Origin of the sequence: Mesorhizobium sp. M0189 (assembly GCF_040322135.1) — a bacterium.
In the GTDB taxonomy this organism is placed as follows: Bacteria; Pseudomonadota; Alphaproteobacteria; order Rhizobiales; family Rhizobiaceae; genus Mesorhizobium.
On record NZ_JAMYSW010000008.1, the window covers coordinates 169,751 to 281,248 of the forward strand.

General features: G+C 61.6%; 110 protein-coding genes, 2 pseudogenes and 1 riboswitch (2 of these 113 only partly in view). Of the genes and pseudogenes, 52 read left to right on the forward strand and 60 right to left on the reverse strand.

What is annotated here, in order from left to right; all coding sequences use genetic code 11:
* The 5 genes from NKJ09_RS17070 to NKJ09_RS17090 all read right to left on the reverse strand — a co-directional run.
* Positions 1-117, reverse strand: the 5' portion of a protein-coding gene (locus NKJ09_RS17070) for a sarcosine oxidase subunit alpha family protein (RefSeq protein ID WP_352763080.1). 2,838 nt of this gene lie to the left of the window's left edge; 117 of the gene's 2,955 nt are visible here — the first part of the coding sequence; it begins with the start codon at positions 115-117; the stop codon falls past the left edge of the window.
* Positions 114-395, reverse strand: a complete 282-nt coding sequence (locus NKJ09_RS17075) for a sarcosine oxidase subunit delta (protein WP_023717017.1) — start codon at positions 393-395, stop codon at positions 114-116. Before NKJ09_RS17075 ends, NKJ09_RS17070 begins: the two co-directional genes overlap by 4 nt.
* Before the next feature lie 13 nt (positions 396-408).
* Entirely contained in the window at positions 409-1,665 is a 1,257-nt protein-coding gene (locus NKJ09_RS17080) for a sarcosine oxidase subunit beta family protein (RefSeq protein WP_023717018.1), read from the reverse strand.
* Between the two features lie 10 nt (positions 1,666-1,675).
* Complete coding sequence (locus tag NKJ09_RS17085) at positions 1,676-2,824, reverse strand: M24 family metallopeptidase (RefSeq protein WP_352515763.1); 1,149 nt, start codon at positions 2,822-2,824, stop codon at positions 1,676-1,678.
* Between the two features lie 74 nt (positions 2,825-2,898).
* Positions 2,899-4,089 (reverse strand): M24 family metallopeptidase, encoded by a 1,191-nt coding sequence (locus NKJ09_RS17090; protein ID WP_023717020.1) that lies wholly within the window; start codon positions 4,087-4,089, stop codon positions 2,899-2,901.
* 240 nt (positions 4,090-4,329) lie between these two features.
* On the opposite strand from NKJ09_RS17090, the gene ehuB reads away from it, so the two are divergent.
* Genes ehuB through NKJ09_RS17115 form a run of 5 tightly spaced genes read left to right on the forward strand, consistent with a single transcriptional unit; the run spans position 4,330 to position 8,154 of the window.
* Positions 4,330-5,199 carry an ectoine/hydroxyectoine ABC transporter substrate-binding protein EhuB gene (ehuB, locus tag NKJ09_RS17095; protein WP_023717021.1) on the forward strand — a complete coding sequence of 290 codons (870 nt, stop codon included), beginning with the start codon at positions 4,330-4,332 and terminating at the stop codon, positions 5,197-5,199.
* A 54-nt stretch (positions 5,200-5,253) separates the two neighbouring features.
* Positions 5,254-5,982: an ectoine/hydroxyectoine ABC transporter permease subunit EhuC gene (gene ehuC, locus NKJ09_RS17100; RefSeq protein ID WP_352483851.1), complete on the forward strand. Its 729-nt coding sequence runs from the start codon at positions 5,254-5,256 to the stop codon at positions 5,980-5,982.
* On the forward strand, positions 5,979-6,638 hold the full coding sequence (ehuD, locus tag NKJ09_RS17105) for an ectoine/hydroxyectoine ABC transporter permease subunit EhuD (protein ID WP_023717023.1): 660 nt from the start codon (positions 5,979-5,981) through the stop codon (positions 6,636-6,638). Before ehuC ends, ehuD begins: the two co-directional genes overlap by 4 nt.
* Positions 6,635-7,414: an ectoine/hydroxyectoine ABC transporter ATP-binding protein EhuA gene (ehuA, locus tag NKJ09_RS17110; RefSeq protein ID WP_023717024.1), complete on the forward strand. Its 780-nt coding sequence runs from the start codon at positions 6,635-6,637 to the stop codon at positions 7,412-7,414. The genes ehuD and ehuA overlap by 4 nt, the downstream gene beginning before the upstream one ends.
* Complete coding sequence (locus NKJ09_RS17115; protein ID WP_023717025.1) at positions 7,411-8,154, forward strand: GntR family transcriptional regulator; 744 nt, start codon at positions 7,411-7,413, stop codon at positions 8,152-8,154. The genes ehuA and NKJ09_RS17115 overlap by 4 nt, the downstream gene beginning before the upstream one ends.
* Before the next feature lie 127 nt (positions 8,155-8,281).
* Here NKJ09_RS17115 and NKJ09_RS17120 read toward each other — a convergent pair whose 3' ends face one another.
* Both NKJ09_RS17120 and NKJ09_RS17125 read right to left on the reverse strand, forming a co-directional pair.
* Positions 8,282-8,713, reverse strand: coding sequence for a VOC family protein (locus NKJ09_RS17120; RefSeq protein WP_352494352.1), 432 nt, complete (start codon positions 8,711-8,713; stop codon positions 8,282-8,284).
* Positions 8,714-8,821: 108 nt separating this feature from the next.
* Positions 8,822-9,673, reverse strand: a complete 852-nt coding sequence (locus NKJ09_RS17125) for an AraC family transcriptional regulator (RefSeq protein ID WP_352483883.1) — start codon at positions 9,671-9,673, stop codon at positions 8,822-8,824.
* Positions 9,674-9,883: 210 nt separating this feature from the next.
* On the opposite strand from NKJ09_RS17125, the gene NKJ09_RS17130 reads away from it, so the two are divergent.
* A complete protein-coding gene (locus NKJ09_RS17130; RefSeq protein ID WP_031193399.1) occupies positions 9,884-10,246 on the forward strand; it encodes a VOC family protein in 363 nt (120 codons plus the stop codon).
* The gene (locus NKJ09_RS17135; RefSeq protein WP_352483853.1) at positions 10,243-10,527 is read left to right on the forward strand and encodes a DoxX family membrane protein; all 285 of its coding nucleotides are present in this window, start codon (positions 10,243-10,245) and stop codon (positions 10,525-10,527) included. The genes NKJ09_RS17130 and NKJ09_RS17135 overlap by 4 nt, the downstream gene beginning before the upstream one ends.
* Before the next feature lie 159 nt (positions 10,528-10,686).
* Here the strand turns inward: NKJ09_RS17135 and NKJ09_RS17140 are convergent, their stop codons facing one another.
* The gene (locus tag NKJ09_RS17140) at positions 10,687-10,929 is read right to left on the reverse strand and encodes a DUF1127 domain-containing protein (protein WP_023717030.1); all 243 of its coding nucleotides are present in this window, start codon (positions 10,927-10,929) and stop codon (positions 10,687-10,689) included.
* A gap of 148 nt (positions 10,930-11,077) precedes the next feature.
* Between NKJ09_RS17140 and NKJ09_RS17145 the strand changes: the two genes are divergently transcribed.
* Positions 11,078-12,574 carry a winged helix-turn-helix domain-containing tetratricopeptide repeat protein gene (locus NKJ09_RS17145; protein ID WP_352494399.1) on the forward strand — a complete coding sequence of 499 codons (1,497 nt, stop codon included), beginning with the start codon at positions 11,078-11,080 and terminating at the stop codon, positions 12,572-12,574.
* A gap of 31 nt (positions 12,575-12,605) precedes the next feature.
* Here NKJ09_RS17145 and NKJ09_RS17150 read toward each other — a convergent pair whose 3' ends face one another.
* On the reverse strand, positions 12,606-12,998 hold the full coding sequence (locus NKJ09_RS17150) for a GFA family protein (RefSeq protein WP_023717032.1): 393 nt from the start codon (positions 12,996-12,998) through the stop codon (positions 12,606-12,608).
* A gap of 167 nt (positions 12,999-13,165) precedes the next feature.
* Entirely contained in the window at positions 13,166-14,014 is an 849-nt protein-coding gene (locus tag NKJ09_RS17155) for a beta-keto acid cleavage family enzyme (protein WP_352483854.1), read from the reverse strand.
* A gap of 96 nt (positions 14,015-14,110) precedes the next feature.
* On the opposite strand from NKJ09_RS17155, the gene NKJ09_RS17160 reads away from it, so the two are divergent.
* The 10 genes from NKJ09_RS17160 to NKJ09_RS17205 all read left to right on the forward strand — a co-directional run bounded on the left by NKJ09_RS17160 (position 14,111) and on the right by NKJ09_RS17205 (position 26,109).
* A complete protein-coding gene (locus NKJ09_RS17160) occupies positions 14,111-15,016 on the forward strand; it encodes a MurR/RpiR family transcriptional regulator (RefSeq protein WP_352483855.1) in 906 nt (301 codons plus the stop codon).
* Positions 15,013-16,344, forward strand: coding sequence for an aspartate aminotransferase family protein (locus tag NKJ09_RS17165; protein ID WP_352483856.1), 1,332 nt, complete (start codon positions 15,013-15,015; stop codon positions 16,342-16,344). The genes NKJ09_RS17160 and NKJ09_RS17165 overlap by 4 nt, the downstream gene beginning before the upstream one ends.
* A 94-nt stretch (positions 16,345-16,438) precedes the next feature.
* Complete coding sequence (locus tag NKJ09_RS17170; protein ID WP_051409598.1) at positions 16,439-17,392, forward strand: TAXI family TRAP transporter solute-binding subunit; 954 nt, start codon at positions 16,439-16,441, stop codon at positions 17,390-17,392.
* 56 nt (positions 17,393-17,448) lie between these two features.
* Complete coding sequence (locus NKJ09_RS17175) at positions 17,449-20,049, forward strand: TRAP transporter permease (RefSeq protein ID WP_352494351.1); 2,601 nt, start codon at positions 17,449-17,451, stop codon at positions 20,047-20,049.
* A 31-nt stretch (positions 20,050-20,080) separates the two neighbouring features.
* The gene (locus NKJ09_RS17180) at positions 20,081-21,043 is read left to right on the forward strand and encodes a DMT family transporter (protein ID WP_023717038.1); all 963 of its coding nucleotides are present in this window, start codon (positions 20,081-20,083) and stop codon (positions 21,041-21,043) included.
* 148 nt (positions 21,044-21,191) lie between these two features.
* Complete coding sequence (locus NKJ09_RS17185; RefSeq protein WP_031193403.1) at positions 21,192-21,911, forward strand: FadR/GntR family transcriptional regulator; 720 nt, start codon at positions 21,192-21,194, stop codon at positions 21,909-21,911.
* A 51-nt stretch (positions 21,912-21,962) separates the two neighbouring features.
* On the forward strand, positions 21,963-22,937 hold the full coding sequence (locus NKJ09_RS17190; RefSeq protein ID WP_023717039.1) for a sialic acid TRAP transporter substrate-binding protein SiaP: 975 nt from the start codon (positions 21,963-21,965) through the stop codon (positions 22,935-22,937).
* A gap of 143 nt (positions 22,938-23,080) precedes the next feature.
* Positions 23,081-23,653: a TRAP transporter small permease gene (locus NKJ09_RS17195; RefSeq protein WP_023717040.1), complete on the forward strand. Its 573-nt coding sequence runs from the start codon at positions 23,081-23,083 to the stop codon at positions 23,651-23,653.
* Positions 23,654-23,656: 3 nt separating this feature from the next.
* Positions 23,657-25,063 (forward strand): TRAP transporter large permease, encoded by a 1,407-nt coding sequence (locus NKJ09_RS17200; protein ID WP_352483860.1) that lies wholly within the window; start codon positions 23,657-23,659, stop codon positions 25,061-25,063.
* The gene (locus NKJ09_RS17205; protein WP_352483861.1) at positions 25,060-26,109 is read left to right on the forward strand and encodes an L-idonate 5-dehydrogenase; all 1,050 of its coding nucleotides are present in this window, start codon (positions 25,060-25,062) and stop codon (positions 26,107-26,109) included. Before NKJ09_RS17200 ends, NKJ09_RS17205 begins: the two co-directional genes overlap by 4 nt.
* Positions 26,110-26,237: 128 nt before the next feature.
* Here NKJ09_RS17205 and NKJ09_RS17210 read toward each other — a convergent pair whose 3' ends face one another.
* From NKJ09_RS17210 to NKJ09_RS17250, 9 genes are all read right to left on the reverse strand, one after another.
* Positions 26,238-27,980 (reverse strand): relaxase/mobilization nuclease domain-containing protein, encoded by a 1,743-nt coding sequence (locus NKJ09_RS17210; protein WP_023717043.1) that lies wholly within the window; start codon positions 27,978-27,980, stop codon positions 26,238-26,240.
* A 244-nt stretch (positions 27,981-28,224) separates the two neighbouring features.
* Complete coding sequence (locus NKJ09_RS17215) at positions 28,225-28,989, reverse strand: lytic transglycosylase domain-containing protein (RefSeq protein ID WP_352494350.1); 765 nt, start codon at positions 28,987-28,989, stop codon at positions 28,225-28,227.
* A gap of 286 nt (positions 28,990-29,275) precedes the next feature.
* Positions 29,276-29,602 carry a DUF736 domain-containing protein gene (locus NKJ09_RS17220; RefSeq protein WP_352494349.1) on the reverse strand — a complete coding sequence of 109 codons (327 nt, stop codon included), beginning with the start codon at positions 29,600-29,602 and terminating at the stop codon, positions 29,276-29,278.
* A 45-nt stretch (positions 29,603-29,647) separates the two neighbouring features.
* Positions 29,648-30,208 (reverse strand): S26 family signal peptidase, encoded by a 561-nt coding sequence (locus NKJ09_RS17225; RefSeq protein WP_352494348.1) that lies wholly within the window; start codon positions 30,206-30,208, stop codon positions 29,648-29,650.
* Entirely contained in the window at positions 30,205-30,636 is a 432-nt protein-coding gene (locus NKJ09_RS17230) for a replication initiator protein A (RefSeq protein ID WP_023717047.1), read from the reverse strand. Before NKJ09_RS17230 ends, NKJ09_RS17225 begins: the two co-directional genes overlap by 4 nt.
* Before the next feature lie 16 nt (positions 30,637-30,652).
* Entirely contained in the window at positions 30,653-30,943 is a 291-nt protein-coding gene (locus tag NKJ09_RS17235) for a helix-turn-helix transcriptional regulator (RefSeq protein WP_023717048.1), read from the reverse strand.
* A 114-nt stretch (positions 30,944-31,057) separates the two neighbouring features.
* On the reverse strand, positions 31,058-31,582 hold the full coding sequence (locus tag NKJ09_RS17240; protein ID WP_352483885.1) for a DUF2285 domain-containing protein: 525 nt from the start codon (positions 31,580-31,582) through the stop codon (positions 31,058-31,060).
* Between the two features lie 46 nt (positions 31,583-31,628).
* Complete coding sequence (locus tag NKJ09_RS17245) at positions 31,629-31,814, reverse strand: transcriptional regulator domain-containing protein (protein WP_352483886.1); 186 nt, start codon at positions 31,812-31,814, stop codon at positions 31,629-31,631.
* A 167-nt stretch (positions 31,815-31,981) separates the two neighbouring features.
* Complete coding sequence (locus NKJ09_RS17250) at positions 31,982-32,260, reverse strand: DNA -binding domain-containing protein (RefSeq protein ID WP_023717050.1); 279 nt, start codon at positions 32,258-32,260, stop codon at positions 31,982-31,984.
* 126 nt (positions 32,261-32,386) lie between these two features.
* On the opposite strand from NKJ09_RS17250, the gene NKJ09_RS17255 reads away from it, so the two are divergent.
* Positions 32,387-32,602 (forward strand): helix-turn-helix domain-containing protein, encoded by a 216-nt coding sequence (locus NKJ09_RS17255; RefSeq protein WP_023717051.1) that lies wholly within the window; start codon positions 32,387-32,389, stop codon positions 32,600-32,602.
* 194 nt (positions 32,603-32,796) lie between these two features.
* On the opposite strand, the gene NKJ09_RS17260 is transcribed toward NKJ09_RS17255, so the two are convergent.
* From NKJ09_RS17260 to NKJ09_RS17285, 6 genes are all read right to left on the reverse strand, one after another.
* Positions 32,797-33,126, reverse strand: coding sequence for a DUF736 domain-containing protein (locus NKJ09_RS17260; protein ID WP_023717052.1), 330 nt, complete (start codon positions 33,124-33,126; stop codon positions 32,797-32,799).
* Between the two features lie 785 nt (positions 33,127-33,911).
* Positions 33,912-34,847 carry a DUF2493 domain-containing protein gene (locus tag NKJ09_RS17265; protein ID WP_023717055.1) on the reverse strand — a complete coding sequence of 312 codons (936 nt, stop codon included), beginning with the start codon at positions 34,845-34,847 and terminating at the stop codon, positions 33,912-33,914.
* Positions 34,848-35,159: 312 nt separating this feature from the next.
* A complete protein-coding gene (locus NKJ09_RS17270) occupies positions 35,160-36,206 on the reverse strand; it encodes a DUF7146 domain-containing protein (protein ID WP_023717056.1) in 1,047 nt (348 codons plus the stop codon).
* Positions 36,206-40,564: a strawberry notch-like NTP hydrolase domain-containing protein gene (locus tag NKJ09_RS17275; RefSeq protein ID WP_352494347.1), complete on the reverse strand. Its 4,359-nt coding sequence runs from the start codon at positions 40,562-40,564 to the stop codon at positions 36,206-36,208. Before NKJ09_RS17275 ends, NKJ09_RS17270 begins: the two co-directional genes overlap by 1 nt.
* 362 nt (positions 40,565-40,926) lie before the next feature.
* Entirely contained in the window at positions 40,927-43,047 is a 2,121-nt protein-coding gene (locus NKJ09_RS17280; RefSeq protein WP_023717058.1) for a ParB/RepB/Spo0J family partition protein, read from the reverse strand.
* 237 nt (positions 43,048-43,284) lie between these two features.
* Positions 43,285-44,226, reverse strand: coding sequence for an ArdC family protein (locus tag NKJ09_RS17285; RefSeq protein WP_023717060.1), 942 nt, complete (start codon positions 44,224-44,226; stop codon positions 43,285-43,287).
* A 716-nt stretch (positions 44,227-44,942) separates the two neighbouring features.
* On the opposite strand from NKJ09_RS17285, the gene NKJ09_RS17290 reads away from it, so the two are divergent.
* Positions 44,943-46,220 (forward strand): tyrosine-type recombinase/integrase, encoded by a 1,278-nt coding sequence (locus NKJ09_RS17290; RefSeq protein WP_352515843.1) that lies wholly within the window; start codon positions 44,943-44,945, stop codon positions 46,218-46,220.
* A gap of 228 nt (positions 46,221-46,448) precedes the next feature.
* On the opposite strand, the pseudogene NKJ09_RS17295 reads toward NKJ09_RS17290, so the two are convergent.
* The 8 genes and pseudogenes from NKJ09_RS17295 to NKJ09_RS17330 form a co-directional block, all read right to left on the reverse strand.
* A pseudogene (locus NKJ09_RS17295) lies at positions 46,449-46,592 on the reverse strand (ribosome small subunit-dependent GTPase A); the annotation flags it as partial.
* Complete coding sequence (locus NKJ09_RS17300; protein WP_023717062.1) at positions 46,588-47,349, reverse strand: hydroxymethylpyrimidine/phosphomethylpyrimidine kinase; 762 nt, start codon at positions 47,347-47,349, stop codon at positions 46,588-46,590. The pseudogene NKJ09_RS17295 and the gene NKJ09_RS17300, both read right to left, overlap by 5 nt.
* Positions 47,340-47,945 (reverse strand): thiamine phosphate synthase, encoded by a 606-nt coding sequence (locus tag NKJ09_RS17305; RefSeq protein ID WP_023717063.1) that lies wholly within the window; start codon positions 47,943-47,945, stop codon positions 47,340-47,342. The genes NKJ09_RS17300 and NKJ09_RS17305 overlap by 10 nt, the downstream gene beginning before the upstream one ends.
* Positions 47,942-48,715 carry a thiazole synthase gene (locus NKJ09_RS17310; RefSeq protein ID WP_352494344.1) on the reverse strand — a complete coding sequence of 258 codons (774 nt, stop codon included), beginning with the start codon at positions 48,713-48,715 and terminating at the stop codon, positions 47,942-47,944. The genes NKJ09_RS17305 and NKJ09_RS17310 overlap by 4 nt, the downstream gene beginning before the upstream one ends.
* A 3-nt stretch (positions 48,716-48,718) precedes the next feature.
* Positions 48,719-48,916 carry a sulfur carrier protein ThiS gene (gene thiS / locus NKJ09_RS17315; RefSeq protein ID WP_023717065.1) on the reverse strand — a complete coding sequence of 66 codons (198 nt, stop codon included), beginning with the start codon at positions 48,914-48,916 and terminating at the stop codon, positions 48,719-48,721.
* The gene (gene thiO, locus NKJ09_RS17320) at positions 48,885-49,886 is read right to left on the reverse strand and encodes a glycine oxidase ThiO (protein ID WP_023717066.1); all 1,002 of its coding nucleotides are present in this window, start codon (positions 49,884-49,886) and stop codon (positions 48,885-48,887) included. Before thiO ends, thiS begins: the two co-directional genes overlap by 32 nt.
* Positions 49,883-51,718 (reverse strand): phosphomethylpyrimidine synthase ThiC, encoded by a 1,836-nt coding sequence (gene thiC, locus NKJ09_RS17325; protein WP_023717067.1) that lies wholly within the window; start codon positions 51,716-51,718, stop codon positions 49,883-49,885. The genes thiO and thiC overlap by 4 nt, the downstream gene beginning before the upstream one ends.
* 104 nt (positions 51,719-51,822) lie before the next feature.
* Positions 51,823-51,939: riboswitch (TPP riboswitch) on the reverse strand.
* Between the two features lie 182 nt (positions 51,940-52,121).
* Entirely contained in the window at positions 52,122-53,663 is a 1,542-nt protein-coding gene (locus NKJ09_RS17330) for a Fic family protein (RefSeq protein ID WP_352494343.1), read from the reverse strand.
* Between the two features lie 1,149 nt (positions 53,664-54,812).
* Here NKJ09_RS17330 and NKJ09_RS17335 point away from each other — a divergent pair.
* From NKJ09_RS17335 to NKJ09_RS17350, 4 genes are all read left to right on the forward strand, one after another.
* Positions 54,813-55,268: a YybH family protein gene (locus NKJ09_RS17335; RefSeq protein WP_051409569.1), complete on the forward strand. Its 456-nt coding sequence runs from the start codon at positions 54,813-54,815 to the stop codon at positions 55,266-55,268.
* Positions 55,269-55,786: 518 nt separating this feature from the next.
* Positions 55,787-57,784, forward strand: a complete 1,998-nt coding sequence (locus NKJ09_RS17340) for a conjugal transfer protein TraG (RefSeq protein ID WP_352494342.1) — start codon at positions 55,787-55,789, stop codon at positions 57,782-57,784.
* A 4-nt stretch (positions 57,785-57,788) separates the two neighbouring features.
* Positions 57,789-58,223 (forward strand): CopG family transcriptional regulator, encoded by a 435-nt coding sequence (locus tag NKJ09_RS17345; RefSeq protein ID WP_352494341.1) that lies wholly within the window; start codon positions 57,789-57,791, stop codon positions 58,221-58,223.
* Positions 58,224-58,605: 382 nt separating this feature from the next.
* On the forward strand, positions 58,606-58,782 hold the full coding sequence (locus NKJ09_RS17350) for a hypothetical protein (protein WP_352479403.1): 177 nt from the start codon (positions 58,606-58,608) through the stop codon (positions 58,780-58,782).
* Between the two features lie 656 nt (positions 58,783-59,438).
* Here NKJ09_RS17350 and NKJ09_RS17355 read toward each other — a convergent pair.
* Together NKJ09_RS17355 and NKJ09_RS17360 are read right to left on the reverse strand one after the other, a co-directional pair.
* On the reverse strand, positions 59,439-59,744 hold the full coding sequence (locus NKJ09_RS17355; protein WP_352494340.1) for a hypothetical protein: 306 nt from the start codon (positions 59,742-59,744) through the stop codon (positions 59,439-59,441).
* A 638-nt stretch (positions 59,745-60,382) separates the two neighbouring features.
* Complete coding sequence (locus tag NKJ09_RS17360) at positions 60,383-61,267, reverse strand: hypothetical protein (protein ID WP_352494398.1); 885 nt, start codon at positions 61,265-61,267, stop codon at positions 60,383-60,385.
* A 359-nt stretch (positions 61,268-61,626) separates the two neighbouring features.
* Here NKJ09_RS17360 and NKJ09_RS17365 point away from each other — a divergent pair, with 359 nt between their 5' ends.
* Both NKJ09_RS17365 and NKJ09_RS17370 read left to right on the forward strand, forming a co-directional pair.
* Positions 61,627-61,869, forward strand: coding sequence for a DUF2905 domain-containing protein (locus NKJ09_RS17365; RefSeq protein ID WP_352494339.1), 243 nt, complete (start codon positions 61,627-61,629; stop codon positions 61,867-61,869).
* A 379-nt stretch (positions 61,870-62,248) separates the two neighbouring features.
* On the forward strand, positions 62,249-62,374 hold the full coding sequence (locus NKJ09_RS17370; protein WP_352494338.1) for a hypothetical protein: 126 nt from the start codon (positions 62,249-62,251) through the stop codon (positions 62,372-62,374).
* A gap of 241 nt (positions 62,375-62,615) precedes the next feature.
* Here NKJ09_RS17370 and NKJ09_RS17375 read toward each other — a convergent pair whose 3' ends face one another.
* A complete protein-coding gene (locus NKJ09_RS17375; RefSeq protein ID WP_352494337.1) occupies positions 62,616-62,876 on the reverse strand; it encodes a DUF3072 domain-containing protein in 261 nt (86 codons plus the stop codon).
* 268 nt (positions 62,877-63,144) lie between these two features.
* On the opposite strand from NKJ09_RS17375, the gene NKJ09_RS17380 reads away from it, so the two are divergent.
* On the forward strand, positions 63,145-64,185 hold the full coding sequence (locus tag NKJ09_RS17380) for a GSU2403 family nucleotidyltransferase fold protein (RefSeq protein ID WP_352515846.1): 1,041 nt from the start codon (positions 63,145-63,147) through the stop codon (positions 64,183-64,185).
* A gap of 227 nt (positions 64,186-64,412) precedes the next feature.
* Here the strand turns inward: NKJ09_RS17380 and NKJ09_RS17385 are convergent, their stop codons facing one another.
* Positions 64,413-64,793, reverse strand: a complete 381-nt coding sequence (locus tag NKJ09_RS17385) for a type II toxin-antitoxin system VapC family toxin (protein WP_352494335.1) — start codon at positions 64,791-64,793, stop codon at positions 64,413-64,415.
* Entirely contained in the window at positions 64,793-65,050 is a 258-nt protein-coding gene (locus tag NKJ09_RS17390) for a type II toxin-antitoxin system VapB family antitoxin (protein ID WP_352494334.1), read from the reverse strand. The genes NKJ09_RS17385 and NKJ09_RS17390 overlap by 1 nt, the downstream gene beginning before the upstream one ends.
* Positions 65,051-65,563: 513 nt before the next feature.
* Between NKJ09_RS17390 and trbB the strand changes: the two genes are divergently transcribed.
* The 11 genes from trbB to NKJ09_RS17445 all read left to right on the forward strand — a co-directional run bounded on the left by trbB (position 65,564) and on the right by NKJ09_RS17445 (position 75,318).
* Positions 65,564-66,529 (forward strand): P-type conjugative transfer ATPase TrbB, encoded by a 966-nt coding sequence (gene trbB, locus NKJ09_RS17395; protein ID WP_502901317.1) that lies wholly within the window; start codon positions 65,564-65,566, stop codon positions 66,527-66,529.
* A 74-nt stretch (positions 66,530-66,603) separates the two neighbouring features.
* Positions 66,604-66,867 (forward strand): TrbC/VirB2 family type IV secretion system protein, encoded by a 264-nt coding sequence (locus NKJ09_RS17400; protein WP_254818676.1) that lies wholly within the window; start codon positions 66,604-66,606, stop codon positions 66,865-66,867.
* Positions 66,867-67,130 carry a VirB3 family type IV secretion system protein gene (locus NKJ09_RS17405; protein ID WP_352494331.1) on the forward strand — a complete coding sequence of 88 codons (264 nt, stop codon included), beginning with the start codon at positions 66,867-66,869 and terminating at the stop codon, positions 67,128-67,130. The genes NKJ09_RS17400 and NKJ09_RS17405 overlap by 1 nt, the downstream gene beginning before the upstream one ends.
* A gap of 10 nt (positions 67,131-67,140) precedes the next feature.
* Complete coding sequence (trbE, locus tag NKJ09_RS17410; protein ID WP_352763101.1) at positions 67,141-69,648, forward strand: conjugal transfer protein TrbE; 2,508 nt, start codon at positions 67,141-67,143, stop codon at positions 69,646-69,648.
* 32 nt (positions 69,649-69,680) lie between these two features.
* Positions 69,681-70,394, forward strand: coding sequence for a P-type conjugative transfer protein TrbJ (gene trbJ / locus NKJ09_RS17415; RefSeq protein WP_352494397.1), 714 nt, complete (start codon positions 69,681-69,683; stop codon positions 70,392-70,394).
* A 12-nt stretch (positions 70,395-70,406) separates the two neighbouring features.
* Complete coding sequence (trbK-alt, locus tag NKJ09_RS17420) at positions 70,407-70,775, forward strand: putative entry exclusion protein TrbK-alt (RefSeq protein ID WP_352494329.1); 369 nt, start codon at positions 70,407-70,409, stop codon at positions 70,773-70,775.
* Positions 70,772-72,142 (forward strand): P-type conjugative transfer protein TrbL, encoded by a 1,371-nt coding sequence (trbL, locus tag NKJ09_RS17425; RefSeq protein WP_352494328.1) that lies wholly within the window; start codon positions 70,772-70,774, stop codon positions 72,140-72,142. Before trbK-alt ends, trbL begins: the two co-directional genes overlap by 4 nt.
* Positions 72,139-72,825: a conjugal transfer protein TrbF gene (gene trbF / locus NKJ09_RS17430; RefSeq protein WP_352494327.1), complete on the forward strand. Its 687-nt coding sequence runs from the start codon at positions 72,139-72,141 to the stop codon at positions 72,823-72,825. The genes trbL and trbF overlap by 4 nt, the downstream gene beginning before the upstream one ends.
* A complete protein-coding gene (trbG, locus tag NKJ09_RS17435; RefSeq protein ID WP_352515847.1) occupies positions 72,822-73,886 on the forward strand; it encodes a P-type conjugative transfer protein TrbG in 1,065 nt (354 codons plus the stop codon). The genes trbF and trbG overlap by 4 nt, the downstream gene beginning before the upstream one ends.
* Positions 73,883-75,094, forward strand: a complete 1,212-nt coding sequence (locus NKJ09_RS17440; protein ID WP_352515848.1) for a TraB/TrbI/VirB10 family type IV secretion system protein — start codon at positions 73,883-73,885, stop codon at positions 75,092-75,094. Before trbG ends, NKJ09_RS17440 begins: the two co-directional genes overlap by 4 nt.
* Entirely contained in the window at positions 75,091-75,318 is a 228-nt protein-coding gene (locus NKJ09_RS17445; protein WP_352515849.1) for a DUF2274 domain-containing protein, read from the forward strand. The genes NKJ09_RS17440 and NKJ09_RS17445 overlap by 4 nt, the downstream gene beginning before the upstream one ends.
* A gap of 441 nt (positions 75,319-75,759) precedes the next feature.
* Here NKJ09_RS17445 and NKJ09_RS17450 read toward each other — a convergent pair whose 3' ends face one another.
* Together NKJ09_RS17450 and NKJ09_RS17455 are read right to left on the reverse strand one after the other, a co-directional pair.
* Positions 75,760-76,740, reverse strand: a complete 981-nt coding sequence (locus tag NKJ09_RS17450; RefSeq protein ID WP_502901315.1) for an ATP-binding protein — start codon at positions 76,738-76,740, stop codon at positions 75,760-75,762.
* 222 nt (positions 76,741-76,962) lie between these two features.
* Positions 76,963-77,850 carry a LysR family transcriptional regulator gene (locus NKJ09_RS17455; RefSeq protein ID WP_352609269.1) on the reverse strand — a complete coding sequence of 296 codons (888 nt, stop codon included), beginning with the start codon at positions 77,848-77,850 and terminating at the stop codon, positions 76,963-76,965.
* A gap of 652 nt (positions 77,851-78,502) precedes the next feature.
* Here NKJ09_RS17455 and NKJ09_RS17460 point away from each other — a divergent pair.
* Both NKJ09_RS17460 and NKJ09_RS17465 read left to right on the forward strand, forming a co-directional pair.
* Positions 78,503-79,180, forward strand: a complete 678-nt coding sequence (locus NKJ09_RS17460) for a GHMP family kinase ATP-binding protein (RefSeq protein WP_352515851.1) — start codon at positions 78,503-78,505, stop codon at positions 79,178-79,180.
* Positions 79,177-80,223 (forward strand): pyridoxal-phosphate dependent enzyme, encoded by a 1,047-nt coding sequence (locus NKJ09_RS17465; protein WP_352515852.1) that lies wholly within the window; start codon positions 79,177-79,179, stop codon positions 80,221-80,223. Before NKJ09_RS17460 ends, NKJ09_RS17465 begins: the two co-directional genes overlap by 4 nt.
* A gap of 45 nt (positions 80,224-80,268) precedes the next feature.
* On the opposite strand, the gene NKJ09_RS17470 is transcribed toward NKJ09_RS17465, so the two are convergent.
* From NKJ09_RS17470 to NKJ09_RS17495, 6 genes are all read right to left on the reverse strand, one after another.
* On the reverse strand, positions 80,269-81,000 hold the full coding sequence (locus NKJ09_RS17470; RefSeq protein WP_352515853.1) for an amino acid ABC transporter ATP-binding protein: 732 nt from the start codon (positions 80,998-81,000) through the stop codon (positions 80,269-80,271).
* The gene (locus tag NKJ09_RS17475) at positions 80,997-81,653 is read right to left on the reverse strand and encodes an amino acid ABC transporter permease (protein ID WP_352515854.1); all 657 of its coding nucleotides are present in this window, start codon (positions 81,651-81,653) and stop codon (positions 80,997-80,999) included. The genes NKJ09_RS17470 and NKJ09_RS17475 overlap by 4 nt, the downstream gene beginning before the upstream one ends.
* Before the next feature lie 107 nt (positions 81,654-81,760).
* Positions 81,761-82,507: a substrate-binding periplasmic protein gene (locus tag NKJ09_RS17480; RefSeq protein WP_352515855.1), complete on the reverse strand. Its 747-nt coding sequence runs from the start codon at positions 82,505-82,507 to the stop codon at positions 81,761-81,763.
* Positions 82,508-82,664: 157 nt separating this feature from the next.
* Positions 82,665-83,957 carry a threonine synthase gene (locus tag NKJ09_RS17485; RefSeq protein ID WP_352515856.1) on the reverse strand — a complete coding sequence of 431 codons (1,293 nt, stop codon included), beginning with the start codon at positions 83,955-83,957 and terminating at the stop codon, positions 82,665-82,667.
* Complete coding sequence (locus tag NKJ09_RS17490) at positions 83,954-85,147, reverse strand: M24 family metallopeptidase (protein WP_352515857.1); 1,194 nt, start codon at positions 85,145-85,147, stop codon at positions 83,954-83,956. The genes NKJ09_RS17485 and NKJ09_RS17490 overlap by 4 nt, the downstream gene beginning before the upstream one ends.
* Complete coding sequence (locus NKJ09_RS17495) at positions 85,137-85,928, reverse strand: IclR family transcriptional regulator (RefSeq protein ID WP_352515858.1); 792 nt, start codon at positions 85,926-85,928, stop codon at positions 85,137-85,139. Before NKJ09_RS17495 ends, NKJ09_RS17490 begins: the two co-directional genes overlap by 11 nt.
* 128 nt (positions 85,929-86,056) lie before the next feature.
* Here NKJ09_RS17495 and NKJ09_RS17500 point away from each other — a divergent pair, with 128 nt between their 5' ends.
* On the forward strand, positions 86,057-86,311 hold the full coding sequence (locus NKJ09_RS17500) for a helix-turn-helix domain-containing protein (RefSeq protein WP_352763109.1): 255 nt from the start codon (positions 86,057-86,059) through the stop codon (positions 86,309-86,311).
* A gap of 50 nt (positions 86,312-86,361) precedes the next feature.
* On the opposite strand, the gene NKJ09_RS17505 is transcribed toward NKJ09_RS17500, so the two are convergent.
* On the reverse strand, positions 86,362-86,577 hold the full coding sequence (locus tag NKJ09_RS17505; RefSeq protein ID WP_023679380.1) for a helix-turn-helix domain-containing protein: 216 nt from the start codon (positions 86,575-86,577) through the stop codon (positions 86,362-86,364).
* A gap of 127 nt (positions 86,578-86,704) precedes the next feature.
* Between NKJ09_RS17505 and NKJ09_RS17510 the strand changes: the two genes are divergently transcribed.
* Positions 86,705-87,454 (forward strand): autoinducer binding domain-containing protein, encoded by a 750-nt coding sequence (locus NKJ09_RS17510; RefSeq protein ID WP_352515860.1) that lies wholly within the window; start codon positions 86,705-86,707, stop codon positions 87,452-87,454.
* 73 nt (positions 87,455-87,527) lie between these two features.
* Entirely contained in the window at positions 87,528-88,244 is a 717-nt protein-coding gene (locus NKJ09_RS17515) for an acyl-homoserine-lactone synthase (protein ID WP_352515861.1), read from the forward strand.
* A gap of 66 nt (positions 88,245-88,310) precedes the next feature.
* Here the strand turns inward: NKJ09_RS17515 and NKJ09_RS17520 are convergent, their stop codons facing one another.
* Positions 88,311-88,784: an Lrp/AsnC family transcriptional regulator gene (locus NKJ09_RS17520; protein ID WP_352515862.1), complete on the reverse strand. Its 474-nt coding sequence runs from the start codon at positions 88,782-88,784 to the stop codon at positions 88,311-88,313.
* 129 nt (positions 88,785-88,913) lie between these two features.
* Here NKJ09_RS17520 and NKJ09_RS17525 point away from each other — a divergent pair, with 129 nt between their 5' ends.
* The gene (locus NKJ09_RS17525; protein ID WP_352515863.1) at positions 88,914-91,304 is read left to right on the forward strand and encodes a thiamine pyrophosphate-binding protein; all 2,391 of its coding nucleotides are present in this window, start codon (positions 88,914-88,916) and stop codon (positions 91,302-91,304) included.
* Between the two features lie 104 nt (positions 91,305-91,408).
* Here the strand turns inward: NKJ09_RS17525 and NKJ09_RS17530 are convergent, their stop codons facing one another.
* From NKJ09_RS17530 to NKJ09_RS17560, 7 genes are read right to left on the reverse strand one after another with little or no spacing between them, the layout of a single operon-like run.
* Positions 91,409-92,161, reverse strand: coding sequence for an ATP-binding cassette domain-containing protein (locus NKJ09_RS17530; protein WP_036244138.1), 753 nt, complete (start codon positions 92,159-92,161; stop codon positions 91,409-91,411).
* Positions 92,162-92,170: 9 nt separating this feature from the next.
* On the reverse strand, positions 92,171-93,370 hold the full coding sequence (locus tag NKJ09_RS17535) for an alanine racemase (RefSeq protein ID WP_352494326.1): 1,200 nt from the start codon (positions 93,368-93,370) through the stop codon (positions 92,171-92,173).
* 12 nt (positions 93,371-93,382) lie between these two features.
* Positions 93,383-94,357: an ABC transporter permease gene (locus NKJ09_RS17540; RefSeq protein ID WP_023717074.1), complete on the reverse strand. Its 975-nt coding sequence runs from the start codon at positions 94,355-94,357 to the stop codon at positions 93,383-93,385.
* A 35-nt stretch (positions 94,358-94,392) separates the two neighbouring features.
* Positions 94,393-95,454 (reverse strand): substrate-binding domain-containing protein, encoded by a 1,062-nt coding sequence (locus NKJ09_RS17545; RefSeq protein WP_031193416.1) that lies wholly within the window; start codon positions 95,452-95,454, stop codon positions 94,393-94,395.
* 59 nt (positions 95,455-95,513) lie between these two features.
* On the reverse strand, positions 95,514-96,575 hold the full coding sequence (locus NKJ09_RS17550) for a substrate-binding domain-containing protein (protein ID WP_023717076.1): 1,062 nt from the start codon (positions 96,573-96,575) through the stop codon (positions 95,514-95,516).
* Between the two features lie 33 nt (positions 96,576-96,608).
* Positions 96,609-97,868: a M20 family metallopeptidase gene (locus NKJ09_RS17555; protein ID WP_352494325.1), complete on the reverse strand. Its 1,260-nt coding sequence runs from the start codon at positions 97,866-97,868 to the stop codon at positions 96,609-96,611.
* Positions 97,865-99,070, reverse strand: a complete 1,206-nt coding sequence (locus tag NKJ09_RS17560; RefSeq protein WP_245278510.1) for an ROK family transcriptional regulator — start codon at positions 99,068-99,070, stop codon at positions 97,865-97,867. Before NKJ09_RS17560 ends, NKJ09_RS17555 begins: the two co-directional genes overlap by 4 nt.
* 91 nt (positions 99,071-99,161) lie before the next feature.
* On the opposite strand from NKJ09_RS17560, the gene NKJ09_RS17565 reads away from it, so the two are divergent.
* From NKJ09_RS17565 to NKJ09_RS17580, 4 genes are all read left to right on the forward strand, one after another.
* The gene (locus NKJ09_RS17565; protein WP_352494324.1) at positions 99,162-99,458 is read left to right on the forward strand and encodes a hypothetical protein; all 297 of its coding nucleotides are present in this window, start codon (positions 99,162-99,164) and stop codon (positions 99,456-99,458) included.
* Positions 99,445-100,131, forward strand: coding sequence for a hypothetical protein (locus tag NKJ09_RS17570; protein WP_352494323.1), 687 nt, complete (start codon positions 99,445-99,447; stop codon positions 100,129-100,131). The genes NKJ09_RS17565 and NKJ09_RS17570 overlap by 14 nt, the downstream gene beginning before the upstream one ends.
* A 447-nt stretch (positions 100,132-100,578) precedes the next feature.
* Complete coding sequence (locus NKJ09_RS17575; protein WP_352494322.1) at positions 100,579-102,024, forward strand: HipA domain-containing protein; 1,446 nt, start codon at positions 100,579-100,581, stop codon at positions 102,022-102,024.
* A gap of 453 nt (positions 102,025-102,477) precedes the next feature.
* A complete protein-coding gene (locus NKJ09_RS17580; RefSeq protein WP_352494321.1) occupies positions 102,478-102,792 on the forward strand; it encodes a hypothetical protein in 315 nt (104 codons plus the stop codon).
* A gap of 153 nt (positions 102,793-102,945) precedes the next feature.
* Here the strand turns inward: NKJ09_RS17580 and NKJ09_RS17585 are convergent, their stop codons facing one another.
* The gene (locus NKJ09_RS17585; protein ID WP_352483875.1) at positions 102,946-103,233 is read right to left on the reverse strand and encodes a hypothetical protein; all 288 of its coding nucleotides are present in this window, start codon (positions 103,231-103,233) and stop codon (positions 102,946-102,948) included.
* Between the two features lie 831 nt (positions 103,234-104,064).
* On the opposite strand from NKJ09_RS17585, the gene NKJ09_RS17590 reads away from it, so the two are divergent.
* On the forward strand, positions 104,065-104,889 hold the full coding sequence (locus NKJ09_RS17590) for a 5'-3' exonuclease (RefSeq protein WP_352494320.1): 825 nt from the start codon (positions 104,065-104,067) through the stop codon (positions 104,887-104,889).
* Positions 104,890-105,235: 346 nt separating this feature from the next.
* Positions 105,236-105,592 (forward strand): hypothetical protein, encoded by a 357-nt coding sequence (locus NKJ09_RS17595; RefSeq protein ID WP_352515864.1) that lies wholly within the window; start codon positions 105,236-105,238, stop codon positions 105,590-105,592.
* Positions 105,593-105,712: 120 nt separating this feature from the next.
* On the opposite strand, the gene NKJ09_RS17600 is transcribed toward NKJ09_RS17595, so the two are convergent.
* The 4 genes and pseudogenes from NKJ09_RS17600 to NKJ09_RS17620 form a co-directional block, all read right to left on the reverse strand.
* On the reverse strand, positions 105,713-106,372 hold the full coding sequence (locus NKJ09_RS17600; RefSeq protein WP_352494318.1) for a PTS sugar transporter subunit IIA: 660 nt from the start codon (positions 106,370-106,372) through the stop codon (positions 105,713-105,715).
* Between the two features lie 183 nt (positions 106,373-106,555).
* Positions 106,556-106,840: a DUF982 domain-containing protein gene (locus NKJ09_RS17605; RefSeq protein ID WP_352515865.1), complete on the reverse strand. Its 285-nt coding sequence runs from the start codon at positions 106,838-106,840 to the stop codon at positions 106,556-106,558.
* Between the two features lie 150 nt (positions 106,841-106,990).
* Positions 106,991-107,157: pseudogene (locus NKJ09_RS17610) on the reverse strand (VapC toxin family PIN domain ribonuclease); the annotation flags it as partial.
* Positions 107,158-108,754: 1,597 nt separating this feature from the next.
* Entirely contained in the window at positions 108,755-109,681 is a 927-nt protein-coding gene (locus NKJ09_RS17620; RefSeq protein ID WP_023717091.1) for an NAD(P)/FAD-dependent oxidoreductase, read from the reverse strand.
* A 785-nt stretch (positions 109,682-110,466) separates the two neighbouring features.
* On the opposite strand from NKJ09_RS17620, the gene NKJ09_RS17625 reads away from it, so the two are divergent.
* Both NKJ09_RS17625 and NKJ09_RS17630 read left to right on the forward strand, forming a co-directional pair.
* Positions 110,467-110,991 carry a YciE/YciF ferroxidase family protein gene (locus tag NKJ09_RS17625; RefSeq protein ID WP_352494317.1) on the forward strand — a complete coding sequence of 175 codons (525 nt, stop codon included), beginning with the start codon at positions 110,467-110,469 and terminating at the stop codon, positions 110,989-110,991.
* A gap of 292 nt (positions 110,992-111,283) precedes the next feature.
* On the forward strand, positions 111,284-111,498 hold the 5' portion of the coding sequence (locus tag NKJ09_RS17630) for a cell division topological specificity factor MinE (protein WP_352494316.1). 58 nt of this gene lie beyond the right edge of the window; 215 of the gene's 273 nt are visible here — the first part of the coding sequence; the start codon lies at positions 111,284-111,286; the stop codon falls past the right edge of the window.

Consider the following 111,498-nt stretch of genomic DNA (forward strand, 5'->3'; position numbering starts at 1 on the left):
GGAGGCAAGGGTGTCGCCGCGATATCCAATCAGCTTGCGGCCGTCGAAGGTGAAATCGAGCGGCACCTCGCGACTGATACGGCCACCCACCGGCAGGCGTTTGCGGTTCGAACTCATGCCGGTGATTTCCTGAGAGTTGATTTCCTGGCGAAGTCGACTGATGCGACGGCATGGTTGCGGGTGTCGCGTTCGACCACCAGCCATTGCCGGCAACCGGTCACGTGCTGCCAGTATTCACGGTGCGGGCCGGCCGGGTTTGTCCTGATATAGACGTAACGGTACCAGGCCTCCGGATCGGGATCGTCATGGGCCGGACGCGTGACCGAGGCATCGCCGCCGTAGCGGAACTCGTCATGGTCGCGCGGGCCGCAGCAGGGGCATTCGATGCGCAGCATTTTGTTCCGCCTCCTATTGCAGCCAAGCGGAAGGGCCGACGCCGGCCTCATCGAGCGTGTGGCCGGTGCGGAAACGATCGAGCCCGTAGGCCGCGATCAAGGGATGCGGCTTGCCGGTGGCGATCGTGTGGGCGAAGCACCAGCCGGAAGCTGGCGTTGCCTTGAAGCCGCCATAGCACCAGCCGCCGTTGAGATAGAGGCCGTCGATCGGCGTCGGGCAGATGATCGGGCTGGCATCGGGGGTCATGTCCATGACGCCGCCCCAGTGGCGCAGCAGGCGGACGCGCGAAATACACGGCATCAATGCAATCGCCGCCTCCGCCACCTCGCGCACGACGCCGAGATTGCCGCGCTGGGCGTAGGAATTGTAGCCGTCGAGATTGCCGCCGAAGACCAACCCGCCCTTGTCGGACTGGCTGACATAGAAGTGGTCGGCGCCATAGGCGACGACGTGATCTACCAGCGGCTTCAGCGGTTCGGTGACAAAGGCTTGCAGGACGTGGCTTTCGATCGGCAGTTCAAGGCCGGCCTTGGCACCGAGCACGGATGTATGCCCGGCAACAGCGAGGCCGACCTTGCCGGCGCCGATCCGGCCTTTCGTCGTTTCGACGCCGACGATACTGTCGCCGTCGCGGAGGAAGCCTGTCACCTCGCAGTTCTGGATGATGTCGACGCCATGGCTATCGGCGGCGCGCGCATAGCCCCAGGCGACGGCGTCGTGGCGTGCCGTGCCCGCCCGGCCCTGGAAGATGGCGCCATGGATCGGGAAGCGGGCAGTGTCGGAAAAATCGAGATAGGGCACCAGCCGGCGCACCTCTTCGCGGTCGAGGATATCGGCATCGATGCCGTTCAGCCGCATGACGTTGGCGCGGTGGCTGAAACCGTCGAGCTGATCGGCCGAATGCGCTGTGACGAGCTGGCCGCGCTGGGAGAACATGACGTTGAAATTCAGCACCCGCGACATGGTCTCCCAGAGCTTCATCGAGAATTCGTAGAACTGGGTGTTGCCGTCGAGCAGGTAGTTGGAGCGGATGACGGTGGTGTTGCGGCCGACATTGCCGCCGCCGACATAGCCCTTTTCGAGCACCGCGACGTTGCGGATACCGTGGTTATCGGCAAGGTAGAAGGCGGTGGCGAGGCCGTGTCCACCGCCGCCGATGACGATCACGTCATAGGACGGTTTTGGCTCCGCCGCCCGCCAGGCGCGCTGCCAATTCTTCTGGCCAGACAGCGCGTTGCGGAAAATCGAGAGTGCCGAGTAGCGCGCCATACGTGCGGGCCTATCGAACGATCGGGCCGGCCGGCGTGCGGGTGAGCACTTCAGCACCCGCGTCGGTCAAAAGCACCGTGTTGGAGACGAAGTCATCGCCGCGACTGGTTCCCATCAGCCACGACAGGATGTGGAAGCTCATCCCGGTCTCGATCTCAAGGTCGGAATCGTGCCTCAAGCCGGTCACCGAATTGCCGCCGGTCCATGATGGCGGCTGGCCAGCGCCAACCAGGTAACCGCAGTGATGGCGGCGATAGTGGGAAAGACCGGCCTCGTCGGCGACGGCCTGCCAGGCGGCGTAGACATCGCGCGCCTTGGCGCCCGGCCGCAGCGCCTCGACGACAGCGTTGAACGCCTTGGCGGTCACCGCCGCCATTGTGGCGTCTTCGTCGCTTATGTGGCCGATGCGAATGAGCCGGCCGAGCGGCGCGTGGTAGCGTGAGATGCAGCCGGACAGTTCGACGAAGACCGGCTCGCCCCTGCGGTAGATCCCGTCGCCCCAGGTCGTGTGCTCTTCACCCAGGCGCGCGGCCGGGCGGATGAACGGTCCGAAGCCCGGCGCATGACCGCCGGCGCGGATCATTGCCGCAACACATTGGGCGGCGACCTCCTGTTCGGAAGCGCCATCCGAGATCGCGGCGATCGCGGCACCGGCGGCGGCGTCCGTCACCTTTGCGGCGCGCCGCATCAACACCTGTTCCTCGGCGCTCTTCACCCGCCGCATCTTGTCGATCAGACCGGAGACGTCGCTCCACTTGGCATCCGCTTGCATCTGGAGTGCTACGGCAAGTCCATGGCTAAGGCCGGCCGTCCAGTATTCGAGGCCGATCCGCTTGCTGGACAGGCCGAGCTCCGCAAGCACCCGCGCGGCAAGGTCGGCCGCCGTTTCGCTGTCGGAGTGGCCACGGAATTCCGCTGCCTTCACCCGCTTCTCGATGGTCACCTTTTCCATCGAGCGGGTGACCAGGACAGGTTTTCCCTGGAGCGGGACGATCAGCAGGTGAGGGGCAAAATACCCCCAGTGATCGAGCCCGGTGAGATAGAAGACGTTCTCCGGCGAGGCGAAGACCGCCGCGTCGAGCTCACGCTCGGCCAGTGTAGTACGGACCTTGGCAAGGCGGCCGGCGATTTCGGCTTCGGAAAAGGGATTACGGTCCATCGGGCGTCCTCGTGCTTGTTGCCGGCTTGGTGGCAGGCATGGTCTTTTCGGCAGCCGGCTTCCCGGCCGCCATGTCAATCGATAACGATGAGTTCGCGCGCCACATCGCAGAGGCGTTCGCCGCCGCGTTCCGTGACGACGAACGATTCCGAGATGGCGATGCCGAAATCGTCGAGCCAAACGCCGGCCATGAAATGGAAGCACATCCCAGGCTGCATCTCGGTGGTGTCGCCGGGACGAAGGCTTGCGGTGCGTTCACCCCAATCGGGCGGGTATGCGAGCCCGACCGGATAGCCGACGCGGCTTTCCTTCTTCAGTCCGTTCCTCCGCAGGACTGCCTGCCAGACGGCTTCCACCTCTTCGGCGGTGTTGCCGGGGCGCGCCTTCTCGAGGCCAGCGTCGACGCCCTCGACGATCGCCTTGGCCATGTCGAGGATGGCTTGCCGCGGCTTGCCGAAATGTACCGTCCGGGTCAGGGCTGCATGATAGCGGCGGCGCACGCCGGCGATCTCCAGAATGGCGAGGCCGCTGTCCGGCAGCGGCGCGTCGGACCACGTCAGATGCGGCGTGCTGGTGCCTTCGCCAACGGGCATCAGCGGACAGATCGCGGCATAGTCGCCGCCAGCTCCGGGCACGCCCATGATCTGTGCGTGATAGATTTCCGCAATGACATGGTTCTGAGGCACACCGGGTCGCATTTTCTCGATGGCGCGGTTCATTGCATGCGTGCAGATCGCACCCGCCTCGCGGATCAGCACCAGCTCGGCTTCGGATTTCACCAGCCGCGCCCAATTGACGAGATCGTGGTTGTTGGCGAAGTGCGCGTCGGGCAGCCCCTCGACAAGGTGGGCGTGGCAGCGCGCAGTGTAATAATGCGCGTCCATCTCGACGCCGATGCGGGCCTTTCCCCAGCCGCGCGACCGGATCAGTTGCGCGAGTTCGTCATAAGGGTGTTCGACCGGCTGCTGCACCAGCCGTTCCGAGAACGGCACGATGTTTGTCTCGGGCAGGCCGGTGGTTAGGCGTGCGCTCTTGGCATCCTGCGCCCTGCCGAACCAGATCGGCCGGTCCTCCTCCAGATGGACGAGCACGCACTGCGGAACGTAGAACGACCATCCGTCATAGCCGGTCAGCCAGCACATGTTGGCTGGATCCTGACAGACGACGAGATCGAAGCCGGCTTTTTGCATGCGTGTCTTCACGCCGGCCAGGCGCTGCCCATACTCCGCTTGCGTGAATGTCCCGAACTCGTTCGCGGTCGCCACCGAAGTCCTGCCTTCTGGGTACGCTGTTGCCCTCTTGTAAATGGGCAAACCAGGCGAAATTGTGCACAACTCGACGTCAAGTTTGTTGGATAACTACGAATTAGCGCCGAATTTACATGGTTTCTATATCTCTGCTTGCGAAATGTCTAGGGCAGTTGTATACGTCTGATCAAGCAGGCGTCGACCTCGAAGAAGGCCGCGCCCTGGGAACCATCCACAGTTGTTCAATGGGAGAAAAGCATGCTCAAATCATCGATATCGCGCCGCATGGTCGTGAAAGCGGCTGCCTGCATCGCGCTCGCCGCGACGTCATTGACGTCGCTGTCCGCTCACGCGGAAACCACCCTCGAACGGGCCAAGAAGGACGGCTACATCCGCGTCGGTTTCGCCAACGAGGCGCCGTTCGGTTACGCCACGCCAGACGGCAAGCTGACCGGCGAAGCGCCGGAAGTCGCCAAGGCGGTGCTCGCCAAGATGGGCATACCGCAGGTCGACGGTGTTTTGACCGAATTCGGCTCGCTCATTCCGGGTCTCAAGGCCGGCCGCTTCGACATCATCGCCGCCGGCATGTTCATCACTCCGAAGCGCTGCGCTGAGATCAACTACTCCGAGCCGTCCTACGGCATCGGCGAGGCTATGCTGGTGGCAAAAGGCAATCCGAAAGGCATCAAGGATTTTTCCAGCATCAAGGACAATCCGGATCTCAAGCTTGCCGTGATGGCCGGCGCCGTCGAAGGCGGCTTCGCCAAGGAAGCGGGCGTTGCCGGTGGGCAGATCGTCTCCTTGCCCGACCAGTCCAGCCTGGTCGCCGCCGTCCAGTCGGGCCGCGCCGACGCTGCCGCACTGACCGCTCTTTCGATCGCGGACATGGCCAAGAAAGCCGACGGCGTCGAATCGACCAAGCCCTTCGGCGAGGTCGCCGGCAAGTCGGTGAAAGGTCATGGCGGCTTCGGCTTCCGCAAGGAAGACACCGACCTGCAGGAGGCGTTCAACGCCGAGCTGAAGAAGTTCCTCGGTTCGCCGGAGCATATCGCGCTGGTCGAGCCACTCGGCTTCGGCAAGGACTATCTCCCCAACAAGACGACCGCAGAGCTCTGTGCTGGCAAATAGGTTCCCAACTGCTGGCGGCGCGAAAGCGCCGCCCTTTTTCCCCGGGGGAATCGCATGGGTATCCGTACGCTCGTTGCCATGCTGGTCATCGCGCTCGTCGTGATCGGCGCCTTGGCAACACAGGAAAGCTACCGAGTGTTCATGCCGGGGCTGCTGCAAGGCGCGGTCCTGACAGTCGAGATCGCCGTCCTCGGCAGCCTGCTCGCAATTATCATGGGCGTGCTTGCAGCACTTGCAAGGATGTACGGTCCAACGCCGCTCAGATGGCTGGCCACGGTTTATGTCGAGATCTTTCGCGGAACGTCGGCGCTGGTGCAATTGTTCTGGCTGTTTTTCGTCCTCCCGCAATTCGGCGTCACGATCAACGCGTTCGTGGTGGCAGTGCTCGCACTCGGCCTGAATGTCGGCGCCTACGGATCGGAGTGCGTGCGCGGCGCGATCCAGTCCGTCGCCCGCGGGCAGTGGGAAGCGTGTACGGCATTGAACATGAGCCGCCCACAGATGTTGCGCCGGATCATCCTGCCGCAGGCCTTTGTCGCGATGATCCCGCCCTGGGGCAATCTGTTCATCGAGCTTCTGAAATCGACAGCGCTGGTTTCGCTGATCACGCTTTCGGACCTCGCCTTCAAGGCGCAGCAAATGAACCAGAACACGTTCAAGACCATTCCGATCTTCACCCTCGTCCTTTTGATGTACCTGGCAATGTCGCTGGTTGTGACCATCGGCATGCGGCTTCTCGAAAGGCGGGCGTCGCTCGGACTGGCGCGGGGGAAGGCGGCATGATCTGGGATTGGGGATTTGCCCTGGAAATCCTGCCGGTGCTCGCCCGCGCCGCCATCATTTCCATCGAGGCGACGCTGATCGGTTTTGCGCTTGCGGCCTCGCTCGGCCTGGTGCTGGCGGTCGTCCGCATCGCCGTGCCATGGACCAGCTGGACGATTTCGGTGCTGGTCGAGCTGATCCGCTCGACCCCGCTGCTCATCCAGATATTCTTTCTCTATTTCGTCTTTCCGAAATTCGGTGTCGTGCTCGACGCCTTCACCGCCGGGGTGCTGGCCATCGGTATCCACTACGCCGCCTATTGCTCGGAGGTTTATCGCGCCGGTTTCGACAACATCCATCGCGGCCAGTGGGAAGCCTCGATCGCGCTCAATCTCTCGTCCTGGACGACGTTTCGCGACATCATCATCCCGCAGGCGATCCCGCCGATCGTTCCGGCGCTCGGCAATTATCTGGTGGCCTTGTTCAAGGAGACGCCGTTGCTTTCCGCAATCGCCGTGATGGAACTGATGCAGACTGCCAAGATCATCGGCTCCGAAACGTTCCGCTACACCGAGCCGATCACGCTGGTCGGCCTGTTTTTCCTTGCCATGAGCCTGGTTTCGGCGGCGCTCATCCGCTCCCTCGAAGAGCTGCTCAACCGGAGGACCACGCGATGACGGAACAACCGATGGTCCGCTTCGACAATGTATCGAAACGCTACGGCACGTTAACCGTTCTCGACGGGCTCAATCTCGAAATAGCGCGCGGCGAAAAAGTCTCCGTCATCGGTCCGTCGGGTTCGGGCAAGACGACGGTGTTGCGCATGCTGATGACGCTGGAAACGATCAATGACGGTGTCATCTGGGTCGAAGGCGAGCCGCTGACCCATATGGAGAGGAACGGCAAGCTTGTTCCCGCCGATCTCGCCCATATCCGTAAAATCCGCGCCAAGATCGGCATGGTGTTCCAGTCGTTCAACCTGTTTCCGCATATGACGGCGATGCAGAACTGCATCGAGGCGCCGATAACGGTGCTCGGCATGAAGCGGGCGGACGCCGAGGCAAGAGCGGCGGAGCTGCTGGAGCTGGTCGGTCTGGCCCAGAAGAAGGACCACTATCCGTCACAGCTTTCCGGCGGCCAGCAGCAGCGTGTCGCCATCGCCAGGGCGCTTGCCATGCGGCCCAAGATCATGCTGTTCGACGAGGTGACGTCTGCGCTCGACCCGGAGCTTGTCGGCGAAGTGCTGCAGGTGATAAGGCAGATCGGCCGCGAGCATGATCTAACCATGCTGATGGTCACCCACCAGATGGGCTTCGCCAAGGAGTTTTCCGACCGCGTTTGCTTCTTCTATCAAGGCAAGATCTGCGAGCAGGGGCCGCCAAGCGAACTGTTTGGTGCTCCCAAGAACGAGCGGACACGGCAATTCCTGCACGCTGTCCTGGAGGCTGGGTGACGATCGAGACAAAGGCCAAGCCGCCCACGACGGTGACCGCCGCGCCGCCGCGCCCGCTCTCCGCGCGAGAGCGGTTCGAGCGCATCTACCGGATATTGCGCGACCGCATCTGTCTGCTCGTCTATGCGCCAGGAAGCCGTCTGTCCGAGGAAGAACTTGCCCAGGAATTCGAGATCAGCCGCACGCCGGTCCGGCGTGTCCTGGCGCGCCTTGAATCCGAGGGTCTGGTTCAATCCGTCCACGGCGTCGGCACGATCGTCACCGACGTCGATATCGAGGAATTGCAGCAGGTCTATCATTTGCGCCTGGAGCTGGCGCTCCTCGTCGGCAAGCTTTCACCGATCCCGCGCACGGCGGACGACCTCGACCGGATACGGGCGCTCATCGCGCGCTGCGATGCCGATATACTCAATCCCGACCAGCGCGCTTTCCTGCGCCTCAACATGGACTTCTTTTACGAGCTCACGGCGATGACCGGCAACCAGCCACTGCGCGAGATCAGCGAGCGCCTGTATTTTCAGGTTGCGCGCGTCGTCCTGAAGCTGATGCCGCAATTGGGCCTTGTCGAGGAATTCACCGCGTTCCGCCGCGAAATGGAAGAGGTCCTTGCCGCCGCCGAGATCGGCGACTGGGAGTCCATAGGGCACATAAGGCGGGCGCATATCTCAATGAGCTTCCGCCGCATGATGCGCCATGCAGGCGAGGCGAATCTGGATAAAGCTACACAATCAGCCCCTTAAGACTGGTGGACTGCCGTCGAGCTGGCTTCGTTTGCCAGGGAAAGCATGGCCGCCCGCCCCGATGCCGACAGAATTTGCCAGCACTGGGGATGACTAACGCCGTTCGATACTGCAGGTCCGCGCCGCCCTAAAGAGGATCCTCACTCGGTATGTTGGCGGGGTTCCAGACGACCTCCCACAGGTGTCCGTTCGGGTCGCGGAAGTATCCGGCATACCCGCCAAAGAACGTGTCCCGGGCAGGCCTGATGATCTCGGCTCCGGCACGGGCGGCCTCATCCATCACTTGATCGACTTCCTCGCGGCGCACAACGTTGTGGCCGATTGTGAACGAGGTCGAACTGATCGGCGCTTTGGGCACGCCGGTGTCGTAGGCGAGGTCGTCCTGAGCCCAGATCGCGAGCTTCAACCCGCCGGACAGCGTGAAGAACGCGACGGCGCCATGCTCGAATTCGCGGCCGATGATCCCTTCCGTCGGCAAGCCGAGGCCGTCGCGGTAGAACACGAGGCAACTCTCGAGGTTGGCGACAGCGATCGTCAAAACCGAAATGCGCGGTTTCATGGCAGTCTCCTCTGGTTGTCGGAGACACCAGGATAAAGTCGGGCGACAGTGAAGACTTGAACAAAACGGCCAAAAGCGTGCCGCCAAGTCGAAGAACGCGCCGAGGTTTCACTCGCCGTGCAGCAGGTGATGAATCTGTCGCGGGGTGCTTCCTGTCAGGCGTCGGCTCTCGCGAACAAGATGCGCCTGGTCGGAATAGCCCGCCTCGGCTGCCAGGATGGCCGTAGTGCTGTTCGATTGGTTCGAAAGCCGCAGAAAGCGCTGGTAGCGGAGGATACGTTCAAGCGTCTTGGGGCCATAGCCGAAGCTCTCGTCGAAGCGCCGGCGCAACGTCCTTTCGCTCATCTCGAGGGCGCGCATCAACCAAGGGACGAGAGGCGCGTCGGGTGGCGGACCGCGCTCGATCAAGCGATATGCCGCCTGCATGGGAACGTCTGGGGCGTCGGAGGCCATCTCCTCGGCGACGACCTGTTGGAGCGAGCAGGCCAGATCTTCGAGATTGTCGCTGGCGCGCACGCGGCTGGCGAGGCGCCGAGCTCGCGCTCCCCACAAATCGTCGAGCGACAGCCGCTGACCGACCAGTTCGATTTGCGGCACGCCGAGCCATGCCGCCGCCGTGGCAGGATGGAAGCGCAAGCCGATCACGACCTCGTCCGCCGCTAGAACCTCGGTCTGCGGCTCCTTGTCAGGTCCGGCAATTCGGAAGCTGCCTCCGATCCATTGCAGATCGATCGTTGCGTCGGGCATGACGACGATTGGCGGTGAGCCCGCCGGGTCCATTCGATGCACCCACACCGAAGCGAAGGTCCCGCGAAGCCGCGCCGACACTGGACGTTGCTGAAATGTGCCCGTTGCCTGCGCTGGGACGGGATCGCTCATCTCGCTCCCCTTCGGATTAGCGGCGGTGAACCTACGGCGCAGCGGCTGCGCCCGGCCGTCGCTCGAGACAACAATCTGCACGACCGACAACGTCTGCCAATCGAGAACGGTTGCAAGAATCGGTTGTTTTCTTCCGGCCGGAACGAAGAGGGCAGATGAGGGGTGATGTCACGTGCATCGCCATCGGCAGCGCCGTTTGCTGCTCATACGTCGATGGCCGTTTTGTTCAATCCGGCAAACGAGATGCGTGCTTATCTTTCGGCGTCGTACATCACACGAGAGGTATGCGTCATGAGCAACAACAACGACCAACGGATCGACTACGTCGAATTCAACGTGAAAGACATTCAGCGGTCACGCGACTTCTACGGAAAGGCCTTCGGCTGGACCTTCACTGACTACGGCCCGCAATATTGCGAGTTCAACGACGGGCGCTTGTCAGGCGGCTTTGCGGCTGGCCCAGCGAGGTCCGGAGGAGGCCCGCTCGTCATTCTCTATGCCGATGATTTGCCGGCAACGGTCAAGCGTGTCGAGCAAGCGGGAGGCAAGATCGTCAGGCCGATTTATGGGTTCCCCGGCGGCCGGCGCTTTCATTTTGCGGACCCGGACGGTTACGAGCTAGCGGTTTACACCGAAGACGGCACCAAGGAATGATCGCGGTCCTCCACCACCTCGGAGTGGTTTTGCTCGGCGGCGTCTTTATCTGGGCAGGCGCCGAGCATTTCCTCAGATTCCGGGCGATTGCAGCGTCCCTGGCCGAACGGGGCTTTCCTGCTCCCAAGCCTCTTCTCGCGGCCGGATCGGTGCTTGAGATCGGCGGCGGCTTTTGCCTCGCAACGGGCCTTTGGTGGACCCTTTCCCGCCGCAGCTTTGGCCGTCTTCACCATCGCGGCGTCTTTCATGGCGCTCAATTTCTGGCGCTACAGCGGCTATGAACGCGAAGCCCTTCGTACCGGCTTCACCATCAATGTTGCCGTCTTGGGCGGGTTGATTGTCGCCGCGACCACTAGCCTGTGATCATCGTTTCGAGGCGGCGGCTTCGTCTTCATCTGCCATCAGCCGCCGGTCGTTGGCGATCCGTGTCTTTGCAGCGCCTATCGCTGCCAGAAGGGCAGCTTGGCGATCTCTTCCTCGGCCTGTCGTCTCGTCAGACCGATATCGTCGATCAGATGGGGATTGGTCTCCGCCAATCGCTTGAGGTCCCAGCGAAAGCGTGTCGGCTCGCGCCAGGCCGCGATAATGTTTCGCAGCGTCGCCAGGCTGTGGTGCCGACGCGACACTTCCGCCAGCCGAGCTGCCTTATGCTGGCCCGAGGCAAAGGTAGGAATATCGTTCATGGCAAACCTCCATATGGTTTGAGGTCCAATACGATTTGGGAGGACCCTCGACCTGAAAGAGGAGGAATTCTGCAGGATACGAACAGCGCCGTAATTAAGCTCTCCCAAATAGTTCTCAAAACTTCCAAACGGGCTATAGATGCGCCGTATGCAGGGATCGCGCTTTGCCTTTGGACCGTTCGCGCTTGATCCGGGCGCGGGAACGCTCCTCCGGAACGGTGTCCCCGTTGCCGTTGGCTACCGCGGGCTAAAGCTGCTTGCGGCGCTCGTCGGACGGTCCGGCGAAATCCTGAGCAAGGCTGAGTTGATGGACGCGGCGTGGCCGGGCACCGCCGTCGAGGAGGGCAACCTTACCGTCCAGATAGCGCTGCTGCGGAAGCTGCTTGGTCCGGCCGCCGACGGCGGTGAATGGATCGTCACGGTTCCGCGCATCGGCTACCGCTTCACGGGCGCCGTCGAACAGCTCGGCGGCGCGAAGCGAAAACCTTTGCCACTGCCCGGCAAACCATCGATAGCCGTGCTGCCCTTCGTTAATGTCAGCAACGATCCCGAGCAGGAATCCTTCGCCGATGGGTTGACCGAAGACCTGATCACGGACCTGTCGAGGATCTCCGGCCTGTTCGTCATCGCACGCAACTCGGCCTTTGCCTACAAAGGAAAGGCGATGGACGTGCGCGGGATCGCTGGGGAACTTGGCGTGCGCTACCTGCTGGAGGGAAGCGCAAGACGCGCCGCTGGGCAGGTGCGCATCAATGCACAACTGGTCGACGCGGCGAGTGGCGATCATCTATGGGCGGAACGCTTCGATCGCAGCCTGGAAGATATTTTTGCCGTTCAGGACGAGGTCACCGGCAAGATCGTCGAGGCGCTGCTCGGCCGGCTACGCGCACCACCGCCGCGCAATCGGCCCAAAAATCTCGAGGCCTACGATCTGTGTGTGCGCGCGCGCAAGCTGATGGATGATTCGCCGCAGACGGCGCGGGAAGCGCATCTGATGCTCACCCGCGCGGTTTCGGTCGATCCGGAATATGCCGAGGCCTATCGCTGGCTTGCCATGAACCACTGGATGGGATGGGTGCATTCCGGCGGACCAACCGAAACGTCCCGTAGCGTTGCTTTGGAGCTGGCGCGCAAAGCCGTGGCGATCGATCCCAACGATGCCGGCTGCCGCTGGGTCTTGGCTTACCTGCTTGCCTATGAGCGCAGCTTCGCCGAGGCGGATGCGGAATTCGCCAAGGCCATCGAGCTCGACCCGAACGAGGCCGATGCCTGGGCGGCACTGTCCGATATCGCGATCTTGGCGGGGCAGGTCGAGGAGGGCCTTGAGCACATCCGCAAGGCCTTCCGGCTGAACCCGTTTCCGGCAAGTTGGTATTATCTGACACTCGGGCAGGCCCGCGAATACGAGGCTGCTGTCGAGACACTGCGCAGGGACGAGACTTATCGTACAAGCTCACGCCGTTTCCTGGCGGCAAGCCTTGCCCAACTCGGCCGGCTCGACGAGGCGCGTGCGGAGGTCGAACTGTTCCTCGTCGGCAACCCGCATTTCACAATCCGCCACTGGGCCGCGACTGAGCCATTCCGCGACGCTGCGACGCTTGAGCATTTCGTTGACGGCTTCCGCAAGGCCGGCCTTCCGGAGTGACGCGCCGGCGCCGTCGCACCGTTCGTGCGACCTATTCCTCAAAGCGACCCGTGGCGTCACGATCGCGCTCGTATCGTCTGGTGAGCGGAAACGGCGGCAACCAGGACTCGCGACGGATGATCCAGCTTTCGTAGGTCGGCATCAGTTGGTCAGGCGCATCCAGGGATCCCAGGTTCACTTCGATTTCGTCGGCGGTGCGTCCGAAAATCGTCGAGCCGCAGCGCGGACAGAAAAACCGCCCGGCATAGTCGCGTGTTTCGCCGTCGATCGTCACCGCATCCTCAGGAAATATCGCGGAAGCGTGAAAAAGGGCGCCATGATGCTTGCGGCAGTCGAGACAGTGGCAAAGGCCGACCCGGTATGGGCGCCCCGACGCGACAATTCGGACGTTGCCACACAGGCACCCGCCGGTGAATCGGTCCATGCTGCGTCTCCTCCAAAATCAAGCGGCCGGAATGGTTACAACGACCGGCACTGTTGTTGCAATCGCCGCGCCGTAGGCGGGGACACGTCGTTCTTCCGTGGCGATGACATTGCAGCCGCCTCTCTATGCCTTACGCGAGCTTGCCGCCGAAAATAGGCTTTGGTTTGTCATATGGAACGAAACGGCGCGTTCCATTGAGCCGCCAACTCGGCGGCCGAGGCGATCTTGACGCCGCAGTCGGCGAGTATGCGTGCGACCGTCGCTACCGGTTCGGCGTTGGACGAAGCTATTCTGCCGTCCGGAAGGAAGAGATTGTTTTCGAAGCCGACCCGGATATGGCCGCCAAGCAACGCGGCGGCGATCACGCACGCCGCTTCGTTGCGGCCGAAGGCGCAGACGCTCCAATGGTCGAAGCGCGGCGTGTTCGCCGCGAGGAATGGCAGGAGATCGGCAGGAACGGACGTCTGTCCCGGCGTGTAGCGGCCCAGCACGTAGAGAACCGGTGTGCTTGCCCAGGGGATCAGTCCGCGCTGCTGCATGTCCGAAAGCCTGACGGCCTCCTCGGGCGAATAGAGGATGATCTGCGGCGCTACTCCCTCGGTGCGCAGCCAGGCCATGAAGCGCGCGAATGCGAGCTCCGATCCGGCATCAGGAACGATTTCGCGAAGCGCCAGGGAGACAGCTTGCGGCTTCACATCTTGTACGACGGCCATCTGCTGGGCCGGCGAATAGATACCGAGTGCTTCGGAAGTGATCTGAACTACCAAGCGGTCGCCGGCGGCACCGCGGATGGCGGCGATCGCCTGGCGGTAGGCGTCGGCGTCGAGCAGATGATTGCCGCTTCTGTCGCGGACATGGACGTGGATCATAGCCGCACCGGCATCGGCGCATTCCGCGGCCGTCCGCGCAAGTTCGGCTGTTGTCAGCGGAATCGCCGGATGGTCGGCCTTGCTGCGACGTCCCCCGTTCGGCGCGACAGCTATGGCGACGCGATCGAGACCATGGGCCGGCTTCATGGAGACGCTCTGTGAGTGACAAGATTCATATGAATCAATCTTTGACCACACTGAAACAGACGTTGCAATCGCTGGTCTGGCGAGCTAGCAATATCCATGGATCAGGGAGAGCTTGCTGGACAGATCGTCAGTGCCTTCGACGGCATGTCGGCGCAGCTTCGGTCCGCCGCGCGCTATGTCCTTGATAAGCCGTATGATGTCGCGTTGTTGTCCATGCGCGAGCAGGCCCGGCACGCGGGAGTGCAGCCGGCCACGATGACGCGGCTGGCCCAGCATCTCGGCCTTGATGGCTACGAGACCGTACGCGATATCTACGCCGCCGCGATCCGGGACGGCGAAATCGGTTTTGCCGGCAAGGCGGGCCTCCAGGTGGCCAGCCAAAAGCTCAAGGGCGACCACGCGCTGGCGGCCGATATTCTGGATTCAATTTCCAGCCAACTTGCCCATCTCGCCGAAAGCAGGTCGATCGACCGTCTGGTCGGCACGGCCAGGGCGCTGAGTGCGGCAAGGCGTGTCTATTGCCTCGGCCTGCGCTCGAGCCACGCAGTGGCCTGGCATCTGCATTACATCCTGTCGCTGATCGGCGAGAAGTCGGTGCTGCTGCACGGCATCGGCGGAACCGACGGCGACGCTCTGGCCCACGCGACCAAGGACGACGTGCTGATCGCCGCCAGCGTCCTGCCCTACACGCGCTTCACCATCGAGCTTGTCGAGTATGCTGCCGGCCGCGGCGTACCGATCGTTGCGGTCACCGACAGCGGGGTAGCGCCCTTGGCGCTGCTTGCCGATCACCTGGTCATCGTGCCGACGGGCAGCCCGTCCTTTTTCCACACCATGACGCCAGCTTTCATCGTTGCGGAGGTCCTCGGCGCTCTTGTCGCAGGGCAGGCAGGCGAGGGCGCCGTTGAGTCGCTGCGACGTTTCGATGAGCAGGGCGCCGCCCTCAAGACCCATCTGAACCAACGTCCGCCGAAGAAAATGCCCATGAGGGACCGTCGATGACACCCATTCTTCATCGAACCATCCACTCGACGCTGCCGGTCGCCGTTCGCGGCCAAGGCATCGAACTGTTCGATGCCGAGGGCAAGTCCTATATCGACGCGTCGGGCGGCGCCGCCGTGTCCTGTCTCGGCCACGGTCATCCCGACGTGATCGCTGCACTGCACACCCAGCTTGACCGTATCGCCTACGCCCACACCAGCTTCTTCACCACCGAGGTGGCGGAGCGCTTGGCAGATCGGCTGGTCGAGGACGCGCCGGAAGGGTTGGACCATGTCTATCTGGTCAGCGGCGGCTCGGAGGCGGTCGAGGCCGCGCTCAAGATGGCCAGGCAATATTTTGTCGAGAAAGGCGAACCGCAACGGCGCCATCTCATCGCACGCCGGCAGAGTTATCACGGCAATACGCTCGGTGCTCTCGCCACCGGCGGCAATGAATGGCGGCGCGCCCAATTCAGGCCGTTGCTGATCGAGACCCATCACATCGACCCCTGTTACGCCTATCGCTATCAAAAGCATGGCGAAAGCGACGAAGCCTATGCGGCGCGCGCCGCCCAGCAGCTCGAAGACAAGATCCTCGAACTCGGCCCGGACGAGGTCATCGCCTTTGTCGCCGAGCCGGTGGTGGGTGCCACACTCGGCGCCGTGCCGCCGGTTGCCGATTATTTCAAGCACATTCGCGCGATCTGCGACCGCTACGGCGTGCTGCTCATCCTCGACGAAGTGATGTGCGGCATGGGCCGTACCGGCACGCTGCATGCGTGCGAACAGGACGGCATCGCTCCCGACCTGCTGACCGTCGCCAAGGGGCTCGGCGGCGGCTACCAGCCGATTGGCGCGGTGCTGCTTGGCAGGCATATCTTCGACGCCTTTGCCCAAGGCTCGGGCTTCTTCCAGCATGGGCATACCTATATGGGGCATCCAATGGCGGCCGCGGCCGGCCTTGCCGTGCAGGAGGTCATCCGACGTGACCGTCTGCTCGACAACGTCAGCGCAATGGGCGCGCAGCTGGACGAACGCCTGCACCAACGCTTCGATAACCACCATCACGTCGGCAACATTCGCGGGCGGGGTCTGTTTAGGGGAATCGAGCTGGTGGTTGATCGCGCCACCAAGGAGCCGTTCGACCAGAGGCTTGAACTCAACGCCCGCATCAAGCGCGAAGCAATGGCCCGCGGCCTGATGATTTACCCGATGGCCGGGACGATTGACGGTGTGCGCGGCGTTCATGTGCTTGTGGCGCCGCCTTTCATCATCTCCAAACAGGATATCGATCGGATAGTCGAACGGCTCGGTGAGGCGATCGACGCTGCGATCGCTTCAGCGGCCTGACCCGCACGACGCGGATCGTCTCAACCCAATTCCAACGCGTCATCGGCGACGGGCCGGGACAACCACCAGAGAGGTAGCAACCATGTATAGTTCGATGAAAACCCTGATCGGCGCGGCGGCCTGCATGCTGCTGGCGCTGCCATCCGTCGGAGCCGAGCAGCGCTTCGTCACGGTCGGCACCGGCGGGGTCACCGGCGTCTACTACGCTGTGGGCGGCGCCATTTGCCGACTGATGAACAAGGACCGGCAGAAAACCGGCATCCGATGCTCGACCGAGTCGACTGGCGGTTCCGTCTTCAACGTCAACTCCATCCAGACCGGCGACCTCGATTTCGGCTTGACCCAATCGGACGTCCAGTACCAGGCCTATGAAGGGACTGGAAATTTCGACGGCAAGCCGTTCAAGGATCTGCGGGCCGTGTTCTCCGTTCATCCCGAGCCGTTTACCGTGCTGGCGCGGCCGGACGCCCGCGTCACCAAATTCGAGGACTTCAAAGGCAAACGCTTCAACGTCGGCAATCCCGGATCAGGCACCCGCTCGTCGATGGAGGAATTGCTCAAGCAGATTGGCTGGACGCTCGGCGATTTCTCGCTTGCCGCTGAGCTGAAGGCGGACGAGCAGGGCAGCGCGCTGTGCGACAACAAGATCGATGGTTTCTTCTATGGCGTCGGTCATCCTTCCGCCGCGATCCAGGATCCGACCACGGCCTGTGGCGCCAAACTCATCCCACTGACCGGTCCGGCAGTGGACGCGCTGTTAGCAGCCCATCCCTACTTTTCAGTCGCCACCATCAAGGGCGGCATGTACGCCAACAATCCGGACGACGTGAAGACATTCGGCGTCCGCGCCACTGTCGTGGCGAACGCCAGCACGCCCGATGAGGTGGTCTACGAACTGGTGAAGTCGGTCTTCGAAAATTTCGACGACTTCAAGAAACTGCATCCGGCCTTCGCCAATCTCGATCCCAAGGAGATGATCAAGACCGGTCTGTCGGCGCCGGTACATCCGGGCGCGGAGCGCTACTACAAGGAAAAGGGCTGGCTCTGAGGCCTCCGATGCGAGGCGCAACGGGCACCTCGCATCGCAAATAATTGTGGGGAACGATGACAGATCAAAGCCAGCGGGCGGCAGCGCCTGACCAACCCGTTATCGACATTGACAAGCTCAGCGAGATCGTCGCCGAGGCCGACACCGGTGGGCGCAAGCCGACCGGCCGCACCGCGAAGCTGATCCTCGGCGTATCGCTGGCATGGTCGCTGTTCCAGCTCTGGTATGCCTCGCCCCTTCCGTTCATGCTCAATTTTGGAGTTGTCAGCGACGGCATCGCCCGCTCCATTCATCTGGCCTTCGCCCTGTTTCTGGCGATGCTGACGTTTCCGGCCTTCAAGACCTCGTCGCGCAGCCGGGTGCCGCCGCCCGACTGGGTGCTAGGCATCGCCGGGGCGGCGTCCGCCCTCTATCTGTTGGTTTTTTACAGCGATATCGCCCATCGGCCGGGTCTTCCGACTACGGCTGACCTGGTCGTCTCGATCGCCGGCGTCCTCATCCTGCTCGAGGCCGCGCGTCGCGCCGTCGGGCCTGCTATCACCGTCATCGCGGCGATCATGCTGATCTATATCTTCGCCGGGCCTCACCTTCCTGGCCTGCTTGGCCACAAGGGCGCGACGTTATCGCGCGCAGCCTCGCAGATGTGGCTGACGTCGGAGGGGGTCTTCGGTGTTGCCCTCGGTGTGTCCACCAATGTCGTCTTCATGTTCGTTCTGTTCGGAACATTGCTGGAGCGCGCCGGCGCCGGCGGCTTTTTCATCCAGCTTGCCTTCTCGCTGCTCGGCAAATACCGCGGCGGTCCGGCCAAGGCCGGCGTCGTCGCTTCCGGCCTGACCGGCATGATTTCTGGGTCGTCGATCGCCAATGTCGTGACCACCGGAACCTTCACCATCCCGCTGATGCGCCGGGTCGGATATTCTGCGGTCAAGGCGGGCGCCATCGAATGTGCGGCCGGCGTCAATGGTCAGCTGATGCCTCCGGTGATGGGCGCCGCCGCGTTCCTGATCGCCGAATATGTCGGCATCTCCTATGCCGAGGTGGTCAAGCACGCCTTCTACCCAGCGCTGCTGACCTACGGCTCGTTGTTCTACATCGTCGATATCGAGGCGATGAAGACGGGGATGAAGGGCCTGCCGTCACGCAGCACGCACTCCGCATTTCAGGGTGCGCTGCGTGGGCTGATGGGCATATGCGGCTTCATCGTCCTCGCAGGGCTTGTCTATTACGGCATTGGCTGGACGAAGATCGTTTTCGGCGCGGCCGCGACCTGGATGATCAGTGCCGCGCTGATCGCCGTCTACATCGGCCTTGTCGCCTACCGTGCGCGCTATCCCGACCTGCCGCTGGAGGATCTGGAGGGCGAGATCGTAAGGATTCCGCATTTCGGCGAGACGGCGCGCACCGGCCTGCATTTTCTGCTGCCGGTGATCCTGCTGATCTGGTGCCTGATGGTGGAGGAGCTGTCGCCCGGCCTGTCGGCATTCTGGGGCGCTGTCGCCCTGATGGCGCTGATCGTGACGCAACGGCCGCTCACCGCCTTTTTCCGCAAGGACCGTGCGCTGGCACGGCATTGGCTTCGCGGTTTCGACGATCTGGTCGGTGGCCTGTCCGCCGCTGCACGGAACATGACGACGGTCGGCATTGCCACTGCGACGGCCGGCATCATCGTCGGCACGGTTCTGCTCACGGGCATCGGGCTGGTGATGACCGAGCTGGTCGAATTCATCTCGGGCGGCAGCTTCATCGTCATGCTCTTGTTCACCGCGGTGATCTGCATCATTCTCGGCATGGGCATGCCGACCACTGCAAGCTATGTCGTCGTCGCCACCTTGATGGCGCCGGTCATCGTCGATTTGGCGGCGCAGAACGATCTTGCCGTGCCGCTGGTCGCCGTCCATATGTTCGTTTTCTATTTCGGGCTGATGGCAGACGTGACGCCGCCAGTGGGGCTGGCGGCTTATGCTGCTGCGGCAATTTCCGGCGCCGATCCGGTGAAGACCGGGATTCAGGGTTTCAAATACGAGATCCGTACCGGCCTGCTGCCGTTCATCTTCATCTTCAACACCGGACTGCTGATGATCGATCTCGAAGGTCCGTTCGACTTCGTCGCGATGGTGGTGACGTCGACGCTGGCCATGGTCTCGTTTGTAGCAGCGACGCAGAATTGGATGCTCGTGCGCAACCGCTGGTACGAGACGATTGCGTTGCTGCTGGCCTGTTTCATCTTGTTCAGGCCGGGACTCTTGCTCGATCAGGTGAGCGAACCCTATCGGGCAGTGCCTGCCTCCGAACTCGGCCGTATCGTCGACGAGACAGCCGAGGGGGGCGCAGTTCGCTTGCGCCTGACGACACTGAACCTCAACGGCGATGAGATATCGAAGCTGGTGCGACTACAACTCGGGCCTGGAAATTCATCGGCCGAACGCCTGAAGGCCGCGGGCTTGGACGTCAGTGCGCTTGGCGATAACGTGACGGTCGGCGTGGTGCGACTGGGCAGCCAGGCGGCCAAATTCGGCCTGCAGCCGGGCGACGAAATCAATCAGGTGCTAGTCCCTGCGGAACGGCCGTCGCGCTATTGGTTCGCCATCCCGGCACTGCTGTTGCTCGGTCTCGTCGTCTGGGGTCAGAAGCGGCGAAGGCGGACGGTTGGTCTATAAGCGCCTTATGAGCGGAAGAGTCTTGGCCAGCATGTCGGTAACAAGAGAACCAAACGGCGCCCCGGAGCCGGCTACCGCGGAAAAGCGCACGACGACGCGCGACCGCCCCTTCGAACCCGTCGACTACGGGCTTTACGCGCTGACGGTCATCGCCTGGAGCGCATCGTGGTTCGCGATCGAACTTCAGGTCGGCAGCGGCGTATCGAACGAGGTCAATCTGGTCTGGCGCTTCGCCATCGCCACGCTGCTGATGTTTGCCTGGGCCGGTTTTTCCGGCGGGCGGCTCCGCTTTCCGATCACCGATCATCTGCGCTTTGCTGTGCTCGGCATCCTCATCTTCTCATCGAACTTCCTGTTTTTCTATTACGGCGCCGGCTATCTCGTCAGCGGATTGCTCTCGGTCGTCTTCTCGCTCGCCTCGGTCATCAACATGCTGCTCGGTGCCTTGGTCATCGGCGAGCGCCCGGCGCCGCGCATTCTCGCCGGCGGCGTTATTGGCTTCGCCGGCATAGCGCTGATGTTCTTTCCCGAAATTGCCGCGAACGGGCTTTCAGGCAGGACGTTGGTGGGCCTTCTGCTGTGCCTCTGTGGCACGCTGAGCTTCTGCGCCGGTAATCTCGTCTCCGTCGCAAACCAGCGCCGCGGCCTGCCGCTCGTTTCAACCAGCGCCTGGGGCATGCTCTACGGCACTCTGTGGTCGGCGTTCCTGGCCTTCCTGCTCGGTGAGCCGTTCGTGTTCGCGACGACCGCCTCTTATATCGGCTCGCTGGTCTTCCTCGCCGTCATATCGACGGTCATGGCTTTCGCCGCCTACCTGACGCTGCTCGGACGCATTGGCGGCGCCCGCGCCGGCTATGCGACCGTCATATTTCCCGTCTTTGCGCTTTTGATCTCCACGGCGCTGGAAGGCTATGCCTGGACCGCTTACGCGATCATCGGGCTCGTCCTCGTCGCCGCCGGGAACGTCCTGGTCATTCGCGGAGGACGGCGCTGACGCATGGAATGCCTGCCGAATGCCGCCGCCTTCCGGTGCGCGGGCCGCGGTTCTGTCGAGCTTGACTCTCTGCATGGTCTGTCTAAGCTTGCGGTCAATGGGTCAGACCAATGTACCAGGGGCGAGCCGGGGAGGGAACTAAACACGCATGCCGATCCAGGCCGTTGAACCACGCCGGCTATACCGACAGGTCGCCGATCAGCTCAGGCAACTGATCGATGCCGGCGAGTTTTCCGTCGGCGACCGTCTGCCGACCGAGCGGGATCTGGCCGACCAGCTCGGAATTTCCCGCCCGACGGTCCGTGAAGCGCTGATAGCGCTGGAGGTCGAAGGCCGCATACGCATCCGCGTCGGCTCGGGCATCTACGTCACCGATCCGCCGAGCGCCCCCGCCTCCGAACCCGAAATCGAGGAAGGCCCGTTCGAGCTGTTGCGCGCGCGCGAATTCGTCGAAGGCGCGATCGCCGCCGAAGCTGCTCTCCACGTCCGGCCTGCAGATATCGAACGGCTCGACGACGTGCTGCGCCGGATGGAGGCCATGCGTCACCCCAACAAGATGACCATTACGCTCGACCGGGAATTCCATACTGCAGTCGCCGGCATTCTCGAGAACGCGGTGCTGGTGCGCTTCATCGGCGAGCTCTTCGACCAGCGCATGAACCCGTACTTCGAACGCCTGTCGATCTATTTCGAGACCAACGATTCCTGGCAGATAGCGGCAAAGGAGCATCGTGCCGTGCGCGATGCGATTGCCGCGCGCGACCCCGAGCGGGCCAAGGCCGCCATGCAGCAGCATCTGCGCCAGTCGCAAATCAGATTCTCACGCAATTTCGATGAGAGAGCCGCAGCCAAGGAGGTTGCGGAATAGCAGTTGGCCGGGGGGAGATCCGGCCGTCAAATCCAACCAGGGAGGAATTAGATGCTGAGAAAATACGCAGTTCTGCTCGGTGCGATCGCCGCAATTGCCATACCCATGGCGTCGGCCTCGGCGGAAACGGTCCTGAAATGGGCACATGTCTACGAGACGACGGAGCCCTTCCACACCGAATCCGTGTGGGCGGCCGACGAGATCAAGAAGCGCACCCAGGGCCGCTACGCCATCGACGTCTATCCGGCCTCGCAGCTTGGCAAGGAAGCAGACATCAACCAGGGCCTGATGCTCGGCACCGTCGATATCATCATTTCCGGATCGAGCTTCGCAGCGCGCGAATATCCACCGATCGGCGTCACCTATTTCCCATACACTTTCCGCGATGCCGACCATCTGCTGAAATACACCAAGAGCGACGTCTACAAGGCCCTGACCAAGGGCTACGAGGACAAGACCGGCAATCACATCGCCGCCACCACCTATTATGGAACGCGGCAGACCACCTCGAACCGGCCGATCGCCAAGTGCTCCGACATGCAGGGCTTGAAGATGCGCGTCCCCGACGTGCCCGCCTATCTAGCCATGCCGCGTGCCTGCGGCGCCAACACCGCGCCGATTGCCTTCGCCGAGGTCTATCTCGCCCTGCAGAACGGCACGGTCGAGGCCCAGGAGAACCCGCTGACCACCATCGAGGCGAAGAAATTTTACGAGGTGCAGAAGAACATCGTGCTCACCGGCCATATCGTCGATCATCTCAACACCATCATATCGGCGTCGCGCTGGGCCTCGCTTTCCGACGAGGACAAGAAGATCTTCACCGAGGTGATGCAGGAGGCTGCCGCCCGCGCCACGGCGAAGATCGTCGCCCGCGAAAAGGAACTGGTGCAGGTATTCAAGGACCGCGGCATCAGCGTAACCGATGTCGACCGTGCCGACTTCGAGAAGAATGTGCTGGAGAAGGTCACCTTCGAGGAATTCGGCTACAACAAGGCCGATTGGGAAGCGATCCGCGCCATCAAATAGGGCATCGGGAAATCGGATGCTCAATCAAGAGGATAGGGCGGCAATCGGATTCGCCGCTTTAACCTGCCCATCCGTCCGGCTTGAAATTGTGCCGGACGGCCTTTCCAATCCTTGACGACCACCAGCTTCGGGAGCCCGCGCCAATGGCCGAGGAACACCACACCGAGATCACCGTCGAAGAGATCGCCCACGCCTTCGAGGAGGTGCCGGTACACGTCGACCTGTCGGACCACGGTATCGAGGACTGGATCACGCTTGCCGTGTTCTGGGGCATGGTCGTCTGTGTCTTCCTGCAGTTCTTCACCCGCTATGCGCTGAACAACAGCCTTGCCTGGACCGAGGAGATCGCCATCAACGCGCTCGTCGTCGTCGTTTTTCTCGGCGCCGCCATGTGCGTGCGCCTTTCGCGCCATATCCATGTCGATGTGCTTTACCACTATCTGCCGGAGCGCGTTGGCCGCTGGCTGGCGCTCGCCGTCGATATTATCCGCATTGCATTCTTCGCCTACGGAACATGGCTGATGTGGCGCTACGTCACGATCGTGGCGCATGAGCGCATGGTCACAGTCAACCTGCCGCGGCGCTGGTTCTTCTACGCCGTCTTGGCTGGCTTCGTGCTGATGCTTCTGCGCTCGATCCAGGTCTTCATCGGCAATTACAGGCGCGGCTATTCGGTGCTCGAGCGTCCCGGGGCGTTCGAGACGGCGGGGGTCTGAGCGATGCTGCTTCTGGTAGGGGGCTTTCTTGTCCTGATGCTCATCGGCGTGCCGGTCGCCGTTTCGATGGCGGCCGCCTCGATCCTTTACCTCGTCATCTACGGCGTGGCGCCCGATATCATTGCGGCCCAGCGCATGATCGCCGGGGTCGAGAGCTTTCCACTGCTCGCCGTTCCCTTCTTCATCCTGGCCGGCAACCTCATGAACATCGCCGGCGTCACCGGGCGCATCTATTCCTTTGCCCTTGCCCTGGTCGGCTGGATGAAGGGCGGCCTGGCGCAGGTCAACATCATCGGATCGGTGATCTTTTCCGGCATGTCGGGCACCGCGCTCGCCGACGCCGCCGGCATTGGCACGATCGAGATCAAGGCGATGAAGGACCACGGCTATCCTATCGACGCCGCGGTCGGCGTCACCGCCGCTTCCGCCACGCTCGGGCCGATCTTTCCGCCCTCGCTGCCCTTCGTCATCTACGGCATGATGGCCAATGTCTCGATCGGTGCGCTGTTCATGGCCGGCATCCTGCCCGGCGTGGTCATGACCGTGCTGATGATGATTACGGTTGCCATCTTTGCCTACAGTCGCGGCTGGGGTTCCGACACACCTTTCGAGCTTCGGCGGCTCGCCGAAGCAGCAGGCGAGGTGCTGGTGGTGGCTGCCTTTCCGATTGGCTGTTACGTGCTTGTGCAGCTTGGCCTGTCGATCAATATCGCGGTCGGCATCGCGCTGCTGGTGCTGGTCGCGGCGGACTGGTATTTCGACTTCTCCGCGGTCATGGCGCTGATGACGCCGGTCATCCTGATCGGCGGCATGACGATGGGCTGGTTCACGCCAACCGAAGCCGCGATGGCGGCTGTCATCTGGTCGCTTTTCCTCGGGCTGGTGCGCTACCGCACGATGACGCTGCGTTTGCTTGCCAAGGCCAGCTTCGACACGATCGAAACGACCGCCTCGGTGCTCTTCATCGTCACCGCCGCATCGATCTTCGCCTGGCTGCTCACCGTCAGCCAGGCAGCGCAGCTGTTTTCGAACTTCATTTTCGCGCTCACCGAAAACAAGTGGGTGTTCCTGATCCTGGTCAACATCCTGATGCTGGTGGTCGGCTGCTTCCTCGATACGATCGCCGCGATCACGATTCTGGTGCCGATCCTGCTGCCGGTTGCCGCCGTCTACGGCATCAACCCGGTGCATTTCGGGCTGATCATGACGCTCAACCTGATGATCGGGCTTTTGCACCCGCCGCTCGGCATGGTGCTGTTCGTGCTGTCACGTGTCGCCAAGCTTTCTGTCGAGCGCACCACCATGGCGATCCTGCCGTGGCTGGTGCCGCTTATCGTGGCGCTGCTTCTGATCACCTTCATACCCGCCATCACGCTCTGGCTGCCGACCGAGATGGGCTTGATCCGGTGAGCGGCCAGGTGGTTGCCGCGACGCTGTTCGGCCCGCAGGACCTGCGCGTCGTGGAGCGTCCGCTCGAACCGCTGGCGCCAGGCATGGTGCGGGTGCGCTTCGAGGCCGGGGGCATCTGCGGCTCCGACCTGCATTATTTCCGCCATGCCCGTACCGGCGATTTCGTGGTGACCTCGCCGCTTGTCCTCGGCCACGAAATCTCAGGCGAAATCGTCGAGATCAATGGCGCGGCACCCGGCCTGGGCGTCGGCGACCACGTCGCGGTCAATCCGTCGCGCTGGTGCGGGCATTGCGCGCGATGCCTGGAAGGCCGCGCCAATCTCTGCGAGAACATCTATTTCATGGGCTCGGCATCGAAGACGCCGCATATGCAGGGCGGTTTCGCCAGTCTGTTCGACGCCAAGCCCGCGCAATGTTTCAAGGTTCCATCTGATGTGGCCTACCAGGCGGCGGCGCTTGCCGAGCCGTTGGCGGTCAGCCTGCACGCCGTCGCGCGGGCGGGCGACATCAGGGGCCGCAACGTCATCCTGTTCGGTGCCGGCCCCATCGGTCTCTTGACCATGCTCGCGGCCAGGCTTGCCGGCTGCGCTGAACTGACCGTCGCCGACATCGCCGCCGCGCCGCTCGCCTTCGCCGGCAGGTTGGGTGCCGACAGGACGATCGACATTGCCAGCGGCGACGGCGAGCTCCAGGCGCTCGCCGCCGGCGGTTCGCTTGACGTGGCGTTCGAGATTTCAGGCACTGCCGCAGGCCTTGCCGCGGCAATCGCCAGCGTCCGGCGCGGCGGCACGGTGGTCCAGGTCGGCAATCTTCCCGGTGGCCAGATCCCGCTGCCCGCCAATGCGGTGATGGCCAAGGAGATCGACCTCAAAGGCACCTTCCGCTTCGGCAGCGAGTTCGGTCGCGCAGTCGACCTCATTGTGTCGCGGGAGGTGGACGTCCTGAAGCTGGTGACGGCGGAGCGCACGCTTTCCTCCGCCCCCGATGCGTTCCGACTTGCCGCCGACCGCACTCAGAGTGTCAAGGTCGTGCTGACCGCGGACTGATTGAGGATTCGCAACGTCCCTGTTTTTTACGAGCCCATTTGGCGCTTCACCGTGCAGGTACAAACAGAGGATGTGCGACGGACCGTGCCGGCTTCCCAGCATCAGGATAGAGCATACGCGTGTAACCATCATAAGCCGATGCCGCGCTTCTTTCCCAGGCTCCAATCCACGCCCCCCGTATCTGAGCACACGACCCCGGTAACTTGATTACCCAATCGCTTTTCGAGCGACGGCGACCAGGGCACCAGCTTGAATTCGAGTCCATTATCGATCATCGCGAGCCGGCCTGAAGCCAGCAAAAAACGCCGCCGGTAAATCCCAGCCACATGATTGCCGTTGGGAGCCTTCGTGAATGACAGGCCCGTCTCGGCGGCGATGCGGGCACCAAGCGATTCCACCTCATGATCGTGTAGTGTATCGATCAGATTGCGGGCAAGAATGACGCGCTGTCCCTCGCGCCTGGCCAGATCGCGGCTGACAAGGTGATCTACCCGATCTTGCAGTGCCTGTCCTACGTCCTTGCCAAAGCCGCCGTCACCGAATTCGGCGGGCTCGCGTGCAACGAGTTGGCGATCGAGCCAAGTCGCGCCGGAAGCATGGACCTGCTGTTCGATTGAGAGGTCGGAGCGGACGGCGAGCGTGACCCGGCCACCGCCATTTGCACTCGCATCGCGACACAACTCCACGACCGAGCCCGGGTCGGAATCTCCCGCCGCATCAGGATCATGGAAGCGAATGTGGTGCGTGCGTCCATCGATGCCATCGACGATGGCATAGGCCGCGCCGCGCCGTTCGTCATCAAGGCCGCGTTCGAGCAGTCGGCCGATCACGGGCGCATCAATTTTTTCGGCGGCCAGCACGTAGTCGGCTGTCCCCTTTTCTAGCCCATGCACGGTGAGACTGCGGTGCATGCGCTTGATGATGTCGCCGCGTTCACCGAGGGCGCGCAAAGTGGCCTCGGCCTCTTCGACCACCATCCATTGGCCGGGACGGATCTCGTTCGCGAGACCCAGGCGTTCCAGTTGCCGCAGCCGGCCGACTTTGAGCCCCAGGAACTGGTCGGGATGGCGATCAGGGTGTGGCGCGAGATCAATGATACCATGACGGTCGGCGTCACGAGCAAGCTGGCGATCGAGCTGCGTCCAGCGCTCAGTGTCGACTTGGTGCTCGATGGCCTGGCGGATGTCGAGGTCGGTGCGGAGCCCAAGCGTCTGGGTGAGAATGTCGCTCGCCCGATCGCGCATGCCCTGGCGGATGTAGTCGCGCGAGATGACAAGACTCTCGCCATCGTCGGCAACGCCGCGAACGAGGATGTGAACGTGCGGATGTTTGGTGTTCCAGTGATCGACGGCTACCCAGTCAAGCCTCGTGCCGAGGTCGCGCTCGATGTCGACCATCAGGTCACGAGTGAAGTTCTTGAGCTCGCCGAGCTCCATTGCGTCGTCCGGTGAAACGATGAAACGGAAGTGATGCCGATCGTCCTTGCAGCGATCGCAGAAGGCGTCATGATCTGCCTCTTTGGTGTCAGGGCCGAACATCCTCGCCTTCTCACCATCCCGTGTAACACCTTCGCGGCGAAGATATTTGAGATGGGTGGCGAGTGGCGCAGACCCTCTGAACTGCCGCACCACACGGGTCTTGACGACGGCGCCGCGTGAGCGGTCAGAGATGAGGCGACTGGCGCGGATGCTCGCTGATCTGCCGCGGCCAAACGTTGAAGCTCGCGGGGAGGTGATCCGACCCTCGCGTGTAAGGTGACCGCCGGCGCGCTGTGTGGCCGCAAGAGCCTGGAAGATGAAGGGTCGTGCGCGCTGGCCGGCGCGGGAGCGGATACGACCCGGGCGGACGCGAAAGCTATCGTCACGCGTCATGCTAGGCGGCCACGAGGTGCGGTTTCCATTGAAAGACTGAAAAAATGGGAATAGCGCACATCGCTGATTGTGGCAGCACATCGCGAAATGAGTCGAAAATTGTAAGGAAAACAATCGGCCGATCCGAGCCGCACCTCGCGGCCCTTTATCCTGCCACTCTCTCTGTCCCCATCTGCGGACAACCCTTCCGCCGCAATTTCCGCGACGGAACAGGCCGGAATGGAATTGAGGAGGAACGTGGCGATCATCGCGATATGACTAAAGAGGGCTGAGCGAATAGGCCGGAAACAGCGTGGTTCGATTGGAAATCGGTTTCACCCGGCCGTGGCTCGATCGCAGTCAGGTCCGCAACAGGATGGCCCATTGGCGACCGCATCGCGGACGAATGAATCGCCGCAAAGATCGTCTCGGCATAACCATTGCCATCCGATGCAGCGGCGTTCCGAATGTCATGGGGATGCGCAAAGATCGTTGCACGGAGTGAGCTGGCTCTGCCCCTTCTTTGCCGCGCGCGCCGCGGACTGAGAACTGCACCATCGAGCAGCGGCGCGAGTTTCCTGACGTAGTCGACCGTCTCGCGTGGCAGCGGCCGGCCGGTTGAGAGATGTTCCCTGTACCGACCAGGACCGGCATTGTAAGCGGCAAGAAAGCCGCTGCGCCCGAAGCTGTCGAGCATTTCGCGAAGATATGCTGCACCTGCAAGAATGTTGTCACGCGGTTGATAGGGATCGTCACCGAGACGGTATTTGATGCGCAGTTCTTCCCAGGTCGCCGGCATGATCTGCATCAAGCCCATTGCGCCCTTGCTTGAAAGCGCACGAACATCGCCGACGCTCTCAACATGCATGACGCCGCGCAGCAACCGCTCTGGAATGGCGAAGCGTTTTGACGCTTCCCGGATATGCCGCGACCACGGGCCTGCCGACAAGATCGTCGACTCGGAGTGCGCCGGCCGTTCACCAGCAGAGGAAGCCGCTGCAACAGTTTCGGGCGCCACGAAGCCGAGCATGACACATGCGGCAAACGTCGTCATGCCTCTGTGGGCTGCATCCCGCAGACCGCAGAACCGATGCGCCGCCAGCCTGCGACGGTGTTCGCTTCCGTTAAGGGCAGGGGCTCGCCGATCGAACCGGCTTTGCCAAAACTGTGATGAAATCTGCGTCCGGAGCCACAAGCAAGTGTCCGGCCCTCTGTGGGCTGCCTCGCGGGCGGTCGGGTCGAAGGGTTTAACCGGCGCCCAATGGATCAAAAGGATTGGCGAGAAAGATTCGTCGAAGGGCTCCAGAAGCATTTGTTCAGCCTCGCCCGTCGCGCTTCGATGATCGGTTCCAGTGCATGCTCCAGACGCTGTTCTCTGCATCGGACCGGAACAGCTTGGCGCGGATCGGCTGCGTAAAGGACGGGTCGTCAATTGAGACGGAGAGGTAATCCCCAGCCTTGTCTCCGGCGCGGTCCCAAGCCGCACCGACCGCCGTCCCTTCGCAATAGATCAGATGGTCGGGCGCGTTTTCGGTTTTGGATTTCTCGGCAGGCAGAATGGCAATCTTCGCCTCGATCGTTAGCGTGGAGAGATTGCCGAAGAAGCCGTCATCGTTGCGCGTGAATATTCCGATCTGAGTCATTGCAGTGCTCCTTTCATGGGTGTTAGTGCACGTCGAACCGAGCCGTCACGGCTCGCTAGCAAGGGGATCGTTGGTGAATTCCAGCACCGGAGTGGTGGGCTCCGTGGTCCAGACGGGAAGCGCGCGGCCAACGATTGATGAGAGCGGGAGCGGGCCGAAATAGCGGCTGTCAAAACTGTCGGCTGCACCCGGGTTCATAAGGAAGACGTCCGCCTCGGCAATGTCGCGGCAGCCCTGCCAGATGGGCAGGGGTCGACCGCGACCGTCACGCTCGCGCGCATGTCCATACGTCTTGCCGTTGACGATGATCGTTGTGCCTTGGCGACAGACGGTTGCGCCCCCCAGTGCCAAAATACGCTTCAGGAGCGGCACATTTTTCGGCAGATACCCGCGTCTTGCCATGAAGGCCGCCAATGGCTCGGGCGGCATGATGACGGCGATATTGGCAATACCGATTTTGTCGGCCGGCTGGACGCGGTAGAGCCCGACGGGGATGCTCGCCGATGCGTTCCAGATGGACAGCGGCGGATGGCTAATCCATGCCGGCGCCGCGGCGAGCACTACGCCGCCAACCATCGTGGCGATGATCTTTGTGCGCTTGCTCATGACTCGATCCCGGGGCGCAGCAGGCAAGTTTTACGACGCTTGGCCGTGTATGGACTCGGCTGCTCGCGTGCGGCTATCCGGCTGTGGACATGCCGCCGTTTACGCAGCGACATGAAGATCAGGGTTTGCTGCTGTTTCGCCGCTACCAGGCGGCGCGGTTGCAATCTCCTGGCTTGCGCGTGGATGGTTTGCGACGCAGCCCAGACCAGGATGGCAGCGTTCCAAATCGTTGCCATGCCGTGCACACTTGCCGCCTCAACGCAGGTCGATTCTTCGCCCGCATGAGAGTGGATCGGTGTCAGGCGGCCGGATTTCACCATCAAGACGAGCTGCCAGGCCACAACGTCCCGCGTGCCGGGTGGAGGGAAGCCGGATGAGGGGACATGAGGCAGCGCAAATTGCTGCTGAACGGTCTCGCGATACGGCATTTCGGTGCGCCACAGATCAGGAGCTGCGGTCGCGCCTGCCGACATAGGCGGGCGCGCGGGCTGCATGGGGTTTTGCCGGCGGAACATAGGTCGCGTTGGCATCGCTGGTGGAGGTGCGTGCGCCCAGGTCTATCCAGGCGTGCAGGTCGTTGATGTCGTAGAGAACGCGCCCGCCGACCTTTCGGTATTTTGGGCCGGTGCCGTAGGTCCGGTGCTTTTCGAGTGTGCGGGCGCAGAGCCCGACGATGGGTGCTGCCTCCTTCGTGCGCAAATACTTTTGGGGCGCGTCCGCGGGACCCTTCGACATCGCTCGATCTCCATTCGGTTCTGCTGTCGTCCTGGCCTGCCGGGACGCGCGAAGTGGACCATGATCGAAATGAGGAAAGGCGAGGGAGGGCAAAGATGGGGGGGTGCGTTTTTGCTACCCCGAAGAAGGACTTCGGCGGCCGGACCTTTCGCTGCGGTTGTGGGGGTAGAAGAGAAGATCGCGATAGCCGCCGGCGACAAAAAAAGCTGCACGGCGTAAGATAGCTCGGACCTTGTGGCGGAGATGATGATCACGCCAATCTCGCGGCACAATCGGCTCTTGCGAAAACAGCACCTCCGCGAGCTGACGATAGGTTGCACCCGTGCGTTGACCATCATGTGCGCGTAAATTGAGGATATGCCTGGTCTTGGTCTGTTGCGGCAGCGCGCCGTAAGATGGACTGGCTGCCCGGCCGTTCAGTGCGCGCCAGAACCGGCGCGCTGCATCGAGCCGCGTCTCGAATGCAGCGTCGAGCGGCAGAAGGATAGCGTTGAATTCACCGGCGCGGTCGTCAGCGACGAGATGACTTTTCCCAATTAAGGTAGACCAAATAATGTGAAGGCCTTCGTCCTGCGGCCAAACGCTGGCTCCGCCAAGGCTGGAAGGTTGAACTGTCTGGTGGGATGCAGGTACCCGCATGACCCGGAGCACGCGCGGCGAGGCCTGTTCCGTCCAGATGATATTGTCAGCTTTCGGAAGTCCGGCAGCGGCAGTTTTGAAATCGCGCGCCCCAACGGGCGGCGAGATCGGGCTGACCGGCAGGTTCTCCAGAACCAGCGGATTGCGATGCAAGCTGGCTGCACTCTGCCACGAATTCGTCATTCCGGATCAGATACTCGGCAGCGAACTCCGTAGCCTGGTAGCTGCACATATGTGCATACGCCGCCGGATCGGTCCAATCGCCTTGCACTGCTCCTGTCCTCTCCGCGTACCCGGATGTGAGGCGTCGGCGTCAACATTCAGGGGGATAAGGAAGTTGGATAGTTGGAGAATCGGCAAACCATTATGCCGATTCAGCAAGGTGGAGCGCCGGTCGCGTCAGTGCGGAGCGCCGCCAGCGAGAAGATATCGGTAGCCGCTGGTCGTCATCCATCGCGCGCGAGCAAGATGGGTCTCCCAGGACCGGAACGCTCGTTCCGGCTCCTGCTCCGGGTCTATATGCAAGACGATCCTGGCCACCTCCTGCCAATCGGCATCTTCCGCTGCCGCATCAAGCAGGCGAATGTAGGTGAGCAGACGCTCCTCGTCATAGCCGGTCAGGACCGGGGCATCCGGCGCAATGTCGGCGACATCAGGATCGAGCAGCGGTTTAAGCATGGTATTTGACCGTTCATATTTCGATCGCGATCTCGAAGGAGCCGTCCTTTAGATCGAGCACCAATCATAGCGAATAGGAACGATCATTCCTAGAACGATAGTTCCCTTTCTGGTCCCTAATCCGTCATGAATCTCAAGGAGATCATGGCGGCCAACATGCGTCGTCTGCGCCATGACCAGAACGTGACGCAGGAGGAACTGGCCGCCCGCTCTGGACTGAGCATGCGTTACGTGGGATCGATCGAGCGCGCTCGGGTCTCGGCCAGCATCAGTGTTCTTGGGAGGATCGCCACTGCGCTGAATGTGGAGCCTTGCGAGTTGATCAGAAAATCGGCACCGTGAGTTGACGCGGGAAGCACCGCGAATTTTCGATGATCGGCGAGGCAACATGCAAGAATGAAGTCGCCAGTCGCGAACACGACCGGTAGTCGCCCCACAGTCCGACGGAGCTCGTTGCGCAGCGACTGCGCTCAACTTGTCGGATGAAAGGAGATCGGCCCCGCCCTGTTCGTCCGGGCGGAGCCTTGGTCGGGCCCTTACTCGGCGTTGCGGCGCCCGTTGGGGCGGGACCAGATGAGGCTGAAGCCTTCGCCTTCCTCATCGTTGAAGAGGTTGGCGTAGATCGGAGCAGTGAAGCTCGGATCGTCCAGCTTCATGCCGAGATAGTCGCGGCCGTCATTGGAGCGCTTGGACCATGCGGCGCCGATCTCGACCTGCCCGACGAAGACACGGTGGCTGGGGGCGCTGTCGCCAGAGCGGTTGGTCTCGGGCACGACCCGGACGTTCTTGGTCTGGAGCGAGAGGGTCACGATTTCGCCGGTGAACTCGTTGTTGCCGGCCCTCTTGAAGGTTCCGATTATCGCCATGAGTTTTCTCCTTGAACTCTGTTTCGAGCCCGCACCGTTGCGGCCTCGATGGCGATCGGCGGGCCGGGGGCGATCGACGCCGCATCGCTTGCGACCGCAGCGCCAGCGGAGGATGGCAGCCAGGCGACTTTGTTGTTTGGCGAGGAATGACGGCGTAGCCGGCAGGGGAAGAAAGTCGATCGGCGCCATTGCGGCTTAGGCGATCGAGGCGCAGCCGACCTTCGGCCAGATCAGCCCATTAAAGAGGCCGTTTGGAGCGGCCCACCAGATAGAGACATCAACGGAGAACCTGGCGATACCGTCGCTGGCGAAATCCCGGCTACGACGATCAGCGGCGTCGATGCTCCTCTGTACAGGCATCGCGAGTCGCAAGCTGTTGTCAGCACCGCGCTTAAGACACGGCTCAAGTCACGGCTGACGTGCATCGCCGGATATCCGCGATCTTTGGAACGAGACGGCACGCCGTGGTGGATTCGAGCTGTGCGTCGCGCCATGCCGTGTCAGCGACAACGCTAACAATGCGACGGCCGGTCAGAAACAAGCATCCTGCCCACGCCGGTTGTTCGGTGAGTTCGCCCAGATCCAGCCCCTGTTCGGTTGAACAGGCGTCGTTATTCGCAGCTGTGATGCCAGTTGCGACGCAGCTGAAACGTTGACGGCAAGCGTGACGGCGTCGCGCGCCTTTGCTAGGGCGCGGACTTGAGTATCGCATAAGACGGGCGGCGCCGCGCTGCCCCATCGCGGCCGTATCGTACAATCGAAAAAAGGGTAGGGGCGGGCAGCGCTTACGCGCCGCCTCCCTTGGGGCGGAAGTCGAGGACTGGGATGCCGAGCTTTTTTGCCTTGTCAGCAAGATTGTCCTGAATTCCGGTCCCGGGAAAGACGATGACGCCTATCGGCAGCAACTCCAGCATTGCGTCATTGCGCTTGAACGGGGCGGCTTTGGCATGCTTTGTCCAATCAGGGGCAAAGCCGATTTGGGGTACCTTGCGATGGTCTGCCCAACAGGAGGCGATCTTTTCGCCACCCTTCGGCGATTTCCCGTGCATCAAGACCATGTCTGGATGCCGGGCGTGGACCTGGTCGAGCTTGGCCCAGATCAGCTGGTGGTCATTGAAGTCGAGCCCAGCGGTGAAGGCGATTTTCGGGCCAGGTGGCAGAAGGACTTCCTGCGAGGCGCGTTTCTTGGCGCTGAGAAAGTCGCGGCTGTCGATCAGCGCAGAGGTCAGGTTGCGGTGGTTGACCATCGATCCGCTGCGCGGTCGCCAACTTGATCCGGTGTGGCGCTCGTAGTGCTCCGCGGCCTGATCACGCATCAGTTCGAAGGCGCATTGGCGTTCGATCAGCGTCTGCCCTTCGGCTGTCAGGTGTTCCAGCTCGACGGATTTCACTTCGCTGCCGTCTTGCTCACGCTGGCTGCGGCGTTGCGCCTGCTCGTTGTGGTCGAGTTCGCGCTCGATTCGATCTGCGGCGCGGTGAAAGATGTTGACGGTCGACCACAGAAGATCGTCGAGATCGGGCTCGAGGCGACTGTCTTGCAGTGCCACGATGAGGGCGTCGAAGATGTCAGCGATCGCGCCGGCGACGCAGTGCCCCTCTGGAAGCGGTCGAGGATCAGGCTCATCTGCGAAGGGTCGGTAGCCATAGAGCTGGAGTTCGGTGAGGACTTGGTCGATGGGTGAAGACGAGTGCTGTGGTTCGTAGTCGTCATGCTCGCTCATTAGATGCTCCGCCGGTTGGACCGCGACCTCGCGGCCTTCATGGCGACGGAAGCCGGCGGACGGGACGGACCTGCACCCGCAGCGAAGCGAAGGGCCGGAGTGTCAGCGGAGGAGGGGGAAGGCCGGCTATTTTGCTTCGCGATGGAAAGCGCTCCCTTGGGAGCGCGCCGGAAAATAGTCGGCCGAAGACATTGCGGGTCCGGGTCGTTTGCTGGCCGATCGCCCTCTCGAAGGCCCGCAGGCGCGGTTCTCTCCGACTTCGGGGGGCATTCGAGCGATGCAAGCGACAGCGGACAGGTTGTTCGTTTCGAATTATCCCGCCACTGCCATGAAACGGGCGATGTCCTGCGGGGCGAGCTGGACACGCGCGCGTGCTCGAAGATCATCCACGCCAAGCGTACAGAGATCTTCGTTGAAGTCTCCAAGTGCCGGCGAGAGCACGATCGCCTCAATCCCGGCAGCATTCGCTCTTTTGATCAAGGTGTCACGCGCGCTGTCGCCGGCTGGATCGGCATCGCGCACGATGTAGAGCCGTCTCAGCGTGAGGGGGAACAGCATGGCAGCGAGATGGGCTGCCGAGAGTGCCGCTGCCATAGCCATATCGGGCAGGATGCACCGAAGCGACAAGACGGTCTCGATGCCTTCGCCGCCCGCCATGACGTCGCCCGGCAGGCCAAAGCGAACCGCGTGACCGAGAAGATCGCCCATCGCGCGCTTCGGCGTACCGACCGGTGCCTTGCCCCTGCCGGAAGGATCAAGCCAGGTGCGATGTGCGCCAGTCAAATGGCCGTCGAGATCGGTGACGGAAGCGATCATCGCCGGCCAGGTCTCAGTCGGCGCATGTTCGTGGGGCCGGTAGTAGCAGCGCGGGTGAAAACGCAGGCTTTCGGTCCCGTGCAAAGCGGCAATGCTGCGGTTGCGCAGATACGCCTCTACGACCGTACCCGCAATCGGCTGCGACATCGCAAACAGCCGACGCGCTGCTTCCGATGATCCGGATGGCGTGTCTACCGATTTCGGCCGGGGAGAAATCTGCTCTGGTTCGGGATGCGGCAAGCCGAGAAACGTCATTGCTTCATTCGCAACGTCCTTGAAGTTGCTGAAGCCGCGGCTTTCGCGAATGACGTCTAGAAGGTCGCCATGCTCGCCAGTCGCCGCATCGGCCCACTTGCCGGCGGCTCCTTTTCCGTTCGCTGACCCGACGAGCCGCACGAACATTGAGCGGCCCGGCGTGTTTTGCACATCGCCGACAAGCCAGTAGCGGCCCTCGCGATGCCCGTTCGAAAGATAGTAGCGACAAACCGCCTCAGCGTGCCGGCCGAGGCGGTGCGCCAGTTCTGACGCATCGTGGCGGGCCATCACGCATCCTCCCGCGTGTCGATGCGCTGGACTGGATAACCCTTCAGCAACTTGCCCAGAATTGCGGGTCCAGATGCGTCGGCGGGCACGAACATGCGCAGCTTCCAGGAGATGATCTCTCGGAAGAGGCCGTAAGCCGAAAGACGGTCACGCATTGTGTCGTTGAAGCCCGTCAGCTCGATTCGGCTGACGCCCATGAGGGGGCTGCGCCGAAGCTGCAGACCATCGACGAGGTCGAGGATCGTTCGACCGCCCAGAAGCGCAACGAAAGCATCACTGGCTGTGATCGAAGGCGAGCTTGTTGCCAGTGCGCCCGCGATCCATGCTGGCGGGACCTGACGACCGATGATGCGCTCGCCATCGTCAGTCTGGAGCCGGTACACACGTGAGAATTCCCTGGGCAGACGCTTCCAGATCGGCAGCAGCATGCCGGCAACGACATGGATAGTGCTGTCCGTGAATTCGGGCACGTCAGCCGTCTCGGCACTCCAGGCGTCAGCGAATGCAGCCTGCTCAGCCTCAACCCAGTGGCTCTCCGCCATCATCTTCAATGAGGCCTGATGGTGCTCCATCGGCCGGATCAGCCGGACTCGCCATTCGATCTCGCCGTTGTCGAGCATCAGCGCTGGCGCTGGCACCTGTACGGCGGCGCGGCCGGATCGGTTGTTGACCAGGAGCTTCGCGCGGGGATCGTGAAGCTGAGCAAGGGCATCGGCAAGTGAAACGGGTCGGTTGCGCTTGCGCTGGGCGATGGTCAGCAGTCGCGTTTCCGCACCGGTGGCGGCATGGACATGGATGACGCGTCGCTCGGTGACGACGAAGCTCTCCGCACGCAGTGTTTCCAAGCCGATGTCGTAGGCACCGGAGGCGATGGCGCCCTCGATTTTCGCATTCAGCAATTGCTCGAAGGCCGTAAACAGGGCGGTTTGAAGCGGGATGGTAAGCGCCAGCAGCCGATTGAGGAAGGTCGTGATCGGCGGCAGCTCGTCCTTGATGCCGGTGGAATCCGTCAGTGTTAGGCCGGTCGCTTCCTCGAACATCTGGAGTGAGCAGCCGTCCACCTTGCCGCGAACCAGCAGCAGGTAAAGCTGCCGCAGCGCGTCGCGGGCATAGTGCGACTCCAGATTGTCCTCAGGGCGAAATAGGCCCTGGCCGCCGGTCTGGCGCTGGCCGCGCGTAATGGCGCCCAATGTGTCGAGGCGCCGGGCTATCGTCGAGAGAAAGCGCTTCTCAGCCTTCACATCGGTCGCAACCGGCCGGAACAGCGGCGGCTGCGCCTGGTTCGTGCGGTTGGTGCGCCCCAAGCCCTGGATGGCGGCATCGGCCCTCCAGCCCGGCTCGAGCAGATAGTGAACTCGAAGGCGGCGGTTCTTCGCAGTGAGATCAGCGTGATAGCTGCGGCCAGTGCCACCGGCGTCGGAAAACACCAATATGCGCTTGCAGTCATCCATGAATGCCTGTGCCTCGGCGAGATTGGCCGATCCGGCGCGGTTTTCGACGACAAGGCGATCGATGCCTCGAGTGCTGGTCTTGCGCACGATGCGGCGCGACCGGCCTGTCACTTCCGCTACGAGGTCGGTGCCGAAGCGCTGTACGATCTGATCGAGTGCCCCCGGGACGGGGGCGAGTGAAGCGAGTTGCTCGATGAGGTGATCGCGGCGGGCGACCGCTTCGCGGCTCTCGACGGGCTGGCCGTCACGATAGACCGGACGTGACGACAAATTGCCTTCGCTGTCGGTGAACGGCTCGTAGAGTTGCACGGGGAAGGAATGCTGCAGATACGAGAGGACATATTCGCGCGGCGTGATGTCGACGCGAACGTCGTTCCATTCCTCGGTTGGAATTTCCGCGAGGCGCCGTTCCATCAGCGCCTCGCCGGTCGAGACGATCTGGATGACGGCGGCATGGCCTTGATGGAGATCGCGCTCGATCGAGCGTATCAGGGTCGGCGTCTTCATGCCGGTGAGCAAATGGCCGAAAAAGCGCTGTTTCGTGCTCTCGAAAGCCGAACGTGCAGCCGACTTTGCCTGACGGTTCAGTGTCCCGGTCTCGCCTGTGACGTTGGCGGCCCGCATCGCGGCGTCGAGATTGTTATGAATGACGCTAAACGCTCCGGCATAGGCGTCGTAGATGCGGGTCTGCTCGGAGGTAAGCTGGTGCTCGACCAGCTCGTATTCGACACCATCGTACGAGAGCGATCGGGCCGTATAGAGACCGATTGCGCGGAGGTCTCGGGCCAGCACTTCCATGGCGGCAACGCCGCCAGCCTCGATCGTCTCGACAAATTCGGCCCTGGTCGCAAAGGGCAAATCGTCGCCACCCCACAGGCCCAAACGCTGCGCGTAGGCGAGGTTGTGGACGGTGGTTGCTCCCGTCGCCGAGACATAGACGACGCGGGCGTTCGGCAGGGCGTTTTGGAGGCGGAGCCCGGCGCGTCCCTGCTGTGAGGCGGCGACGTCGCCGCGTTCTCCCTTCCCGCCTGCCGCGTTCTGCATAGCGTGGCTCTCGTCGAAAATGATCACTCCGTCGAAGTCGGTGCCCAACCATTCGACGATCTGCCGCACGCGCGAGATCTTCTCACCGCGTTCGTCGGAGCGCAGCGTGGCGTAGGTGGTGAATAGGACCCCTTGATCGAGGCGGATGGCCTTGCCCCGCGGGAACCGCAACAGCGGCGTGACCAGCAGGCGCTCCATGCCGAGAGCAGACCAGTCGCGCTGGGCGTCTTCGATCAGCTTGTCGGATTTGGAGATCCACATCGCCTTGCGGCGGCCCTGCATCCAACTGTCCAGGATGATGCCTGCTGACTGGCGGCCCTTGCCGGCGCCCGTCCCGTCGCCGAGCATGAAGCCCCGGCGGAATCGCACGGCGTGCGCGGCATCGTCGCGCGCGGCAGAGACAAGGTCGGAGGTGTCGTCCACCGTCCAGGAACCGGTGAGGAACTCCGAATGGGCCTCGCCGGCATAGATGACTGTTTCTAGCTGCGCGTCGGACAAGAGGCCGTCGCTGACAACCTTGGCAGGAAGAATCGGCCGGTAGCTCGGCTTCGGCGGGGCAACGGATGCCATTGCCGCCGATTGGACCAGCTTGGTCGGATGCGGATGGGCGCCCGGAATGCGGATCGCCTGCAACCCGTACTCCTCATAGATGCCATCGGTGATGCGCCTACTTTCGGCAGGCGTCCAGTCCAATGTCTCGTAAGCAAGCGCGGTGCCTTCCGGCTCGGCAAGGCTGCGCACCGGAGTGGGACCGGCGGATCTGGCGAGATAGCCGCGCACGCCGCGCGCGGTGGGCCCCGTCGCCTTGACGGCGGGCACGAAAGCCGAAGCGCTGACCGGCAGTCGCGCGGGAACATGCTTGTCAATCCAGGCGATCAGTGTGGCGACATCGGGCGCCATGCCGGCCGATGCTGGAAGGGTGCCTCGTTTGTCGGCCGGCAGTTTGTCGATGACGGTCAGCCGGGTCTCGACGGTGGTGCCATGCCTGGCGTAGACGGCGCCGTCGATCGCGGCGGTGAACACGACGCGACCGCGCTCCTGGAGCCTGACGAAGGACTCGCGCCAGATGGGCAGCTCTGGGGAAAAATTTGCGCCAGTGATTGCGACAAGCCGCCCGCCCTCGGCGAGCCGGGCCAGCGCAGAGGCGACGTGACGATAGGCAGCGTCGGACACGCGGCCGCTGACGTTAGCAAGCACCGAGAACGGCGGGTTCATCAGCACGAAGCTTGGTGCAATGCCGGGATCGAGATAATCATCGATCTGCGCTGCGTTGAAGCGAGTGACGGGGATGGCCGGAAAGAGCAATGAGAGAAGCCCGGCGCGGGCCTCGGCCAGTTCGTTGAGCAGCAACGTGCTGCCGCTGATCTCGGCCAGAATAGCAAGTAACCCGGTGCCGGCGGAGGGCTCAAGCACGCGGTCGGCAGGGGTGATTGCCGCGGCAGTAACGGCCGCCAGACCGAGCGGAATGGGGGTGCTGAACTGCTGAAGCGCTTCGGTCTCTTCGGAGCGGCGCGTGTGAGTTGGGAACAGGCCGGCGATCTTGCCCAGCATCGGAAGTGCGGCGGCCGCAGAACCGGCTTTGCGGAAAAGCGACTTTCCGTATTTGCGCAGGAACAGCACCGTCGCGACTTCGCAAGCGTCATAGGCTGATTTCCAGTCCCATGCGCCGGACGCATCGGAGGCACCGAAGGCAGCTTCCATGGCCGAGCGAAGGCTCGAGACGTCGACGCGCTGACCGCGTTCGAGATGGGGCAGAAGAAACTGCGCCGCGCTGTGGATGGCGGCAGCTGGTTCGACAGCCGGGGATGAGACAAGCGGAAGCGGCACTGCCGGAGCGGCAGTCTTCGAAGAAACATCAAACATGGAGAAAACCTCGAGGAGAGCGGAACGGGAATGAACCGGGCGGCCCTCTCTCTCGACCAATCCGGCTCAAATCCGCCCTGGCCGGCCTCTCCCCTCTGGACTGCGGTCCTGCCGATAACGATCCTTCTTCGATCCAGGCGCTGCGCCGCTACCCGCCGTCAGCCCAACGACGACAGCGGCAACGCGGTTGGCAGCCCGGGGCGATATCTTGGCACGCAGTGGGGACGGCGGGGCAGCAGCCGCCGAGCGAGAAGGACGCGGCTGAAGCGGCCAATTAGCTTTGCCCGTGTCTGAGAAAGTGAGCGTCCGGCAGCGGTAGGAAAGGGCGCGGAGCGGGCCGAAACCGCTCCGCGCGAGGCGATCTATTCAGCGGCCATGTGCGGTTCGCTGTCTTCAATCTGCGCATCGTCGTCTGAGAGGAATTCGGGCAGCTCTTCCCCATAGCCGTCGGTGCCGGCGCCGTTATCAGCGCCAGCGCTGCCGTCGAGGTCGACCAGGCGCAGCGGCTCGGGCAGCCAGCCACTATCGGTCAGCAAGCGCTCGGCTTCCTTCGCCATATCTCCCTTTTTCAGATGCTCGATTAGCTGCGCGGCCTGTTCGCCCTTCGCCTCTCGCACCGCCTCGAGAATGCGGGACTTGGTGATGCGGCCGAGATAGTTTTCGACTGTCGGTGTCCAGCCGGCGTCAACCATATCGAGACCGACCGCGCGTGCCAGTCGATCAGCTTGCGCGATCCGCTGCCGAACGCCGTGTGCCGAGACAGCGCCGCCATAGCGGTCGCCTTTCTCGTGGAGCGCGTTCACGCCGTAGCTGACGCAATGGGCGAGCAACGCCGCGCGGCTGGTCTCATCAAGTGAGGCGATCCAGTCCCAAAGTGCATCGTCCTCGGTCGGCAGGTCCGATTTCCAGCCCTCATGGCGTTCGGCCACCGATTTCGCCGAGGGGCTGTCCTTCAGGTCACCTGCCTGCAGAGGGAAGAAGACGTGACGGATCGAGGCCTCCAGGCACCCGTTCGTGGTGCGGTGCTGGAACGTGTCAGTGACCAGCTTGTGCAAGAGCGCTGTCATGGCGACGTGAGGGTTGCCGGCAACCGCATCGCGCAACGCCAGTGTCCGGTGTGCGGTCAACTCTGTCATCAGTCGGTCCGGCAGGGGCTTGACCGCATCGTCCTCGTCTTCCTCGCACTCGACAGCCTGGCCGCCAATGGTGACAACGGCACGGTGCACCGACGAGCTGTCGGCAGCTCCGGACCTGCCGTCCCTTTTCGATTCATTCGCGCCGTCAAATGACATCAGCGGCACGTCCTCAGGCCGGAGAAAGCCGCGGTCGACCGAGAGTGAGCCGTCAGTGTCGATGCTGACGAACGCGCCGGCGACGGCGATGTCGGCCGGATCGAATTGCCTTGGGCGCTTGTCGAAATTGGCGAGCGCGGTCTCGATTTCACCGAGTCGCTGATCGACGTCTTCGGGCAGCTCGTCAGCACCCTCATATTCGGTTTCAAGCTTGGCATGCTCGGCGTTGAGGGCATCGATGGTAGCCTGCTCCTCGGCAGAGAGATCGAGCGGATCACTCTGCAGATGATACAGCCCACGCGTTGCGTCGTAGGGGAAGCTGATGGCGACCTCGACCCACTTCCAACCCTCGGCTGCAACTTCCTGGGCAACCGCCTTGAGCTTCTCTGTGACCAGGCGGTCCAGCAGCGCTGCATCCTGCAGCCAGCCGCCGTCATCCGACTGGAACAGGTCGTGCATGACGATACCACCCGCGGCCTCATAGGCGTCGGTCCCCACGAAGACGGCGCGCTTGTCGGAGGCGCGCACCGTCGTTTCGGTCAGCATGCGCCGGATTTGATAGGGCTCTTTCGACCAGGCATCCCTGATTGCCTCCCAGATCTGCTCCTGGCGAGCGCGGTCTTCAGAGACCGTGAAAGCCATGAGTTGCTCCAGCGTCATCCCGTCATCGGCATACACATCGAGCAGCACTGGGGAGACAGAAGCCAGCCTAAGCCGTTGCTTAACAACGTTGACCGGCACGAAGAAGGCTGCGGCAATCTCCTCCTCGCTCATGCCTTTTTGGCGCATGTCCTGGAAGGCGCGAAACTGATCGAGCGGGTGCAGCGGCGCTCGCTCAATGTTCTCGGCGAGCGACACCTCCTCGGCAACGATCGCGCTGTGACGGGCGCGCACGACACAGGGCACGAGGGCGGTCTTGGCGAGGCGCTTTTGCTTCACCAGCAGCTCAAGCGCGCGGAAGCGCCGGCCTCCGGCAGGCACCTCAAACATGCCAGTCTCGTTACCGTCGCTGTCGACGACGGGCAAGACGCTGAGGCTCTGGATCAAGCCGCGGCGGGCGATCGAGGCCGCAAGATCCTCGATCGAGATGCCGACCTTGACGCGCCGGACATTGGACTGGGAGAGCACCAGCTTGTTGAACGGAATGTCGCGCGAGGACGACAGGGTGATCTTCTGAACGGCAGTAGCCATCGGGATGTACTCCGCGACGGGCGGCCGAGAGCCTCTCTCTCGACCTCCAAACCCGTCATGAGAATTCCGTCACTCCTCGCCCTCTGATGTGCTCGGCAGCCACGCGACACTTGTCGCGGAGCAGCAGGTCGGTCCTGGCGCTCTGCAACGACTTCGCCGCAGCGGGGTCCGGCATCGAGGCAGACTTCGGTCATGAACGCATCCGCAGGAAGACGCCGAACTGGAAGCGGGCGGCCATTACGCTGCCTCCCGCCGATCGTCGTCAGCGGCCACTTTGTCCGGCAAAAAACCCAAGAGATAATCCGCAGCCCTGCTTGCCAGAGAGGCGGCGCGAACGATCGCACGGTTATCCTCGCGCAGCACCTCCAGCCACGAGCCGATATAGTCGGCGTGACGCACGGTCGGCGTGATGCCCAGCGAGGCGCAACAGAAAGCCGCACATATCTCGGCAACCAGCTCTTCGAAGGCATACTTCTTGGTGCCGAAGGAACCAGACAAATCCCGGTTGAGGCGTGAGGCATGACCGGTGGCGTGCCCGAGTTCATGCAGGGCGGTCCGGTGCCAATTGATCGGCTCGAAGTAGGCTTGGGGTGGCGGGACCCGCACATAATCGTGGGCCGGAGCGTAGAAGGCGCGGCTGCCACCAACCCGGAAATCGATCCCCGTCTGCTTGATCAGCCTCTCGACCTTCGGCTCGATCAGGCCGGGTAGGGGCGGGTGCGTGGCCATCGCAACATCGTCGGGCAGCCCGTCGCACTGCGCGGCGTTGAACACCGTGAAGCGTTTGAGGAAGGGGATCGATCGGGCTTGCTCGCCGGTTTCGCGGGTACGCTTTTTCTCGTCGTCGGGCACGAACCGATGGGCGTAGACGACTGTCGTTCCATGCTCACCCTTGCGGACGCTACCGCCAAGCGCGAGCGCCTGGCGGAAGGTCAGCCAGCTCTGTCCTGAAAAGCCCTGCTCGATCACCGAACCCCAGAGGATCAGGACATTGATTCCAGAGTATTGCCGGTCGGTGGCGGCGTTCTTCGGCATGGCGAGCGGCGCCTTCGCAGCTGCCATTCCCCATGGCTGAACCCAGGGCAGCCGACCGGCCTCCAGCTCGCCGATGATCTTGCTGGTGATGTCCTCATATACGCTGGCCCGCGTCGGGGCAGCTTGGTGCCGATGCTTGGTCATTGCGAGTCTCCGCGCCGGGCGCCGGGAGCCTCTCTCCCAGCCTTCAACCCGTCAGTGCGCCAAGCGCGGCCCTCCAACTTTATGAACTCAAATGAAGATTTCGGTTGCCGACCAACTCCGAGGTGGAAGACACCATTCGAAACCGCAGCGTGAGGCGATCAGCAGAACCCACTAAGCCGGGCGCACGGGAGTAGGCCCAAGCGACCCGGCAGTGAGTCCATGAAAACGGAAGCCGCACAGACAGCCGAAGCCAGTCAGGAGCGGTTCCACCGGCCACGGAAGTGGGGAGCCAGCCGAAAGGCTCGTGGAGTGCGCGTCAGCGCAACCGTTCCGATTAGCAGGTCAAAGGAGCATCTTTGCCGCAGGCGCTCCAGTCGGCGCTTTTCGCAGCCGTATATTCAGAGAAAAGATCGTGCGGCAGGGCATCCGGAATGGCGAGACAGAAAAGTGTGCTCAATGCGAACCGCGATCCGTCTGTTTCCGAGCGAAACTATCGGACCATAGAGATTGGCTGAGGGCTCCGTTTTGAAAATCCCCGACCAATTCGACGAGACCACGCCCCTGCGCGTCGCGATTGCAGCACGAATTGCCTTTCCCGATGGCTCGATGTGCGCAGCAGGCCTACGCAAGGAACGTGACGCCGGCCGACTTGAAACCGAGCTAATCGCAGGAAAGGAGTACGTCACCTTGCTGGCGATCACCAGAATGAGGGAACTATGCCGCGGGCGTCGAAAGGGCCACGCCTCGTCTGGCGCGGCGAAAGCTGGAAAAAGGACGGAACACTCCGAAACAAAGCTGGATGGTTTATCCGCGATCGAACAACGTTCATCAGCGCTGGCAGCGGCGAAAAGGGCCATCCAGGACCTGAAGCTGAAAAGGCGCTCGCGGTCTACATCGCCAGCAAGTACCACCGAGCGCGCGGTGCCGAAGATGTCTTGATAGCCGATGTCGTCAGCGTCTACCTGAGAGAGGTTGCACCGAAGCATGCCGCGCCGGAAGAGACGGCGGCTCGGCTGGACAACATCCTCGATTTCTTCGGTGAAAAGACCCTCGCCGCTATTAACGGCAAACTCTGCCGCGACTACGCCGCGTCCTGTCCCACAGAAGCCGTTGCGCGCCGCCAACTCGAGGATTTTCGTGCAGCCATCAACTACTATCGCAGGGAAGGTTACACGACTGCCGCACCGACGATTGTCCTGCCCGACAAGGCTGGTGCACGCGAGCGCTGGTTGACGCGCAGTGAAGCGGCCGCTCTCATCTGGGCAGCTTGGCGTATGAAGCAGAAATGGAAGGGCCAGGAGAGCGGCCGGCGTACCGGACGACACCTCGCCCGCTTCATGCTTGTCGCGCTTTATACAGGAACACGCTCTGCCGCAGTCTGCGGCGCCGCCGTCCGTCCAACCAAAGGGCGTGGTTATGTGGACCTTGACCGCGGCATCTTTTACCGCCGTGCCGATGGCGCAAAGAAGACCAAAAAACGCCAGCCGCCCGTGCGCCTGCCGGACCGGCTATTGGCTCACCTCCGCCGCTGGGCGTGCACGGATCTCGATATCAGAACCAAGGCGCGCGGCAAAAGCGCAAATATCGGCCGAAAAATATCGCAAGATTTTGTCGTGGAATGGAATGGAAAGCCGGTGGTGTCGGTAAAGAAGAGCTTCAGGAGAGCTCGCGAGGCAGCCGGCCTCGGTCCCGACGTCACTTCGCACACGCTTCGCCACACCGCTGCGACCTGGCTGATGCGGGCCGGCGCCGACATGTGGCAGGCGGCGGGCTTTCTGGGCATCACCGTGGATGTCCTGATCGATACTTATGGCCACCATCATCCCGACTTCCAGGCAGACGCCGCCGAGAAGATCGCCAAGAAGCAGGTCGCCGCCGAGGCGACGAAATCGGTCTCAGGACAGATGACAATGAAACATGAACTCGGCAGGGGGGGCCCTATGTTTCCCACCCAAAGCTCGAAAGGAAACGCGATCATTGCGAAGCAAGCGTGACGATCGGGCCCAAAAAGCTGCGGCTTTGCTGGTAGCGCACATCGTTCGGGACGATGGGGTCGCAGGTTCACGCTGCCACCCGCACCACTTTCTCTAATTTGGGTTGGGCGGTCACGCCGTTCGAATCCACTCCGACTCCCCGGACTGAACGAAACTGCGAACTACGAGCTGCCGATCCCCTCGAAACAAGAGGACCAGCTCTCCTCCTTCATGAATGATCGCTGCGACCGCGGCCGAATTGCTTCCACGAGGTCCGGTTCGAACCGCCGTGTTGTTGCGATTTTCGTCTAAGAGTTTGCGCCAGCGAGCAAGACGCTCAGGATCCAGCATACTAGCGGCCAAAGCTGCTTGTACCGCATAGCCGGGTTCATTCTGCTCCATTCCTCTGAAACGTGGCGAAGACAACCCGCTTGCTTTCGCGCACGCAGTCTTCAAGCGGCTTCGCCTTCGCCAGATGCGCCGCAATCGCGCTGGCCAGTATGCAACCTGTTCCGCGCATTGATGTGGCAAGGCGCGGTGTATCGACGTGGATGGGTTCATGATCGGAGCGTAATAAAATATCGGTCGATCGGAGTCCCGAGGCATGCCCACCCTTGATCAGCAGGGCCTGAGGGCCGGCGGCCAACAGTCTTTGTCCTTGTCGGAGCGCATCGTCCTCATCCACTGCCAGTTCGGAGCCAATAAGGTGCGCCAGTTCGGGAAGGTTGGGCGTGACAAGGCAGCAAAGCGGCATCAGATCGCGCTTCATGACAGCGATAGCGGCTGCCTGTAAGAGCGCCCGGCCTGAGGTGGAGGCCAGCACTGGATCGAGTACTGCCGGCACCTGTCGATTTTCGCGCAGTACGGCGGCAACCGCAGCGATGGTCTCGGCTGTTCCGAGCATGCCGATCTTGATTGCCGCCACTTCGTTGGCCTGCAGCGCGGCGCGCATCTGATCAGCCACCAGGCTTGGTGGCGAATGAAGGATTTCCAGTACGGCGTCGTGCGTTTGCACTGTGAGCGCGGTGACAGCGAGGCAGGTGCGCACGCCAATGGAAGAGATCGTCTCGATATCGCGTGCAATTCCAGCCCCACCGCTGGAGTCTGATCCGCCGACCACGAGCACATGCGGTTCTCGCCTCAGCGCCATGGCTTTGTCTTTTCGATCCATTCTCGCGTGCGCGCTTCGGGATCGGCATTCAAGGTGATGTCGGTGACCACCGCGGCGCTGTCCGCACCAGCCTCGAAGACACCGTCGAGCCGGTCGGGGTTGAGGCCGCCGATGGAGACCAATGGGATCGGCGCCACCCGATGCTTCCACTCGCTGATCCGCTCGAGCCCTTGCGGCGCCCATTTCATCTGCTTCAGGACGGTGGGATAGATGGGGCCGAGCGCGATATAGTCGGGCTCGGCAGCGATGGCCGTTTCCAGTTCGAGATGATCGTGCGTGCTGAGCCCAAGCTTCAATCCGGGGTACTTAATCGCCAGCAGGTCGGCCGCAGCCAAATCCTCTTGGCCGAGATGGACGAAGTCGCAGCCTTCCTCAATGGCGAGCCGCCAATGGTCGTTGACGATCAGTTGGCAACCATGGACCGCGCAGACGCCGTTCGCGCGGCGGATTTCCGTCCGCAACGTGGCCTCGTCCCTATCCTTGATGCGCAACTGAACCAGCTTGACGCCAAGCGGCACCAGCCGTTCGATCCAGGCGGCGCTGTCGACGATCAGGTAGAAGGGGTCGAGCTTCATGAAAAAACTGCCCTGCCAATTGTCGGCGTCGACGGCACGGCGACGTCCTGCGGTTCGAGCATTCCCGAGTTGAAAGCTTCACGACCGGCCTCGACCGCCTTGCCGAACGCACGCGCCATGCCGACCGGATCGGCCGCCTTGGCGACTGCGGTGTTCAGGAGTACGGCGTCAAAGCCGAGCTCCATGACGGTTGCCGCGTGCGACGGCCGTCCGAGCCCCGCATCCACGATCAGCGGAACGCCTGGGAAATGTGCGCGCATCGAGCGCAGCGCCGGAATGTTGATCGGCCCGAGGGCGGAACCGATCGGTGCACACCACGGCATCAGAACCTGGCAGCCCGCCTCCAGCAGTCGCTCGGCGACGACAAGATCGTCGGTGGTATAGGGGAATACATCAAAACCGTCCTCGCACAGGATGCGGGCGGCCTCGACCAGCCCGAACACGTCCGGCTGCAGCGTGTCGTGGTTGCCGATCACTTCGAGCTTGATCCAGTTGGTGCCGAAAACTTCGCGCGCCATCTTCGCGGTCGTGACCGCTTCCTTGACGGAGTGGCAGCCGGCAGTGTTGGGCAGGATTCTGACGCCGAGCGAGCGGATCAACGACCAGAATTGTTCGCCGGCCCTGCCGCCTGCCATCTCACGGCGTAACGAGACGGTTACCGCCGAAGCGCCCGACGCCTTGACGGCCTCGGCAAGGATGGCCGGCGATGGATATTGAGCGGTGCCGAGAAGCAGGCGGGAGGCAAGCGACGTTCCGAGAAGATCGAACATGGCCTAGCCTCCCTGCATCGGTGAGAGGATTTCGATCCGGTCGCCGTCGCTCAACCGGAATTCCGCCCGGTTGGCTTTGTGCACGAGTTCGCTGTTGACGGCCGTTGCCAGCCAATCGCCTTCATAGTCGAGCGCCGCAAGCAGCTCGGCCAGCGTGGTGGCTGCAACCTCATGCACTTTGCCGTTGACCGTCAGTTTCATGAGCAAGCTCCTTCGTTCCGTCTTGATGGAAGACCAGGTCGGCCGCCTGGCGCGCCATGGCAGGGGCGAGAAGAAAGCCATGGCGATAAAGCCCGTTGACTGCGACGGTGCTTCCATGTGCCTCGACACGCGGCAGATTGTCGGGAAAAGCAGGACGGACGCCGACACCGGTTTCAACGATCCCGGCCTCGCCGAATGCCGGATGGAGGGCATAGGCGGCACCCAGAAGCTCCATCATCGAACGCACCGTGGCCGGCTCGGCGGACCCGCTCTCGATCATGGTCGCACCGACCATGAAACACTGGCCGGTGCGCGGCACCACATAGAGCGGAAAGCGCGGATGAAGCAGCCGGACCGGGCGCGACAGCGAGATGTCGGGCGTGCGCAGGATCAGCATTTCGCCGCGAACGCCACGTAGCCGGTCATCGATGGCTGCCATTCCCGTGCAGTCGATCTGATGATCGAAACCAAAAACATGCCAGACCTCGGTGCCGAAGTGAAACTCGACACCCATGGCTGCGAGCTTGTCATGAAGCGCTGCCATCGCCTGACGCGGGTCGAGATGCGCCTCGTCGGAGAAGAGCAATCCGCGCCGGAAGCGGCCGGCGAGGTCGGGCTCCAGGAGCGCAATTTCGTCTTCATCGACACGCCGATGGCCCGAGGTGCGGCTGGCGAAGCGGTCGATCTCGCCCGCATCGCGCGGCGCGGCCACGACCAGCGTTCCGGCCCGCGTCACCTGGCCGGGGGTTGCGGCATCCCACCAGTCGGCGGCACCGCGCCCGAGATCCAGCACCGGCTGCTCGGCGCTTTCGCGCTCGCACCATGGCGCCAACATGCCGCCGGCGAACCACGACGCATTGCCCCCAAGGCCAGGCCTTGTCTCGGCAACGGAAACCGCCGCGCCGCGTGCGGCGAGCTCGAAGGCGGCGGTGAGGCCGGCAACGCCGGCCCCTTTGACCAGCACCTTCATGATGGCTCACGTGGCTGAGGTATGAGCGGTGCGCCGGTCTCGTCCGCCGGCAGGTAGAGATCGCCGCCCTCGCGGTATTTCGCCGCCATCGCCGCCATGCCCTCCTTCTGCGCTTCGGTGCGGATGTCGTGGGAAATTCGCATCGAGCAGAATTTCGGCCCGCACATCGAGCAGAAATGCGCCAGCTTGTGCGCCTCCTTGGGCAAGGTCTGATCGTGGAAGGACCGCGCGGTTTCGGGATCGAGCGACAGGTTGAACTGGTCCTCCCAGCGGAATTCGAAGCGCGCGCGGGAAAGGGCATCATCCCTGACTTTCGCCGCCGGATGACCTTTTGCCAGGTCGGCGGCATGGGCGGCTATCTTGTAGGTGATCACGCCGATCTTGACGTCGTTGCGATCGGGAAGGCCGAGATGCTCCTTGGGCGTGACGTAGCAGAGCATGGCGGTGCCGAACCAACCGATCATCGCCGCGCCGATGCCGGAGGTGATGTGGTCGTAGCCCGGCGCGATGTCGGTCGTCAGCGGCCCAAGCGTATAGAACGGCGCCTCGCCGCAGACGGCGAGCTGCTTGTCCATGTTCTCCTTGACCTTGTGCATCGGCACGTGGCCGGGGCCTTCGATCATTACCTGGCAATCCTTCGCCCAGGCGATCTGTGTCAGCTCGCCGAGCGTCTCCAGCTCGGCGAATTGTGCTGCGTCATTGGCGTCGGCGATCGAGCCAGGACGAAGGCCGTCGCCCAGCGAAAAGGACACGTCATAGGCGCGGCAAATGTCGCAGATCTCGGCGAAATGTTCGTAGAGGAAGCTTTCCCGGTGATGATGCAGGCACCATTTGGCCATGATCGAGCCACCGCGCGAGACGATGCCAGTGACCCGGTCAACGGTCAGCGGGATGTAGTGCAGCCGCACGCCCGCATGGATGGTGAAATAGTCGACGCCCTGTTCGGCCTGTTCGATCAGCATGTCGCGGTAGACCTCCCAGGTCAGGTCCTCGGCGATGCCGCCGACCTTTTCGAGCGCCTGATAGAGCGGCACCGTGCCGATCGGAACCGGCGCGTTGCGGACGATCCAGTCGCGGATGTTGTGGATGTTGCGGCCGGTCGACAGGTCCATCACCGTGTCTGCGCCCCAGCGGATCGCCCACACCATTTTTTCGACCTCTTCAGCCATCGACGATGTGACGGCGGAGTTGCCGATGTTGGCGTTGATCTTGACCAGGAAATTGCGACCGATGATCATCGGCTCGCTCTCGGGATGGTTGATGTTGGCGGGAATGATTGCGCGTCCGCGCGCCACCTCATCACGCACGAAATCCGGCGTGACGAAATCGGGCAGTGTCGCGCCGAAAGCCTCGCCGTCGCGCTCAAGCTTGCCGTGCAGGATCTCGCGACCAAGGTTCTCGCGGATGGCGGCGAACTCCATTTCGGGTGTGATGATGCCGGCGCGCGCATAGGCAAGCTGCGTCACCGCCTTGCCTGCTTTGGCTCTGAGCGGTTGATGGCGAATGGGAAATTCCGGCGTCAGGCGTTCGCCCGTCGCGAATCCGTTGTCCTCCGGCCGGACATGGCGGCCGTCATAGGCCTCGACATCGCCGCGCGCCGTAATCCATTCGTGGCGAAGCCGTGCAAGGCCATTTTCGATGCTGGTTTCGACAGTCGGGTCTGTATAGGGGCCGGACGGATCGTAGACGGTGACGGGCGGTTCGCCGGCCGTCGGATGGACGGAGATTTCGCGCATCGGCACCCTGATCTGCGGGTGGATGGCACCGGGCTTGTGGATTTTTCGTGAGGCGGGCAGCGGTCCCGTCGAGACGGCGGGGGTGAGGGCATTCATCTTGAGGCTCCTTTGCTCGTTGCATTGGAGACCCAGTTCTGTGCCGGGAGGATGAAAAGACGCTTCTGTCGACCTGCCGAAACAGGACCTCGGGCGTAAACTCCCGCAAAGCGCTTGCACCGTCCCTACGCCAGTATGAACTGGATCAGGTTCAACGGGTCACTGCGCCGCGAATGCCAGCAGTATCTCAGCCCCTTGCCGGGACTCCCCTGGTGAATGCGTGAGGTTGGACGGGACGGCTCCGGTTTGTCAAGCGCGTTCTGGCCGCGGCTGATCGGCGGCCGGTCAGACCGTGCGGAAAAAATCGTGCATGTCTCGGCGACAAGTCAAGCCTCGGAGATGAAGGCAGGGACAAGGGAATTACAAACCGTCGGACTAAAAATCGATCCTGATGATCACACCTTCAATGGGCACCAAAGGTTTGCGCGTAGATCGCCTCGATTCTTCCTGCCTCGTCACTGGTCAGCGTGGCGAATTCCTTTTCGCGCGCGCGGTTCGATAGATGTCCATCATTCTGGTGAAGAAAACGGAAGAGCAGATCGGTCAACCGCTCGGGCATGTCAATAAAGGCGTCCACCTGCTGCCGGAACTGATCGTAGCGCTGCAGAAATGCGGTTTCCTCGGGAAGGTCCCGTTCGATCGTCCGCTGAACGCAGGCATAGAGGAATTCGGCGTGCGGGGTTGCATCGAAGAACCGGTAGAAATCACCGGTGTCATTCAGCACCCGGACGTTGAGCGGCGTCGGTTCCCATTCCACCAACGGCAGAAGGCGCTGCGAATAGCTCTCGAGCACGCCCCTGTACTCGTTGATCTGGTCCAGGATCGCGGCCGAGACGGGAAAGACCACTCCCGGCGGATTGAAGCCGCGCATGGCAAGGACGTGGTGGATTAGGTAGCGGTGAATGCGGCCGTTTCCGTCCTCGAACGGGTGAATGTAGACAAAGCCGAAGGCGAGGATTGCGGCGGCTACGACTGCATCAAGGTTTTGCGCGGGGCCCTGATCGAACGCCGCCATTCCATCGATTAGCCGCGGCAGGTCCTCGGGCCGAGCGCTGATGTGATCGGGCAAGGGCGTGCCGTTGTCTCGGTCATGCTCACCGACGAAACCTCCTTCTTTTCGGAAGCCAAGTCTTGCGAAACGGGCGTCGCCAAGTACAATTCTTTGCAGACGCAGCAGCTCATCGCGATCGATCGGCCAGCGGCCGGCTTCGCCGATGGCGCGGCCCCAGCGCTGGATGCGATCTTGCGGCGGGCGCTCGCCCTCGATCGCATAGCTTGATCGCGAGTCTTTGAGCAAAAGAAAGGCGGCGGTCCGAGCAAGAAGGTCGCGCGGCACGTCCGCTACGATTGCCTCCGCGCGCCGCGGTAGTTCAAGGCCGATGAATTTTTCGAGAATCTTGGTGCGGAACACCAGAGGGCAGAACTCACGCGTGCCGGGGAGATTGTCCCTTACGCGGTAGCGCGAAGCGGTCTTGTCGGGTCCGGGCCACTGCAGCTCGGGATCGACAACCGGAATGTATCGTCCGGCCGCCGCGTCCGGCAGATCGATACGGGCGCCCCTCAGCCATTCATATAAAAACCAGATGCGGCGGGCATAACTGCCGGTCGGGCTTTCACGGACCAGCGCCTCGATCGGCGCGGGACCGGTCACTTGGAACAGCCGCTTGAGGACGGCAAGGTCCAGTCCCTCGTACTTGAGCGCAAAGGTCAGGTGGCCTTCGAGGGTAGGATTTGGGGCGTGGCGGGGGGTCATGATCCGCCAGCCATCCCGTTCGGTAATGCGATGATGCTCGCCCGTGGCGAACAACCTACGGGGCAAGGGCACGGCGAGCCTGTAGGCTCCGACCAGGGCGCTGTACCCGGCCGGGGTCGCCGTTTCAGGAAGGCGGATTTCCTGAAAAACGGTAACAGGACCTGAAAATTGGTGCTCTTGCACCGCAGGCATGAAAAGCGAATCCTTTCATCGAATTTTGGTTCAGCTGGGCCAACACCTGTGAAAAATGATCCTATTCCATGAAAATTGATGCCACAAGACAAATTTTCCGAAAACCGATTCTAAACGGTGCTGGAGTCATCAAGCAAGAACTCCGCCACCGGCTCAAGGAAGCGACTTCATGACAAAAGGTGAGTCCAGGAACCGCCATTCGCCCGTCTCTTAGTCACGAGGCCGGCACGGATGGCCCGCCTTACGTCGAGCCGGATTGCTCGAGGAGAACCGCGCCGTTCGGGGCTCACTCATAGAGCGCTCCGGCGCGCGATCCCGATTTGATAGCCGCGATCACGCTCGCGACTGATCTTGGTGACGTGGCGGCGTCGGAGTAGAAAACTGATGCAGGATCTCGGTGGCGTCGTGTGTGTGTGTGTGTGACCTGAAGTGAGTTCTCTGCGGTATGGGGGACGGCACGCAGCGCGCGCGTCTTCTCGGCAAACAGATCGACGAAGCGGCACCGAAGGGAAGTTCCTGGCATTCATTCTCGCCATCGCTGCCCCAATTTGCCGACCGGACTGCCGATCGATCTCGCCCAATACTTTGCGCGCGCAAGGGCCGAAGTTGAACTGGGTGGCACCTGCTCATTCGGGAGCTAACTCATGCTTGGCGCGCTAGCCCGAGAGAGCTGTGCCTGATCGAATGCGTGAAATCGTAGCTCGGGGTGGAGAGGCTGACACGGTCATCTGTCACCCGCCTTCGGGCTGTAACGGAAAGCGCGACATCGTCTCCAATGCTCGTTCCCCACGTCGAGGGCCCAGCGGCTTGGCTGCGGGGGGACTGTCAGCTAGTGGCCGCTGGGCCTTGACGACCAGCGAGCGTAAGAGGAGGCCCTGCGCTGGCTGACGAAAACTTGCGAGCAAAGCCACGGAAAAGCATCATTCGAACGAACTCTTTCGTCGAGACGAGGAGGGCAGTGAGGCGGTAGCCGCCGCTTTGAAGCTCTCCGGCAGCTGCTACGCTGGTCGTTCAGAGGGTCGCAGCTGCGCTTGCGCCGTCATATCAGATAAGTCTAATATAATCCGCGCCTAGCCATCGAACGCCGCGGCGCCCTCGGGTCGGCGCTATTCATCGGGTGGGCATGTCGGGTACGCAAGGGAGGACGAAATGAGACTGGTTCAGTCATTTGCATTTGCTGCTGTGCTGCTTCTTTCGTCTGCATTGTCTGCGGCCGCCCACTCGGCTCGTGAGGACATCGAAGCGGCGTTGGTAAAATTCATGGACGCCTTCAACAGCGGAAACGCAGCAGCGGTAGGTCAAATGTATACCGACGATGCCGCTCTGCTGCCACCCGACGGCAAACGCGTCGATGACCGCAAGGGCGTGGAAGAATTCTGGCAGGGCGCAATCAAGGCCGGGATGAAGAATCTCACCCTGAAGGCGCTGGAAGTGGAAGGGAGCGGGAATCTCGCCTACGAAGTTGGCGCATTTACGCTCAGTGTGCCGAGCAAAGGCGGTGCCCCTTCCACCGTTGCGGGCAAGTACATTGTCGTTTGGAAAAAAGGGGGCGACGGGACATGGCGCCTGCATCGGGACATCTGGAACTTAGGTGCGGCCCAATAGATTCCGCGATCCGTGAGGCCAGCGCGGCTTGCAACAGTTCCAACGAAAGTCCATGGCAATAGTTGATGTGACTTAATTGATTAACAAAATTGAACAGACTTGATGGGTCTGCTCATCGAGTCGGCTCTGGATCTATCGCGCTACCGATCAGGGAGGCGGTAAGATTCGAGCTCAGCAGAACGGCTGACCACCACTTGCCGGGACTAGAGTGTTCTCCGGCTCGGCGCGCCGCTGAGGACTCTTGTTCATTTGGTCATGCGCAATCCGTGGTTCTCCAAGAACCCGTCCATCTCGTCAAATGCCATCTGAGCCGAGACAACTAACTATCATTGGGCAAGTAGCGGCTCAACGGCTCCAGAAGAAAGCAGCCCCCCTATGCTCGTTCAACATTCGAGATCGCATCGGGCAAGTCTTTCCACGTCCGGGTACGCCATGCTGCTTCGACCGCCCCTTTTTTCTTGCGGATTTAGGAATTCGAGCTTTTCGGTTGTTCCGATCATCCATTTGGGAAACGACCGATGCCGGCAAGCAAGGTTTTATGGGGCCAGATACTCACCGCCTTTCTGATCGTCGTCGCGACAACATGGGGAGCAACACAGTGGACGGCAGGGCGGCTCGACTTTCAAAGCCAACTCGGTCCGCCGTGGTTCGAATTGGCTGGACACCCCGTTTATCCGCCGCCAGCCTTTTTCTGGTGGTGGTTTTTCTACGACGCCTACGCGCCGAACGTCTTCCTGGAGGGCGCGGCGATTGCGGCGAGCGGAAGCCTCATGGCTATCGTCGCAGCGATCGGGACGTCGCTGTGGCGGGCGCGCGAGGGAAAGGATACCACGACTTACGGCTCGGCGCGCTGGGCGACGCGAGACGAAATCAAGGCCGCTGGGATGATCGGTCAGGATGGGGTGATCCTGGCTATGTTGGGCCGACACTATCTACGCCACGACGGTCCGGAACACGTGCTATGTTTCGCACCGACCCGAAGCGGCAAAGGCGTCGGCCTGGTCGTGCCGTCACTACTGACCTGGCCGGGTTCGGCAATCGTCCACGACATCAAAGGCGAAAACTGGGAACTGACGGCCGGATGGCGGGCCCGTTTCGGCCAGGTGCTTCTGTTCGACCCGACCAATGCTGGATCCGCAGCCTACAATCCTCTGCTGGAGGTGCGACGGGGCGAGTGGGAAGTTCGAGATGTGCAGAACGTGGCGGATGTCCTGGTCGACCCAGAAGGCACATTGGAACGCCGCAACCACTGGGAGAAGACCAGCCATGCGTTGCTGGTCGGCGCAATACTGCACGTGCTCTATGCGGAGAAAGACAAGACCCTCGCAGGCGTGGCGAACTTCCTTTCTGATCCAGAGCGGCCAATCGAGGCAACGCTGCGCGCCATGATGCTGACGCGGCATTTGGGTGATGCAGGCCCGCATCCCGTCGTGGCGTCGGCTGCTCGGGAACTGCTTAACAAGTCCGAGAACGAGCGTTCCGGCGTGCTCTCGACGGCCATGAGTTTTCTGGGCCTCTACCGCGATCCAGTTGTGGCCAAGGTGACGTCATACTGTGACTGGCGGATCGCAGACCTTGTCGAGGAGGCACGGCCGACGACGCTCTATCTGGTCGTGCCGCCATCGGACATCAGTCGCACAAAGCCGCTGATGCGACTCGTGCTTAACCAGATCGGCCGCAGGCTCGCCGAAAATCTTCACGCGAAGGATCACCGGCAGCGTCTTTTGATGCTGCTGGACGAGTTTCCCGCGCTCGGCAGGCTCGATTTCTTCGAAAGCGCGCTGGCCTTCATGGCCGGGTATGGCATCAAGTCGTTCCTGATTGCACAATCGCTCAATCAGATCGAGAAGGCCTACGGACCGAACAATTCCATCCTCGACAATTGTCATGTGCGGGTGAGCTTCGCCACGAATGACGAGAGGACGGCCAAGCGCGTCTCAGACTCTCTGGGGACCGCGACCGAGTTGCGCGCCATGAAAAACTATGCGGGGCACAGATTGTCGCCCTGGCTCGGGCATCTGATGGTCTCGCGGCAGGAAACGGCGCGTGCACTGATGACGCCGGGCGAGATCATGCAGCTGCCCCCGACCGAGGCGATCATTATGATCTCGGGCCAGTTCCCAATCCGTGCGACGAAGGCACGCTACTTTGCCGACCCGCGTCTTGCCGAGCGTGTCTTGCCGCCGCCAAGGACCGGAGGGACAATGCAGAACGCTCGCTCTGAGGACTGGACCGACACGACACTTCTTGCTGAGCCGGAAGGCAAATCTCGCAAGCTGAGGCTTGCCAGGGATCAGCAGGACGAGGATCCGGCCAATGGCGGCATTCGCCGCCAGCCCGAGCTTCCCGAACACGAAGACATCGCGCCGGAACGAACGCCACGCTGCGACGATGAGTTCGACCTCGACAGGGACGAGCCCGATGATGACGCCGTTCGTCGCCGCAGTGTCGATCAAGCCATGAGACGCGCAGCTCGTCAGGCCGCCCTTGACCCCAATGATGGCATTGAGCTTTGAGCGCATGAAGAACGCCAAGAAAAGACGTCTGTCTGCCTATCTCGACCCTGACGTAATGAGGGCACTGGCAGATTACGCTGGGCGGCGCGAGGTCTCGCTGTCACTGGTCGCCGAGGCTGCGCTCGCGTCGTTCCTGTCGCCGGACGCCGAAGAACGAAAGCAAGCGGCGATCACTCGCCGCCTCGACCAGATCGATCGACGCGTGCAGCGGGTCGAGCGTGACGTCGGAATTGCTATTGAGACGCTAGCATTGTTCGTCCGGTTTTGGCTCAACTCGACTCCAGCCTTGCCGGAATCGGCGCAAGCGGAGGCGCGTGCCAAGGGCTTGCAGCGCTACGACAATTTCGTCGATGCGCTCGGTCGCCGGCTCAGCAAAGGACCAAGGCTCAGGCAGGAGATAGCCGACGATGTTCCGCCAGCGCCGCCGGCAACTGGATGAGCTGCCGGCAAGACAGGCGCTTCAAAAGCCCAACCCCGGTGCCCGATTGCGGAGCTATTTTGCGCAGCTGATACCCATCAGATCACCTTTCATCGGAGCGGCGGACCTCGGCATTCGTCTCCACAGTCGATCTCGGCTAGCAGTGTGCCTTGCCGGATTGGAGTTCTTTCGACCGCGCATGCTTGGTTGAATTCGAGCCTCGCCGCCCCGAGGAACAGGTTCTTGCCCGCGCCGTACCAAAGATTGATAATCACTTTGAAACTGCCCGGTGGCACGGTATCGCTGCCGAACCGGACATCAGGTCTTTCCTTGGCGCAATAACTTTGAAACAAATCCTGCTGGCAGGCGTTCCAGCATAGCGGGCGGGTTTCCGGAGGACCCAATGCCCGACGAATACAATGACATCGTCATCCCCCAAGACCACGACGCATTGCCACTTCGGGAGGAGGAGTATTTCGTCGTCTGCCCGGCGTGCGGCCAGGCATTCGACATCAGGTGTATGGCAGAGGCGCTTCATCACAACGAGCTGGGCCATCAGCCCTACGACCTCGACTCGTAGTCGCCGGCGTTGCCGTCGGGTCAGCTTACAACGAATCCCTGTCGCGAGGGCGTAGCTTTGCCGGCACGCTGTGTCGTGACAGACACCTTGCAGGCTTTCAGCGACGACTTGATTGCCGTTGCGGTTGTTGTCGATGTGGCCGTGGCTGTCACCGACCGGTTGTTAACCCAGGGGAGGGCGCTTACTCCACCGCAACCCCGTCCAGTTCCGTCGCGACGCACCGAAGCAGACTTTTTGCGGGCATCGGTGGCGGGACGAACATGTGATCTCCATAATGGATACGAGCCGGCGCCCATCGCGTCTGACCGGCGACCAAGCGCTCGCTGCAGAGAAAAGTTCCCGTCGAGCGGGATGCCGCGTTGCCTTCACACGGGATGTGCTGGTCGTCTCCTTCCACAGCGCACACGTGCCACGCGTCCTGGACGGGCGCGCCGCCTGTTGCCGAGAGCGACGATCGCGAATGCGAAGATCTGACTTGCTTCACCGGTAATCCGAAAGCGCCAGGAACGCGCTACGCTGGGCGCCTGCCCTAGCGTCGAGCTCCCATTTATCCGTTCGTCCGCTCCATATCCGACTGGACAGCGCGGCACCCTTGGGCTGTTCAAAGGCGCTTGCATCTTCCCCGCGCCGACACCGGCTGTTGTCTCGCCGGAGCGTTAACCCGTTGAAGCCCGGCGGGGCTTTCTCAGCCTAGTGATCGCCGACTTATCGACAGTAATCACCCCGCCGCAGTCAATGCGCACAGTGAGTTTGTTCCCTCCGCAATCGATGCGGGTGACGTCCCCAACAAGAACCACTCGGTCGCCGGCCCGGACTTTCGGTGGCGGATCAATCGTATAAGGATGGTCATACGAAGGAATGCTCACCCTGGCGCGCCCGCTGGGGAGAATCGCGATGACGATACCTGCTAGCGCAACCTCATCGCCGACCTCAAATTCACCAGGCATGTTAACGTGCAGCATGGTGTTCCTCCCGATGCTTTCCTAATTCACGCTTTGCTAAATTAATGCCCGGCCAACCAGGTTGGTTGCTTGCAATCGGCTTCGTACGGTTCCGCACAATTCCAAGCTGGGGTATGCACTCCCAGTTGGCCTCGGATCGGCCTTTGTGTGCGTCAAATTCTGCAGAAATGGTTTAACATTTCAGCGATGACCTTGGCGCGCTTGCCCAACCACGTGTTAGCGGAGCGACGGACTTCCTCTCGGTCCGGCGATGGCCATAAAGGGTGCGTGGAGCGGAGGAACGCCGACGCCGGAAACAGGTATCGCGTGCTGTTCCCAAAGTGACGGCTCCCTCGGAGCGGAAGTTGAACACAGGCCCACCGTTAGGTCCGGCTTCCAAACGTCATAGAAGCCGCTTGACGGCTTTACCTGCCACGCTGGTTATTGGAGCCGAATAGTCAATGCGGGTGTCGTGCGCCTAAGCGCAAGTCAAATTCGTTTTCAGGCTCGGGATATTCAAGGCCAGCGGCGCTATCATCCGGTAATATTCAGCCAGGCCATATGTTGTTCGCTATCGTTGCACATGGGAGGCTCCGATCGGGGGACATTTCAATCACAATGGCAACCGGACAGACGCTGGAAGCGCCGGGCCTGAAAGGCTAGAACGATGACACAAGCTTTGCCCTTCTTCGCGCCAGGCTTCGAGCTTTTTGGCGAGCGATCCTGAGCTCGGGCAGCGTTGGCTGCCACCAGCCTCGTTGCCGTTCCGCTAACTCGGCAGCACGCCGAGCGGGCCATGTTCTAATCAATTCAGCCAACGTCGCCGGACGCCATCTGCCCCAGACATGGTCGACGTCCGCCTCGATCAAATGCGGATAGAACGCTGCTAATTCCGAGGCGTCTACGAGTTCACCCGAAATGTCGGTGAAGACGACGATGCCGTATTGCTCCGTCGCCACGGTAAGGCCAAGCCGGGGTAAATCGTCAGCAGGCAATGGATAGCGACGTCGCCTGCGTTCGGCATACCGCAATCTAGCGGCTTTATATTCCTCGGAGTCTTTGGACGCTTCCCGTCGCCGTTTCCTCTCGTCCGGTTCTGCGCGGCCTGCGGCCCTTTCGATGCTTGGCCAATGGCGCCTCAACTCCTCGTATGAGCGGAAAGGCACCCTCCAGGCCCGCAGTTCGTCGTCCCAGCTCGCCCATGGAACGGCTCGCAGTTCCTCGAGGACCGTCCGCGAATATGGCGTGCGGATGCGCAGGTCGTCCGCGATTTCCAGATACCGGCTCGACAGGGGATCGAAGGCGAAAGCATCCCGTCCCTTGCTGTCATCATGTGCTCCTCCTAGATCCGCCTCTTGCGCAAGCCAGCGCTGGATCCGCCGCGCTGCAGTCTTTCCCGGCACGAACCAGCTTCTGCGCTCGTCGCTCCACCTGGCGCGCGGGAATGTCTGTCGAAACCGCTCAACCGCCGCTCGATCGTACGGAAAGCGCGCTTCGGCACCAGGAGCTGTCTGCGGTGCAGCAGGGGCGTCAGATTTTTCCATCAGATTGCGAAGCACAGCACTGCTCGCAAAGAACGCGGTGCAGGTCATTTGGGTCCAAGACCACCAGAACGTATGGTCTGCCCGCAAGGGGAAGCCAATGAGGCGATCGGTGAACTGCTCAACGCGCCAGCGTGGAGAAACCTTCGCCGCGCCGGACCGTTTATTCTGCTCCAGGAGAGGTCCATTCATGCCCAGACGAGATGCAAAAAATCCAACGGCCAGACAGCCAACGAGCCCTCGTTCGCGTCCCTTGAAAGGTGAGGAGACGGAAGTGAACCACATCGTCGAAACGCAAAGTATATCGCCAGTCCAGGCGCGGGAGCTTGTGCGGCGCCACGGAAACGATTGGCGTAAGATCGATGAAGCCGCCAAATCTTATAAGGACGACAGCTGATGCCGCCATGTCCAGAACTCTGATTGTCATTGGTTTGATCATAGTTGCCATCGGCCTATTGTGGCCCTGGTTGTCGCGGGTCGGTCTGGGCAAATTGCCCGGTGACATCGTGATCCAACGTGAGAACTTCACGTTTTATGCTCCGATCGGCACCGGGATTCTGATCAGCATCGTGCTCTCGTTTGTTCTGTGGCTACTCAACCGATAGCGAGGACGGCGAGCCCGCGTCGCCGGAGGAAAAGAACGACGCGGGCCGATCGGAGCTATCCGATTTGGCAGCAAAAATATGAGGGAAAGAGTTTGCTGCGTGGGCAGAACTTTCCCTGCGCGCCGGTGTTCCATCGCGTGAGGAAAAGCCCGCCGCACAGTTTGATGCGGCGGGGCCGATCAAGCGCTGTTGCAGGGCGGGGGCTCGGGGTCGGGCATGCCCGGTGCCCGCGGATCAAGGAAACTTTAGATGCATCAGTTGCAATGCGTCCACCAACCGACGGTTGGAGAACACGAAGTTTGATTCCGAGAGCTTTGCCGGGAACTCAGCCTTGGCGCGGCACGTTGCTAAGTCGTTGCCTTCGCAAAGGATGCATGCAATGGCGAAAGACATATCTCGCGAGGAAGAGCAACGCGGCTCCGAAAAAGTCCTCATCTGGGGCGCTGCAATCGCCCTTATCCTTTTTGTGTCGCTGCTGGCCATATCCCTCATCGGGACGTCCTGATCTGTTTCGACTGCAGGATTGGACCGGCGGGCGCGAGGTCTTGGCGAGCGTAGAGGGATGCCGGGCTGCTGCACCCTATAAGCCGCTCCCTTCCGCCGTTTTGTCGTCTCGATCGCAAGTCGAGCAGCAACGCGCTCAATTCAGAAAAACTAATTGCGCGGGTCACAACCTGCAGCAAAACTGTCCCAATCCGACCCGATCGGCTGTCCTTCGCCGGGAGACGAAAAGCCACAAGCGGACGCTACAGGCCTAACTTCTCCCGGAGTACATCAATGCGTTTAGAAGCTTCCGCCTTGCTGAGGCCGTCCGCATAGGTGTCAGGGTCGTCGGCCTGTTCGGCCAGAGTTTTCAAATAGGAGGCTTGTGCGGGAGTCATTGGGTCATCTCCGCTGACCCAATCTTCCGGGTCCTTTTCGACATTTGCCGATTTCTCGATTTTTGGGTTGTGCCGGTCGCCCATGATCAATCTCCCTTGATGATCACCACAATGAGAAATGATCATGATTTGTTCCGCCACTTTGGTAGGCTTTCTCACACCGTTTGCACCGGCCCGGTCTGCGGATCGAATGGAACCAGCGAAGGCCGTGTCCGAGCGGCGCTTTTGCTTCGACTGCGTTGCCGTAGAAAAGCTGCTCCGTCGTCATATTTTCTAATTAATACAGCTACTTCAACAGTCGCAATGGAATCACGTGAGAGCTGTTGCAATTGGCCGCTCCGCCGCCTATTGTGTATTGCAACAGCTCGGAGCTAAATGCAGGGTAACTGTTGAATTGGCTGATTTTGTTGAATTAAATAACGATCAGCGTCGGGAAAAAGTCAATTCCGACCAACGCTTCATTGCGCTCAAGGAGGCCCAAAGAAAGGCGAAGAGCTTTCGGGGATCCCTCGTCTGGCACACCGTGAACGGCATTGACCACTTGATGCGAAGCTATTACGACGCCGCTGGCGTGCGACACCAAAAGGCAGAGGGTCGGCGCTCGCCGGCGAGCGAAGCTGTCAAGGCGGATTGGGAAACAGCTCGCGCGTCCGCCCAAGAAACGCTCTCTGCGCGACAGGAGCAGATGGAGCGCCAATCTGCTGTCAATCGCGCGCTCCGGCTTGGACGTGTTCCCCTGATCGCCGCAAGAATTATCAGGGCAATAGATAACGCCGGTCTTCTCGGGGAAGGCATTCGTATTGCCGGCACGAATGCGATCTACGCCTATGAGGCGGCGGCCGGCGTGTTCGTGGATCCCGGAATCACATCGACCCAAGATATCGATCTCCTCATGGACTCGCGCCAGTCCCTCCGGATCATGTCTGGCGCCAACGTCGAACATGGAGCGCTCATCAACCTTTTGCGCAAGGTCGATCGGTCTTTCGAGCGTTCATCCGCCACGTTCCGCGCGGTGAACCGCGACGGATACCTCGTGGATCTGATCAAACCGCTTGCAAACCCGGCGTGGAAGCCGAGCCGGGAAACTGTCGGGAAGGCCGAGGACGAATTGGTGGCCGCCGAGATCGCCGGCCTGGCATGGCTGGAAAATGCCCCTGCTTTCGAAGCAATCGCCATCGATGAAAAAGGCGGACCGTTGCGGCTCGTGGTTCCCGATCCGCGTATTTTTGCCGCTCACAAATTCTGGGTCTCAAAACGAGCTGATCGCGAGCCAATCAAGCGCCGTCGCGACTTGGCCCAAGCGCAAGTGGTTGCCTGGCTGACGACGCAATATCTCGAGCATCTCCCCTACAAAGCAAGCGAGCTTCGGGTCCTACCAAGGGCCGTTTTCGACGAGGCCCATCATTTATTCGCGCGACCAGCGTCGCGGCCGTGAATGTCTGAGCTACAAGTTGGCCGGCTGGATTGGCCCTCAACTTCCAACCGATCGAAGACGCGGCCCAGCAGCGCCAGATCGGAGGGACGAAAGACGCCAGCTTGCTCTGCTTTGGGACCAATTGGCATGACACCCCTTGATGCAGGCCCAGCCGACAGAATCGAAACTAATTGGGCGCTATTACAGGGTTCAAGCTGGAGACAGCCGATGATCTTAGAGTCTCGTGCTCATGCCGGTTCGATATCCGTTTGGGAGAAGTCTTTGCCGATGAAAAGTAGCGGTTCGTCTGCACGCTTTGCCAAAGCATAGGAGAGGCAATCGGCAAAATTCAGTGCCGCCGGGTGGTGGCCTTTGCCGTAGGTCAGCCAACCCTGGGTCGCCAGATCAACCAAGTCGACAGGAATGATGTCGGCCTCGATTTTGCGCAGCCAAAGATCGATCTCGGCCAACGCGTGTTCGCCGCGCCTGCTGACCAGCACCATGCGTGCCTCGAGCACGCAGGTTGCCGGGACGAGACGGATTGGGTCGGAGACCAGCGCTCGTTCCAGCCTTGTTGCCTCAGGCTCGCTCCGAAGGATCGCTACAACGGCTGAGGTATCGATCACCATCAGTTAGGGATTCCATGCTCGTCATACCCGATGATCTCCTCGTCGCTGCGACTATCCAGTTCAGGTAATCGCGCCACTCTTTCTCGGATGGCGCGCAATTCAGCCAGCAGACGCTCCTGCGCGGTCTCTCCAAAGCCCAAGCGATGCAAGCGCTCGCTAAGGGCCTGATGAATGGCTGCTGTCTTGCTGATAGCCTGGCGGCGTGCGAGTTCATCGGCGAGAGCAACGGTGGCCGGATTTTTGATGTTCAGGGACACGAGAAACTCCAAAATCTACCTTTCAGGCAATTTCCACCATAGCCCACTAGGCTCTTCAACATACGTCCTGCCTTGCCTATACCCGTACTGGATTGACCACGACAGTCGCCTGGCCGGCGCCTGCCGAGCCGCTGATCCTCCGTTGGGATGCCAACCCTGAATGTCGGGCGGTCGATGACACTGGTCATGGGTCTCGATCGGCGAAAGCGATCCGTGTTGGTCGATGCCGAGCAGCAGATAGGCCTTCTCGTAGATATAGCCGCCTGTTCTTTTTGAGCGGCGATGGCCAGTCGGGCGCCGGGTTGCTGAGCTATCGCGGTCGCGGCACAGCATTTCGCAAGTCTCTGCACGTCATGCCACGATGGTCGGTTTTGCTTGTTGCAAGGCCGGCGCTCCTGCCTTTTCTAATGATCCCCGACCGCGGCACGAACCAGTCCGCCGCGAGAAACGGGGACCATCGTGGCCACCAACCATCATGCCAGCAAGGGAGGAGCGGTGTCGCGCGGCACGCGCATGCTGCGCACCGCTCTCGGCCCGGCCATAGCAGGCTTCCTCGACGATCCGGCCATCGTCGAGGTGATGCTTAATCCCGATGGTCGCCTCTGGGTTGATCGCCTCACCGAAGGACTTGTTGCAAGCAATGAAATACTGATCGCGGCCGACGGCGAACGGATCGTCAGGCTGGTCGCGCACCATGTCGGTGCGGAGGTGCATTCGGGCTCGCCGCGCGTTTCGGCTGAACTGCCCGGGACCGGTGAACGGTTCGAAGGCCTGTTGCCGCCTGTCGTCACGGCACCAACATTCGCCATCCGCAAGCCGGCAGTCGCGGTGTTTACGCTTCAAGACTATGTCGCCGCCGGCATCATGACCGAAGGCCAGGCTGACGCCCTGCAGCTTGCCGTGGAGACACGGAAGAACGTGCTGGTGGCCGGCGGCACATCGACGGGCAAGACCACGCTGGTCAACGCGCTTTTGGCGGAGGTGGCTAAAACCGCCGAGCGCGTCGTGCTGATCGAGGACACACGCGAGTTGCAGTGTGCTGCGCCCAATCTTGTAGCGCTGCGCACCAAGGACGGTGTCGCCTCGCTGTCCGATCTGGTGAAGTCGTCCCTGCGGCTTCGGCCCGATCGCATCCCGATCGGCGAGGTACGCGGCGCCGAAGCGCTCGATCTGTTGAAGGCATGGGGCACCGGGCATCCCGGCGGCATCGGCACTATTCACGCCAATTCTGCCATTGGCGCATTGCGGCGACTGGAGCAGCTCGTGCAGGAGGCCGTCGTTACGGTCCCGCGCGCGCTGATCGCCGAAACCATAGATCTCATCGCGGTTCTCGCCGGCCGTGGCTCAGCGCGCCGGCTCGTCGAGATCGCCTTGGTCGACGGGCTCGATCCGGCCACCGGCGACTACCGCACCCTGGAAGCAAATCTCGAGACCACAACGGCCCTGAATCACCACTCGCCCTATGGAGCTTCAGAATGACCCTCATTCCCTTCAATTCATCGGCTATCCGTAAGCTTGCTGTGGAGCTGTCGTATGCGGCGACCGCTGCGATCATGATGATTGCACCTGCCCACGCTGCCGGTTCCTCCATGCCCTGGGAGGAGCCGCTTCAGCAAATTCTCGAATCGATCGAGGGACCAGTCGCCAAGATCGTGGCGGTGATCATCATCATCATCACCGGCCTTTCGCTCGCCTTCGGCGACACGTCAGGCGGATTTCGCCGCCTGATCCAGATCGTCTTCGGGCTGTCGATCGCTTTCGCGGCAAGTTCGTTCTTCCTGTCCTTTTTCTCCTTCGGCGGCGGAGCGCTGATCTGATGGAGGAGGAAGTCCGTGGCTTTTTCGCGCCGATTCATCGCGCACTCACCGAACCGATCCTGCTCGGCGGCGCGCCGCGCGCGGTCGCGATTGCCAACGGCACGCTGGCCGGCGCGGTCGGATTGGGACTTCGTTTGTGGATCGCCGGGCTCATCATCTGGGCAGTCGGGCATCTCATGGCCGTCTGGGCGGCAAAGCGCGATGCGCAATTCGTCGATGTGGTTCGCCGACACCTGCGCTACCCCACGCATTTCGGCTGTTGAGCTCCTCATCATGATGAACCTCGCGGAATACCGAAAGAAGAGCGCCAGCCTCGCAGACTATCTGCCTTGGGCTGCCCTGGTTGCGCCGGGCGTGGTGCTCAACAAGGACGGCAGTTTTCAAAGTACGGCGCGTTTTCGCGGGCCGGATCTGGACTCCGCCACGCCCGCGGAGCTGGTCGGCACGACTGCGCGGCTCAACGGCGCGCTGCGCCGGCTGGGCTCCGGCTGGGCAATCTTTGTCGAAGCGCAGCGCAATCCTGCCAGCAGCTACCCTGACAGCCGGTTCCCGGATTGCGCGTCCGCGCTTCTCGACATCGAGCGTCGGGAACAGTTCGGAGCCTCCGGCGTGCTGTTTGAAAGCAGCTACTTCCTCACTTTCGTGTGGCTGCCTCCGGCCGAGGAAGCGTCGCGAGTAGAGAGCTTCCTCTACGAAGGCCGGGAAAAGGCGGGCGTCGATCCCTGGGAGCTCCTGAAGACATTTGTCGATCGCACCGAGCGCGTGCTCAACCTCATCGAAGGCTTCGTTCCCGAAGCTTGCTGGCTCGATGACGGCGAGACACTGAGTTACCTGCACTCAACCATTTCGACCAAGCGGCATCGCGTTCGCGTGCCAGAAACGCCGATGCATCTCGACGTTTTGCTTGTCGATCAGCCGTTGGCCGGGGGCTTGGAGCCGAGGCTTGGCGATGCGCATCTGCGCACACTCACCGTCACCGGGTTCCCGACGATGACCTTCCCGGGGATTCTTGACGATCTTAATCGGCTTGCCTTCCCCTACCGCTGGTCCACGCGCGCGATCATGCTGGACAAGACCGACGCGACCAAGTTGGTGACGAAGATACGCCGTCAGTGGTTCGCGAAACGGAAATCCGTCGCCGCGATCCTTAAGGAGGTGATGACCAACGAAGCGTCCGTCCTCGTCGACACGGACGCCGCCAACAAGGCGGCCGATGCGGACGCGGCGCTGCAGGACCTGGGCTCTGACCAGATCGGCGAAGCCTATGTCACCGCCACCGTGACAGTCTGGGATACCGATCCCTCGATTGCCGACGAAAAGCTGCGTCTGGTCGAAAAGATCATTCAGGGCAGGGACTTCACCTGTATCACCGAAGGTGTCAACGCTGTCGAAGCTTGGCTGGGCGGCATTCCTGGCCATGCCTATGCCAATATTCGCCAGCCGCCGCTTTCGACGCTCAACCTCGCGCACATGATTCCGCTCTCCGCGGTCTGGGCAGGTCCGATCGAGGACGAGCACTTTGGCGCCCCGCCGCTGTTCTTTGCCAGAACGGAGGGCGCCACACCGTTCCGGTTCAGCCTGCATGTTGGCGATGTCGGTCACACCCTCGTCATCGGCCCGACCGGCGCCGGCAAGTCGGTCCTGTTGGCGATGATCGCGCTTCAGTTCCGGCGTTACCAGAACAGCCAGCTCTTTGCCTTCGATTTCGGCGGCTCAATCCGCGCTGCCATGCTCGCCATGAATGGTAATTGGCACAGTCTCGGAAGCAATGCTGAAAGCGGGCAGGTGTCTGACGATCCGTTGCCCTTGCTCACCTTGGCCGATCTGTCGAGCGATGTCGGTACCGTGTCGCTACAGCCGCTTGCCCGCATCCATCATACACCAGAGCGGGCCTGGGCGGCCGACTGGCTTATCGATATTCTAGTGCGCGAGGGCGTACCCATCACGCCGCAGGTCAAGGAACATCTGTGGTCGGCGCTGACATCGCTGGCTTCTGCGCCAGTCCAGGAGAGGACGCTGACTGGCCTGTCCGTGCTGCTGCAGTCTTCGCCGCTCAAACAGGCGCTTGGCCCCTACTGCATCGGCGGCGCTTATGGCCGGCTGCTTGATGGCGAGCATGAGCGTCTCGGCGACGCCTCCGTCCAAGCGTTCGAAACCGAGGGCCTGATCGGCACGGGTGCTGCTCCCGCGGTACTTGCCTATCTTTTCCACCGCCTCGAGCAGAGGATGGACGGCCGGCCAACACTGCTGCTCATCGACGAGGGCTGGCTGGCGCTCGATGATGGCGGTTTCGCTGACCAGCTGCGCGAATGGCTGAAGACGCTGAGAAAGAAGAACGCCAGCGTGGTCTTCGCCACGCAGTCGCTTTCCGACATCGACGGATCGCCAATTGCGCCGGCAATAGTCGAAAGCTGCCCGACGCGGCTGTTCTTGCCGAACGAGCGCGCCATCGAGCCGCAGATCACCGAGGTCTACCGACGCTTTGGCCTCAACGATCGCCAGATCGAGATCATCGCCAGGGCGATTCCGAAGCGCGACTATTACTGTCAAAGCCGCCGCGGCAACCGTCTGTTTGAACTGGGGCTCGGTCCGATCGCGCTGGCGCTTTGCGCCACATCGTCCAAATCGGACCAGGCTGCGATCGACCGGATAATCGCCGAGGCCGGCCGAGACCATTTCCTCGAGGCCTGGCTAGCAGAGCGCGGTCTCTCCTGGGCTGCCGACCTCATCCCAGATCTCACCAACGTGATCGAACAGTCCACAGAGGAGATTTCGTCATGAATTTCGTTCTTGCAGGCAGCCCTATCCGTCGCATGGCGGCAGCCGGTGCCATTGCGGTCGCCACGGCGCTGTCATCGGCACCAGCATCGGCGCTGATTGTGTTCGATCCCAGGAACTACGCCGAAAACCTGCTCTCGGCATCGCGTGCCCTGGAGCAGATCCACAACCAGATCACCTCGCTGCAAAACGAAGCGCAGATGCTGATCAATCAGGCCAAGAATCTCACGTCGCTGCCGACCTCACTGCTTGGCCAGATTGAGGCCAATTTTTCCGAGATGAAGAGCCTGCTCGGCGAGGCCGAGAAGCTGGCCTATAGCGTCCAGGACATCGAGAGCCAGTTTACCTCCACTTACACGAATTTCGGTTCGGATCTCTCCAGCCAGCAGCTTGTCGAGGGTGCGCGTCAGCGCTGGCAGACCTCGGTGTCTGCCTTCGAGCATTCGCTGAAAACCGGCGCCGTCGCCGTCGACAACATCGCAGGGACACAAGAGCAGACGAGTGTGCTGGTCAGCGCCAGCCAATCGGCTGTCGGCGTGCTGCAGGCGACGCAAGCCGGTAACCAGCTTCTTGCCGTGCAGGCCAAGCAAGTTGCCGATCTCACCGCGATGCTGGCCGCACAAGGAAGGGCCGACGCCCTTGAGCAGGCGAGGAGGGCAGCAGCGCAGGAGCAGGCACGCGAACAGTTCAGCCGTTTCATGACGGGCCGCACCTACAGCCCGTCATCCGTAAGAATGTTCCACGACTGAGGCGAAGACCGCATGGATCTCAAGATCGCCGCCCGGATAACAGCCGTTCTTTCACTTGGCGCCGCCATGACCGCCGCCTTCATGGTGCTGCGCGGCGACGGCTCGCGAGACGCGTCCTCCCCGCGCTCCGCACATCCGGGCGGCGAGCCGGCAAGAGTCGAACTTGGCCGATGCCGGGACATTGGCATGGCGGCGATTGATGATGACACCTGCAGGAAAGCCTGGGCTGAAAGCCGCCGACGTTTCCTACGGCCATCCCGCCCGATCGTGCCAAACGTGGCTCCATCGATCGAAAAGGACCCGAGCCGGGTGCCACCGCTCCAACCGCCAACGCCGCCGTTCGCGGAAGACCGGCCTTATCCCGAAACGGTTGCGCCATGAACGACACCGGGGTGATCGATCGCTTCCTCGAGACTTTCACTCGCTACATCGATTCCGGCTTTGGTCTGCTCGGTGGTGAAATCGCGTTTCTCACTTCGACCCTGATTGTCCTCGACATCACACTGGCCGGCCTGTTCTGGGCCTGGGGTGCTGATGAGGACGTGCTGCACCGGCTGGTGAAGAAGACGCTCTACATCGGGTTCTTCGCCTTCGTCATCGGCAACTTCAACCGTCTTGCCGGGATCGTTTTCGAGAGCTTTTCCGGGCTCGGCCTGAAGGCTGGAGGCTCGGCACTTTCAGGCTCGGCATTGCTGCAGCCAGGCCGCGTTGCGCAAGTCGGCATCGATGCCGGCAATCCGATCCTCGAGGCTGCCAGCCAATTGATGGGCTACGTCTCGTTCTTCGAGAATTTCGTCCAGATCGTAGTGCTGATGATCGCCTGGGCGATCGTACTGATTGCGTTCTTTCTTCTGGCTGTCCAGATCTTCGTCACACTGGTCGAATTCAAGCTGACGACGCTTGCCGGGTTTGTGCTGCTCCCCTTTGCGCTGTTCAACCGGACCACTTTCCTTGCCGAAAAAGTGCTCGGCAACATCGTTGCCTCCGGCGTCAAGATCCTGGTCCTTGCCGTCATCGTCGGCATCGGCTCGGGCCTGTTCGGCGAGTTCACCCAGGGCTTCGGCGCTGAGCAGCCCACTATCACGGATGCGCTGTCGCTTGTCCTGGGCGCTCTGTCGCTGATGGGGCTGTCGATCTTCGGTCCCGGCATTGCGACGGGGCTGGTCTCTGGTGCCCCGCAATTGGGCGCAGGTGCCGCTGTTGGCACGAGCCTCGTCGCTGGCGGCCTTGGCGTGGCTGGCGCTGCGGGTGCCCATGCTGCAATAGGCGGTGCTGCAGGCGCGCTCAACGCCGGTGGGCGTGTATCGGCAGCAGCCGCACGCGGCGGCGCACACCTGGCCGGCAGCACTTCGGCCGCCTGGGAGCTTGGCGCAGGGACATCTGGAAGAGGTGGTGCAGGCTCAGTCGCGGCCGGCATGGCGGGTATCGCAAAGGTTGGTGCCAGCGCTGCCGTTCAACCCGTCAAGCAGGCGATGTCACGCGCCGCGTCAGCCCTGTCCGACAGCTACGAGGCCGGCCGCTTTGCGGCTTTGAATGCGGCGAGTGGGGAGCAATCGTCGCGAACGGCTTCCTCCGGTGAATGGCCGACCACCGAAGCCAATGCCGACTCTGCGCCCGCATGGGCAAAACGCATGAAGCGCGGCCAGGCTATGAGCCACGGAGCCAGCATCGCCGCGCATTCGATCCACTCGAGCAATGATAGCGGCGGCTCGATGAATGTTTCCCTCGATCAGGACGACCGCCGATGAACCTCTTTCGACGCCCTTTTGTTCGTTACGGAAAAACGCCTCACCCTGAGACGCCATATCGGCGCGCAGCCCAGATTTGGGACGAGCGCATCGGCTCGGCTCGCGTCCAGGCGAAGAACTGGCGGCTGATGGCCTTCGGCTCGCTCGTCCTGGCCGGCGGTTTTGCATCCGCATTGGTCTGGCAATCGACGCGCGGCTCAGTGGTTCCCTGGGTGGTTCAGGTCGACAAGTTTGGCGAGGCGCAGCTTGTCGCCCCCGCCGTTGCCGACTATCGGCCGACCGATCCGCAGATCGCGTGGCATCTGGCCCGCTTCATCGAACAGGTCAGAAGCATTCCGGCCGACCCGGTCATCGTTCGCCAAAACTGGCTGCGCGCCTACGATTACACCACAGACCGTGGCGCCATTTCACTCAATGATTATGCACGCTTGAACGACCCGTTTGCCAAATTGGGCAAACTCCAGATCGCGATCGAGGTTTCCAGCGTCATCCGTGCTACGTCCGATTCCTTTCGCGTCGCCTGGATCGAGCGCCGCTACGAGAATGGCAACCTGGCCGGCAGCGAGCGCTGGACCGCAATCCTCACAATCGTGATTCAGCAACCCCGCGACGCTGACCGGCTCAAAGCCAATCCGCTTGGCGTCTATGTCAACGCCATCAGCTGGTCGAAGGAGTTTTCATGATGCGTGCAGCACCAACAAGAACGTCGGCGAGACCGGCCACGCGCAGTGCGCCCAAGGCACGCGGGCTTGCCCTGGCACTGCTGTCGGCAACAGCGCTCGCCGGGTGTGCATCGAAGAAATACATTCCGCCGCAGATCGCCTATGACGATCCGGTGCCTGCCGTGCGCACGATCGACCCGCCTGGTCCTGTGAAGATAATGGAATTGCCGAAACCGCTTCCGCTACCAGGTCAGTTGAAACCGGTCGAGGCCACTAAGGTGAAGCTGGAGCCCACCGATCCGAAGCAGCGGATCAGCCAGGCCAATGAGGCAGCAAGAATGCAGCCGGTTCGCGACGGCTTCGTCAACGCCATCCAGCTCTATCCCTGGAGTGAGGGCGCGCTCTACCAGATCTATGCCGCGCCCGGCCAGGTCACCGACATCGCCTTGCAGCCCGGCGAGCAGCTCGTCGGCTCCGGGCCTGTTGCCGCCGGCGACACGGTGCGCTGGATCATCGGCGACACACAAAGCGGGGCAGGGGAGCGCCAGCAGGTCCATATTCTTGTGAAGCCGACACGGCCGGATCTGCAGACCAATCTCATCATCAACAGCGACCGCCGCACCTATCATCTCGAGCTGCGCTCGACCGAAAAGACCTACATGGCTTCGGTCTCCTGGCAGTACCCACAGGACCAGCTGATTGCGCTGCGGCGCCAGAATGCGCAGGCTTCCGCCGCACAGCCGGTCGCGTCCGGCGTCGACATCCAGAAACTGAATTTTCGCTATCGTATCGAGGGCGACACGGCGCCCTGGCGGCCGCTTCGCGCCTTCGATGACGGTGCAAAAGTCTACATCGAGTTCCCGTCAGGCATAGGGCAGGGCGAAATGCCGCCGCTCTTTGTTATCGGCCCATCGGGTGGCTCGGAACTGGTCAACTACCGGGCTCGCCAGAATTACTACGTCGTCGATCGGCTGTTTGCCGCCGCTGAATTGAGGCTCGGCGACAAGACGAGCGAAAAGCGCGTCCGTATCGTGCGTGCAGACGGGAAACGAACCTCGCCCGGCACGAGGCTGTTCCGGTGAGTGACCCTGCAAATGCACCCAACCAGGACATTCGAGCGGAACTGCGCCTGCGGCCAGAGCCGGCCAGGGTCACGCGATTGTCGCGCAAGATGCTGTTAGGCGTTGGTGGAATTGCCAGCGCTGCGATCCTCGGCACGTTGATTTGGGCGCTCGACACCAGACGGCGCGGAATCGAGAAACCACCCGAGCTCTTCACCACCGAAAACCGCTCAACGGCCGACGGGCTACAGAAGCTGCCGAAGGACTATGCCGGTGTTCCGCAACTCGGCCCCGCGCTGCCTGGCGATTTGGGCCGGCCGATCTTGCGTGCCCAGCAGCGCGGCCAGCCGGTTGGGGCGTCCAACGTCAGTGGACCGCGCGCCGATCCGGAAGAGCAGCGCCGACTGGCCGAGATCGAGGCCGCACGCGTGGCGAAGCTCTTCACCGATACAAGCACGAGAGCTGGTCCCGCACGACAGGGTGCTGGCAGCAGAGTCATAGAACCGGACACCCAATCTGGTCTGACTCTGCCTCCCGGGCCGCCACCGATCGATCCTGGTGCCGCGCAAAACATGCAGGATCGCAAGCTGGCCTTCGTCAATGCCGAGCCAGACGGTCGGACCGTCAGTCCCAATCGGCTCGCCGAGAAGGCCTCGCCCTATGTGGTGCAAGCCGGCACCGTCATTCCAGCTGCCCTTATCACCGGCATCCGCTCCGACCTGCCCGGCGAGATCACCGCTCAGGTGACGGAAAATGTCTACGACAGCCCGACAGGATCCCATCTCCTGATCCCGCAGGGTGCGAGGCTGATCGGCCAGTACGACAGCCAGGTCGCGTTCGGTCAGTCGCGCGTCCTGCTGGTGTGGAATCGGTTGATCATGCCCACCGGCGCTTCAATCGTGCTGGAGCGCCAGCAGGGCGCAGACGCGCAAGGATTTTCTGGGCTGGAGGACGAGGTCGACCATCATTGGAGCCAGATGTTCCGTGCCGCAGCGCTCTCCACGTTGCTCGGCATTGGGACATCGCTTGGGTCCAGCGATGACGAAAGCGAGATCGCCAAGGCCATCCGCGAAAGCGCGCAGGATTCGGCCTCCAATATTGGCCAGCAGCTGGTGCGCAATCAGCTCAATGTGCAGCCGACGCTCACCGTGAGGCCTGGTTTCCCGGTTCGCGTCATCGTCAATCACGACCTGGTGCTGGCGCCGTACGGCGCAAAGGATCCATCATGACCAAGCTGAAACTCTCTGCCATTCCCGATGACCGTGCGGTCAAAATCACGGCCGAACTGCCTGCCGCCGTTCATCGCGACCTTGTCGCTTATGCCGATGTGCTTGGCCGTGAAAGCGGCCAGACAATCGCAGATCCGGCAAAGCTGATCGCACCGATGCTGGCACGGTTCATGGCAACGGACAGGGCATTCGGCCGAATGCGTTCCAAGACGAAGTCAGGGTGATCAACGGCAGCGATCGGCCTGATGCCTGCTCGGCCTGACGGTTGTCCGCACTGAGAGCCACCCCGCATCTGCTCAAGATCAGCATTGCGGTCCGCCAGCGATCAAGGTCGCACCCTATGAAACCGGCCAGACGAACACGAAGGACAGCAGGGCTGACGGACCTGTAGGTGGCCTCATCTCAGACCAAACAAACGAACCGTCGACCTCACCATCGCCTCGAGCCTGGGACGAGTGGGGTCTTTTGAGCCTCCGCTCTGACGGGATGAATACCAAAGCCATTTTATTATGCTTCGCCAAGCAGCGCCTGGCCTAGGTCCTGCAGGGGCATCGCTTCGACGCCATGCCGGAGCGGAAAACGCTCCGATCCCGGGAAGACGACGATGCGCCGTGCCGGAGCAAGATCCTCGCAGGCTTGATGAAAACCCTTTTCCACCTTCGGCGTCAGGCTGCGCTTGACATGGCCCAGAGGCGTTGGCCCGGCAACGTGAGTAGCAGGTCGATCTCCGCGCCTGCGGTTGTTCGATAGAAATTGCTCAGCGTGCCGGCGGGGGCGGCGGCGGTCAGGGTTTCGATCACAAAGCCTTCCCAGGAGGCGCCGGCCACTGGGTGCCCAAGCACGTCTTCCTGCGTGGCGAGACCAAGCAGTGCATGGGTGATTCCGCTGTCGCGGACATAGACGCGCGGGGATTTCACCAAGCGCTTGCCGACATTGACATGCCAAGGTTCCAGCCGGCGAACCAGCAGGAGATCAACGAGTAGGGCGAGATAGGACGCGGCTGTCTTGGCGTCGACGCCGAGTGCGCGGGCGAACTCGGCAGCGTTGAGCAGGCCGGCTTGGTGGTGCGCCAGCATAGTCCAGAAGCGGCGCAGCGTCTCGGCCGGAATGCGCGGACCGAGGAGGGGATGTCGCGTTCCAGATAAGTGCGGATGAAATCCAGCCGCCATCGCTGGAAAGCTGTCGGGGAAGCCGCCGCGTACCCATAGCGGCCCAAGGTGGGCGACGCCGACCTCGAGGCCATCGATCGGATGCATTTCGAGATAGGCAATGCGGCCGGCAAGGGTCTCGCCTGACTGCCTCATAAGATCGATCGACGCCGAACCTAAGAGCAGGAACCGGCCGGCTTTGCGACCGCCATGCCGACCGCGGTCGATCAGCCCGCGTAGGCTCTGGAACAGGTTCGGTAGCCGGTGGACCTCGTCCAGGATAACCAGCTTGTCCGGATGCTCGGCCAGGTAAAGCTCCGGCTCGGCAAGCCGGGCGCGGTCAGCGTCCGATTCAAGGTCGAGATAGATCGAAGGACGCCGTTCGGCTATCTCCAGCGCCAGGGTTGTCTTGCCGACCTGACGCGGCCCGAGCAGCGCCACAGCCGGCATGCTATCCAGCATCTCGGTGAGTTCTGTGCTGATGCGGGGTTCAATCATCCTTGCAAGTATGGTTCCAGTTTTGCAAGGAAGAACCGCGGCCCGGCGGCGCGAGACGGGCGGAAGAGGAAGTGGCGTTAAAGCGCGGACGCCTTGGTTAGATTTGGCCCCGAACCGCTCAAACCGATGCTGACACGGTTCATGACAACAGACAGAGCGTTGCTAGGCCCCAACGCGCTCTGAAACCGGGTGACTGTTCGGGTCATGCCGGTCGGATGACTGTCAGGACGAATACCGATCGCGCAGGAATGTGATGAAGGTCGGCAGGGCAGGATTGGCGTTGTCGGGGCGCCAACGGGCTAAACTGGAGATCTGGATTGGTTTGCCCCCGATCCGCAGCTTACGACAGACCGCATCCTGAGGAACGCTGTCGGCATCTTGATCGTGGATCAGAGCGACTCCAAGCCCGTTTCCGACAAGGCGCAAAAGGATGCCCGCACTGACGTGATGTTCGACGATTGAAGGAAGCTGCACGCCGCGTCCAACAGTGTCGGCGAGCAGAAATGCTTCGCCCCTGCGCACCAGCAGCGTCTCTTGATGCAACTCGTGCCACTCGATCACGGAACGGCTTGCGAGAGAGTGATTTGAAGCGAGAACGACAGCCAAAGTGTCTTTCCACAGTGTCAGTTCGAATGCGCCGCCGGCAAATCGGGAGGAGGAGGTCACGACGATGTCGACCTGGGTGGCACCCAGAGTAGCCTCAGGCGAAGGGTAAGGACTCTCTGTCAAGCTGACGGTCACATTGGGATGAGATTGCCCGAACTCGATGATTGCATCCAAGGCTCGCCCGGCGAGGATGATCCCGTTGGAGCCGATGGAAAGCCTTTGTTGTTCATCTTTGGTGCCGGTTCTGGCCAGAGTGAGAGTATTATCAAGCTCGAGCAGAACGGAGCGCAGACGCTCCAAGAAGCGCGCGCCTGCCGGGGTTGGACCGACGCCGCGAGCATGGCGATGAAATATCCTCGTTCCCATCGCGTATTCGAGATCGCGGATGCGTCGGCTGAGCGCGGAGTGATCGATCCCTGTGCGTTGCGAGGCGCGAAGAAAGCTGCCCTCCTCCGCGACCACAAGTGCATAATTGAGGGTCGCGAGTTGGATGGAGCTCCGCATCTCTGCTCAAAGTCAAGTTGGCGACAAAACGCGTTTGAGCGCTTTTGGCCGCTGCGGGCTATCGCCAAATCTCAGTATTGACACAGGTGAGCAGTCCAACCCTCCTTACAAGAACAATAATGAAGACACCGTGCATGGCGCACTCGTTTCGGAACGGTTGTCCGCATGGCCAACCGCGCTCGGCGAGTGCTGCTGTGTCTAGTCGAGTATTGGGCGCCCTAATTGGTGGGGCGATCTTGTCTGTATCTTTGCATGATGCGCCTGCCAATGGCACTACCAAGATTTGGCGAGTGACAGCATGGATCAGTCATACACATCATCTGTCAATTCCAGGTGAGGAGATGACGTGGTGACAAAGACGGGGATGCTGAGATCCGGCCACCGGACAAACTCGAGCAACATCAACAACGAGACGATCAGGCTGCCACTTGCGGTAGGAGTCGGACGAGCGCACGCCCATCATGGGGAATTCCTCCAAGGCGTCTTTGAAGGGGAAAACGGAAGGCTTTGTCGCGGACTCGTAACCCTGCCGCTCACGTCGCAAGAGTCGCTAGCGACTTTCTGGCCGCATGAACAAAATGGGATTCGACCGCGGCCTGCAAACCGGACCAAAGCGGCTCGCGCGGCAGCCCTTACGCTCGAGCATATCGGAATGGCCGATGGAGGTGGGGAGCTTACGATCGAAAGCCCTATTCTGATAGGGCATGGCTACGGCTCCTCGACCGCAGACGTCATTGCGGCGATTCGTGCGGTGGCAGCTGCAGCGGGCCTCACGCTGCGCCAATCAACGGTTGCGCGACTGGCGGTGGCCGCAGAAGGCGCAAGCGACGCCATTGCGTACGGCGACCAGCCTATCCTCTTCGCCCACCGGGAAGGCCGTACAATCGAACACTTCGGTGGCGAGTTCCCGCCCCTTCTCTTGATAGGTTTCAGGGACAGCAGTGCCCGGCCGATCAATACGCTAAGTATGCCACGGGCACGCTACAATGGTGAGGAAATCGGGCTGTTCCGTGTTCTGCGGGGACTGGCGAACCGCTCCATCCGGCAACAAGATCCCCGCCTGCTTGGACGTGTCGCAACCATCAGCGCCAGTATCAGTCAGAGGCACCTGCCGAAGGCATCCTTCAATACCGTTTTGGATATAGCGCGGGCGCATGACGCGTGCGGTGTGCAGGTGGCCCACAGTGGCACATTGATCGGCATCCTTCTGGATGCCACTGCACCCAGGGCGGCCATGCGCGCTGCTGAACTCGCAAGGCAGGTGAGTGGCGCAGGCCTCCAAGGTGTGCATACGTTTGCCCTCAATGCCGAAACGGGGCTAATCCAGTGAGCGCGGCGCAAGACTATTTACGCGCCTATGAGACGCCGCGATTTGCCCAACTCGCACCTAATCTCAACGCCGCCTGCTTTTCCCTCATGAAGCTGATCCCCGCCCGGTTCATGGTCGATCAGGCAGAAGCGTCAGGGCGCCTCAGGCAGGAAGGTCACATCATCGAAACGACGTCGGGCACATTCGGCCTCGCCATCGCCATGCTAGCTGCGGTGCGTGGCTATGCGCTTACACTTGTCACGGCCTCCAGCCTCATCGACCTGAAACTCAGGCGGCGACTGGAACAACTTGGTGCCAAAGTCATGGCCATCGACGATCCTCGAGGAGACGGCAATCAGAGCGGTCGGCTCCAGTATCTTCAACAGACCCTGCGGGACAGCCCGGGCACGTATTGGCCTCGACAATACGACAGTCCGGAAAACCGCCTTGCCTATGCGCGCCTGGCCGACCTCGTTGTTCGATCATTCGGCCGTATCGATTGCCTCGTCGGCTGCGTGGGCACTGGGGGATCGCTTTGTGGAACCGGAGGCTTCCTTCGTGAGCTTTTTCCTGATCTCAGGATGATTGCTGTCGATACCCACCGAAGCATGCTCTTTGGCCAGCCTGTCGGACGTCGCATGCTGCGCGGGCTCGGTAACAGTGTTTTGCCGGAAAATGTTCGTCATGGGATGATCGACGATATCCATTGGGTGGGTGCATTGCCGGCTTACGCCATGGCGCATGGGCTCTTTCGCGATCACGGGCTCTTCATGGGGCCGACCAGCGGCGCCGCAGCCTTGGTCGCCGCCTGGTTCGCCAGGCAGAATCCGGAAGCCTCCACCGTCGTGATAATGCCAGATGAAGGGCATCGTCATTCCGATACAGTCTACAACCCCGACTGGCTCGCCGGTTTGAAGGATTGGCCAATCTCACTTCCTCTTGAACCAACTGTTCTCACGCAAATTCGTCCGGCCGAGGAGACGGCATGGACGAGATTCCCTTGGAACCGCAGAGCTTTAAACGTCGTCCTCGCAGGGCTGGACGGCCTGTCCCCTACGCAGTGACAGGTCCGAATTCAGGCTAGGCGACAAACCAACATCGGCTAGGAGTCAGACAGGGTGCATGACCCGGTGAAGAAAATCCTTAGTGCGTTCGTGTTTCGGATGTCGAAGGAGCTCCTTGGCCGGGCCTTGCTCAACGATCCTGCCGCCGTCGAGAAAGAGGACGCTGTCGGAGACCTCGCGCGCGAACTGAATTTCGTGCGTAACGACGAGCATGGTCATGTTCTCGTTTGCGAGCGCGCGCATGACCTGCAGGACCTCACCGACCGTTTCGGGGTCAAGTGCGGAGGTAGGCTCGTCGAAAAGAATGGCCTGTGGGCGCATCGCCAGGGCGCGGGCGATGGCCACGCGCTGCTGCTGGCCGCCCGACAATGACGCGGGATAGGCATTCGTCTTGTCGGCCAAGCCGACGCGATTGAGCAATGCCACGGCCCGCTCGCGCACCTGGTTCCTATTTTCCTTCAGCACGTAGAGCGGGCCTTCCATGACGTTTTCCAGGGCTGTGCGGTGCGGAAACAGGTTGAAGCGTTGGAAAACCATGGAAACACGGGTGCAGATGGCGTGAACCTGAGGTGAGGCGGCATCCACCACGGTGCCGTCGATGCTGATGCGACCGCGCTGATAGGTCTCAAGCCCGTTCACACATCGTAGAAGCGTCGATTTGCCGGAACCCGAAGGCCCGATCAAACATACGACCTGTCCCTTGGCGATCTCGGCGTTGATTCCCTTGAGGACTTCATGGGCGCCGAAGGACTTGTGCACGTCGTTGAAGGTGATCATCCCGCCGCCCCAAGATAGCTCTCGACTCTACGCATGAACAGGTTCAGCGGAACCGTCAGGCACAGGTAAAGCAGTGCCACCAAGGTAAAAACCGTCACGTTGTCGAATGTGGACGAGGCAAGCATCTTACCCTGCATGGTCAACTCCTGAACCGAAATCACCGACACAAGCGAGGAGTCCTTCAGCAGCATGATCATGTTGTTGGCGTAGGGCGGCAGAATAATCTTGACTGCCTGCGGTAGCACGACGCGGCGCATCATCAACAGACGCTTCATCCCGATCGATTTTGCCGCTTCGACCTGACCCTTATCGACCGCCTCGATGCCCGCCCGGAAGGTTTCCCCGAGATAGCAGGAGTGAGCCAGGCCCAGCCCGATCGTACCGGCCTGGAGCGCAGTCAAGTTGATGCCGATCTCGGGCGCGACAAAGTAGATATAAAAGAGAACCACCAGCAGTGGTATGCCGCGCACGAAGTCGACAAGGAGCCGCGTCGGCACGGCGAGACAGCGTATCCCCGATGTCCTAAACAGCGCCCAGACAAGGCCTAGCGCCGTCGCAAGACACAGCGCAAGAAGGGTTATCATGACGGTCAGCCAAACGCCTTGAAGAAGAAGCGGTAGATATTCCGTTGCGTGCGCGATGAACTTGGTCATGGCCGGCTTCCTTTTGGCACGTACCCCGGCCGTCACAGCCGGTCATTCCGATGCAATCCTATGGCCCTGCCAGCCGGCGCTTGTTTCGAGGTCATTGCGGGATGGCTTCAGAGGCCATATTTGGCAAATATTCGGGTTAATTCGCCGCTTTCCTTCAGCTTGGCGATGGAGGCATTCACCTTTTCGAGAAGCAGTGGATTTTCCTTGGCAACCGCCAACGCGACTTCGCCTTTTTTCATCGGCCGATAGCCGTCGACGAGGCGAACACCCAGTTCGGGGTTCTTTGAAAGCTGATATGCGACGATCGGGGCGTCACCAAAGCCGGCCTTAATGCGGCCCAAGACCACATCACGCATCATGTCAGCGATTGAGTCGTAGAGCTTGACTTGACCGAAGACGCCAATCGCTTCCAGGGCGTCAGCGTAGGTCGAGCCGATCTGCGCCCCGACGGTCTCACCTCTCAGCTCTTCGATCGTGTAGTTCTTGCTGTCGCCGGCAGCAACAAACATCGCCTCGCCATAGGCGTAAACCGGCGTGCTGAAATCGATCACCTGCTTGCGCTTGTCCGTTATGAACATGCTTGCGGAAATCAGATTGATCTTGTCGGTCGTCAATGCCGGGATCAGGGCTGGAAAAGCGTTTACCTGGAAGTCGGCGGTCGTACCAAGGTTCGCCGCAATCGCACTTGCCAGATCGACCATCGCGCCAGTTGGCTTTCGGGTTGCCGTGTCCACAAACGTGAACGGCACCCCGGTCGGCGTGACGCCGACCCTGAGGGTTTCCTCAGCCATCGTCTGAGTTGCCATTGCGACACCGAGGGCTGCGAGCCAGCCGATGAGTGTTTTGCAAAGCATGAAAATTCCCCTTTCATGTTTGAATCGAGGTTCCGCTCGCTAAGCGAGTTGAATTTGCCTCTCGTGGATAGTTTTTGGAAGTCGCAATACCGCCCAGTGATGGACGAGATCAGTCGATCAGAAGTCGCATCTGTTCATGATCGTCTCTATCTTCTCTTCAGGACATCTTCGCCGCGCGTTGTTCATGAGAGGGCGTGAAATGGTCACAGTCCCCGGCCAGGTGTTGCCACGCGTCGGCAACTGACCGAAACGATTGTGGTGCGTGGTCCGGGCCGGTCGAACGATCCAAATCCTTGAGGCCGCTCGCTGTCACGATGGCAACGACGCTGTCCGAGCGCGCGATCGTGCCCTCCCGTCTCAAGGATTCAATGGCCGCAAATGGCGTCACCGAGGCAAGCTCGGCAAACACTCCCTCGGTGGCCGCAAGCTGCTGCTGCATGTCTATCAGGCCGAAGTTGCCGACCGGCATTGCCATGCCGCCAGATTCACGCAGCGCGTTGAGCGCCTGAAACGTGCTTCGTGTGGTGCCGATCGAGATGGCAAGCGTGTCGAAACCCGCGGGAACCTCGGCGACCAGATCGGCCTTCCCGGCAAGCGCTTTGGCCAAGGATCCGTGCACTTCCGCCGCCACGAGTCTCGGCAACCGATCGATCCTGCCTTGGCTAAGAAGATCCTTGAATCCCGCCCAGAGCCCGGCAAGCGCGTCGCCATAGCAAACAGGCAAGGCGCACCAGTCCGGCACGGCTCCGTGCATCTGTTCGACGATCTCGTAAGCCAAGGTCTTGTAGCCCTCGATCCCAACAGGATGACTGCCGACGACGGGGCTGTGAAACGGCGACGTCGCAAACCATCCGAGGCGCTCGGTACCAGCGGCCAGCAATGGCCAGCGATGGGACTTGTCGGCCAGGGATACGACGCTGGCGCCGTATTTGCGGATCTGCGCCAACATTGCGCCGGCGGTGCCTGAGAATGTGACAACGACGCATTTCAAGCCTGCCCGAGCAGCATAGGCGGCAAGTGAGGCCCCGGCGTTGCCCGACGAAGCCGTCGCCACGACGCGTGCGCCACTCAAACGTGCCATCGACACCGCCACGGTCGAGAAGCGGTCCTTGTGGGACCAGGTGGGGTTTGCGCCCTCGTCCTTGATAAGCAACTTGGGGACATCGAGCTGCTTCCCCAGCCTCTCGGCGCTCAGCAACGGCGTCAGACCCTCGCCCAGAGAGATTGCATCGCTGAGCGCACAAGGGAGCATGTTGGCGTAGCGCCAGAGCGAGGGCAGCGCAGCACCCGCTGCGGAAGCGGCCGATGTAGCTCCTGATGGATCGTAGACGACCCTAAGATTGGCTGGCGCTTCCGCACAGCATATCGGGCAGCCGCGAGAATCGATTTTGGTATCGATCCGGAACAAGACGCCGCATCGAATACAGGAAAGACCTGCCGCGCGGTTCATGACGGCACCCGCGTGATTGCATCGCGCGTCTGCGTCAGCCGCTCCACTCCGCCCTGGCGAACAACAACCATGTCCTCCACCTGGAGGCCCCAGCGGCCGATTTCGTAGTAGGGCGTCTCCACGCACAGCACCATGCCTTCTTCAAGGACGTCTGTACTGCGCGCCGAGAGCGTCGGCGCATCATAACCATCAAGGCCGATGCCATGGCCGACGTGATCGCGCTCGTAGTGGGCAATTCCTTCGCGCTGAACCACACGCATCACCGCCTCGAAGAGCTGTGCTGCTGCCATGCCGGGCCGGATAATGTCGCAGGCGTGCTGAACGCCGCGCAGCAGAGCCTGCTGAAGCCGATGCGCCTGCGGCGGCGGCTCGCCCAGCGTGGCGATGCGGGCAATGTCGGCGCGGTAGTGCCGAAACCGGCCACCGACGTCGAAGCGGATGATTTCTCCAGCGCGCAACTTGCGGTCCGACGGCTGGACGTTCATGAGCGCGCTGCGCTCGCCAAAGCCGATGCATCCCAGTACGGGCAGGGCGCCTTCCTCAACCGTCTTGACATGAAAAGCACGCGCCAGGTCTGCTTCGGTGGCGCCTTCCCGAGCAACTGCGAGTGCTGCTTGAATGGAGCGTTCAGCAATCTGGGCAACTTGGCCGAGCCGTTCGATTTCATCTGCCGTCTTTACGGCACGAACCTCGCGAAGCAATGCGGTGGCTGGTAGGAACGACGCATTGGGAAAATGGGCTCTGAGGGTTTCCTGGTATCCTGGCGCGAGCCCCGCCTCGTCTATGCCGATCCGCCCACGGCCGAGCTTGGCTTCTTCCAATGCGGCGACCAAAGCCGCAATGGCATCGCCATGCCTCGGCAGGTCTCGAAGCTGGAGGTGTCGTTCATTGGCGAGGTCCACGGTGGTCGAGGAACCGACATTGGCGTAAAAGTCGCCATAGCGCCGAACCTTGCTTACCCACAGTTCCTGATCGGCAACGAGGTCGAGGGTGCTGGAGCTGGCGATGATTTCAGGCGTGCCCTTGTCAGGAGCCGGCCACACCACATAAGCCTGCGGGCCGCGACGGATCCATTGCGGCAGAGCCCAGAAGCCGCTCATATAGGTCACGTTTTCCGGGGCAGTCGCTATAATTGCGTCAAGCCCGACTGCCGACATGCATTGTTTCAGGCGCGCTTCGTTAAGCAGCATGATGGGAATCCCGAGCCTGTTTTGCTTCCAGAAAGCCGAGGCCGGTGGAAATGCGCGCCGCAGCCGCCATTACTGCCTCTCCAATCTCAGCGATCTCCACATGCGGTCCCACTGACCGGGGGTAGGCCGCACTTATAGCCGCGATGATTGTGCCTGATGCATCGCGAAGCGGTGCGCCGACCGCAATCAGCCCGGTAAAGTTCTCGTCCAGGGATGTTGTGTAACCAATGGGCTCGGACGCCCTGATTTGAGCAACGAGCTTGTGCGGATCGGTGACTGTGCGTACGGCAACCTGCTCCAGTGGACCTCGTCCAAGAATCCCAATGACCGCCTCGCCGCTCAGCTCCATCAGGAGCGCCTTACCCAACGCGGTGGAATGCAAGGGGAAGGTCTCGCCAGGTGAAGAACGAATGACGACCGGACTCTTGCTTTGCACTGTCAAGAGATAAATTCCGCAGCTGCCCCGCCTGATACCGAGGAATGCGTTGAAGCACCCTTCGGCGGCCAGCGCCTGCAGTTCGATTTCAGCCAAACCAACCAGGCGATCTCTGCCCAGGACCTTCCGCGCCAGCGCCAGCACGGAGTGACCCAGCCGGTAGCGCCGCGAGTCTGGCGACTGCTCGACATAGCCCTGCTCTGCCAGGGTATTCAGAATTCGCTGCACGGCGGGAGCACTCTGCTCAAGCCGGCGGGCGAGGTCGCGCACTCCGACAGCTTCGTCCGCTTCCTTGAGGACATTGAGAACCGCAAGCCCACGTTCCAACGAAAGATTTCCTGTCACTGACGTTCCTTATTTCGGAATGGCGTTCCTTAATATGATGAGAAAAGCAGCAATGGCCGTGCCTGTCAATGACGAATGTTCATTATAGTGTGTCGTCCTAAAGTGTGCGCAGCGACGACCATGCCGTCATGGACCTACGGTTGGTTGTCGGCCTCAACGTACAGAGGATTCGGCGCGCACAGGCCCTCTCTCAAGAGGAACTGTCGTTCCGTTCAGGATTCACGCGCGCCTATCTGAGTGGTCTCGAGGCCGGCCGTCGCAATCCCACACTCCTGTCGCTCGCAAAGCTTGCCACCGCATTGAGCGTCGACATCGAGGAGCTGACGAAACGCCCCGGCAAAAACGCCCGGGCCCCAGCTGGATTGTGCTGTGGCGCCGCGTGAGCGGCGCAAGGGAAAATCCTGATGCTCTCGGCGGCCTGCTGGCCAGTGCATCATGGCGAATTTCGACGGATGAGCTGCTCCACGTCAACTTGCAATGCCAACGCCAGTACCTCCAGCGTATCGACGGTCGGTGAGTTTTCCTCCCGCTCGAGCTTGCCGACATAGTTGCGATCGAGGCCGGCAAGGTCCGCGAGCTGCTCCTGCGACAAGCCCGTGCCTTGGCGCAGCAACCTCAGATTGCGAGCAAAAACAGACCTCAGCCTCATGCGGCGAGGCAGTCAGAACGCGCCCTTTAGTGCCACCTACTATAGTAGTCAAACGTCATGGCGCAGGTTGCGGTCGGACCTAAGTTTCTTATTGTTTCTTTGTCTCAGTACATTGAAAGGACGTGCAATGGCTGCGGTTCACGGGAGCGTTTTGCAAAATGAGCTAATACAAATTTTTGAAGCAACCGCGCAGATTGATCGTGCAACCAGCGCCACAGAAATCATTCGGCAACTGCGCAAGAGCATCGAACGTCACGGCTACGCAGCCTGTCTCGTCACCGAATTGCCACGCCAGGACACCGGGTCCCTGAATGAACACATCCTTGTGAACGGTTGGCCGCAGGAATGGTACGACCACTACATGGCTGCCGGACACTATCGTCATGACCCTTGCGCTGCTTTGTGCCGTGGTGCGATCGGGCCCTTCCTTTGGAGGGATGTCTATCACGACTTGACGAACAGCAATGCCAGGAGGGTGATGGATGAAGCGAAAGAGTTTGGTCTTTGCGACGGTATCTGCATCCCAATCCAGAGTGCGTTTGGCGATCCGGCCTGCGTAACAGTTGCTGGAAGCGAAATTGACTTGGCGCCGGCGGTGCGCCGTACCATTCATGCCCTTGCGCGCCATGCCTACTCGGCTGCCGAACGACTCGTTGGCAACTCGCGCAGGCGGCCGAGACAAAAGCTTTCCCAACGAGAACGTGAAATCCTGCAGTGGGTCGCGGGAGGAAAGACCGCATGGGAGGTTTCCCGAATACTTGGCATCTCGGAAAACACTGTGACGACCCACCTGCGCAACATCAAGCAGAAGCTCAGCACCGCCAACGTTGTGCACGCGATCGTCGAGGCTTTTCGCAGGCACGAAATCGAACTTTGATCCATCCCCATATCTGGGTATTTCCTGGGCAATCGTCGCGTGGTCGGATGGGGTTCCATCTCGAGGAACCGCAATGATTCAGGTCCATGTCGTCGACGCGTCAAACAGCTTTGCCTATCGAGGCGATCTCGACAGCTACTTTCGCCTGCGGCATGAAATCTATGTCGATGAACGTGGATGGCACGAGTTGAGACGCCCCGACGGTCGCGAGATAGACTCGTTCGATACTCCAGAAGCGATTTATCTGCTCGGCATCCAGCCAGGAAGAGGCGTTGTTGCCGGATCCCGTTTCGTGCCGAGCCTTCGGCCACATCTGATGAGCGAAACCTTTCCGCAACTCGCCGACGGTGGCGTTCCGCGCCGATCCAATATCTTTGAATGGACCAGGTTCTTCGTGGCGCGGAATCTTCGTGAGCCCGGCCGACCTTGCCAGGCAGCCGGCGTAATCTACTGCGGAATTTTGGAATTCTGTATTCAGCGACATATCAGCAATCTGACAATCGTGTGCGAGGAGTACTGGTTCGACCGCCTCGCATCGATTGGCTGGAGTCCGACGCAGCTCGGGCCTTCGCTCGCACATGATGATATGACAATCATCGGTCTGATGGTTGATGTCAGCCCATCAGCCTTGAGCGCGACGCGACAATTCTACCGCATAACGGAGCCTGTGCTTTGGGCCGAAAGTGCAATCGGACAGCTCGCCTCACCGGACACCATCCGCGGGGGCGCAGCCATCTCTATCGGCCAAAACTTTGATCAAGGCTCCACAGCGCCACTCGCGACCGGCTGAAATCATGCTCTCCCAGAACTTGCGGCAACCATGGAATTGAGTGAATGACCTGCCAACGCGCAAAGGTCATGCCTCTACCGGCAGCCGGTTCGATCGCTTGATCTGGGCAAGCGCGAAGCTGGATTCGATGGAGGCGACGCCGTCGAGCCGGGTCAGCTTTTCGTTCAGGAAGCGCTCATAGGCGTGCAGGTCGCGCACCACGACACGCAGCAGATAGTCGCGCTGGCCGGTCATCAGATAGCAATCGACCACCTCCGGCCAGCGCGCGATCGCCGCATTGAACCGCTGCAGCTCGTTCTCGCGCTGGCGTTCCAGCTTGATTGAGGCGAACACCGAGATTGGCAGGCCGACCAAATCCTGGTCGATCAGCACGGCGTAACCGGTGATGACGCCCATATCCTCCATCAGGCGGACCCGGCGGGCGCAGGGCGAGGCCGAAAGGCCGACCTGGTCGGCAAGCTGCTGCGCCGTCATCCTGCCATCGACCTGCAGCGCGGCGATGATCTTCCGGTCGATATCGTCCAGTCGGCTTTTTGGCACGAAACGTCACTCCTGTCGTCGATGTTGGCGAAAACAGCTAACTCAGCTGCCAATCTCATGCAAGTTTAGCGACAATCGGTTTTTGGTCAGCCCTATGATTGCGGCGATCGCAACCGGGAGTCTTGCAGAATGGACAAGCAAAAACTGGAGGCACTTTCGGCGCTGGAGAAAAAGGTGCTCTGGCTGTCGGCATGGATGATCCACAACGCCAATCATCTGCGCGAAAGCACCGACGGCCTAAAAGTCGGCGGGCACCAGGCATCCTCGGCCTCGCTGGTGACGATCATGACCGCGCTCTATTTCTCGGTGCTGAGGCCACACGACCGCGTTGCGGTGAAGCCGCATGCCTCGCCGGTATTCCACGCTATCCAGTATCTCCTTGGGAACCAGACGAGGGAGAAGCTCGAACGGTTTCGCGCCCTCGGTGGCGCGCAAAGCTATCCGTCGCGGACCAAGGATGTCGACGACGTGGATTTCTCGACCGGCTCCGTTGGGCTCGGCGTCGCGCAGACGCTGTTTGCCTCTCTTGTGCAGGATTATCTCAGCGCCCGCGACGAAAGCATGCCCGAGGGCCGCATGGTGGCGCTGATCGGCGACGCCGAGATGGACGAAGGCAACATCTTCGAGGCGCTGTTGGAGGGGTGGAAACACGGCCTGCGCAACTGCTGGTGGATCGTCGACTACAACCGACAGAGCCTCGATGCCGTGGTTCGCGAAGGCCTTTGGGAACGCTTCGAGAACATTTTCCGCAATTTCGGCTGGGACGTCGTCATCCTGAAATACGGCTCGCTGCTCGAAGCCTGCTTCACCGAACCGGGCGGCGAGGCGCTAAAGGCCTGGATCGACGCCTGCCCGAACCAGCTCTATTCGGCGCTGACCTATCAGGGCGGCTCCGCCTGGCGCAAGCGCCTGATCGCCGACATCGGAGACAAGCCGGGCCTGGCATCGCTTCTCGAGCGGCGCTCCGATGCCGAGCTCGCCGCGCTGATGACCAATCTCGGCGGCCACGACCTGCCAGGCCTGATCGAGGCCTTCGGGACGGCACGCCGCAACGATCGACCGACTTGCTTCATTGCATACACGATCAAGGGCTTCGGCCTGCCGCTCGCCGGCCACAAGGACAACCACGCCGGCCTGATGACCAAGGATCAGATGGCGGTCCTTCGCGCCTCGATGTCGGTCGGCGACGGGCGGGAGTGGGACGCCTTCGAGGGATTGGCTGTTGGGGATTTGGAGCTGCAAGGGTTCCTCGATGCCGTTCCGTTCGCGGCAAAGGGCCAGCGGCGCCGACACGCCCAGCGCATCGTGATCCCTGGTCGTCTCGTCGCGGAAGCCAAAGGCAGCGTCTCCACGCAGGTCGGCTTCGGCAGAATTCTGGACGAGATTGCGCGAGCTGGCGGGCCGCTCGCCGACGCGATCGTCACGGCATCACCCGATGTCACGGTTTCGACCAATCTCGGCCCTTGGGTCAACCGGCGCGGCCTGTTCGCGCGTCAGTCGCTCGCGGACACTTTCCGCAGCGAACGCATCGCCTCGGCGCAGAAATGGGAATTCGGCACCTCCGGCCAGCACATCGAACTCGGCATCGCCGAGAATAATCTGTTCATCCTGCTGTCGGCACTTGGGCTGTCGCATTCGGTTTTCGGCAAACGGCTGCTGCCGATCGGCACACTCTACGATCCGTTCATCCAGCGCGGTCTCGATGCGCTCAACTATGCCTGCTACCAGGACGCGCGCTTCCTCCTTGTCGCGACGCCTTCGGGGGTCACATTGGCGCCGGAAGGCGGGGCGCATCAGTCGATCGCCACACCGTTGATCGGCATAGCGCAAGACGGGCTTGCCGCCTACGAGCCGGCCTTCGTCGACGAGTTGGGCGTGATCATGCGCTTTGCCCTGGATTATATGCAGCGCGACGGCGACGCCGTGCAGTCGGACCGCACCTGGCTGCGCGACGAGACCGGCGGCTCGGTCTATCTGCGGCTCTCGACGCGCCCGGTCGAGCAGATCACGCGTAGCGTGACGCCCGTACTCGAGCAGGAGATCATCGACGGCGGCTACTGGCTGCGGCATCCGGGTCCTAATGCCGAAGTAATTGTTGCCTATACCGGCGCGGTTGCGCCGGAAGCCATCGAGGCTATCGGCATTATGGCGGAGGACCGTCGCGATGTCGGTCTCCTGGCGGTGACCTCGGCCGATCGGCTGAACGCAGGCTGGACTGCCGCGAGCCGGGCACGCGAACGCGGCGTTGTTCATGCCAGGAGCCATGTCGAAAGGTTATTTGCCGACCTTCCGGCGCATTGCGCCATCGTCGCCGTCACCGACGGCCATCCGGCCGCGCTCGGCTGGTTGGGCTCGGTCTACGGCCATCGCACGCGTAGTCTCGGCGTCGAGCATTTTGGCCAGTCGGGCACGATCGGCGATCTTTACGGGCATTTCGGCATCGACGCCAATTCCATAGCCACAGCGGCCGACCGGATTGCCGGCGGTCGCCCCATTCGCTACCTGCGTGCTCTAGATTGATGCTGGCAACATTCTCTGGCCGAGGCCTGATCGTGGATCTGAAGTGATGCCACTCACTGCTCGGGTAACGCAGTATCTGGAACGGCGCGCCTCTATCGACCAGGCTAGTGCTGAAGCCCGGTGATCATGGCGACGATCTCGTTCTTGTCGGTCTCGCTGGTCTTGCGCACGCCGATCTGTTTGCCACGTCGCAGAACACAGATCCGATCTGAGAGCCTGAACACCTGGTCGAGACTGTGGCTGATGATCAGCACGCCAATATTGCGCTGCTTCAGCGACAGAACGATCGTCTCGACCTTGGCGGTTTCGGCAACGCCGAGCGCGGCGGTTGGCTCGTCGAGCAGGATCAGCTTGCTTGCCCAGTGCGTGGCGCGCGCGATCGCCACGCCCTGGCGCTGGCCGCCCGAGAGATCGCGGATGGTGGCGTGAGCCGATGGGATGCGAACGTCGAGATCCTTCACCAGCTTTTCGGTGTCGTCAATCATCCGGCGTCGGTCGAGCAGGCCGAAGCGGTTCACCGGCTCGCGGCCAAGAAACATGTTCATGTAGACGGTCTGCTGATCGGCGAGCGCCAGGTCCTGATAGACCACCTCAATGCCGTGGGCGCGCGCCATGGTGGCGCTTGACATTGCCACCGCCTGCCCCTCGATGATGATCGTCCCGGATGTCGGAGCATGCACCCCCGTCACGATCTTGACCAGCGTCGACTTGCCGGCACCGTTATCGCCGACCAACGCCACTATTTCGCCGGGATAGAGCTCGAGCGAGAAATTTTCGATGGCGGTCAGGCCGCCGAAATTCTTGCGGATGTCGCGCAGCTGCAAAACAGGGGCCGTGCCGGTCATGGTCGCGTTCATCGCTTGCTCCTAGACGGGCCAGGCAGCGGTTTCGCCAAAACCGTTTTCGATCGTTTCGACTTGGGGGGCCCCCTTTGAGACACCGGAGATGCCGACCACGTAGGCGCGGGTCACGAACGCCTGGCCGCGAAAGCCGAACACCGCCGTGTCGCCGGGGCGTGGAGCATTGGCGCCGCTAGCGTCAATCATTGCGTAATAGTCGATTGCCGCAGGCGGCGGCACCTCGACGCTTCTGAGCGCGGCGGCGGCCGTGGTGGGATCTGCGGACACGATTGCCTTCACCTCATAGTCCGGAAAGATCGGATCGATATAGAAGCCGCCACCAAGGCAGTAGGCTTTGCCGCCAGACAAATGCGACACCTCGGTCAAATACAGAACGGCAGGGAGCTCCGGCAGATCCTCCATGACGTGCAGCGCGGTGGTGCCGGCCAAGCCATTGCCCGGTTCACATTGCGTGGCGCCGGCTTCGGCCAGCGCGCCAAGCAGGACACTCGACGTCGTGCCGGGCGCGTTCACCTCTATGTTGCTGCGGCCGGACTTGGCGAGCGCTTCGGCAGCTCCGCCCAGTGTCGCCAGATTGTGTGTCGGCAGGACCTTTCGCGTGGTCTGGTCGAACAGCAGCGCCGGGAAGGTGGTGATGCCAGCGAATCGTGCGCCGTCGAGACCATCCAGTTTTTCGGCGACCGCGGCGATATCGGCCGCCTCAAAACCACCTTCGTGGCCGCGGTAGAAAACGTCACCATCGGCGCGGATGCGGGCAAGCAGGTTTTGCGTGTACCCGGCGAGCCTTGCGCTGGCAGCGGCTTCTTCAGCCTTGGTGTCGTTGAAGACGGTCCAATAGTCCGGCCTGAACGTTTTGGCCGCCGCATTGGCCTCGTGCCTTGCGATCTGCTGCAGGTGGCCAAGATGACCGAGCCTCAGGCCGGCTCTGTGCGTTGCCCGCGCGCAGGCCATGTCGACGGCAACGGCCTGATCGATGCCGCCGCGCTTGAGCGCATGGCAGAACGAACTGGCGCGGCCGACCTGCTTGGTCATGGCGAAAATCTTCAGTCCAAACCGGTCGGCCTCGCGCTTCAGGACCCGGGCGTTGCTTTCGACGGCATCGAGGTCGAGCACATACGAATTAGCCGGCAGCTTTCCTTCCTGGTGCAGGCGCATGGCGCTTTCTATAAAGCTCGGATTGCGGCGCCGCAGAACAGCGAGGAACATGACAAAACTCCTTCAACGCGACTTTTCGCGCAGCGATACGGCGACGGCCGCAAGAATGATCAATCCGCGCACGATCATCTGATCGGAGACGGACAGGCCCATCAGGATGAGGCCGTTGTTCAGCATGCCCATCATCAGCGAGCCGACCAGCGCGCCGACAATCGATCCCTTGCCGCCGTTGAGCAGGGTTCCGCCGACAATGACGGCCGCTATCACCGTCATAAGGTCGGTTTCGCCGAGCGTATATTTCGCGGCCTGCAGCCGGCCGGCATAGAGCAGCCCGGCAAGGCCGGCGAGCCCGCCGCTTATGGTCAGAACGGCCAGCCTTATCTGCGCCACGCTGATGCCGGAAACACTGGCGGCACGGCTGTTGTCGCCGGTGGCCAGCACATGGGCGCCGAAGCGCGTCTCGCGAAAGACGAGATGCGCGATCGCAACGACAATGACCGTCCACCAGATCAAGGACGGAACACCCAGCAAAGAACCCGAGCCGAAGAAGCCGGTGAAGGCGTCGTTGGTGACCGGGATCGACCGCAAATCGGTCATCGAGCGAGATACGCCGGCAAACAGCCCGAGCGTCGCCAGCGTTACCAGGAATGAAGGCAACTTGACGTAAGCCACGAGGGCGCCGTTGAGCAGGCCGATCAGCAGGCCGGCGCCGAGGCCAGCCAGCACCCCGGCCACCAAGCCGCAGGCGTTTATCGCCACCGCGGCAGCAAGAGCTGCCACGGCAACGATCGAACCTATCGAAAGATCAATCTCGCCCGCCGACATGACAAAGACAAGGCCGATCGCCATGATCGTCACGGGTGCCGTCTGCAGCACGATGTTCGACAGGTTGCGAACCGTCAGAAAACCGCTGTCCTTCAGTACGATCGCGAAGAACAGAAAGATCGCCAGAAATCCGAGATAGACGACATATTGCTGCAGGTTGAAGCGGCTGACCAAGCTCGCTGCCCGGCCGGGGCTGGTGTTGATACTCGACATTCTCACTTCCTCCGGCGGGGCGCCATTGTCTGCCGCTACTTCATGGCGGCCGCGATGGTCGCGGGCACGTCCTTGTTGAGGGACCGCTTCCACCCGTCCTTGACAGTGTCCTTGGTGACGGCGAGGGAATCGACCACCATGAACGGCGCGGCCTTCTTGCCGATCAACGAGGCGGCCGTGGCGCGTGCCAGCGTCACGCCGATGTCATAGGCTTCGTCTGCGATGAGTGCCGCAACGTTGCCGCCTTTCACCATGTCCAGTGCCGCCGGTTCGTTCAGGTCGAGCGTGACGATCTTGGTGTGGCTGTTGCCGGCCGCCCGCAATGTGGACAGCACGCTAAGCGCCGGCTCAGCCCAGGTGACGTAGATACCATCGAGGTCTGGGTGCTGTGTGATCATCGCCTGCGCGATTTCCTCGCTGCGCGCGGGGTCGGCCATTCCGGCCTCGGCTACGATCTTCATGTCCGGATAGTCCTGCTCGATTGTGTGCTTGAATGCTCCATCGCGCTGGTTGGTGACGTAGAAATCGGCATCGTGAAAGATGTAGCCGACCTTGCCCTGCTTGCCGAGCGCGTCGGCCATTGCGATCCCGGCCTTATTGCCCATCTGGAAAAGGTCGTCCGAAACGATGGTCACATAGTCCTTGTCGTGAACGTAGCCTGCTGGCGAATTGTCGACGAATCCCAATTTCACGCCGGCCTGGCGCGCAGGATCATAGACGGTGGCCGCACTTGCGGGATCGACCGGTAGGGACAGTATAATCGAGGGCTTTTTGGCGAGTACTGTCTCGACGTCGGATTTCTGCCGGGCTGCATCAAAGCCGGCGTCGGTCTGAGCGACCACCGTGATGCCGAGCCGCTTCAACTCGTCCTGGGCGCCGCTGTTCACCGCGTTGGTGTATTCGCTCATCTCATGCCAGACCAGCGCGGCGGTGTATTTGCCGTCCTTGATCTGCTGCTCCTCAGCTGGTGTGAGCACGACGCTCTTTGCCGGCGTCGGCTTTTCCCCGTTCGGTCCCGTGGTGGTGCCGTCGGCTGCGAAGGCGTTGGCGGCGACGAGCGCTACCAGTGCCGACAACATTCCAATTGCTGTGCGCATGTCAGTTCCCCTTGTTTTTATGGTGTCGGCGGCCCTCATTGGCCGCCGGCATTCGCCTGTCACTTGGCCGCGTCGAGCACCGATTGCGGTGCGTCGCGGTTCAACGAATCCTTCCAGCCCTGCGCAACGTTCTGCTTGGTCACGGTAAGCGCCGGGGCAACGACGAAGGCCGGCGTCTCCTGGCCGAGCAGCGCCTTGACGCCGACAGCGGCCATGGCGCGACCGAGCTCATACGCCTTGTCGGCCACCAGTGCGGTCACATTGCCGCCCTTGACCATATCGAGCGCCACCGGTTCGGCGAGGTCGAGCGTGACGATCTTGGTCTTGGTGTTTCCGCTTGCCCGCAAGGCCGACAGCACGCCGTCGGCCGGTTCGGCCCAGGTGACGTAGATGCCGTCAAGATCGGGATGCTGCACGAGCATGGCGCTGGCCAGCTCTTCTGCCCGCGCCGGATCGGAGATCCCCTGCTCGGCGACGATCTTGATACCGGGATAATCCTTCTCGATCGTTGTCTTGAAAGCCTGGTCGCGCTGGTTCGTCACATAGTAACTGGCGTCGTGGAAGATGTAGCCGACCTTGCCTTTGCCATCGAGCGCCTTGGCCAGTGCATCGGCCGCCTGCTTGCCCATCTGGAACAGGTCGTCAGTGACGATGGCGGCATAGTCGGTTCCGTGCTTGTAGCCTTTCGGCAGATTCGAAAGGAATACCAGCTTGGTGCCGTCGGTGAGCGCCTGACGGAAAGCCTCGGCCGAAGTGACCGGATCGAGGGGCAGCGACAGGATGACGTTTGGCTTGGCTGCGAGCGCGGTTTCGATGTCGCTGCGCTGGCGCGCCGCGTCAAAGCCGGCGTCGGTGGTCACGACGATCTGAATGCCAGCACGGGCAAATTCATCCTTGGCGCCGGCGCTGACCGCATTGGTGAAGTCGGACGAGGTGTGCCACAGCAGCGCGGCCTTGTAGCCCTTCTCCTTCACTGCGGCCAGATCTGTGTCCGACAGAGTAACCTCGGCGCTGGGCGTCGCCGTCTCGCCGCTCGGTCCCACTGTCTGTGCGCCGGCTCCGCCGGCCAACAGCATCAGACTGCCTGCAAGTGCTGTAGCAACAAGTCTGTCTATCAGCATGGTAGTTCTCCCATTTTCGCTCTCAGTTGTCCTTTATTCCGTAACGCCGCAATACTCCGCCATGAACCGGGCGAAGCCTACGATGCCCGCCAGATATTCCTCGACATCGACGTGTTCGTCGAAGGTGTGGCAGTTGCGAATGTCGCCTGGCGCGCAGTACACGGCGGGGATGCCGAGCCGGTTGGTGAAAAATGATGACTCTGACCAGAATGGCGCGCCTTCGATGGCGCCGCGACCAGCCATCGATCGGGCCATGGCGGCAGCAAGGGCGCCGACCTCCGGCCTGTCAGGTGCAATCTCGGCGGCGTTACCCCCGAGCGGATGATCGCGGCCTGCCGGATAGGCGAACGCCAATATGATTTCAGGATCGGTGATGGCGCCGCGCACCACTGCCTCGATTTCGGCGGCGGCCTCGTCCAGTGACTCGCCGGGCAACAGCTTGCGGATCAGCGACAACGTGCAGCGTTCGGGCACCGCGATGTAGCCTCCGCCCGCAAGCCCGGTGATCAGCAGGAAGCCACGCCCAATCAGCGGGTGCTCGGCTCTGGTTGCAACATCTTCCGAATGCTTCCACAGCGCGCTCATGACGGCGTGGCTTGCACGCAAGGCATCCTTGCCGAGTTCGGGTACGCCGAAATAGGCCGATCGTCCGGTGACGGTGATGTCGGTAATGAAGAAGCCGATTTGGGCCGGATAAACCGAAAGGCGGGTAGGCTCCACATAGACGATGAAATCGGGCGCCACGACTTCGCCTCTCTCAATGCGGCCGACGAAGTCCTTGATGCCGGCGGAGACGCCGATTCCAGGCTGGCCGCTCTCCTCGTCGCCGACGAAGGCAAAGGCAACGTCGCCGGCCAGTTCGATGTCGGCCGTGTCGAGCAGAGAGAGTGCCGACAGCGCGGAGCAGATGCCGGCCTTGAGGTCGCCGGCGCCGCGGCCCCAGATCTGCCCGTCGATCATTGGCGCGGCAAACGGATCCTGCCTGGCGGTGCCAGCCCAGTGCTCGCGCCAGCCCTCGACATGAACCGTATCGGTGTGGCCGATGAAGAGCAGCCGCTTGCCGGCGCCGGCACCTTTGCGCTCACCCCAGACATTGGGCCGGCCGGGCGCGAATTCCGCACGCCGAATTTCGCTCAAGCCAAGCATGCGCATGCGGTGTTCAAGGAAGGCGACAAAGTTTTCTTCGTGACCGGTTATGCTTTCGCGGCCGATTGCCCCCTGCAGAAGCTCCACCGCTGCGTCGCAATCGAGGGCGGCGCGCAAGCGGGCGGTGATGTCCTTTGAAGCGGTCATAGCGTGGCCTCGCGCAGCACGGCCGAACTGGCTGGGGGAAGCGAAATGCGTCCGTCGGGCGCGTCGACGCCGAACAGTTTGTTGTGCAACTGGCCGAGCCCGATGGCGGCGGCGCCGATGAGCGCTGCCCGCGACCCGAGTTCGCTGGCCTCAACGGCGATAGGATAGGGGAAGCAGCGCGGCAGCAGGTCCCTAACGCGCAACAGGATTTCCGGCCGCAGCCCGATCGAGCCGCCCAGGACGACCTTTTGCGGATTGGCAATTGCCGCTATGGCCACAATGCCTTGCGCCAGGTAGCGCGCGGTTTCGTCGAGCACCGTCGCGGCATGCCTGTCTCCGGCCAATGCACTGTGGAAAATCGTCGGCACGTTGACGATGTTGCCCGTCAGCGCCGCGTAGCGTTCAACCATGGCGTTGGTTGCGACCACGCGCTCGAAAGCGCCGGCGCGCAACGATGTCGGCGCGAAAGGATCGGCGCCAATCGGCAAAAAGCCCATCTCGCCGGCTGCATTGCTGGCGCCCCGCACCAGATTGCCTCCAACCATGAGGCCGCTGCCGATGCCGGTACCCAGCGCTATGAAGGCGAGATTGTCGATACCGCGGCCGCACCCCTGCCAGTTCTCGCCGAGCACCGCCAGATTGACATCGTTCTCGATCACCACATGAAACCCGAATGCGTGCTCGAAAGCGCGAACGACATTCATTGTGCCAAAGCCGGCAATATTCGGGGCAAGCAGGACGCGGCCGGTCTTCTTGTCGGGTGCACCGGGAACACCAATCACCGCCAGCCTTATCTTTGTGCGCGAGATGCGGTGCCTCTGGGCCGCCTGAAGCGCTAGATCCACGATCTGGTCGACGACGAACTGTCCGCCCCGAGGATCGGTCGGCGCCGTTTCCTCCGCGAATATCTGGCAGGCAAGATCGGTGAGGGCGACCCGGACTTTGGCGCCGCCGAGGTCGACCGCCGCGATGTAGGCCGCGTTAAATACGAGTTCGTAAGTGACAGCCGTGCGTCCGACATGTCCGCTCGTGCGCCCCGTTTCCTGCACCCAGCCTTCCTGCTCGAGTGTCCTGACGATCTCGGAGATTGTCTGCTTAGACAAGCCGGTCTGCTTTGCGATTGAAGCGCGCGAGATCGGCCCACCTTGCACGATCGCCTCCATGACGGAGCGCTGCGAGAACTGACGAGAAATGCGTGGCACGTCGTTCAACAGCAGCTCCGATTAATTCGTTCTGTCACCGAACTTAATAATCATTTTGGACGGCAGTCAACTGGCCGCTCAAAAGAGGGGTTTGTACACCGGGGAAAAACAGCAGCGCTGGCGATCTAACGTCCCGGTGAAAAGCAGGAAGCCCTTCGAAGGCGACTACCAGGTGTTACCGATTTGCGGCGTTGGTGGCGATGACCAAGCTGCGTCGCCGCACCCGATCGTCGACCGCTCGCTTGCCAAGCTCAGGAAGGTGAAGTCGTCCGATATCGGCATCGTCGTCGCCGACGGGCTCATCAAATGCGAGATTGCACCGCAATCCATCGATCGCCTGGCGGTTATGCGAGGTTCTCCTTGGTTCGATGGGCATGTCACTGCCTGACTTCATCCGGGATGCCGAGGCGAAAGTCGCCGCCAAACTCATCGCCGCCGCTGCCGATGACGGCGCTAAGGCGGTCCTGGGAGATGTCGACGCTCACAAGAACGCCTGGGCCGCCAAGAGCAACGAGGAGCGCACCACGCTCAGCCAGTCGGCGGCCGGTTGGGCAATCCGCCCGGCCGGCCATCGGGTGAACTGTCCATCGTGCGCTTCCCGAGCGTTGGTCGTGGGTGAGCCCGTCACTGCGCCGACACAGAAACTCGAGGACGGCGAGATCACCGAGACGCAGGAATATCTGCCCAATCGTTTCGAGTGCATCGCCCGCGGCTTGAAGATCAACGGCTTTTCGCGCCTCGCTGCGGTTGGCCTGGAGAGCGCTACAAGAAGACCCAAGTCTATGACGCAGCGGAATATTATGCGCCGCAGGACAACTATGAAGGCTATGAGGATGACAACAACGAACGTTGATCTGCGGAAAAGTGCGCAGGGCAGGGGCATGACCCGTACTGGACTGGTCGCTTCCGCTCGGCGCGAGCCCTCATTCGACGGGGCTCCATTGCTCGACCGTAATACCAGTGCATTCGGCAAAAGCAGATCGAGAATGCGGCCGAGCAGACTGGCGACGCCCGTAGACAGGCATGACTTTCTCGCATTTCAGATTCGAGAAAGTCCTTGACTCTTGACGCCTATTAGCGGACTTTTGCGCATCTGAAATGCGAGAAAGTCCGTGTCCATACTGCTGGTTGGAGAGACAATAGACAAGAGACGTGCGCATGCGCTAGCGGTGGTAGGGGAACTCGTCCCACTCGTCCGCGGTGTTTATGCACGATCAGGCGACGACGTTGAGCAAGCAGTTTTAGGCCACGCCGTACGCATCGCGCGCTACCTCTATCCTACTGCCTATCTATCATCGGCCTCTGCCCAACTTCTTGCTCCCACACCTGACGGCCGCCTGTTCGTTAGCGGTCGGCGTAATCAACGAACCCGGCTACGGACGCTCGAAATAATCCAAAACGAGGCGCCTCCCCATCCTTCGACTGCCTCTGCGGTGGTAGGGGACGATCTTGGCGAGCTGCGAGTTGACGTTTCCTCGCCGCGCCAACGCTTCCTGGAAGCATTCCGCTTGCGGAGCGAGCATGCTAGCGCCATCACCGAACTGATGCGGGCCGACATGGCGGCAAGACTCATAGAAGAACACGGCTCGCCACAGGTGGCCGCTGACGCGGTCTGGGCGTTGGCCCGCGAGAACGGATGGTACCGCGAAGGGGAGGGCGCTGAGCGTTATCTGATTGCGCGCCCGGCGGCGGCCAAGGGCCCCGTTAACAAGGCGGCCCTGGATTTCCTTGTGGCATGGCATGGGGATCCTCTCGGTCGTCTAATCCACGATGGATTCGAGTGGCGCTGGAAGCCTGTGAGGCGCAGCGGCCCGCCACTCGTTCGACAGACTGCACCAGGCAAGCTGCCGGCTTTCATCGAGTCGCTCCTCCCAGAAGGATGGCTCGCGCAAGTGCTCCGTCAGCGGGATGAACGCGAAGCGCTGCGAAGCGGCAAGCGCTACATGTCAAATATCGCGGTCGTCGAGAGCCAAGCCGAGCTTAACGTCCTGCCGCGAGACGAACTCGACACCAAACTTGTCGCGTTCACCGACGATGGGCGCTTCACTGGTCGATACGTCGGCCCGTCGCGAGGCGAGATCCAGGAGACGTTCGAGCACAACTTGGCTCAGCTGTTTGCGCGCGCGGAAATGCCGAGATTATCGGGTGTCAAGATTAAGGCGCCGATGAATTTGGCATCGGACGGCGCGCTGCTACCCGCGATCGATCTGCCATTCACTCACATCCTTAAGCCGGCCGGAACCGCGGGCTTCGAAATGCTGCCGGTCGTCGAATGGCTTTGTCTTGAACTTGGTCGCGCAGCGGGCTTCGAGGTTCCGGCCGCCGCGCTCATCGACATGCCGGATGGGATGTCACCTGCATTGGTCGTCGAGCGATTCGACGTGCGACGCGGGCCCGATGATCGACGCTTCCTAGCGCTCGAGGACTTCTGTTCGGTTCTCGATCTGCCGACCTCAGCCAAATACGACGGCACAATCGAACGCATGGCGCGCGGTTTGCGGCCGCTTTCGACCGACCCTGCCGCCGATATCGAGACCTTGTTCCGCCGGGCGTTTTTCGCGTGGCTGATCGCCGACGGGGACATGCATCTCAAGAACCTGGCGCTCCTCAAGATTGCAGGCCCTGGCTCCAAGCGGTTCGAGACCGTCCGGTTCGCATCCCTTTACGACGCCGTGACGACCCGCGTCTTTCCGGGGCTTGGTGGCGATCGTATGGCGCTGAAGCTCAACGGTAAGGACGACCGGCTTACACGGCAGGACTTCCTAACTCTCGCGCGCACGATCGAGTTGCCGGTCACTCGCGCCGAAGAAGCGATAGGTTCGATCGCCGCTGCCCTGCGCGAAGCAGCGCGCATGCTCGCTCTGCCGTCCTTTGCCGAACGGGCTGATCCCGCTCAAACAGCGGCGGAGCGAGTGAAGGCGATCGTGCGCGACCGCGCTGAGGCGTTTTCATGAGCACCCATGGGATCAAGATCTATGTCGGCGTCACCGATCTAGATTGGTTCGAATTTCTGTCGCGCCGACGTTGACGAGGTGAACTTCTGGCAGCCCGGGGGGGCGGTCGCAGTTCCGAGCGCTCCAACCGGGCGAACTGTTTCTCTTCAAGCTTCATAGCCCCAACAACTTCATCGTCGGCGGCGGGCTGTTCGGGCAGGCGTTCACACATCGCCGTATGTGGACGGCTCTCCCTCTTTGTTCAGACGAACTGATATACCAGCCATGCTCTGCCCTTCAGCAACAAACATGTTGAAGATGCCCCTCACAAGCCTGATTTCGTTTGGCGGGCCAGGGACAAGGAGAACACGTTCGCCAGCGAGCCCTTTCTGTTCTCCAGAGCCGAGAACGTAACGGGGCTCCCCATCTTTATCCAGCAACATTCGCCGGACGCCGTAGGGCACGGGTCCCCCTTTGGCTGAATCCGAGACGAGCCTGCTGCAGCTGCGCTCTGGAGACCTTTGGGGACAGTTCGCGGCTGTACTCGCTTGCCATCACCCGTTTCATATTTTTGAGGATTGCAGAGACCATGCTGTCATCGTTATCGAACTGCTCGCCGCAATATTCCACCGCCACGCCCCGCTTCGCGCCTCGAAGCTGACCTCCGTGATTTCGTGTCCAAATGTCGCGTTTCAGGCCGTACTCGGACACCTGAAGAACGCCTTCACGAGATTAGCGAAGCATCGTCACGATGGAGACGGCGAAATCGACGGGGAAGATGAAAGCTGAGCAGTCAGCGACGCCGGCAGAGGGCGGCTTCGGCCGTCCCTTCCTGACGTTTGATGGCAATGGATGACGTCAGGGTGCTGCACCACGGCGGCGACGAGCCCGACACCATACCGCAGGCGATCGACGCGACGGCGCCAAGGGCCGTACCTGACTCTATGTTCCCTTCACGATTCTCGGTTTAGTCGGTCGGCGGGGTTGAGCCGCGCCCTCGATGGCCAAAGCCAGCCGCTTCTCGTCTTCGATGGCGCGATCGACTGCCTCAATTTCCTCTTGAAGCACCTTCATCTCGGCTCCGTAGCTGGAGCCGTCGCTGTCCCCGATCTGAAAGCCACTTGCCCGCATTGCGTCGCGAGTATGGTGCACGTTACGGACTCCTTCGCGTCGAGTCGCGACCAGGATTTCCCTGAACTCACCAAGACGTTCAACGTGACTGCGAGCCATTGCGTCCTCCTATTTCATCGTCATCGTCGCCGACGGCGATTCAGAACGGCTAAAACTTACTGCGCAGAAGGTTTAAGTGACTTTAAGAGATACTCTCGACAAAGCATGAGTGCGGAAGCTCAAATTTGAAATTTGAACGTCTTGCAATAGCGTGAAGCGCGGCAGGCGGAAATTGGCTTGGGACCCGACCGATCACAGATCAGGTGCTAGAGGCTGCGCCTTGTGCCCACCTCCGAAGCTGCGCGATTTACCGACATCGGGTTTTGTGTCGAAGTGCGTCAACGAGGTGAGTTCTAACAACTGCAAAATGTTTGAAGGTTTCAAGAGGCGGGGTGCGCCTAGCCGGCCGTCACAGGAATGAGAACCCCAAAACGGGGGGCATGCATTCCATATAATCGTCATGACGGAACTGCCGCCGCAGATCGGAGCGTCTGAACGTCGTCATTTCCATTCTGTCGTCAGGAGCAGTGTGTTCGGGCCAACCCACCCGTCCGGGCTTCCCCCACATCGCAAGCTGGTCGCGAATATCGGCCCAGGCTGCCTCTTGCGCGGCCGGCGCTAGTCGCGACAGCATCGCCAATTCGTTTTTCGCTGCGTTTGGAAGAAGAGATACTCTCGCGAACCAAATGGCCGCCTGGCGCAAAAGCGAGGCGGCGGGGCGAGAAATATCCGCCTGCCCTTGAAGGTAAGCTGTTGCTAAGTGCCGGTGAGAGGCATGGCTTGCGGTGGGCGTACGGGCACGTCCGAGCGCACCTACTTGAAGGTTTGGAGAAGGCCAACTGTCGGTCTAGCTTTGCAGACGGCGCCGGATGCTGTTTCTCGAGGATTGCGATGATCGTACATTTAGTAGACGGCACATACGAACTGTTTCGCCACTTCTACGGCCAACGCCGGTTCAACAACGGCCAAGACAAGCCGTTTGGCGCCGTCGTCGGCGTGCTGAACACAGTGCTGGAGATGATCGAGAATGGCGCCACACACATTGGGGTGGCTACCGATCATGTAGTAGAATCGTTCAGAAATCAGCTCTGGCCGGGCTACAAGACCGGGGATGGCATCGAGCCGGCATTGCTCGCGCAGTTTCACCCCCTCGAGAAAGCCTTGGCGGCGATGGGAGTGGCGGTCTGGCCGATGATCGAGCTGGAAGCCGACGACGCGCTGGCCTCCGCGGCGCACAGCGCGGCTGCCGATGGGCGCGTGCAGAAGGTGTGCATCTGGACGCCGGACAAGGATCTCGCGCAGTGTGTGCGCGGTGACCATGTGGTCCAGGTAGACCGCAGGACCCAGAAAATTCGCGATGCCGCGGGTGTACGCGAGAAGTTCGGAGTTGAGCCGGCCCTCATTCCAGATTTCCTCGCGCTCGTCGGTGATGCCGCCGATGGCTATCCGGGTCTCGAAGGCATCGGCCTGGTCTCGGCCGCCCGGCTGCTTGGCCGCTACGGCCCTCTTGAAAGCTTTCCGCCTGAAGCCCTCGGCAAGCGTAGAGAGCTCGCGCTTTTATTCAAAAATCTCGCGACGCTTCGCACGGACGCTCGGCTGTTCGATGACGTCGAAGAGCTGCGCTGGCGCGGCCCGACCAAAGCGTTCGAGACGTGCGTGATCCAGCTAACTGACACCCGGCTCCTCGCACGTGCTCTCAACGCTCGCCGAAACTGACTTCGGGAGGCGAGATCTGGAAGCGGCCTTTAAAAGGCCAGCGTCGATTCCCGATCGCACAGGGGCACTGTGCACGCGGGAACAGTCTGGAATAAGACACAGGCAAATGTGCCGGCTGGGGGCAGGCGCTCACACAGCATCTGAGTTGTGGGTGGCGTTCAATGGCATACTAGCGTCCACCTGGGACCTTCAGGAGACTGAAGCTGCCAGCCATTGCAGGAGGAGCAGCCGCGGGATCGGAAACGTTTTGTCAGCAGAAAATAGGGTCATGTTGCAAAGCATCTCTCCGAACGCTGCGCCGGTGCTATGGTGTGCCCGCACTCATCAGACGGCAAGGATATGAGGCATGCCCGCAGTCACCCGCCGTACACTTCTTGCGTTCACCGCCGTTGCGTCTGTCATTGAACCGACGTTTGCTGAAGGCGAAGGTATCTCGCGCGAACTGCAGGCGCTGATCGCAAGGCATGAAACCGCCTATGCCGCGCTCCACAGGGTTGTTCATCGAGCGGGCAGCAACTGGCACCACCGCAAGACGGCAGACCGAATTGAAGAGCAAGCCTTGCTGGCCATCTGTTCCTATCCTGCGACCAGCCGAGGCGACCGCCGGGTCAAGGCCGAGTACCTGTTGACTGTTGAGGCACGAGGCGAACTCGACTTGAAAGAGCACATGCAGGCCATCCTACGCTCAACGATGCGGGGCTGATCGATCGCAGTACCCGCGGGGACCAGACCGCGCGTTGCCGGAGCGCGGCGCGGCCTCGGAGTAATGACGACGCAGACATTCTGTTTGGGTTACCGCGCAGAAAAGGAACCCGAAGATGCGTCAATCCCCCGCGAAGACCGCCTCATCGGCTGGTAGCGAGCCCCCGTAGTTGACTGCGGTATGCGCCGCGCCTCTGGATTCTAAGGCATTGCTGAACTGCTTAGGTATCACAGCGCCAGGCCCGACGCGGCAAGTATGCAAATTTGGTGAAATTCTCGGAAGCGGCTCAGTTTCGAGAATCGCCAAGGCCTCATCGGATGACTGTGCCTGTCGGAGTCGCTCCCGAACTTGAGATGTCCGAAGCACCCGGCATATTTGCGAAAGGGCAGGGAGGAAGGCGGAAGTAGCAGAGCGCGGCCAGAGTACAGTGTAAATGAGATCGACTGGGTCGTCGTCGGGGCCGTCGAAATCGATAGGCTGGGCCAAGCGTGTCAAAGACGCGACAGGCGAAGAGATCATACCCAGTAGGGCGTGAGGGATCGCGACACCACGACCGATGCCCGTCGAGCCGAAATCCTCGCGGTCGAAGAGACTACGGAGAACCACCTGCTCGTCAAGCCCGGCTCTTCGCGCAATTCTGATCGCGATTTTTGTCAAGGCTGATTGCTTTCCTTTAGTCGCAAGGTCAAGCGAAATGTCTTCTTCTGACAAGATGGGGCAGACCGTCAGAGTAACCTCAATGTGGATCCCAAACGCGATCGCAAATGGGGTGCAGCGCACTGCTTGGCCAGCGCAGAATTCACCGTCGGATAAGTGGGTCCTGGCTGTCCCGGACGCGAAGCCAGGGCCTTCTCGCGTCCGGGCTAATAGCCCGTTTTGAGGCGTTTCGGCTCTCGCGGGAGAAGGCAGTATTTCGGGCTTCAGGTGGGGTGGCTCTTCAGTGTTAGCGAGGCCGGCATGACCTCACATCAGGTCTTCAACTATCCGCGCACATTTCCCCAGACCTGCGCTGGTCCCTCTTGTTCTAAGGAGTCCCTGTTCAGCCGCGGCCGCCTTGAAGGCCTCGAACGCAGCTTGCTGGCTGCAATGCCCGGCGAGCGATTCCTCGACCATTCGGATCGCCTTGAGCCGCCCCGGCTTTCCCATTCTAGGCCATGGCTGCTGAAGCACCTTCATTGCGTCGGCTATGGACGCGACCACCGTCAGGTTGCGATTGAGGCAAATTGTAATTGGACTGAAGGCCCGCATTCTTGTCGCTCCCCACGATTGAACGCGGCTAAACGCGAAGACAAGGGCAGTGGTTGCATGAATGTGGATCACGGCGAATTCAAAGACCCGCTGGCCGATGCGATTGAGGCTGAGCAGGCTCTCCTTGGGCCCGGCTCTTTGCCTCGCCGGACCATCCTTCTCGTCGAACAACAGGACCCGACCGGCAAAAAGCATCTGCGCACCGTCCGACGCCGCGAACCATTTTTCGAGTTCGTCACGCCGCTTGCCCGACAGCTTCTCAAGTACACCGCGACGAATTCGGCGACTGTGAGGGAGGAGATGAAAAGGTTATAGTCGTTTCGTTCGGCTGTCCTTTAGAGCAGGGGCTCCGAGTCGGTTTGTATCGAGCAGATGTCGCATCAGATCTTGACCTGGAGATCGGCTCCGGCAGCCGGGATCGGCGCAGCGCGGCAACGATGCCATGTTCCTTCGGCGGCTCACCGACGATGGTCTGGCTGACGGCCCCGCGAAGGCGCGAAGCATCGGGGCCTTCTTCTGCCAGTCGGGCGAGCCAACTTTCTTCGGCTGGGAGGGCGGCGCACTGCTTCGGCTCGGAACTGTTGACACATGCACCAAGCTGACAGACCGGAAGCGGCGGCGTGCCCTGACGTCATGGAGACTGGCCCCGCTCCCGAAGCCCGCAGATTGTGATCTCGTTGGCTATGCAGAGCATCCAGCCGTCGTTTCCGAGCGGGCGTTCGTGTTTGGGAAGTGCATCTCGCACGCGCTCGCTAGACGACCACCGGCGGCTATAAATACCTCTCGGCGGTGGGCCGTACTGAGCCGGCGGCGGAGTTTCAGCTTTCGGCCCAACAGCGCTCTGCCGGCCTTGATGCACTCACCAGCCTCCAGCTCGCGTGTTGGTGGCCGGAAAATCGCCACTACAACCGCCATCGACTCAAAGTCGAAAGCTACACGCCTGAGGCGCTGTCATTGGCTGAGATCCGGAATAGTCGGTCAGGCTGATAGTCTTGATTGTTGCCGCCGTGCGCCGGAGCAGGGCAGCACGCTCCGCCATCGTTCATTGACGGGCTTCGTTGGCCGGGTGTAGCAGCTCGGATACGAACAGGTCTACGACCGGAATTCCAGTTCCCCCAACTCCTCCTACGTTACATTAGCAGTTGCGGAACCTTCTGCGCATTCGTCGGTTGGAATCTCGTACTCCACCGACCCCTAGCAATTGTGTTCCGCTGTTGGGTCACTTAGCCCGCCGGTTCCGGCCGGCGGGCTTTTTGTTGTCGTGGTGGAACACCCGTTTGCGACGATGGTTCGGTTAACTAGGCGGGGAGCGCGGCTTGGCTACTGAGAAAAGAGACAAGTGAGAGAGAACCGAACATCGATGCTGTACGAGCACTGATCGAGGTTGAGCGCGCAGCACGAGATGCAAAGACCGCTCGGATCGGGGAGTGCGCTTGGAGGCTGCAAGGGGGCACCCCTGTGCAACCGACACCGAAGAGGAGCCGGAACGGCAAGCACGCGTGGTCGAACCGAAGCGCTGCGTGCGCTACACGACGCAGATCGATAGGTAACGGATGGTCATTTTCGTCCCGGCGAAATCGCCGCTCGAGTTCCGCGCGGCAAGTCGATCTCGTCCGTCATCATCTCCAACATGACGAGGTCGTCAATGTTGGAATGGCCGCCTTGCCGCCACACCCCTTCGGCCAGTGACTGCAGAAAAGCCATGACGCCGGCGAACGGCTAGCCAGCTCGGCCTTGTCGGGTCGAATTCCTGCTTGGGGAACGGTCTGCCGGAATTGTTCGCGCGAGGCAGCAGGATCGGAAAGAGACACATATGGCAGCAGCCCAATGGTTTGTGATTGTCGGTATCTTAACGTCAGCGCCGGGCACGCCGTTCGCGTAGGACTGTCACTACGCGGTGTTTTCAGCCTGCAATCAGTGCTCCCCTTCGCCATTCGCAAGATAGTTATGCATGTCACTTGCCGCGACCGCTGCGTGCCCGAACGCGACGGCAAGCTGGTTGATCTCGTCGACGACATCTCCAGCTGCATAGAGTCCCGGCACGGCGGTGCGCTGGTGCGAATCCACGACAAGATTGCCGGCTCGGTCACATTCTGCACCAAGGTCGGTCGCTAGCCTCGAGCGGATGATCGACCCCATCGCAGGGTAGATGGTGTCAAACGAGAGCGTCCTGCCGTCGACGAGTTCGACAACTGCCCGACGGCCCTCAGCTGAAATTGCGTCTCGGGCGCATGCGCCGAACTCGATTCCAGCCCTTTTTAGCCTAAGAACGTCATCCGGGCTGGGCTGGGCTGCATCAGCAATCAGCAAAGTTACGTCTCGAGTGAAGGTCCGCATGAACAGCGCCTTTTTCATTGCGTGTTCGGCCGGTCCGATGACGGCCACCCGTTTGTCAATGACCTCATAGCCGTCGCAGACAGGGCACAATCGCAAGGCTCCGGCTTTAATCATGTCGGCGGTGCCCGGAACGTCGGGGAGGCTGTCGACGACACCAGTGGCAATAAGCAGTGAGCGGGCATGAATGGGAGATGAAGCCTGCGCTAAAAATCCATTCTCCGCGATGCGAATGCCCACGACCGTATCGCACACCCAATCTGCGCCGTGCCGGGTGGCCTGCAGTTTGAGGCGGTGAAGCAGGTCAGGGCCGGTGATTCCGCGCGGGAAGCCCGGGCAGTTGCGCGTCAAGGGAATCCAGTTTGCCCGGCTTTGACCTGCATCGACGACAACTACCCGACGCCGAAAACGTCCAAGGTAGGTCGCGGCCACGAGGCCTGCTGGCCCGCCGCCCACAACCAGGGAGTCAAACATCCGATCGCGGCGCGCTTTGTCTCTGTCGACCATTCAGAAATCCTGACACTGCAAAGCCGCACCGTGAGTGCACCGTGGACCACGTTGAAAGGAAACGCCGAACCGCCAATTTGGTTACCAAGTATTGGTTGCTGGGGACATAGCTGCATGCTTCCCACGTTGCGTTCGACCCGGCGCTCAGGAGTATGCTGGCACGAGCCTGGCTCGCGCAATGGCAACGCCATGGTGAAATGCAGGCCCTCGGGATTGTCCCTCGAGGTTGTAGTGTAATTCGATCTTTGCATTGCAATGCACGGCAACTACCTTTCCCAGCAATGTCGTTCCAAAGCCTCGCCGCTTCAGGGGCTCCACGGCGGGGCCGTTTCGCTCCTGCCGGTCGAGGTAAACAACCTGCTCAGCCGCGGAACCGCGGATCCACCATCGCACCTTGAGGCGGCCTTGAGGGCGCCGCGTGAGAGTAGCAGCAAGCGATGGTGGACTTCCCGACACCTGAGAGGGCCGATCAAGAGCGAGCTTGTGCCCCGATCGAGGCGGCCGCCGATCAGAGTGTCCACGGAATTTCCGCTTAAGGCCGGCGAGCCGTGTTCGGCTTCAGGGTGCTCGGCGGCTACCAGCCGCGCAAAGACGGTAACGACGTCCGGCTGGATGACGAAGTCGTGGTAGCCGCCGCGTATTTATGCCCCACGCATCTTGATGACCCGCAAGCGACGCCGCTCGCCACCATGAGTCGGCGTCAGTGGGGCCATCGTGAAGGAACAACAAGGCACTGGCCTCGTTAGAGCCGTACATCCATCGATAGCTTTCAACAGGAGATGAGAATGGCGACGACGCGAAGATCACAGGGCAGTTCCAAGGGCTTGGAAGACCTTTTCTACGATGGTCTGAAGGACATCTACTACGTCGAACGGAAGATTCTGACCGCCTTAAAGAAAATGGCAAAGGGCGCAGAGTCCGAAGAGCTGAAGGCCGCGTTCGAAAAGCATCGAGACGAGACAGAAGGTCAAATCGAGCGCCTGCAGCAGGTTTTCGACGCGTTTGGCAAGAGGGCTCAGGGTAAGACGTGCCCAGCGATCGATGGCATGATCGAGGAGGGGCAGGAGATTTTGGAAGAATTCGGAGACGCTCCAGCATTGGACGCAGGGCTCGTGGCTGCAGCCCAGGCGGTCGAGCATTATGAAATCGCGCGCTACGGCACTCTTGTGACGTGGGCGGGCTTGCTCGGCCTAAGAGACGCAGTCCCACTTCTGGAACAGACTCTCGAAGAAGAAAAAGCCACCGATGAGGCGCTCACCCAACTCGGCGAAACTGGCGTCAACGAACGGGCAATGCAGCAGGCCGCGTGAGGTCGCGCATTGCTGGGGTGGCCAATCCGAAATTTGCATCTTCGTGAGCAGCGCAATGGGCGAATTCGGATTTGGCCATTTCCTCTGTCGCGTGCCCGTCGAGCACACGTGTTTTGGCTCTAACCGCATTGTACTACTACGCGCACCAATGTGGGCGCGCCGGTTATGCAAAAACACCAACCCCGCCGCACGCGCCTGTATCGACGCAGCAAGAAGACTCGAGGGCGAGGACCTGCCGGTCATTCTGCCTTTCGGGGGGCCTCCTCGACCGGCTGTTGGGAAGGAGGGCAGCATGAACCTGCTCGATATCTTCAAGCGCCGCGGCAGCGCGTCCGTGGCGCGCGAGCGCTTGCAACTGCTGTTGGCTTACGAGCGCCGCAACCGCAACCAGCCCGATCTCGTCTCCGTGGTGCGCGAGGAAATCATGGCTGTGAACGCCAGGCAAGGCCAACACCTCGACGTGACGGCAGCCTCATCGAAATCGAAGAGGCGACCGAACCTGGCAAA

Excerpts from the sequence above, each read along its gene's own strand:
- NKJ09_RS17335 (WP_051409569.1), top strand. The coding sequence starts at position 54,813 with ATGAGACTGGTTCAGTCATTTGCATTTGCTGCTGTGCTGCTTCTTTCG.
- NKJ09_RS17215 (WP_352494350.1), bottom strand. The coding sequence starts at position 28,989 with ATGCTCGGCTTCGTGGCGCCCGAAACTGTTGCAGCGGCTTCCTCTGCT.
- NKJ09_RS17460 (WP_352515851.1), top strand. The coding sequence starts at position 78,503 with ATGGCCGATGGAGGTGGGGAGCTTACGATCGAAAGCCCTATTCTGATA.
- NKJ09_RS17570 (WP_352494323.1), top strand. The coding sequence starts at position 99,445 with ATGTCACTGCCTGACTTCATCCGGGATGCCGAGGCGAAAGTCGCCGCC.
- trbG (WP_352515847.1), top strand. The coding sequence starts at position 72,822 with ATGATGCGTGCAGCACCAACAAGAACGTCGGCGAGACCGGCCACGCGC.
- trbK-alt (WP_352494329.1), top strand. The coding sequence starts at position 70,407 with ATGGATCTCAAGATCGCCGCCCGGATAACAGCCGTTCTTTCACTTGGC.
- NKJ09_RS17545 (WP_031193416.1), bottom strand. The coding sequence starts at position 95,454 with ATGCGCACAGCAATTGGAATGTTGTCGGCACTGGTAGCGCTCGTCGCC.
- NKJ09_RS17340 (WP_352494342.1), top strand. The coding sequence starts at position 55,787 with ATGCCGGCAAGCAAGGTTTTATGGGGCCAGATACTCACCGCCTTTCTG.
- NKJ09_RS17405 (WP_352494331.1), top strand. The coding sequence starts at position 66,867 with ATGGAGGAGGAAGTCCGTGGCTTTTTCGCGCCGATTCATCGCGCACTC.
- NKJ09_RS17270 (WP_023717056.1), bottom strand. The coding sequence starts at position 36,206 with ATGGCCCGCCACGATGCGTCAGAACTGGCGCACCGCCTCGGCCGGCAC.
- NKJ09_RS17385 (WP_352494335.1), bottom strand. The coding sequence starts at position 64,793 with ATGGTGATCGATACCTCAGCCGTTGTAGCGATCCTTCGGAGCGAGCCT.
- NKJ09_RS17505 (WP_023679380.1), bottom strand. The coding sequence starts at position 86,577 with ATGAGGCTGAGGTCTGTTTTTGCTCGCAATCTGAGGTTGCTGCGCCAA.
- NKJ09_RS17605 (WP_352515865.1), bottom strand. The coding sequence starts at position 106,840 with ATGCGGGCCTTCAGTCCAATTACAATTTGCCTCAATCGCAACCTGACG.
- thiO (WP_023717066.1), bottom strand. The coding sequence starts at position 49,886 with ATGAAGGTGCTGGTCAAAGGGGCCGGCGTTGCCGGCCTCACCGCCGCC.
- NKJ09_RS17180 (WP_023717038.1), top strand. The coding sequence starts at position 20,081 with ATGTCGGTAACAAGAGAACCAAACGGCGCCCCGGAGCCGGCTACCGCG.
- NKJ09_RS17510 (WP_352515860.1), top strand. The coding sequence starts at position 86,705 with ATGGCTGCGGTTCACGGGAGCGTTTTGCAAAATGAGCTAATACAAATT.
- NKJ09_RS17305 (WP_023717063.1), bottom strand. The coding sequence starts at position 47,945 with ATGAAGCTCGACCCCTTCTACCTGATCGTCGACAGCGCCGCCTGGATC.
- ehuD (WP_023717023.1), top strand. The coding sequence starts at position 5,979 with ATGATCTGGGATTGGGGATTTGCCCTGGAAATCCTGCCGGTGCTCGCC.
- NKJ09_RS17175 (WP_352494351.1), top strand. The coding sequence starts at position 17,449 with ATGACAGATCAAAGCCAGCGGGCGGCAGCGCCTGACCAACCCGTTATC.
- NKJ09_RS17255 (WP_023717051.1), top strand. The coding sequence starts at position 32,387 with ATGAATCTCAAGGAGATCATGGCGGCCAACATGCGTCGTCTGCGCCAT.
- NKJ09_RS17280 (WP_023717058.1), bottom strand. The coding sequence starts at position 43,047 with ATGGCTACTGCCGTTCAGAAGATCACCCTGTCGTCCTCGCGCGACATT.
- trbB (WP_502901317.1), top strand. The coding sequence starts at position 65,564 with ATGCTGCGCACCGCTCTCGGCCCGGCCATAGCAGGCTTCCTCGACGAT.
- NKJ09_RS17455 (WP_352609269.1), bottom strand. The coding sequence starts at position 77,850 with ATGCGGAGCTCCATCCAACTCGCGACCCTCAATTATGCACTTGTGGTC.
- NKJ09_RS17135 (WP_352483853.1), top strand. The coding sequence starts at position 10,243 with ATGATCGCGGTCCTCCACCACCTCGGAGTGGTTTTGCTCGGCGGCGTC.
- thiC (WP_023717067.1), bottom strand. The coding sequence starts at position 51,718 with ATGAATGCCCTCACCCCCGCCGTCTCGACGGGACCGCTGCCCGCCTCA.
- NKJ09_RS17230 (WP_023717047.1), bottom strand. The coding sequence starts at position 30,636 with ATGCCGTATCGCGAGACCGTTCAGCAGCAATTTGCGCTGCCTCATGTC.
- NKJ09_RS17145 (WP_352494399.1), top strand. The coding sequence starts at position 11,078 with ATGCAGGGATCGCGCTTTGCCTTTGGACCGTTCGCGCTTGATCCGGGC.
- NKJ09_RS17595 (WP_352515864.1), top strand. The coding sequence starts at position 105,236 with ATGCCCGCAGTCACCCGCCGTACACTTCTTGCGTTCACCGCCGTTGCG.
- NKJ09_RS17130 (WP_031193399.1), top strand. The coding sequence starts at position 9,884 with ATGAGCAACAACAACGACCAACGGATCGACTACGTCGAATTCAACGTG.
- NKJ09_RS17160 (WP_352483855.1), top strand. The coding sequence starts at position 14,111 with ATGGATCAGGGAGAGCTTGCTGGACAGATCGTCAGTGCCTTCGACGGC.
- NKJ09_RS17240 (WP_352483885.1), bottom strand. The coding sequence starts at position 31,582 with ATGCGGGTACCTGCATCCCACCAGACAGTTCAACCTTCCAGCCTTGGC.
- NKJ09_RS17535 (WP_352494326.1), bottom strand. The coding sequence starts at position 93,370 with ATGTTCCTCGCTGTTCTGCGGCGCCGCAATCCGAGCTTTATAGAAAGC.
- NKJ09_RS17200 (WP_352483860.1), top strand. The coding sequence starts at position 23,657 with ATGCTGCTTCTGGTAGGGGGCTTTCTTGTCCTGATGCTCATCGGCGTG.
- NKJ09_RS17150 (WP_023717032.1), bottom strand. The coding sequence starts at position 12,998 with ATGGACCGATTCACCGGCGGGTGCCTGTGTGGCAACGTCCGAATTGTC.
- trbE (WP_352763101.1), top strand. The coding sequence starts at position 67,141 with ATGATGAACCTCGCGGAATACCGAAAGAAGAGCGCCAGCCTCGCAGAC.
- NKJ09_RS17550 (WP_023717076.1), bottom strand. The coding sequence starts at position 96,575 with ATGCTGATAGACAGACTTGTTGCTACAGCACTTGCAGGCAGTCTGATG.
- NKJ09_RS17185 (WP_031193403.1), top strand. The coding sequence starts at position 21,192 with ATGCCGATCCAGGCCGTTGAACCACGCCGGCTATACCGACAGGTCGCC.
- NKJ09_RS17245 (WP_352483886.1), bottom strand. The coding sequence starts at position 31,814 with ATGTGCAGCTACCAGGCTACGGAGTTCGCTGCCGAGTATCTGATCCGG.
- trbJ (WP_352494397.1), top strand. The coding sequence starts at position 69,681 with ATGGCGGCAGCCGGTGCCATTGCGGTCGCCACGGCGCTGTCATCGGCA.
- NKJ09_RS17265 (WP_023717055.1), bottom strand. The coding sequence starts at position 34,847 with ATGAGCGAGCATGACGACTACGAACCACAGCACTCGTCTTCACCCATC.
- trbL (WP_352494328.1), top strand. The coding sequence starts at position 70,772 with ATGAACGACACCGGGGTGATCGATCGCTTCCTCGAGACTTTCACTCGC.
- NKJ09_RS17585 (WP_352483875.1), bottom strand. The coding sequence starts at position 103,233 with ATGGCTCGCAGTCACGTTGAACGTCTTGGTGAGTTCAGGGAAATCCTG.
- NKJ09_RS17190 (WP_023717039.1), top strand. The coding sequence starts at position 21,963 with ATGCTGAGAAAATACGCAGTTCTGCTCGGTGCGATCGCCGCAATTGCC.
- ehuC (WP_352483851.1), top strand. The coding sequence starts at position 5,254 with ATGGGTATCCGTACGCTCGTTGCCATGCTGGTCATCGCGCTCGTCGTG.
- NKJ09_RS17450 (WP_502901315.1), bottom strand. The coding sequence starts at position 76,740 with ATGATTGAACCCCGCATCAGCACAGAACTCACCGAGATGCTGGATAGC.
- NKJ09_RS17475 (WP_352515854.1), bottom strand. The coding sequence starts at position 81,653 with ATGACCAAGTTCATCGCGCACGCAACGGAATATCTACCGCTTCTTCTT.
- NKJ09_RS17530 (WP_036244138.1), bottom strand. The coding sequence starts at position 92,161 with ATGAACGCGACCATGACCGGCACGGCCCCTGTTTTGCAGCTGCGCGAC.
- NKJ09_RS17225 (WP_352494348.1), bottom strand. The coding sequence starts at position 30,208 with ATGAGCAAGCGCACAAAGATCATCGCCACGATGGTTGGCGGCGTAGTG.
- NKJ09_RS17350 (WP_352479403.1), top strand. The coding sequence starts at position 58,606 with ATGCCCGACGAATACAATGACATCGTCATCCCCCAAGACCACGACGCA.
- NKJ09_RS17285 (WP_023717060.1), bottom strand. The coding sequence starts at position 44,226 with ATGACCAAGCATCGGCACCAAGCTGCCCCGACGCGGGCCAGCGTATAT.
- NKJ09_RS17370 (WP_352494338.1), top strand. The coding sequence starts at position 62,249 with ATGGCGAAAGACATATCTCGCGAGGAAGAGCAACGCGGCTCCGAAAAA.
- NKJ09_RS17485 (WP_352515856.1), bottom strand. The coding sequence starts at position 83,957 with ATGAACCGCGCGGCAGGTCTTTCCTGTATTCGATGCGGCGTCTTGTTC.
- NKJ09_RS17590 (WP_352494320.1), top strand. The coding sequence starts at position 104,065 with ATGATCGTACATTTAGTAGACGGCACATACGAACTGTTTCGCCACTTC.
- NKJ09_RS17220 (WP_352494349.1), bottom strand. The coding sequence starts at position 29,602 with ATGACTCAGATCGGAATATTCACGCGCAACGATGACGGCTTCTTCGGC.
- NKJ09_RS17515 (WP_352515861.1), top strand. The coding sequence starts at position 87,528 with ATGATTCAGGTCCATGTCGTCGACGCGTCAAACAGCTTTGCCTATCGA.
- NKJ09_RS17345 (WP_352494341.1), top strand. The coding sequence starts at position 57,789 with ATGAAGAACGCCAAGAAAAGACGTCTGTCTGCCTATCTCGACCCTGAC.
- NKJ09_RS17365 (WP_352494339.1), top strand. The coding sequence starts at position 61,627 with ATGAAGCCGCCAAATCTTATAAGGACGACAGCTGATGCCGCCATGTCC.
- NKJ09_RS17140 (WP_023717030.1), bottom strand. The coding sequence starts at position 10,929 with ATGAACGATATTCCTACCTTTGCCTCGGGCCAGCATAAGGCAGCTCGG.
- NKJ09_RS17375 (WP_352494337.1), bottom strand. The coding sequence starts at position 62,876 with ATGATCATTTCTCATTGTGGTGATCATCAAGGGAGATTGATCATGGGC.
- NKJ09_RS17080 (WP_023717018.1), bottom strand. The coding sequence starts at position 1,665 with ATGGCGCGCTACTCGGCACTCTCGATTTTCCGCAACGCGCTGTCTGGC.
- NKJ09_RS17360 (WP_352494398.1), bottom strand. The coding sequence starts at position 61,267 with ATGGAAAAATCTGACGCCCCTGCTGCACCGCAGACAGCTCCTGGTGCC.
- NKJ09_RS17300 (WP_023717062.1), bottom strand. The coding sequence starts at position 47,349 with ATGGCGCTGAGGCGAGAACCGCATGTGCTCGTGGTCGGCGGATCAGAC.
- NKJ09_RS17480 (WP_352515855.1), bottom strand. The coding sequence starts at position 82,507 with ATGCTTTGCAAAACACTCATCGGCTGGCTCGCAGCCCTCGGTGTCGCA.
- NKJ09_RS17075 (WP_023717017.1), bottom strand. The coding sequence starts at position 395 with ATGCTGCGCATCGAATGCCCCTGCTGCGGCCCGCGCGACCATGACGAG.
- NKJ09_RS17210 (WP_023717043.1), bottom strand. The coding sequence starts at position 27,980 with ATGACGCGTGACGATAGCTTTCGCGTCCGCCCGGGTCGTATCCGCTCC.
- NKJ09_RS17525 (WP_352515863.1), top strand. The coding sequence starts at position 88,914 with ATGGACAAGCAAAAACTGGAGGCACTTTCGGCGCTGGAGAAAAAGGTG.
- ehuB (WP_023717021.1), top strand. The coding sequence starts at position 4,330 with ATGCTCAAATCATCGATATCGCGCCGCATGGTCGTGAAAGCGGCTGCC.
- NKJ09_RS17235 (WP_023717048.1), bottom strand. The coding sequence starts at position 30,943 with ATGTCGAAGGGTCCCGCGGACGCGCCCCAAAAGTATTTGCGCACGAAG.
- NKJ09_RS17310 (WP_352494344.1), bottom strand. The coding sequence starts at position 48,715 with ATGTTCGATCTTCTCGGAACGTCGCTTGCCTCCCGCCTGCTTCTCGGC.
- NKJ09_RS17165 (WP_352483856.1), top strand. The coding sequence starts at position 15,013 with ATGACACCCATTCTTCATCGAACCATCCACTCGACGCTGCCGGTCGCC.
- ehuA (WP_023717024.1), top strand. The coding sequence starts at position 6,635 with ATGACGGAACAACCGATGGTCCGCTTCGACAATGTATCGAAACGCTAC.
- NKJ09_RS17555 (WP_352494325.1), bottom strand. The coding sequence starts at position 97,868 with ATGACCGCTTCAAAGGACATCACCGCCCGCTTGCGCGCCGCCCTCGAT.
- NKJ09_RS17355 (WP_352494340.1), bottom strand. The coding sequence starts at position 59,744 with ATGCTGCACGTTAACATGCCTGGTGAATTTGAGGTCGGCGATGAGGTT.
- NKJ09_RS17155 (WP_352483854.1), bottom strand. The coding sequence starts at position 14,014 with ATGAAGCCGGCCCATGGTCTCGATCGCGTCGCCATAGCTGTCGCGCCG.
- NKJ09_RS17400 (WP_254818676.1), top strand. The coding sequence starts at position 66,604 with ATGATGATTGCACCTGCCCACGCTGCCGGTTCCTCCATGCCCTGGGAG.
- NKJ09_RS17500 (WP_352763109.1), top strand. The coding sequence starts at position 86,057 with ATGGACCTACGGTTGGTTGTCGGCCTCAACGTACAGAGGATTCGGCGC.
- NKJ09_RS17540 (WP_023717074.1), bottom strand. The coding sequence starts at position 94,357 with ATGTCGAGTATCAACACCAGCCCCGGCCGGGCAGCGAGCTTGGTCAGC.
- NKJ09_RS17260 (WP_023717052.1), bottom strand. The coding sequence starts at position 33,126 with ATGGCGATAATCGGAACCTTCAAGAGGGCCGGCAACAACGAGTTCACC.
- thiS (WP_023717065.1), bottom strand. The coding sequence starts at position 48,916 with ATGAAACTGACGGTCAACGGCAAAGTGCATGAGGTTGCAGCCACCACG.
- NKJ09_RS17330 (WP_352494343.1), bottom strand. The coding sequence starts at position 53,663 with ATGCCTGCGGTGCAAGAGCACCAATTTTCAGGTCCTGTTACCGTTTTT.
- NKJ09_RS17170 (WP_051409598.1), top strand. The coding sequence starts at position 16,439 with ATGAAAACCCTGATCGGCGCGGCGGCCTGCATGCTGCTGGCGCTGCCA.
- NKJ09_RS17290 (WP_352515843.1), top strand. The coding sequence starts at position 44,943 with ATGCCGCGGGCGTCGAAAGGGCCACGCCTCGTCTGGCGCGGCGAAAGC.
- NKJ09_RS17250 (WP_023717050.1), bottom strand. The coding sequence starts at position 32,260 with ATGCTTAAACCGCTGCTCGATCCTGATGTCGCCGACATTGCGCCGGAT.
- NKJ09_RS17085 (WP_352515763.1), bottom strand. The coding sequence starts at position 2,824 with ATGGACCGTAATCCCTTTTCCGAAGCCGAAATCGCCGGCCGCCTTGCC.
- NKJ09_RS17275 (WP_352494347.1), bottom strand. The coding sequence starts at position 40,564 with ATGTTTGATGTTTCTTCGAAGACTGCCGCTCCGGCAGTGCCGCTTCCG.
- NKJ09_RS17490 (WP_352515857.1), bottom strand. The coding sequence starts at position 85,147 with ATGCTGCTTAACGAAGCGCGCCTGAAACAATGCATGTCGGCAGTCGGG.
- NKJ09_RS17625 (WP_352494317.1), top strand. The coding sequence starts at position 110,467 with ATGGCGACGACGCGAAGATCACAGGGCAGTTCCAAGGGCTTGGAAGAC.
- NKJ09_RS17620 (WP_023717091.1), bottom strand. The coding sequence starts at position 109,681 with ATGGTCGACAGAGACAAAGCGCGCCGCGATCGGATGTTTGACTCCCTG.
- trbF (WP_352494327.1), top strand. The coding sequence starts at position 72,139 with ATGAACCTCTTTCGACGCCCTTTTGTTCGTTACGGAAAAACGCCTCAC.
- NKJ09_RS17195 (WP_023717040.1), top strand. The coding sequence starts at position 23,081 with ATGGCCGAGGAACACCACACCGAGATCACCGTCGAAGAGATCGCCCAC.
- NKJ09_RS17445 (WP_352515849.1), top strand. The coding sequence starts at position 75,091 with ATGACCAAGCTGAAACTCTCTGCCATTCCCGATGACCGTGCGGTCAAA.
- NKJ09_RS17120 (WP_352494352.1), bottom strand. The coding sequence starts at position 8,713 with ATGAAACCGCGCATTTCGGTTTTGACGATCGCTGTCGCCAACCTCGAG.
- NKJ09_RS17470 (WP_352515853.1), bottom strand. The coding sequence starts at position 81,000 with ATGATCACCTTCAACGACGTGCACAAGTCCTTCGGCGCCCATGAAGTC.